Source organism: Prevotella dentalis DSM 3688 (assembly GCF_000242335.1).
Lineage (GTDB): Bacteria > Bacteroidota > Bacteroidia > Bacteroidales > Bacteroidaceae > Prevotella > Prevotella seregens.
In genome coordinates this window covers 1,038,086-1,153,428 of record NC_019968.1, presented here as the reverse complement: position 1 = coordinate 1,153,428, position 115,343 = coordinate 1,038,086, and the positions used below count along the sequence as shown (strand labels likewise).

At 51.2% G+C, this 115,343-nt stretch carries 109 protein-coding genes, 3 tRNA genes and 5 pseudogenes (2 of these 117 running past the window's edge); 43 read left to right on the top strand and 74 right to left on the bottom strand.

Annotated elements, in window-relative coordinates; genetic code table 11:
• From PREDE_RS11915 to PREDE_RS11830, 18 genes are all read right to left on the bottom strand, one after another.
• A protein-coding gene (locus PREDE_RS11915; protein WP_005848008.1) for a type IV secretory system conjugative DNA transfer family protein crosses the window boundary here: on the bottom strand, positions 1–1,206 show its 5' portion. The gene continues 1,113 nt to the left of window position 1, outside the view; only the first 1,206 of its 2,319 coding nucleotides appear in the window; the start codon lies at positions 1,204–1,206; its stop codon lies beyond the left edge, outside the window.
• Between the two features lie 18 nt (positions 1,207–1,224).
• Entirely contained in the window at positions 1,225–2,148 is a 924-nt protein-coding gene (traN, locus tag PREDE_RS11910; protein WP_005848010.1) for a conjugative transposon protein TraN, read from the bottom strand.
• 29 nt (positions 2,149–2,177) lie between these two features.
• Positions 2,178–3,563, bottom strand: a complete 1,386-nt coding sequence (locus PREDE_RS11905; RefSeq protein WP_005848012.1) for a conjugative transposon protein TraM — start codon at positions 3,561–3,563, stop codon at positions 2,178–2,180.
• 4 nt (positions 3,564–3,567) lie between these two features.
• Positions 3,568–4,044 carry a hypothetical protein gene (locus tag PREDE_RS11900; RefSeq protein ID WP_005848014.1) on the bottom strand — a complete coding sequence of 159 codons (477 nt, stop codon included), beginning with the start codon at positions 4,042–4,044 and terminating at the stop codon, positions 3,568–3,570.
• 4 nt (positions 4,045–4,048) lie between these two features.
• The gene (traK, locus tag PREDE_RS11895; protein WP_005848016.1) at positions 4,049–4,645 is read right to left on the bottom strand and encodes a conjugative transposon protein TraK; all 597 of its coding nucleotides are present in this window, start codon (positions 4,643–4,645) and stop codon (positions 4,049–4,051) included.
• Between the two features lie 16 nt (positions 4,646–4,661).
• Positions 4,662–6,020 (bottom strand): hypothetical protein, encoded by a 1,359-nt coding sequence (locus PREDE_RS11890; protein WP_005848018.1) that lies wholly within the window; start codon positions 6,018–6,020, stop codon positions 4,662–4,664.
• Between the two features lie 16 nt (positions 6,021–6,036).
• On the bottom strand, positions 6,037–6,717 hold the full coding sequence (locus PREDE_RS11885) for a DUF5045 domain-containing protein (RefSeq protein ID WP_005848019.1): 681 nt from the start codon (positions 6,715–6,717) through the stop codon (positions 6,037–6,039).
• Positions 6,714–7,409 (bottom strand): hypothetical protein, encoded by a 696-nt coding sequence (locus tag PREDE_RS11880; RefSeq protein WP_005848021.1) that lies wholly within the window; start codon positions 7,407–7,409, stop codon positions 6,714–6,716. Before PREDE_RS11880 ends, PREDE_RS11885 begins: the two co-directional genes overlap by 4 nt.
• A gap of 13 nt (positions 7,410–7,422) precedes the next feature.
• Positions 7,423–8,151 (bottom strand): hypothetical protein, encoded by a 729-nt coding sequence (locus tag PREDE_RS11875; protein ID WP_005848023.1) that lies wholly within the window; start codon positions 8,149–8,151, stop codon positions 7,423–7,425.
• Positions 8,133–11,042: a TraG family conjugative transposon ATPase gene (locus PREDE_RS11870; RefSeq protein WP_015310528.1), complete on the bottom strand. Its 2,910-nt coding sequence runs from the start codon at positions 11,040–11,042 to the stop codon at positions 8,133–8,135. Before PREDE_RS11870 ends, PREDE_RS11875 begins: the two co-directional genes overlap by 19 nt.
• Positions 11,043–11,047: 5 nt before the next feature.
• Complete coding sequence (locus PREDE_RS11865) at positions 11,048–11,326, bottom strand: DUF4133 domain-containing protein (RefSeq protein ID WP_005848027.1); 279 nt, start codon at positions 11,324–11,326, stop codon at positions 11,048–11,050.
• A 61-nt stretch (positions 11,327–11,387) separates the two neighbouring features.
• Positions 11,388–11,750 carry a DUF4134 domain-containing protein gene (locus PREDE_RS11860; RefSeq protein WP_005848028.1) on the bottom strand — a complete coding sequence of 121 codons (363 nt, stop codon included), beginning with the start codon at positions 11,748–11,750 and terminating at the stop codon, positions 11,388–11,390.
• A gap of 103 nt (positions 11,751–11,853) precedes the next feature.
• Entirely contained in the window at positions 11,854–12,234 is a 381-nt protein-coding gene (locus PREDE_RS11855; protein ID WP_005848030.1) for a hypothetical protein, read from the bottom strand.
• A gap of 12 nt (positions 12,235–12,246) precedes the next feature.
• The gene (locus PREDE_RS14400; protein WP_005848032.1) at positions 12,247–12,849 is read right to left on the bottom strand and encodes a hypothetical protein; all 603 of its coding nucleotides are present in this window, start codon (positions 12,847–12,849) and stop codon (positions 12,247–12,249) included.
• The gene (locus tag PREDE_RS11845) at positions 12,842–13,249 is read right to left on the bottom strand and encodes a hypothetical protein (protein WP_005848033.1); all 408 of its coding nucleotides are present in this window, start codon (positions 13,247–13,249) and stop codon (positions 12,842–12,844) included. Before PREDE_RS11845 ends, PREDE_RS14400 begins: the two co-directional genes overlap by 8 nt.
• Positions 13,246–13,935 (bottom strand): ParA family protein, encoded by a 690-nt coding sequence (locus tag PREDE_RS11840; protein WP_005848035.1) that lies wholly within the window; start codon positions 13,933–13,935, stop codon positions 13,246–13,248. Before PREDE_RS11840 ends, PREDE_RS11845 begins: the two co-directional genes overlap by 4 nt.
• A gap of 443 nt (positions 13,936–14,378) precedes the next feature.
• Positions 14,379–15,941 (bottom strand): relaxase/mobilization nuclease domain-containing protein, encoded by a 1,563-nt coding sequence (locus tag PREDE_RS11835; RefSeq protein WP_005848037.1) that lies wholly within the window; start codon positions 15,939–15,941, stop codon positions 14,379–14,381.
• Between the two features lie 78 nt (positions 15,942–16,019).
• The gene (locus PREDE_RS11830; protein ID WP_044127189.1) at positions 16,020–16,400 is read right to left on the bottom strand and encodes a hypothetical protein; all 381 of its coding nucleotides are present in this window, start codon (positions 16,398–16,400) and stop codon (positions 16,020–16,022) included.
• Between the two features lie 433 nt (positions 16,401–16,833).
• Between PREDE_RS11830 and PREDE_RS14120 the strand changes: the two genes are divergently transcribed.
• Positions 16,834–16,980, top strand: coding sequence for a hypothetical protein (locus tag PREDE_RS14120; RefSeq protein ID WP_004363133.1), 147 nt, complete (start codon positions 16,834–16,836; stop codon positions 16,978–16,980).
• A gap of 50 nt (positions 16,981–17,030) precedes the next feature.
• Here PREDE_RS14120 and PREDE_RS13645 read toward each other — a convergent pair.
• Positions 17,031–17,204 (bottom strand): annotated as a pseudogene (locus PREDE_RS13645) (tyrosine-type recombinase/integrase); the annotation flags it as partial.
• 284 nt (positions 17,205–17,488) lie between these two features.
• On the opposite strand from PREDE_RS13645, the gene PREDE_RS11820 reads away from it, so the two are divergent.
• From PREDE_RS11820 to PREDE_RS11780, 9 genes are all read left to right on the top strand, one after another.
• Complete coding sequence (locus tag PREDE_RS11820; RefSeq protein WP_044127441.1) at positions 17,489–18,718, top strand: site-specific integrase; 1,230 nt, start codon at positions 17,489–17,491, stop codon at positions 18,716–18,718.
• Between the two features lie 25 nt (positions 18,719–18,743).
• Complete coding sequence (locus tag PREDE_RS11815; protein WP_005847463.1) at positions 18,744–19,946, top strand: site-specific integrase; 1,203 nt, start codon at positions 18,744–18,746, stop codon at positions 19,944–19,946.
• Positions 19,947–19,952: 6 nt separating this feature from the next.
• Complete coding sequence (locus tag PREDE_RS11810) at positions 19,953–20,315, top strand: hypothetical protein (protein ID WP_005847464.1); 363 nt, start codon at positions 19,953–19,955, stop codon at positions 20,313–20,315.
• Positions 20,316–20,437: 122 nt separating this feature from the next.
• On the top strand, positions 20,438–21,343 hold the full coding sequence (locus PREDE_RS11805) for a DUF6268 family outer membrane beta-barrel protein (protein ID WP_005847466.1): 906 nt from the start codon (positions 20,438–20,440) through the stop codon (positions 21,341–21,343).
• Between the two features lie 40 nt (positions 21,344–21,383).
• The gene (locus tag PREDE_RS11800; RefSeq protein ID WP_015310525.1) at positions 21,384–22,511 is read left to right on the top strand and encodes a serine hydrolase domain-containing protein; all 1,128 of its coding nucleotides are present in this window, start codon (positions 21,384–21,386) and stop codon (positions 22,509–22,511) included.
• A gap of 10 nt (positions 22,512–22,521) precedes the next feature.
• Complete coding sequence (locus PREDE_RS11795; RefSeq protein ID WP_015310524.1) at positions 22,522–23,517, top strand: histidine kinase; 996 nt, start codon at positions 22,522–22,524, stop codon at positions 23,515–23,517.
• Between the two features lie 69 nt (positions 23,518–23,586).
• Positions 23,587–24,645 carry a sensor histidine kinase gene (locus tag PREDE_RS11790; RefSeq protein WP_015310523.1) on the top strand — a complete coding sequence of 353 codons (1,059 nt, stop codon included), beginning with the start codon at positions 23,587–23,589 and terminating at the stop codon, positions 24,643–24,645.
• Entirely contained in the window at positions 24,642–25,340 is a 699-nt protein-coding gene (locus PREDE_RS11785) for a LytR/AlgR family response regulator transcription factor (RefSeq protein ID WP_174264901.1), read from the top strand. Before PREDE_RS11790 ends, PREDE_RS11785 begins: the two co-directional genes overlap by 4 nt.
• A 315-nt stretch (positions 25,341–25,655) precedes the next feature.
• Positions 25,656–25,982: an RteC domain-containing protein gene (locus PREDE_RS11780; protein ID WP_044127438.1), complete on the top strand. Its 327-nt coding sequence runs from the start codon at positions 25,656–25,658 to the stop codon at positions 25,980–25,982.
• Between the two features lie 85 nt (positions 25,983–26,067).
• Here the strand turns inward: PREDE_RS11780 and mobA (PREDE_RS11775) are convergent, their stop codons facing one another.
• Positions 26,068–26,484, bottom strand: coding sequence for a conjugal transfer protein MobA (mobA, locus tag PREDE_RS11775; RefSeq protein ID WP_005847469.1), 417 nt, complete (start codon positions 26,482–26,484; stop codon positions 26,068–26,070).
• Positions 26,485–27,191: 707 nt separating this feature from the next.
• Here mobA (PREDE_RS11775) and PREDE_RS11765 point away from each other — a divergent pair.
• A complete protein-coding gene (locus PREDE_RS11765; protein ID WP_005847472.1) occupies positions 27,192–27,620 on the top strand; it encodes a DUF3408 domain-containing protein in 429 nt (142 codons plus the stop codon).
• Between the two features lie 37 nt (positions 27,621–27,657).
• Positions 27,658–28,314: a hypothetical protein gene (locus tag PREDE_RS11760; RefSeq protein ID WP_005847474.1), complete on the top strand. Its 657-nt coding sequence runs from the start codon at positions 27,658–27,660 to the stop codon at positions 28,312–28,314.
• Positions 28,315–28,503: 189 nt separating this feature from the next.
• Here PREDE_RS11760 and PREDE_RS11755 read toward each other — a convergent pair whose 3' ends face one another.
• The 9 genes and pseudogenes from PREDE_RS11755 to PREDE_RS11720 all read right to left on the bottom strand — a co-directional run bounded on the left by PREDE_RS11755 (position 28,504) and on the right by PREDE_RS11720 (position 37,646).
• A complete protein-coding gene (locus PREDE_RS11755) occupies positions 28,504–29,772 on the bottom strand; it encodes a DUF6602 domain-containing protein (protein WP_005847477.1) in 1,269 nt (422 codons plus the stop codon).
• Positions 29,769–31,421: a ThiF family adenylyltransferase gene (locus tag PREDE_RS11750; protein WP_174264899.1), complete on the bottom strand. Its 1,653-nt coding sequence runs from the start codon at positions 31,419–31,421 to the stop codon at positions 29,769–29,771. Before PREDE_RS11750 ends, PREDE_RS11755 begins: the two co-directional genes overlap by 4 nt.
• 11 nt (positions 31,422–31,432) lie before the next feature.
• Complete coding sequence (locus tag PREDE_RS11745; protein WP_005847480.1) at positions 31,433–32,374, bottom strand: nucleotidyltransferase family protein; 942 nt, start codon at positions 32,372–32,374, stop codon at positions 31,433–31,435.
• A gap of 21 nt (positions 32,375–32,395) precedes the next feature.
• Positions 32,396–32,998 carry an RloB family protein gene (locus PREDE_RS11740; RefSeq protein WP_005847481.1) on the bottom strand — a complete coding sequence of 201 codons (603 nt, stop codon included), beginning with the start codon at positions 32,996–32,998 and terminating at the stop codon, positions 32,396–32,398.
• A gap of 4 nt (positions 32,999–33,002) precedes the next feature.
• Positions 33,003–34,301: an AAA family ATPase gene (locus tag PREDE_RS11735; protein ID WP_005847483.1), complete on the bottom strand. Its 1,299-nt coding sequence runs from the start codon at positions 34,299–34,301 to the stop codon at positions 33,003–33,005.
• A 425-nt stretch (positions 34,302–34,726) separates the two neighbouring features.
• Positions 34,727–34,931: pseudogene (locus PREDE_RS14395) on the bottom strand (hypothetical protein).
• A gap of 574 nt (positions 34,932–35,505) precedes the next feature.
• A complete protein-coding gene (locus PREDE_RS11730) occupies positions 35,506–36,630 on the bottom strand; it encodes a phage integrase SAM-like domain-containing protein (RefSeq protein ID WP_244879152.1) in 1,125 nt (374 codons plus the stop codon).
• A 198-nt stretch (positions 36,631–36,828) separates the two neighbouring features.
• Positions 36,829–36,901: transfer RNA gene (locus PREDE_RS11725), tRNA-Lys, on the bottom strand.
• A 244-nt stretch (positions 36,902–37,145) separates the two neighbouring features.
• The gene (locus PREDE_RS11720) at positions 37,146–37,646 is read right to left on the bottom strand and encodes a helix-turn-helix domain-containing protein (protein WP_044127142.1); all 501 of its coding nucleotides are present in this window, start codon (positions 37,644–37,646) and stop codon (positions 37,146–37,148) included.
• 195 nt (positions 37,647–37,841) lie between these two features.
• On the opposite strand from PREDE_RS11720, the pseudogene istA reads away from it, so the two are divergent.
• The 4 genes and pseudogenes from istA to PREDE_RS11700 form a co-directional block, all read left to right on the top strand.
• A pseudogene (gene istA, locus PREDE_RS11715) lies at positions 37,842–38,888 on the top strand (IS21 family transposase); the annotation flags it as partial.
• Between the two features lie 368 nt (positions 38,889–39,256).
• Positions 39,257–40,192: an IS3 family transposase gene (locus tag PREDE_RS11710; protein WP_005848087.1), complete on the top strand. Its 936-nt coding sequence runs from the start codon at positions 39,257–39,259 to the stop codon at positions 40,190–40,192.
• Positions 40,193–40,410: 218 nt separating this feature from the next.
• Positions 40,411–41,160 (top strand): annotated as a pseudogene (locus PREDE_RS11705) (group II intron maturase-specific domain-containing protein); the annotation flags it as partial.
• A 103-nt stretch (positions 41,161–41,263) separates the two neighbouring features.
• Positions 41,264–42,346, top strand: a pseudogene (locus tag PREDE_RS11700) (DNA methylase); the annotation flags it as partial.
• A 292-nt stretch (positions 42,347–42,638) separates the two neighbouring features.
• Here PREDE_RS11700 and PREDE_RS11695 read toward each other — a convergent pair.
• The gene (locus PREDE_RS11695; RefSeq protein ID WP_005847489.1) at positions 42,639–43,448 is read right to left on the bottom strand and encodes an NUDIX hydrolase; all 810 of its coding nucleotides are present in this window, start codon (positions 43,446–43,448) and stop codon (positions 42,639–42,641) included.
• A gap of 204 nt (positions 43,449–43,652) precedes the next feature.
• Here PREDE_RS11695 and PREDE_RS11690 point away from each other — a divergent pair, with 204 nt between their 5' ends.
• Positions 43,653–44,804, top strand: coding sequence for an IS110 family RNA-guided transposase (locus PREDE_RS11690; protein ID WP_005848072.1), 1,152 nt, complete (start codon positions 43,653–43,655; stop codon positions 44,802–44,804).
• 908 nt (positions 44,805–45,712) lie between these two features.
• On the opposite strand, the gene PREDE_RS11685 is transcribed toward PREDE_RS11690, so the two are convergent.
• On the bottom strand, positions 45,713–46,141 hold the full coding sequence (locus PREDE_RS11685; protein ID WP_005847491.1) for a DUF3408 domain-containing protein: 429 nt from the start codon (positions 46,139–46,141) through the stop codon (positions 45,713–45,715).
• 742 nt (positions 46,142–46,883) lie between these two features.
• Here PREDE_RS11685 and mobA (PREDE_RS11680) point away from each other — a divergent pair.
• Entirely contained in the window at positions 46,884–47,300 is a 417-nt protein-coding gene (mobA, locus tag PREDE_RS11680; RefSeq protein ID WP_015310518.1) for a conjugal transfer protein MobA, read from the top strand.
• Between the two features lie 88 nt (positions 47,301–47,388).
• Here the strand turns inward: mobA (PREDE_RS11680) and PREDE_RS11675 are convergent, their stop codons facing one another.
• The 13 genes from PREDE_RS11675 to PREDE_RS11610 all read right to left on the bottom strand — a co-directional run bounded on the left by PREDE_RS11675 (position 47,389) and on the right by PREDE_RS11610 (position 59,023).
• Positions 47,389–47,715 (bottom strand): RteC domain-containing protein, encoded by a 327-nt coding sequence (locus tag PREDE_RS11675; protein WP_009162533.1) that lies wholly within the window; start codon positions 47,713–47,715, stop codon positions 47,389–47,391.
• Positions 47,716–48,006: 291 nt separating this feature from the next.
• Positions 48,007–49,359: an MATE family efflux transporter gene (locus tag PREDE_RS11670; RefSeq protein ID WP_005847494.1), complete on the bottom strand. Its 1,353-nt coding sequence runs from the start codon at positions 49,357–49,359 to the stop codon at positions 48,007–48,009.
• A 96-nt stretch (positions 49,360–49,455) separates the two neighbouring features.
• Positions 49,456–50,304, bottom strand: a complete 849-nt coding sequence (locus PREDE_RS11665) for an AraC family transcriptional regulator (protein WP_005847495.1) — start codon at positions 50,302–50,304, stop codon at positions 49,456–49,458.
• A 32-nt stretch (positions 50,305–50,336) separates the two neighbouring features.
• A complete protein-coding gene (locus PREDE_RS11660) occupies positions 50,337–50,867 on the bottom strand; it encodes an HXXEE domain-containing protein (protein ID WP_004346448.1) in 531 nt (176 codons plus the stop codon).
• 444 nt (positions 50,868–51,311) lie between these two features.
• Positions 51,312–51,905, bottom strand: coding sequence for a type 1 glutamine amidotransferase family protein (locus tag PREDE_RS11650; protein WP_005847497.1), 594 nt, complete (start codon positions 51,903–51,905; stop codon positions 51,312–51,314).
• Positions 51,906–51,918: 13 nt separating this feature from the next.
• Positions 51,919–52,533 carry a DNA alkylation repair protein gene (locus tag PREDE_RS11645; protein ID WP_004346444.1) on the bottom strand — a complete coding sequence of 205 codons (615 nt, stop codon included), beginning with the start codon at positions 52,531–52,533 and terminating at the stop codon, positions 51,919–51,921.
• Positions 52,533–52,751 (bottom strand): nucleotidyl transferase AbiEii/AbiGii toxin family protein, encoded by a 219-nt coding sequence (locus PREDE_RS11640; protein ID WP_044127145.1) that lies wholly within the window; start codon positions 52,749–52,751, stop codon positions 52,533–52,535. The genes PREDE_RS11645 and PREDE_RS11640 overlap by 1 nt, the downstream gene beginning before the upstream one ends.
• Positions 52,736–53,467: a DUF6088 family protein gene (locus PREDE_RS11635; protein WP_005847499.1), complete on the bottom strand. Its 732-nt coding sequence runs from the start codon at positions 53,465–53,467 to the stop codon at positions 52,736–52,738. The genes PREDE_RS11640 and PREDE_RS11635 overlap by 16 nt, the downstream gene beginning before the upstream one ends.
• A 48-nt stretch (positions 53,468–53,515) precedes the next feature.
• Positions 53,516–54,553, bottom strand: coding sequence for a nucleoid-associated protein (locus PREDE_RS11630; protein ID WP_004346440.1), 1,038 nt, complete (start codon positions 54,551–54,553; stop codon positions 53,516–53,518).
• On the bottom strand, positions 54,550–55,038 hold the full coding sequence (locus tag PREDE_RS11625; RefSeq protein ID WP_005847500.1) for a hypothetical protein: 489 nt from the start codon (positions 55,036–55,038) through the stop codon (positions 54,550–54,552). The genes PREDE_RS11630 and PREDE_RS11625 overlap by 4 nt, the downstream gene beginning before the upstream one ends.
• Before the next feature lie 2 nt (positions 55,039–55,040).
• Positions 55,041–55,988, bottom strand: a complete 948-nt coding sequence (locus PREDE_RS11620; protein WP_004346438.1) for a hypothetical protein — start codon at positions 55,986–55,988, stop codon at positions 55,041–55,043.
• A gap of 577 nt (positions 55,989–56,565) precedes the next feature.
• Positions 56,566–57,768, bottom strand: coding sequence for a site-specific integrase (locus tag PREDE_RS11615; RefSeq protein WP_005847503.1), 1,203 nt, complete (start codon positions 57,766–57,768; stop codon positions 56,566–56,568).
• A 25-nt stretch (positions 57,769–57,793) separates the two neighbouring features.
• Entirely contained in the window at positions 57,794–59,023 is a 1,230-nt protein-coding gene (locus PREDE_RS11610; RefSeq protein ID WP_015310515.1) for a site-specific integrase, read from the bottom strand.
• Between the two features lie 275 nt (positions 59,024–59,298).
• On the opposite strand from PREDE_RS11610, the gene PREDE_RS11605 reads away from it, so the two are divergent.
• The 9 genes from PREDE_RS11605 to PREDE_RS11570 all read left to right on the top strand — a co-directional run bounded on the left by PREDE_RS11605 (position 59,299) and on the right by PREDE_RS11570 (position 63,729).
• Complete coding sequence (locus tag PREDE_RS11605; protein ID WP_005847505.1) at positions 59,299–59,493, top strand: tyrosine-type recombinase/integrase; 195 nt, start codon at positions 59,299–59,301, stop codon at positions 59,491–59,493.
• Between the two features lie 121 nt (positions 59,494–59,614).
• On the top strand, positions 59,615–60,214 hold the full coding sequence (locus PREDE_RS11600) for a hypothetical protein (protein WP_005847506.1): 600 nt from the start codon (positions 59,615–59,617) through the stop codon (positions 60,212–60,214).
• Positions 60,215–60,381: 167 nt separating this feature from the next.
• A complete protein-coding gene (locus tag PREDE_RS11595; RefSeq protein ID WP_005847509.1) occupies positions 60,382–60,672 on the top strand; it encodes a helix-turn-helix domain-containing protein in 291 nt (96 codons plus the stop codon).
• The gene (locus PREDE_RS11590) at positions 60,669–61,196 is read left to right on the top strand and encodes a hypothetical protein (RefSeq protein ID WP_005847511.1); all 528 of its coding nucleotides are present in this window, start codon (positions 60,669–60,671) and stop codon (positions 61,194–61,196) included. The genes PREDE_RS11595 and PREDE_RS11590 overlap by 4 nt, the downstream gene beginning before the upstream one ends.
• A gap of 53 nt (positions 61,197–61,249) precedes the next feature.
• A complete protein-coding gene (locus PREDE_RS11585) occupies positions 61,250–62,194 on the top strand; it encodes a phage/plasmid replication domain-containing protein (RefSeq protein WP_005847514.1) in 945 nt (314 codons plus the stop codon).
• A gap of 70 nt (positions 62,195–62,264) precedes the next feature.
• The gene (locus tag PREDE_RS11580; RefSeq protein WP_005847516.1) at positions 62,265–62,555 is read left to right on the top strand and encodes a hypothetical protein; all 291 of its coding nucleotides are present in this window, start codon (positions 62,265–62,267) and stop codon (positions 62,553–62,555) included.
• Between the two features lie 3 nt (positions 62,556–62,558).
• Positions 62,559–62,717 carry a hypothetical protein gene (locus tag PREDE_RS14105; protein WP_005847519.1) on the top strand — a complete coding sequence of 53 codons (159 nt, stop codon included), beginning with the start codon at positions 62,559–62,561 and terminating at the stop codon, positions 62,715–62,717.
• Between the two features lie 296 nt (positions 62,718–63,013).
• Positions 63,014–63,259 (top strand): hypothetical protein, encoded by a 246-nt coding sequence (locus tag PREDE_RS11575; RefSeq protein WP_005847520.1) that lies wholly within the window; start codon positions 63,014–63,016, stop codon positions 63,257–63,259.
• A gap of 248 nt (positions 63,260–63,507) precedes the next feature.
• Positions 63,508–63,729 carry a hypothetical protein gene (locus PREDE_RS11570; protein WP_005847525.1) on the top strand — a complete coding sequence of 74 codons (222 nt, stop codon included), beginning with the start codon at positions 63,508–63,510 and terminating at the stop codon, positions 63,727–63,729.
• Between the two features lie 341 nt (positions 63,730–64,070).
• Here the strand turns inward: PREDE_RS11570 and PREDE_RS11565 are convergent.
• Positions 64,071–64,144 (bottom strand) — tRNA-Met (locus PREDE_RS11565).
• Between the two features lie 429 nt (positions 64,145–64,573).
• On the opposite strand from PREDE_RS11565, the gene PREDE_RS11560 reads away from it, so the two are divergent.
• Positions 64,574–65,065, top strand: a complete 492-nt coding sequence (locus tag PREDE_RS11560; RefSeq protein ID WP_005847529.1) for a 3'-5' exonuclease — start codon at positions 64,574–64,576, stop codon at positions 65,063–65,065.
• A 68-nt stretch (positions 65,066–65,133) separates the two neighbouring features.
• Here the strand turns inward: PREDE_RS11560 and PREDE_RS11555 are convergent, their stop codons facing one another.
• Positions 65,134–66,252 (bottom strand): glycoside hydrolase family 43 protein, encoded by a 1,119-nt coding sequence (locus tag PREDE_RS11555; protein ID WP_168109911.1) that lies wholly within the window; start codon positions 66,250–66,252, stop codon positions 65,134–65,136.
• Between the two features lie 265 nt (positions 66,253–66,517).
• Here PREDE_RS11555 and PREDE_RS11550 point away from each other — a divergent pair.
• The 5 genes from PREDE_RS11550 (at position 66,518) to PREDE_RS11530 (ending at position 72,305) form a co-directional block, all read left to right on the top strand.
• Positions 66,518–66,594 (top strand) — tRNA-Pro (locus PREDE_RS11550).
• A gap of 413 nt (positions 66,595–67,007) precedes the next feature.
• On the top strand, positions 67,008–67,403 hold the full coding sequence (locus PREDE_RS11545; protein ID WP_235777536.1) for a BlaI/MecI/CopY family transcriptional regulator: 396 nt from the start codon (positions 67,008–67,010) through the stop codon (positions 67,401–67,403).
• Positions 67,396–69,141 (top strand): M56 family metallopeptidase, encoded by a 1,746-nt coding sequence (locus tag PREDE_RS11540; RefSeq protein WP_005847534.1) that lies wholly within the window; start codon positions 67,396–67,398, stop codon positions 69,139–69,141. The genes PREDE_RS11545 and PREDE_RS11540 overlap by 8 nt, the downstream gene beginning before the upstream one ends.
• A 113-nt stretch (positions 69,142–69,254) precedes the next feature.
• Positions 69,255–70,313 (top strand): DUF4982 domain-containing protein, encoded by a 1,059-nt coding sequence (locus PREDE_RS11535; protein ID WP_005847538.1) that lies wholly within the window; start codon positions 69,255–69,257, stop codon positions 70,311–70,313.
• Between the two features lie 90 nt (positions 70,314–70,403).
• A complete protein-coding gene (locus PREDE_RS11530) occupies positions 70,404–72,305 on the top strand; it encodes a heavy metal translocating P-type ATPase (protein ID WP_005847540.1) in 1,902 nt (633 codons plus the stop codon).
• 61 nt (positions 72,306–72,366) lie between these two features.
• Here the strand turns inward: PREDE_RS11530 and PREDE_RS11525 are convergent, their stop codons facing one another.
• The gene (locus PREDE_RS11525) at positions 72,367–73,650 is read right to left on the bottom strand and encodes an O-acetylhomoserine aminocarboxypropyltransferase/cysteine synthase family protein (RefSeq protein ID WP_005847542.1); all 1,284 of its coding nucleotides are present in this window, start codon (positions 73,648–73,650) and stop codon (positions 72,367–72,369) included.
• A 171-nt stretch (positions 73,651–73,821) separates the two neighbouring features.
• Here PREDE_RS11525 and PREDE_RS11520 point away from each other — a divergent pair, with 171 nt between their 5' ends.
• Positions 73,822–75,135 carry an NAD(P)/FAD-dependent oxidoreductase gene (locus PREDE_RS11520; RefSeq protein ID WP_005847546.1) on the top strand — a complete coding sequence of 438 codons (1,314 nt, stop codon included), beginning with the start codon at positions 73,822–73,824 and terminating at the stop codon, positions 75,133–75,135.
• Between the two features lie 512 nt (positions 75,136–75,647).
• Positions 75,648–76,013: a BACON domain-containing protein gene (locus PREDE_RS13945; protein WP_015310511.1), complete on the top strand. Its 366-nt coding sequence runs from the start codon at positions 75,648–75,650 to the stop codon at positions 76,011–76,013.
• Between the two features lie 250 nt (positions 76,014–76,263).
• On the opposite strand, the gene guaA is transcribed toward PREDE_RS13945, so the two are convergent.
• Positions 76,264–77,808, bottom strand: coding sequence for a glutamine-hydrolyzing GMP synthase (guaA, locus tag PREDE_RS11510; protein ID WP_005847553.1), 1,545 nt, complete (start codon positions 77,806–77,808; stop codon positions 76,264–76,266).
• A gap of 53 nt (positions 77,809–77,861) precedes the next feature.
• Complete coding sequence (locus tag PREDE_RS11505; protein ID WP_005847555.1) at positions 77,862–78,716, bottom strand: sugar phosphate nucleotidyltransferase; 855 nt, start codon at positions 78,714–78,716, stop codon at positions 77,862–77,864.
• Positions 78,717–78,898: 182 nt separating this feature from the next.
• Here PREDE_RS11505 and PREDE_RS11500 point away from each other — a divergent pair, with 182 nt between their 5' ends.
• From PREDE_RS11500 to PREDE_RS11485, 4 genes are read left to right on the top strand one after another with little or no spacing between them, the layout of a single operon-like run.
• Positions 78,899–80,974: a M3 family metallopeptidase gene (locus PREDE_RS11500; protein ID WP_005847556.1), complete on the top strand. Its 2,076-nt coding sequence runs from the start codon at positions 78,899–78,901 to the stop codon at positions 80,972–80,974.
• Positions 80,975–81,003: 29 nt separating this feature from the next.
• A complete protein-coding gene (locus PREDE_RS11495; RefSeq protein ID WP_005847558.1) occupies positions 81,004–81,483 on the top strand; it encodes a deoxycytidylate deaminase in 480 nt (159 codons plus the stop codon).
• Positions 81,461–83,113 carry a S41 family peptidase gene (locus tag PREDE_RS11490; protein WP_005847560.1) on the top strand — a complete coding sequence of 551 codons (1,653 nt, stop codon included), beginning with the start codon at positions 81,461–81,463 and terminating at the stop codon, positions 83,111–83,113. Before PREDE_RS11495 ends, PREDE_RS11490 begins: the two co-directional genes overlap by 23 nt.
• Positions 83,114–83,149: 36 nt before the next feature.
• A complete protein-coding gene (locus PREDE_RS11485; RefSeq protein WP_005847562.1) occupies positions 83,150–83,698 on the top strand; it encodes a 5-formyltetrahydrofolate cyclo-ligase in 549 nt (182 codons plus the stop codon).
• A 36-nt stretch (positions 83,699–83,734) separates the two neighbouring features.
• Here the strand turns inward: PREDE_RS11485 and PREDE_RS11480 are convergent, their stop codons facing one another.
• Together PREDE_RS11480 and recF are read right to left on the bottom strand one after the other, a co-directional pair.
• On the bottom strand, positions 83,735–84,025 hold the full coding sequence (locus PREDE_RS11480; RefSeq protein ID WP_005847564.1) for a DciA family protein: 291 nt from the start codon (positions 84,023–84,025) through the stop codon (positions 83,735–83,737).
• Entirely contained in the window at positions 84,018–85,133 is a 1,116-nt protein-coding gene (gene recF, locus PREDE_RS11475) for a DNA replication/repair protein RecF (protein ID WP_015310510.1), read from the bottom strand. The genes PREDE_RS11480 and recF overlap by 8 nt, the downstream gene beginning before the upstream one ends.
• A 140-nt stretch (positions 85,134–85,273) precedes the next feature.
• On the opposite strand from recF, the gene PREDE_RS11470 reads away from it, so the two are divergent.
• From PREDE_RS11470 to PREDE_RS11460, 3 genes are read left to right on the top strand one after another with little or no spacing between them, the layout of a single operon-like run.
• Positions 85,274–85,966, top strand: coding sequence for a tetratricopeptide repeat protein (locus tag PREDE_RS11470; RefSeq protein WP_005847568.1), 693 nt, complete (start codon positions 85,274–85,276; stop codon positions 85,964–85,966).
• A 3-nt stretch (positions 85,967–85,969) separates the two neighbouring features.
• Positions 85,970–86,446, top strand: a complete 477-nt coding sequence (ribH, locus tag PREDE_RS11465) for a 6,7-dimethyl-8-ribityllumazine synthase (RefSeq protein WP_005847570.1) — start codon at positions 85,970–85,972, stop codon at positions 86,444–86,446.
• 4 nt (positions 86,447–86,450) lie between these two features.
• Positions 86,451–86,840, top strand: a complete 390-nt coding sequence (locus PREDE_RS11460) for a hypothetical protein (RefSeq protein ID WP_005847572.1) — start codon at positions 86,451–86,453, stop codon at positions 86,838–86,840.
• Between the two features lie 399 nt (positions 86,841–87,239).
• Here the strand turns inward: PREDE_RS11460 and carB are convergent, their stop codons facing one another.
• The 5 genes from carB to uxaC all read right to left on the bottom strand — a co-directional run bounded on the left by carB (position 87,240) and on the right by uxaC (position 95,994).
• Positions 87,240–90,464: a carbamoyl-phosphate synthase (glutamine-hydrolyzing) large subunit gene (gene carB / locus PREDE_RS11455; RefSeq protein ID WP_005847574.1), complete on the bottom strand. Its 3,225-nt coding sequence runs from the start codon at positions 90,462–90,464 to the stop codon at positions 87,240–87,242.
• A 35-nt stretch (positions 90,465–90,499) separates the two neighbouring features.
• Positions 90,500–91,576 (bottom strand): glutamine-hydrolyzing carbamoyl-phosphate synthase small subunit, encoded by a 1,077-nt coding sequence (carA, locus tag PREDE_RS11450; protein ID WP_005847576.1) that lies wholly within the window; start codon positions 91,574–91,576, stop codon positions 90,500–90,502.
• Positions 91,577–91,606: 30 nt separating this feature from the next.
• Entirely contained in the window at positions 91,607–93,502 is a 1,896-nt protein-coding gene (locus PREDE_RS11445; protein ID WP_005847578.1) for an amidophosphoribosyltransferase, read from the bottom strand.
• Positions 93,503–93,635: 133 nt separating this feature from the next.
• Positions 93,636–94,436, bottom strand: coding sequence for a polysaccharide biosynthesis/export family protein (locus PREDE_RS11440; RefSeq protein ID WP_005847581.1), 801 nt, complete (start codon positions 94,434–94,436; stop codon positions 93,636–93,638).
• A gap of 157 nt (positions 94,437–94,593) precedes the next feature.
• A complete protein-coding gene (gene uxaC, locus PREDE_RS11435) occupies positions 94,594–95,994 on the bottom strand; it encodes a glucuronate isomerase (protein WP_015310509.1) in 1,401 nt (466 codons plus the stop codon).
• A 107-nt stretch (positions 95,995–96,101) separates the two neighbouring features.
• Between uxaC and PREDE_RS11430 the strand changes: the two genes are divergently transcribed.
• Positions 96,102–97,127 carry an asparaginase gene (locus PREDE_RS11430; RefSeq protein ID WP_005847584.1) on the top strand — a complete coding sequence of 342 codons (1,026 nt, stop codon included), beginning with the start codon at positions 96,102–96,104 and terminating at the stop codon, positions 97,125–97,127.
• A 93-nt stretch (positions 97,128–97,220) separates the two neighbouring features.
• Here PREDE_RS11430 and PREDE_RS13600 read toward each other — a convergent pair whose 3' ends face one another.
• The 18 genes from PREDE_RS13600 to coaW form a co-directional block, all read right to left on the bottom strand.
• Positions 97,221–97,379 carry a DUF4295 domain-containing protein gene (locus PREDE_RS13600; RefSeq protein WP_005847585.1) on the bottom strand — a complete coding sequence of 53 codons (159 nt, stop codon included), beginning with the start codon at positions 97,377–97,379 and terminating at the stop codon, positions 97,221–97,223.
• A gap of 44 nt (positions 97,380–97,423) precedes the next feature.
• Positions 97,424–97,612, bottom strand: a complete 189-nt coding sequence (gene rpmG / locus PREDE_RS11425) for a 50S ribosomal protein L33 (RefSeq protein WP_005847586.1) — start codon at positions 97,610–97,612, stop codon at positions 97,424–97,426.
• Positions 97,613–97,617: 5 nt separating this feature from the next.
• Positions 97,618–97,881: a 50S ribosomal protein L28 gene (rpmB, locus tag PREDE_RS11420; protein WP_005847587.1), complete on the bottom strand. Its 264-nt coding sequence runs from the start codon at positions 97,879–97,881 to the stop codon at positions 97,618–97,620.
• A gap of 637 nt (positions 97,882–98,518) precedes the next feature.
• Positions 98,519–100,543: an NAD(+) synthase gene (locus tag PREDE_RS11415; RefSeq protein WP_005847589.1), complete on the bottom strand. Its 2,025-nt coding sequence runs from the start codon at positions 100,541–100,543 to the stop codon at positions 98,519–98,521.
• Between the two features lie 219 nt (positions 100,544–100,762).
• Positions 100,763–101,992 (bottom strand): DUF2027 domain-containing protein, encoded by a 1,230-nt coding sequence (locus PREDE_RS11410; RefSeq protein ID WP_005847590.1) that lies wholly within the window; start codon positions 101,990–101,992, stop codon positions 100,763–100,765.
• A gap of 48 nt (positions 101,993–102,040) precedes the next feature.
• Positions 102,041–103,306 carry an S-adenosylmethionine:tRNA ribosyltransferase-isomerase gene (locus PREDE_RS11405; protein WP_005847591.1) on the bottom strand — a complete coding sequence of 422 codons (1,266 nt, stop codon included), beginning with the start codon at positions 103,304–103,306 and terminating at the stop codon, positions 102,041–102,043.
• A 16-nt stretch (positions 103,307–103,322) separates the two neighbouring features.
• Positions 103,323–104,024: a phosphatase PAP2 family protein gene (locus PREDE_RS11400; RefSeq protein ID WP_005847592.1), complete on the bottom strand. Its 702-nt coding sequence runs from the start codon at positions 104,022–104,024 to the stop codon at positions 103,323–103,325.
• A 27-nt stretch (positions 104,025–104,051) separates the two neighbouring features.
• Positions 104,052–104,834: a tetratricopeptide repeat protein gene (locus PREDE_RS11395; protein ID WP_005847593.1), complete on the bottom strand. Its 783-nt coding sequence runs from the start codon at positions 104,832–104,834 to the stop codon at positions 104,052–104,054.
• The gene (locus PREDE_RS11390; protein ID WP_244879151.1) at positions 104,831–106,696 is read right to left on the bottom strand and encodes a BatD family protein; all 1,866 of its coding nucleotides are present in this window, start codon (positions 106,694–106,696) and stop codon (positions 104,831–104,833) included. The genes PREDE_RS11395 and PREDE_RS11390 overlap by 4 nt, the downstream gene beginning before the upstream one ends.
• Before the next feature lie 10 nt (positions 106,697–106,706).
• Positions 106,707–107,408, bottom strand: coding sequence for a tetratricopeptide repeat protein (locus PREDE_RS11385; protein ID WP_005847596.1), 702 nt, complete (start codon positions 107,406–107,408; stop codon positions 106,707–106,709).
• The gene (locus PREDE_RS11380; RefSeq protein WP_005847598.1) at positions 107,405–108,439 is read right to left on the bottom strand and encodes a vWA domain-containing protein; all 1,035 of its coding nucleotides are present in this window, start codon (positions 108,437–108,439) and stop codon (positions 107,405–107,407) included. The genes PREDE_RS11385 and PREDE_RS11380 overlap by 4 nt, the downstream gene beginning before the upstream one ends.
• A gap of 30 nt (positions 108,440–108,469) precedes the next feature.
• Positions 108,470–109,468: a vWA domain-containing protein gene (locus tag PREDE_RS11375; protein ID WP_015310508.1), complete on the bottom strand. Its 999-nt coding sequence runs from the start codon at positions 109,466–109,468 to the stop codon at positions 108,470–108,472.
• A 24-nt stretch (positions 109,469–109,492) separates the two neighbouring features.
• On the bottom strand, positions 109,493–110,572 hold the full coding sequence (locus PREDE_RS11370) for a hypothetical protein (protein WP_005847602.1): 1,080 nt from the start codon (positions 110,570–110,572) through the stop codon (positions 109,493–109,495).
• A gap of 15 nt (positions 110,573–110,587) precedes the next feature.
• Positions 110,588–111,457, bottom strand: coding sequence for a DUF58 domain-containing protein (locus PREDE_RS11365; protein WP_005847604.1), 870 nt, complete (start codon positions 111,455–111,457; stop codon positions 110,588–110,590).
• 20 nt (positions 111,458–111,477) lie between these two features.
• Positions 111,478–112,473 carry an AAA family ATPase gene (locus PREDE_RS11360; RefSeq protein ID WP_005847606.1) on the bottom strand — a complete coding sequence of 332 codons (996 nt, stop codon included), beginning with the start codon at positions 112,471–112,473 and terminating at the stop codon, positions 111,478–111,480.
• Positions 112,474–112,549: 76 nt separating this feature from the next.
• Complete coding sequence (locus PREDE_RS11355; protein WP_005847608.1) at positions 112,550–113,170, bottom strand: DNA alkylation repair protein; 621 nt, start codon at positions 113,168–113,170, stop codon at positions 112,550–112,552.
• Positions 113,171–113,187: 17 nt separating this feature from the next.
• Positions 113,188–115,143, bottom strand: coding sequence for a dipeptidyl-peptidase 3 family protein (locus PREDE_RS11350; protein WP_005847610.1), 1,956 nt, complete (start codon positions 115,141–115,143; stop codon positions 113,188–113,190).
• A 38-nt stretch (positions 115,144–115,181) separates the two neighbouring features.
• Positions 115,182–115,343, bottom strand: the 3' end of a protein-coding gene (gene coaW / locus PREDE_RS11345; protein WP_005847611.1) for a type II pantothenate kinase. It continues 678 nt past the right edge of the window; 162 of the gene's 840 nt are visible here — the last part of the coding sequence; the start codon falls outside the window, past its right edge; its stop codon occupies positions 115,182–115,184.

The window sequence follows — 115,343 nt, the reverse complement described above, 5'->3', positions numbered from 1 at the left end:
AAAGTCATTCAAATCCACGAACATGCCATCCTCATCCACTGACACATCATGGCTCAACTCATCCACAAAGTCCAGTATCGTGTTGCCGTCCTTATCGACAGCCCGGTAGTCATGCCAGTTTTTTGTAATCAACTTCAGTTTCTTACCTCTGTATTTGATATACCTTGTGAGCTTCTTACCGTCCTTGAAGCCTGTAGGATGAAAATTCACGAAGAAATAGATGATGGCAGAGAGGAAGTTGATGGCCGAATTTTGGAAGAACGCCTCCGAGCCTCCTTTCTTGTCGCCTCCCTTGTTGAGTGATTCGAGCAAGGTCGCTGCCGTCTCCGCTGCCGCCGCCAAGTCAGGAATATACTTCCGTTGTATAGGGTTAATACGGTTGGAGTACTCCACATCGGTAAAGTTGACGATGTGGAAACCACAGTTCTCCGGCAACCTGCCCAGCTTCTTGTTCTTGCAATACTGATAGAACAGCGTCTTTCCCAATGTCGGGAACTTATAGTCATACACCATCATGGAAAATCCCTTGGCCGCATGCTGACGTATAAATGGGTCAATGATGCCGAATGACTTGCCAGAACCAGGCGTGCCCAGTACGATGGTGCCACGAAAGGGATTGATGATGTTGATCCATCCCTTGTGCATACGCCCCTTGAAATAGTATATCATCGGGATATTAACAGAATAAGGATTCTCATTCAGTTCCTCTGACTGCTGAAACGACTCATTCTCAAAATTAAACCGATCCTCGCCTAACTTGTAGTTGTAGTAGCGTGAGATACCGTCCAGCCCCTGATGCAGGAGCATCGTGCCGATGATGGAAGTCATGGCGTAGAGAACACGGTTGGTCGGGAACCCAAAAGAGAGTCCGCCCCAGATGCCCTTATGGAACATCATGCAGAGCGCAATAAACGTGACACCGATGCCGATAGGATATAGCACCATTGTCTTGACATTGAACTTCAGCGCCTTCTGCGGCCGAGTGCCGATGCACGTCACCCCGATGCAAATCAGTTCAACGAGTTTGCAGGTCGGTACCGTGTTGAACACCTTGAAACGAGCAATCAGCTCCAGTATGAACCCAGTAACACGGTTGTCTGCCGTGATGGGCAGATTCATGATCAGCTCCACAATCAGGAAAAGATAAATACAGCTCCTGAACGTGTTGTACATCTGCTGCTGTTCCCTTGTCTCTTCTACAGCCATGACTTTACGGTTTGATGATTACAATACAGGCAAGTAAGATACCATCTGCTCGCTGACCCCATCAGCGTGCAGCATATCCTTATAGTTGATGTCGAGCGTAATGACACGCCCCGAAATCTGTTCCTCCGAAATCTCCAGCTTCAGCACCTTCTCTTCAGGGAAGGTGAGCTTGTCGAGTACCAGCACGTTTCGGTATGCCTTCTTGAAACTCTTGGCACTGCTCAGACTATACACCGGTGTCAGTTCAATCGTCTGCGAGTTGGTGGCCTTCAGCTCCTTCTTATCCGCGAGTTTGATGCGCACCTCACTGATGTCATACTTGATTTTGGTGGCATTGTAGAGCGAGTAGTCGATGAAGAAATAATCCCCGATACTGTAGATGTTGTTCACCCCTGCCTTGATACCGTTCTCCTGAGAATGGATATGCTTGCGTGGCTTACTGGCAAAGATGGCCCAGGCGTATGCCGCCATCTCCTTGCGCGGCATCGTCACGTCGGGATTCTCATACCTGCCCATGTCCCCGGCTTTGATGCGGTAGATGGAGTTGGCTTTGGCTGGTCCGGCGGTATAGACCACGTTGAGCTGTACGATATGCCGCTCACCAATCACGGTAATTATGCCCACCAGCTCATTGTCGTACATTCTCCCGGAGGGTTTGATGCGTACGATATTGTCCGTACACTGGTTGCCCACAATCTTATTGGTCGAGATGTCCACGAGCTTGATATTCTCAGGCATCAGCAGGTGTGTCGCCACCTCCTCGTTGACGAAGACCACATCCTTGCGCCTGTTCTCGTCAAAGATGTAGCTGTCCGTGGGCTTGGCGTTGCGGATATATCTCACCGAAACCGAGTCTGCTTCCATGTTCTTATACATTTTCTGTGCCTGAAGGCTGCCATAGAATCCCATGAGGGCAACCAAGATAACTAAAAACTGCTTCATATTTTTAATGTTTAATGAATTGTTGAACGCTACTCAGCATTGGTGTTGACCAAATAGACAATGGTATTGTACTTGATCCGTGCCTTGTTCTTTCGGATATTCGCAGACATGGCAGAGGTTGCCGACTGGTACATGTTCTGCAGGGCCTGCAGGGCCACCGCTTCGGAACTCAGTCCACCGCCATACCCCCCGTCAAGAGTGATGTTACTCTGTAAGGCATTCGCCTTGGCATCCTTCATCAGGTCACGGAAGGCAGACTCAGGAACATAAAAGCCCTCCATGCCGTCGTTGTCATAGACGGACAATCCCACCTTAATGAACTTATCCCTGACCAGGATGCTGGTGATAGTGGCCATGACACGCTGTTGTCCGAATCCCGTCACCGTACCATAGAGGTAGGTACCCTTCCTTAGTCTTGTACCTTTGAGCGTCACATCGTCGAGGAGCTTGAAACGGAGGCGCGTACCCTCGTGTGCCTTGGTCGTCTTGTCTATCATGGCGCGGATTAGCGGTACATCCGTCGTAGGCTCGGCACTGACGGTATTGAACTTATCCGCATTGCCCTCCATCACCTTCTTGACGATGACCGGCTTCTCTTCGGGCTTACGATGAGGAGTATCATAAGGCTGTGACACTTTTGACACTTTGACACTTTCGTCCTCGTCGATACCCATGCTCCGTTCCAAAGATTTCTGCCGGGCAAGGCTTCTCTTCTGAATGGCCTCTACCTCCCTTGCATAGTCATCCATTTCTGCCTGTCTGGAGCCACGGCCATAGCTGCCGCCCGAACCATATCCAGATGCGTCCCCATAGCTGCCACCCTCATAGGCATTGATATGCTTCCGGGACTGTGCCAGTCGCTGCCGCAGGGCTTCTACGTCCTTCTGTCGCTTGGCATTGATGGCATTCTGACGGTCTATCTCGTTCAGTTCATCTTCCCGATAGCCGTTACCGAGCGAGTCCTGCTGCCCTTGGTCCTCACCGATACCGTTCACTGCCGATGCCGCGTCTTCCTCATTATAGCGTTTGTTCATCTCCGTCATCTTGTCCCCCATTTCTTCATTGGCTGCCGTGGGCAGGGAGGCGTTGATGCTGTCCGTGGCAACACCTTTCTTGGTATTGTCCGTACCACCGAACACGCCCAACAGTTCATAGCCTAAGAACAAGATAGGCAGGAGGATAGCCAAAGGAAAGATATACTTGGGCTGTTTGAAGTCGATGCGCCACCAGCTCTTGCCCTGTGACAAAGGCTTCACTACGGGAGGCTCTTTCGGGCTCGTCTTTTCCTTTTCATCGGTCTCGTTCTTGTTCTCACCATGTGATTCAGCATCAGTTTCTGTCTCAACAGTGACCGACGAATCATCCGCCTTTCCCAGTCCGATTTTGAGTAAGAGTTTCTTAATCAGTACTTTCATATCATTAATGTTTTAAGTTTGCTACTATCATTTCGAGTTGCCTGTATTTAGATATGATGAACATTGAATCCTGATGCGTCTTTACAGGGATATGCACCAAGGAGTCCAACTCCCATTTCAGCCGCTGTCCCCGGATGACCAACAATCCTATCCCCCGTACCTGTACGTTCTTGCCATTCTGTATACTCTGCAGTCCGGTGAACATTGGCTGTACATTCTCTATCTCCCCCACAATATCCCCGTTGGGTTGCGGGGTATAGAGGGATACGACAATCCCAAGGCCGAGCGAACAGACCAACGCACCGATGGTCATGGCCGCCATGCGCTTCGGGTGTTTCACCGCCCATGCGTTGGTCGCATCTATCCGCTCCTGTAACTTCCACTGACGGGAGAGTTTCCTCACGAAGGCTTCCATTTTACCCTTGGTTTCCTGTTCCCATTTGCTCTTGGCCTCTTTCGCACGTTTCATTTCCTTCTTCATACCCTTAGTAGTCTAAATCCTTATTCTCCAGCGTTCTCCAGCTGGTAATCAGCAAACCGTGCGGATTGTTCCTCGTTCGCGGCACATTCTCGATACTGCCCACCGTGACGAGGGAGCGTTTCATATCCCTTGAACGGCGTTTGATGATTTGCGTACCGTAGTATTTGAACTTCTTCGACTGCTCATCCAGCTGGATGGAATCACAGATGATCATGCACACGGCCGAGGAAGAAATGATGTCTGAGTAGAATCCATTTTCCTCCATGGCCTGTTTCTGTTTCAGGGCCGTCCCATCCGCCATATACATCGCCTTGGACAGCGTCCATTTGATATAATCATCATCGGGAGGCAGATTAAAGAAATACTGATGAAAGAGCTGGATGTGCGCTTTCGCTTCCATGACGAAGTTCGCCTCCTGCTTGCTCCTTTCAGCGAGGAAAGGAATGTCACCATCAAGGACATAGATCTGATTGCGTTCTTCTGTTACCAACTTGGCACAGTAGAAGATGCAGCAGGCACAGACCACCGTACTGCCAATGATGGTCATCAGCACGGTCATCAATGCGAGCCTTGTTTTCTGTTCCAAACTCTGTATTAACATATCCTGTCTTTTTAGTTTATTTTCCCCTGTTGTATGAATCCCTCATGGAACTGCCCATCTTCGATGCCGCTTTGCCAGCAGAACTTTCGGTGAACATGTGCTTAGCCTCTTTTGCCATACCAGCCGCGGCGCCGCCCATCGCTCCAGCCACAGTAGCTGCACCGCCATCGGAATAGCCACTTGCGCCGCTCACGGCACCGGCCATACCTGCTGCTCCGAGGTGTGCCGCGCCCGATACCGCAGAACCTGCCACTGGCGTAGCCGCCGAAACGATACCCACTCCTGAAGAAGCGGCACTTCCCACAGCACCTCCAACGGCACCTGCCACAATACCACCGGCGGCACTGCCTGCACTCGAACTCATGCCACCCGGAATCAGCCATGATGCCACTTCGGGGACGAAGCGAATGATATAGGCACCTACCAACATTCCCATGGCATACATGCAGTTGGAGCCGATGCCCTGTATGCCCAGCGCGCCTATCTGCCCCCAAGAGTCCACCTGGCCTTGTAGGAGCTTGCCGTAAGCAGTAAGGTCCTCGCCCAGGTTATACATCAAGATAAAGTCGATGTAGTACAGGCACATATAGGTAACGAATCCCCATAGCGACAAGGACAGGTATTTGCTAATCCATTGCGACCACGCGCTATGCCATGGCGGAACGATGGACAGGGCAAACATGATCGGTGCAAATGTGGCAAGAATCGTCATGAAGATACGCTGGGCTACCAAAATGCCGTAATAGGACATCTGAAAAATCAGCTCCCCAATAAAGCGTATCACGTCGTTAATCCATTCCGATACCTTTGTCTCAGCGGCTACGGTTGCACGCTGCGCATAATTATTGATGGTCGAGCCCAAGTTTTCCATGTTGTAGATGAGCTTGTCCCACCAATGGGCATCTTCGCCTATCTCCTGCACTTGTTTTGCTGTTTCGATGCTGTCCTGCACCTGCCTGAGCCGTTTCAGGTAATCTGATTGCTTCTGCGCCACCTTCAGTTCGAGGGCAGCCACCTCCTTGTTCTTGCTGCTTGCCATCTGCTTGGTGGTTGTCTCCAATGCTTTGCCCGGCCGAGCCAACTCCTGACATATCCATGAGCTGTAAGTGATGCAAATGGAAAGCCCCACGATGCGGAGAAGTTTCATCACATCCATTGCCCTACGCCCAAGCATCATCATCCAGCACTCGTAGGAACCCACGCAAAGGGCGAGGCACAGGCCGATGACACGGGCATAGCCCACGGTGTTGCCCAGTACCGCTGATTTGGGGAAGGTCTCCATCGCCACCAGCAGCTTGTCAAGACTCTCGTCAATGGAAGGCAATCCCATCGTGAGCAGCTGGCTTGTGATATTCATCAAAATGTCTGTAACCATACTCTTAAACCATGATTTATCGTTTGTAATAGTTTTGTGCCATACCGACAAGGTGCGCCACCCTGCTGACCATCTCCTCCATCCGTCTCTTGTATTGCTGGTAGGTTTTCTGGCGTTTGGCGTTTTCAAGTTCATATCCCACACCCGTCTGATGGATATAGGCAATGTCCTCGCAAATCAGTTCATTCTGCCGGGTCAGTTCATCGACTTGGAATTTCAGCTTGCCTTTGCTTCTCTGCATACAGAAGAGCAGTCCGTCGGCAATGGATTTCTGCATACGGTCGAAGTCGGCTTTGAAGGATGGGTAAACCAGATCGACGTTCCTGTCAGCGGCACGCGCTACCTCTTCCTTGTATAGTTCTTCCATCTTGACACGTTCCTGTTCTGCTTCCTTCATTTTTTGCCTTTGCGTCTCCTCTGCGGAGATACGGGTGGGCATGATACGCTTCACATTCGACTTGCTTTCCTTGAACCGCACCCTCCAGCCGGATTTGAGGAATCCCCATTTCCAATAGGTCTCGCCTCCGCTGTACTTCTTGTGCAGCAAGTAATAATACCAATCGAGAGCAAAGTCCCACGGCCCGTTCTCCATCGACTTCCATTGCTTTTCCTTCTGGTCGTCGTAAGTAGGATGTTGGGCCAAGACAGGGGAAGAGAAGTACAATAACCCCATGATGACGAATAGATATTTTCTCATACGCTGTTCCATTTATTGATGACGCCCTCTGCTATCTTATCCGTCACCTCACTGTTGAGAATGTCCCAGATGTAATCGTATCTGAAGCCGCCGACGGTAATGATGCTGCACCATACGTTGGCACCGTCGATGATACCACGCATATTCTCAATGGAAGTTCTTAGTTCCATGACCAGGTGCAGTTTCTCATCCATTGAGGCCTTCATCACATTGATGCCGCTGGCGGCAAGCGAGGCATAAAGGGCTTTGATGTTCTTGATTTCTCTTGCACACGCCATGTTCGCCTCAGTATAGTACCATGCCACCACCGGTTTCTTGAAAGTATATTGAAAGGTAGAGCGTGTAAACTGGCTATATTCCTGTATCAGGCGGTACATGCTGTTGGCCGTCGAACCCAACGCTCCGGCTAATATGACGTAGGAATAGCCATTGTTCAGTTTGCTGTCCAGAGTTGTCCTAACATTGTTGAACTTGATGGCACCTTTTGTAATGACGCTCTGCTCACCAAAGCTCGTTGTTACCTTTGCCAGAGCCTTGTCCTCTTCACCCTTGATGAGTTTGTGCAGGCTGATGAGGGCTTCGATGGTGGCCGGATCCCTCGGCGTGGGGATTACGCTGGCAAAGGTGGGAGTAGCTAAGGTAAGACATAAGAGCAACAACCAACACCTCTTTATATTCCATGTTCTTTTCATAGGCTCAACCCCATTATACACTCAAACCGTTCCAGTTGTCAATCAGCCCATCTACAGAGTTCCGGGCTGTGATATAGGCAGCCCATGACTCTACGTCAATGGCCATGAGCACATCCCCCCAGCTGTTACCAAACTGGCACATCATTACCATGACCTCCAGCTTATAGTGGATTTCGAGCAGACGACTATAGATTTTGTTGGTCATCGTTAGTCGTTCGTAGCGATTGAGCAGATTATATCCGTCGTTCTTATCATCCTCTTTGGCCGAACCCAGGGGATTGCGTATCTTGCCGTTGTTTACTATATCCACAAAGTCATGCACCAGACCCTCTGTCTCAGACACAAGGTTGGTCATCTCATTGAGGCATACTACATAGTTCTTGCCCGGCGACTTGCCAAGCTGTCTCAGTACGATGGGCACATCTTTGAAGATGCCAGCTGTGAGTGAGACGATTTCATCGTAATATCTGCTTTCCTCCCCCAAACCCGTGATGTTTTGCATGGAGAGTTGGTAAAGTTCCTTGATGCTTGCCATTGTAGCAGCATATTGCATCAACTTTTCCTGCTTGGACTTGATGGAATCCAAGCGCCCATTGTGTTTATCCTCTATCAATTTCTGCGAAGCAGCATTTGCCGTTACAGTTGCCGTCGTTCTCTTGTCAATCACCACACGCCAGCCAGCCCGAATATTCAGTGAGGCAAGGAGCATTGCCATGACGAGGATTACTCTTGACTTTTCCATAAGCTCATAATGTTTTGATGTTCGTTAACCTGCCGTGCAAAATCGAGATATTTGCCTATCCCGGCCTGTTTGCGGTCTTTCTCTATCTCTGTAATGGCACGCTGAATGTTGCCACCATAATGCTTCGTGTATATTTTGAGAGCTTCCTTTTCCGCCCGTTCCGTGGTATAGGCCCAGTAACATTCAGGTGGCTCCTCCACACCATATACATCAGACATCTGACCACGGCATATCCATACCTCTTTGAAGTAGTTACGCCCCTCGTGGTTGTTGAGCGCATTGATGGTGAAGATCTGCTGTCGTTGAACCGCCGTCAGTCCGAGGATAGCCGCAATGTCATCGTACCGGTCCTTGAATTTGGCCTGGTCGAGCAGAATCTTCACGTCGCTGTTGTTGATGATAGCCTCCTTGACAATCGGAGAATCAATCACATCGTTCAATTCCTGTGTCACTACTCCGGCGATGCCGTGGAACTTACGCACCGTCTTATACAGATATTTGATATACTCTGCCATCGTAGGTGAGGCAATCGCCTTCCATGCCTCTTCGATGATGAGAGCCTTGCGGCCTTTCTTGATACGCATCTTCTGGAGGAACACATCCATGATGATAAGCACCACGATAGGAAACAGCACCGGGTCGTCCTTGATTTTGTCTATCTCGAAGACGATGAACCGCTCATCGAAGAGCGACTGCTCCAAATCATTGTTCAGCGTACTCTCCAGTTCGCCACCACGGTAGAACTGTTCGAGGATGGCCGCAAAGTTATCGATGTCGAAGACAATTTTCTTCTCCGCCATCAACTGTGGGATACGTTCCAGCGCATATTCATAGAAAGTATTGAAAGACAACTTCCTCACGCTCATCTTCCGTCTGCGCTCTTCCATTTTCTCTATCTTCCGCTCGATGCGCATGAGATAACTGTCCTCTATCACCTCTGCCATCAGTCGCACGAGATGACGGTTGGCAGCCACTTTCTCGCCCTCCGTTGCTGCCTTGTCATTGACCAAGGCATGTAACTTCTCTACCTGACGCTTTGCCTTGGCTTGATGGGCAACCTCTGCCTCGGAGAATATGTTTTCCTCCTGGGCATATTGTGGAGTGGTTATCGGCTGTTCCCCGTTACTATCACACTGTTCAGCCTTCTCTGCCTTGATGTCGTGATAATAGCGATGCTCTACCTTCTCACCATACTTCTCATACTCACCGTTTTTCTTATCCTCCAGCAAAAGTCGTTGGCGTAACCTGTCCTTCTCTTCTGAAGAGAAGCCGCGAAAAGGGTGGAAGAAGGCTTCGTAATACTCCACGATGACCTGATTGATGATGGCATCCTCAATTTTGGAAGGCAACTCACTACCCTTGAAGATGAGGAAGATGAGCGATTTAAGGAAGTTCTTCTTCTCCCCGAAGTTCTGGCGGTATTCCGTCTTGGTAATCTTAAACGGATTCATAGAGATGGGATGCTCTTTGGAATAGGTGATATAGGTGCCACCGAAGTAGCTGCAGATGCCTTCGTAGCTGTCGCCTGTATCGACCATCACCACATCGGTATTTTGCTCCAGCAGCTGGCGTACCACACTGTTCATGTGGAAGCTCTTGCCGCTGCCACTGGGTCCGATGCAGAAGAAATTAGCATTGTCGGTGTATTTGTGAGCACCTTCCTTGCCTGTAATGTCAATGGCCACTGGCAGCCCCTGACGGTCTGTATAGTAGGTTTTGAGCGGCGTCTCCTCCGAATGCTTCAGATGCTCCTTGAAGCAAAGGCACAGGGCAGCGTCCGACAAAGTGAGAAAAAGGTCGTAGTCTGGATTGAAGGCGTAGCCGTTACCCGGAAAACTGCATGTGAAGAGTTCCAACTGGTTATGGGCCGATTGGGAGGGCATGATGGCGCAGTCATAAAGTTTCGTCTCAATATACGATGTAACCGGCGTTATCTTGTCATGGGGACAACTGACGATGATATTGAAATTGGTATATACCATCAGTTTGCTATCCACGGCCAGCGTGTCCAGCAGCCGTTCTATGTCTTCCTTGGCGATGCGGTTGGACGGGTCGGGCATGGAGCCATGACGCTTCGCCTTGCCTTGCAGTTTCCGCATGAGCTTGCGCTGGGCAGGTATTTGGATGACCTGATTGTAGATGACACAATCGGTATGGGGTATCTCCGCCAGGAAAGAGAAGAGATCGGTGGCAATGTAAGTGCCACCCACATTGACCGAGAGGAACGGCCTCACGAAATTGGGCATATTGATTTCGTCTATGTCGACCAAGGGAAATGACTTCACCGTCCGGTTGCCAATCTTCAGGTTCTCGTCCGAGCACTTGAAGTTGGTCATGGAAAAAGCACCCTGCTTGAACTGGAAAGCCATGAAGCGGTGAAGGTATTCGTCTATCTCTTGCTTATTCAGCTTGCGGTGGGTGATACCTTTCTCATGAAGGATGTCAGCCACCTTTGCGACCTTCACATGAAAGTCCTCCCATCGCTTGGCATCATATTTCACGAAGGCATTGTGCGTACATTCCTGGGTAATAATAAGAAACGTGCGTATGTCAGTGTATTCCCTCCCCTCAAAGTAGTTGAAGTAGCTTTCCGTCAAAAACTCCTGATTGCCTTCTGCCTCATGGTGATATTTCTGCTTGCAGAAGATATCCTGCTTCTGGAGGGCATAGCCCTCGCCGAGCGTCTTGACGATATTGGCCAGCACATCCTGAAAGAGCCGATATTGGTCAGCATCGGTACAATACTGCTGCACAGGGTTTTCTATCTCAAAGAAAACAGACGGATTGCCCTTCTGAGACCACAGCACCGTGTTGAGCAGTTTCCCGTCTTTCCCCCTGATGTCCTGCAACTGAGCAAAGAGTTTATCGAATGGTTTTCTTTTCTGTGCCATAACCATTAGTGTTTGAAGATTCCGTGGTAGATGTAGATACCCTTATCGTGGCGTTTGGCGTGAAGCCCGTTGCGCTGCCGAATGTAGATGGTAGCCAGTCCGACAAGGGCAAGGACAATCATGGCGATGAAGCCTGCCAACTTACCCAAGATGATGGAGAAGAGGATGAAACCGAGAAAGGACACACCGATGGCGATGGCAGCGAAGGTGAGAAACCTGCCTCTGATGCCCATGAACTCGAGCGGTTTCTGAATACCCTTATATATGGGGTAAAAATCTTCCATAGAAGTTAAAATTAGGCAGGAGCCAGATGCTTGGTTGGCAGGTCCGGCCCCTGCCGGTTGATCACTTGAAGAAAAGCGGAAGAGCCTCCGACATGGCGATGAAAGCCACACAGCCACCGATAGTGAGCATGATGGTCTTTTTCACGTCCTGGTCGCCGTTTTGCATCTTGAAATACACATTGAACGCGCCCACGAGCACGATAACGGCAGCGATGGCCTTCATCAAGTTGGAAACAGGGGTCTGATACGAAGAAATCTCCGTGGTGGCTTTGGAAAAGCCGCCCGCACCCTTGCTATTGGCCAACGCTGTTCCTGTACTCAGGGCGAATATCCCCACGCCTACTGCTAATTTCAAAGACTGACGCTTCGCAAAGCTCCAAGCACGTCTGACGTATTTTCCTGCTTGTTCTCTTAATTGCGACATAATCGAATGGATTAAATTTGAAATACAATTCCATGTTAAAGCCGTAAGTGAAACAAGTTAAAGTGCTACGTCTGAAATATTAAAGATAAAGGTCAATATGCTGTTATGAAGAAATGCTCCCTCTGTCTGGCTCAAACTCCTTCCATTCGGCAAGCAAGCCACCCAGTTCACTGTTCTCGCCTTCCTTTGACAGATCCTCCACCTTGACTAGCAGGTTGCTTACTTCAATGCCGCCGGTCATCAGGAGCTCTGCCGTCTGTTTTCGCTTCATGGCAGCCGCCTTCTGTTTCTTAACAACGGGGCGGGTGATGAGGATCGGCGTAAACTCTCTTACTTCACCGGAGATGTCGATGGCTTCCTCCTGCATTTTGTCGTCTTCGCTGGCAGCTCGCTTACTGTTTGCCAGCAGGTCGTAGGCCACCGTGCCGAAGTAATAGCAGAGGTAGCAAGTCAGGATAAAGCCTAAAAATAACTGAAAGTTCATAGACAACCGGCATTAAGTGAATGATGGACATTGAGCTGATGCGGCAGGATAGGCACTCATGGGCTGAAACCGCAACCCCAGCTTCTGTCCGTTGCTCTCACGGATCGGTCTGCGCTTCAGCCCCTCATTATAATATAAGGTATTGTGGCCTGGGATGACAAGGTAGCCGCACGACTTCAGGATGCTCTTCAATACCACCCGTCTTTTGTTACCGACCACCTTGATGCTGGTTTTCTGTGGCAGTCCGAACAACACACGAGCCTTCTCCCGTTTGATGATGCACTTCCTGCTGCGCGACCTTATCTGCCGGGCATCGTCTGACGTTCTGCTAAGATGGTGCTTCTTCACGATCCGTGATACCGTCCTTGTAGAAATGCCTGTAAGTCGGGCTATCTCACTATGAGAATGGCTGCTGTATAGCCGCTTGACAGTATCTGCCACCGTCATCGCCTTGGTGACAGGTCGTTTCCGCAAGCCCAACTCATGCAGCTTCCGGCGAAGGCAACTGAGAGAAATTCCCAATCGTTCTGCTAAGGAGGCGTTATTCGTCTCCTTGTAGTGGTCGAGAAGGAAATCCACCATAGCTGTTGTCCATATAATGCTTTGCCTATACATGATTTTGAAGATTATTGACAATATAATCGTTCCTGCGTAGAAACTCTTTGAGGTAGCCGCTGTTGGTGCCAATGAAGGCACGGAGGGCAGCGTTAATGATGTCGGTAACAGACATGTTGTTGATGTTGCAGAGCTTCAGAAGATCCACCACCTCGTTGTCTATCTCGTAGTTCTTGCGGTCGTTCTTCTTGACACGGTAGCCGTATTGCCGTGCATACTGCTGGAAAAGCTTCCAACTACCATCGGTCTTGTGGATGTCGAGGGGTGATACCTTGGGTGCAGCTTGCGAAGGTGATGGAACAGATGGCCTTTTCACCTCATTAAATACCCCGTCAATATCGGGCAGGTTGAGCAGGTCGTTGGTAGGTGGCGTTTGCGAATGGGGAATGTTTGCTTTCATTTTGTCTGCTCTTTAGGTTTGAAGATCTGTTGATACATAAAGTCGAAGGTGGGCGATACGATGTCGTTTTGCGAGCCCATCAGTTCGATGGTGTTGTACCGTTGCATATCCGCCTTGACCTCTATGCGTGGTGCGACCAGTCCGAAGTGGCGTAGCCTCTCCTCGGTCTTATCCCACAGTTCCAGTTCTGCCTTCCGACCATACCGCTTGTCCCATTTGTTCACGACGAAGATGAACCGGCCCTTCATGATGGGCAGCATACGTTGAAGTTTGACGATGAAGCCGATGAAAGTGGCTGTAGAACTGATGGAAGTAGCCTCAAACTGATAAGGGCATACGATGTAATGACTGAGGGCGAAGATGGGCACCAGACCCTGTTGCGACAAGTTGCCGGGCGTGTCCATTAACACGATGCCCTTGTACCCTTCGCACAGACTGGTAAGAAACTCCTTGACATTATTGGTGTCTTTGATGTCGAAAGGCTGAACGGTATAAGGCAGTCGCACCCCTTGGTATTTCTCCACATCCTCCTTCCGCTTGGAATAGATGGTCTGCTGTCGGTCGAAATCCACAACGAGTACGCTTTCTCCTTTTGCTGCCAGATAATTGGCAAACATCGTGCAGAGCGTTGTCTTTCCGACACCGCCCTTCTGATTGGCAAAGGTAATCATGATGTTGTCGCTCATTGTCGAGGTTGTTATTAGTTGATTGATAATAACAAACTCCTTTTTGGAAGGCCGATTATCAAATGGAGTTGGGCCCCAGTAGTGTTATTTCGTGAAATAGGCATCTTGCGGATTAAGCATATGATGAAGGTGCTAAATCTTGAAATCATTGGCAAAGATAGGGATAGTAGGTGAAACTTGCAAATCAATATAGATATGCTTCTTTAAGACAGATTTAAGCATTGATGATACCCAGAATGACCATTCGGAAAAGCAAGGGATTTATAGGGAATACCTCCAAGGTGTTTTAACCCATTATTTTACAGATGTTTAACAAATTCTGTATTTGAAATTATAGGATAACAAAAGAAGAAACTAATTTTGCAGTATAGAGCTTGCGAGATGATAGAGTAGCACCGTAATTGGTTTAGCAAATCACCTTGTCGGCTCTATTTGTGTCGTATCTATCTTTTTAGTTTCCACTCTCCATCCACCTCATATCCACCATTGCCACCCACTTCCCATTCGGCGTTGCGGTCGGAAGTCGATGTATGGTGCGAAAGGACATTTTTGAGGATGCCATTGGAACGGTGGAGACTTTGGACTGAAACAGGTTGGAGCTCTTGCAGGGCCGGGAGCAAGGCCTTGAAGTCGATGCCCAATGAAGCTAAGTTGAAGATGCACTTGTGCGAGAAATCAACACAATAGTATTGGTCACCTTGCCTGAAAATGGCGAGGTGATTTGTTTTCAGTGCGGCTCCCAGGTCTTGCTTTTCGGTCGATGTGGCCAGATTGTTCAGCACTTCCACGGCAAAGCCATTGTTGAGGATGCCGTGTGGTTCTATATGAATAAGGTGGGGATTCTCAATCTTCCAGATACGGCAGAGAATGTCACGTTCCGTCTCATTTACTGGGCGGAAGTCTTGGACGCGGCGCAGCATGTAGTTGAATTTCAATACCTTTTGCACGCTATCGCTTAGGGCGACCTCCCTGCCGCCATACAATTTGAAACGCCCCTTGGCAATGCGAGTACCGTACTGCCGCCACAACATTCTGTTGAGTTCGTAGGCTATCATCCGGGGATTTTCCTCCAGCATGGCATCCACAAAAAGTTCCACCTTATTGATACGTTCCTCTTCGCTCATAAAGTGTTGCAGTTGCTTGATGGAGAGTATGCTGCCGCCTTTATACACCGCCTGTTTGTGGTGATCCACTATCATGTAACCGTAGGGCTTATCCTTTGAACCGAAGAAGACAAGCGACACGCCAAACTTCTTTTGCATGATGTCTGCCAACTCACTGCGGTCAGCAACCATGTTGCGATACTTCCTCAGAATGGCTCCCAACTGCCTCCGGCGTCTATAGGTCTCCTTTTCATCAATGATGGCGAATCTTGCCGTCAAATCTTCTATTCCGATTTTTGTTCGTACCCGTCCGCCACGTGCAATTTCAAGGTGGCCACCACGCTCGAAACATTCATAGCCGGACGCCTCCAGGATGGCTTTGAACTGAGTAAGCGAATTGAACTTGTAATCGAGAGCCTCCTTCAGAAACAGATCGCCACGTAGTTCCTCGTCTTCGCCGACAATCTTATTGATGGCCTCCTGTGAGCGGATGCGCTCGTGGTTGTGGTTTATCTTATGCCCGTCGGGAGCCACACGGCTGGTAACGATATGCAGGTGATTATTGTCGGTGTCATGGTGGGCATAGATAAGCAGGGGTTGCCCTTCTTCATTATAGCCCATTTCTTGGAGATACTGGTGGGCAATGTCCAAAAGTTGCTCCTGGGAGTATTCGTGGCCACGGCAGGAAATGGCCACATGGAACTGTGCCTTGCGGATATGCCCGTTTCTTGCCGAATAGTCAATCAGGTATTGCTGCAACTGTTCGGGCGAGTAGCCGTCAATGGCGCCCACGTAGCCGAAGTTCTTCATTTCAAGAAGTACGGCCTGACCTTTGGCCACCTTTCGCTCGTTGTACCCGACGGCATGGAATGTTGTGCTGGAGGGTAGTATGGTTGCTATCATGTCGCTTTCTTGTGATTTCGCATTATCGTGAGAATACGGGAGCGGTAAATCGGTATTTCCCGATTACGGCTTTTCTTCTTATCGTGTTAATCGTTTGGCTATCTGATGCTGTTCCTGTTTTAACGCTGTTAAGAGCCTTTGCAGCTCCATGATTTGAGGGTAAAGCACTTTTTCAAAATAGGGAACGGTAAGCTCATTGGCTATCGCCAGTTCGTTGGCACGCTTGACCACCTGATTGAAGTTGCCGCCCATCCATGCCAAGTCCTGCTGATACTTCTTGTAGAAAGCTATCATCTCGTTCAGGGCAACAATTTTCCGTTTTGTTCCTGTATCATCAAATTGTTTGATGGCATCCCATATCATGCCACTTACTGTCTTGTAGTTGGCTGCCTTCTGCTTGATCAGCTCGGCATCCTGTGCCGACATCCTTATCCAAAGCCGTTTCGTCTTTCGTTCTATATCCTTCCGTATCTATTCTGAGTTGCGAAGAATAATCCCCAACTTGACAGAGTTGGCAAGTCACTTTTGTCCGCACAAAAGTACAACTTGCTACCCAAACTCCGTAAGGGAAATGTAGTCCCGCCACCTGCTTGTCTGACTTAAAGTTAGCAAGAAATGACGAGCTACGGTGTTCCCATGGTTTCTTTTTCAAGAAAGTGTTTTCGTGAAATAGGGATGATAAAATCCCGATTTAGCGATATAGGGATAAACCGAAATCGAAATCACGTGACCGCCCCTTCACAAAATAACGAAGAAGCGAAGTCGTGAAATAGTGACATTGCGAGAATGTTAAATCGTAAAACACTTGCTGATAACCAATGCTTTATATACTGTATTATTTGCTTTTCTCAGTAATTTTTCGTATCTTTGGTATGGCTAATAATGTTTTAAGATGCAAGTGTTTCTCTTCGTATATATCCTGTTCAGGGCCATCTTCCAGCTGATCGGTTGGGTGATTCAAGGCTTTCTGTATGTCTTGTGGATGCTCTTTGGCGGCATCGCCTATTTGGTGAACTATCTGATGGAGCGTAAAACATAAAGCCATGCCTCGAAGTGGGAGGTATGGCTCTATGTGGGTTGTTGTCAAATTCATCTGATTGCCTTTTGGAGGCTTATGGCATGACGCTCAATGGTCGTTTTCAGCACTTTCGCATAGATTTGCGTAGTGCGTATGTTTTGATGTCCCAACATCCGAGCCACATTTTCGATGGGCACATCATGGGCGAGGGCAAGCGTGGCAAATGAGTGCCGGGCCATGTGGTAAATACAAGCATAAGCAAGTGTAAGAGGAACATAGGTGAAAATATGGTAACAGGTTGTGAATTAGTCGTTTTTCTATATTCTGCAACAGATAGGGATAGGCAAAACAGTATGGGATATTGAGACCTTTCAGTTACCAAACCGTTATCCGCTTGTTTCCTGAACAAACTGAGGTAACGATTATTGGAAGATTTTTCCCACCTCGTTTCTTTCTGTCTGTTTCACAATGTTTTGCTTGTCAAAGAACGCTTTAACAACGGGTAATTTTGCCCATAGAATTAAAGCGTATGAAAATAGAGAAATTCAAGGTGTTGCTCTACCTCAAAAAGAGCCGATTGGACAAGTCGGGCAAAGCCCCCATCATGGGACGTATCACCGTCAATCGTTCGATGGTGCAGTTCGGTTGCAAAATCTCCTGTACGCCCGATTTATGGAATCCTCGTGAAAGCCGTCTGAAAGGCAAGAGCCATGAAGCCGTGGAGACTAATGCGAAGCTGGACAAGCTGATGCTCTCCATCCACACGGCATTCGACACGCTTGTGGGAAGAAACGCGGAATTCGATGCGGAAGCTGTCAAGAACCTGTTTCAGGGAAGCCTCGAAACACAGATGACCCTGTTGGGAATGACGGACATCGTCTGTGAGGAACTGAGAAAGCGTATCGGGATAGACCGGGCAAAAGGAACCTACCCTGCCTATATCTATACCCGGAGAACCTTGGCAGAGTTCATCGAAAAGGAGTTTCGCACCAAAGACGTTGCTTTCGGTCAGATGACGGAGCAGTTTATCCACGATTACCAGAGTTTCATCTTGGACGAGAAAGGACTTGCCATAGATACCTGCCGGCACTATCTGGCTATCGTCAAGAAAGTATGCCGAAAAGCCTATAAGGAGGGACATGCCGACAGATGCTTCTTCGCCCATTTCAGTCTTCCCCAACCAAAGGAAAAAACGCCGAAAGCCCTAAGCCGAGAATCCTTCGAGAAAATCCGTGACTTGGTAATCCCCGAACATCGCGCCTCCCATATCTTGGCAAGAGATCTCTTTCTCTTTGCCTGCTATACGGGAACAGCCTACGCCGATGCCGTTTCCGTTACACGTGACAATCTGTTCACGGATGACGATGGCGGGCTGTGGCTTAAATACCGCCGCAAGAAAAACGAGCTTCGTGCCTGTGTCAAGCTGCTGCCCGAAGCCCTTGCCTTGATAGAGAAATACAGGGATGACGACCGTCAGACTCTCTTCCCGATGTTGCACTATCCCAATATGCGCCGCCTCATGAAATGTCTGGCTGTCCTTGCCGACATCAAGGAAGACCTGACCTACCATGCCGGCAGGCACTCGTTTGCATCGCTGATTACCTTGGAAGCCGGCGTTCCTATCGAGACCATCTGCAAGATGCTGGGGCATTCCAACCTGCAAACTACTCAGGTGTATGCGAAGGTTACGCCCAAGAAGCTTTTCGAGGATATGGACAAATACATCGAAGCGACAAAGGATTTGAAACTCATATTATAAACACCCCATAGATAACAAACGAATTATGCGTAGCACATTTTCTTTATTGTTATACATCAACCGAAGCAAAGTCCGCGCAGACGGCACGACCGCCGTACTCTGCCGAATCTCCATTGACGGGAAAAGTACGACGATAACCACCGGCATCTCCTGCAATCCCAAACAGTGGAATGCCAAAAAGGCGGAGACCGTAGAGGTGCGGACGAACAATCGCCTGAAAGAGTTCCGCAAGCATGCGGAGCAGCTCTATGATGAAATGCTCAAAGAGCAGGGTGTGGTCAGTGCCGAACTATTGAAAAACAAAATTGCAGGTCATGCGGTCATTCCTACCCATCTGCTCAAAATGGGAGAAAGGGAACGGGAACGCCTTGCCGTCCGCTCCAAGGAAATCGACTCCACTTCGGCTTACAGAAGCTCACAGTATTACCAGAGCTATATCCGTGAGTTCTTGGACTCGAAAGGTAAGACGGATATTGCCTTTTCGGATATCACCGAAGAATTCGGACGGGAATACAAGGTCTACCTGAAGCGATATAAGAACTTCGGGGCATTGCAGACCAACCATTGCCTTTGTTGGCTGAACAGACTGATGTATCTTGCCGTAGACCATGAGATCATCCGTGCCAATCCTTTGGAAGAACTGGAGTATGAGAAGAAACCACCCTCCAAGCGGATGCACATCAGCAGGGCGGAACTCAAACAACTGCTGGAACTGAAACTGCCCGTCAATGCCCCTTTGAAGGAATTGGCTCGACGGACTTTTATCTTCTCCTGTTTTACGGGACTCGCCTATGTCGATACCCAACTGCTGTATCCGCACCATATCGGGCGGACTACCGACGATAGAAGATACATTCGCATCAACCGCAAGAAGACGAAAGTAGAGTCCTTCATTCCTCTGCATCCGATAGCCGAGCAGATACTTGATTTGTACAATACGACCGATGATACGCAGCCGGTCTTTCCTCTGCCGAGCAGAGACTCTATGTGGTTCGAGGTACACGAACTGGGTGTTATCATCGGGCGAAAGGAGAACCTCTCCTACCATCAAGCCCGACACAGCTTCGGCTCGTTTTTGATTTCCGAGGGGATTTGTACGGAGAGTATCGCAAAGATGATGGGGCACGCCTCCATCACCAGCACGCAGATCTATGCGAAGATTTCCGAGAAGAAGATTGCAGAGGATATGGATAGGTTAATCGAAAGAAGAAAAAACAATGAATATTGAATTACTATGAAAAGAGAAATCATAACCATTGGAGAGAACGGAAAAGTACATATCCCGACAACTCCCGTTTGGATGTCGGCTTGCGAAATAGCCACCTTGTTCGGTGTATTCTCCGGTAAGGTAAGCAGCCACATCAAGTCTATCCTCAAAGAGGGCTTGCTCAGAGAAGATGAGGTGATGCAAACGCTATCGTTTAAGGGCGGTGCAGTGGATTTATACAACCTTGAAATGATAACGATGCTGTCGTTTCGCTTTCCTTCTCCACAAGCAAAGCTCTTCCGAAAATGGATAATTAGCAAACTCATTGAGAAGAAAATACTTTTTTCTCCACTAATTGTGCATCATAGCAAACACGGATGGTGGAACTAAGTATGAAGAAGAATGTTAGTATATTCAAACACCCTATTTTGTATGTTGAAAACCTATAATTTGTCTATTTTCTTGAAACCTGATTGTTTTATACGATATCTTTGTGTTAAAATAATACTATTATGGAACAAAAAATGCTCAGAGTATATATTTTTATGCTATTCCTCTTTTTGGGAGGAGCGAATGTGTTTGCCCAGATTCAATTAAAGTCAGAATATATTGCTCCGTCTGTATATAAAGATGAGAATGGTAATAAAATTGGTGGTAAAGGAAACTTGCAGACCTTTGAAGGCTCAGCGAGACTTCCTTTATATGTAAGAAAGAATGAAAACGGGAGACTGACGGCTTGGATTGTTGCTTTGGGTGGTACATACGCTTCCATGAAAAATAAAGAAATGCCATCGGATTTTACAGAGAAAGAACTTATGAATGCTCAAATGGGAGTTATGCATCTGCGACCACTTAATGAGAAATGGTCTATACTCGGTATTTTAGGAGCTGGAATGTACACATCCGATCTGAACAAAATATCGGGCAGCTCGTTTCTCGGTCAGGGAGGTGTATTATTTATCAGACACGCAAACAAGAATTTGGATTGGGGAGCCGGTATCGTGTTGAATAATGCGCTGGGGTATCCAATGATTTTTCCGTCCTTATATCTGGATTGGAAAATAGAGGGAAAATACAAATTCAAATTATCCATGTATAATACATTCGAAGCTGAAATCAGTACACGATTTAGTAAGAGATTCTATCTGGGAATACATGCGGAATCCAAAGGGCTTATGGCTGCAGTAGAGAAAGACGGCAGTAAGAAGTATTTCGTGATGCAGTATGGTTATATAGGCATTCAACCAGAGTTCAGAATTGGGAAATATGTTTCTATCCCTATTGTCGGAGGAATTGTCGCATCAAGAGAAGCTTATTTTCGTTCACGGACATTGAAGGCTTTCTTTAGCAGCAAAGACGACTACCCTCATTTCGGTGTATCCCCCTATTTTTCAATAGGCATACGATACGGATTATAATAAATGCTCAGGCATAACGTTCAATACATCATAAGATTATATGAAAATAAAATTCGCACTGTTCCTTTTGATAAATCTGTTTGGACGTGGAATAACTTTTTCACAGAATGTCGTAAATAACCTGACAGATTTAGAGGAAAATCTGACACAGAAAATATTTGAAAAGACAAAGGACTTGTCTAATGAAACTCAACTGTCCATCGTACTCATAAAAAATGGGATATCCCGTTTTTATGGAATGATAAAGCAGAATGACACGATTAGAAATATTGAGAACAAAGATAAGGTTTTTGAGATCGGCTCAATTTCAAAAGTCTTTACTGCGACATTACTCGCCGATGCAATACTTGAAAGGAAGATTAAACAGACAGACGACATAAACGAATTTTACCCTTATACGTTCAAGGATGATGTGCGGATAACTTTTGAAAGCCTGTCAAATCATACATCCGGATTGGGAGAAAATCCCTCCAATTTGCAACTTTCAGAGTTTCTGGCAGACAGTACAAAAGCAGAGCGGGAAAATCCTTTTCAGAAATACAGCGACTCTGAATTAGAGTATTACCTCAGAAATCAGTTGCAATTATGTTGTTCTTTCGATAGGAAAGAATATCTGTATTCAAATTTGGGAACAGGTTTGTTGGGATATACGTTATGTCAAATGGAAAAATGCAGTTTCACGGAACTCGTTTCCAATAAAATCTTCAAAAAGTACAAAATGAATAATTCATATACAGATGCAAGATTGGTAGAAACCGGTCTTGTCAAAGGAATAAGCCGCACAGGTGTTCCTATCGGCAATTGGATATGGGATTCGGATGTGTTTTTAGGAGCCGGTGGTATCCTTTCTTCTGCAAACGATATGGCATGTTTTTTAGAGGCTCAATTTGATATGGACAACAAAGAACTTGCAATGACAAGAAAACCGACTTTCAAAGTAAACGATAAACTTAGCGTAGCACTTGGATGGCATATCGTAAAGGCAGATAACGGAAACGATTTATATTGGCACAATGGTGGTACGGGCGGTTTTTCTTCCTCTATGGTATTCGATATGAATGAAAAGAGTGGAGTCATTATTCTTTCCAATGTTTCTTTTCTGCATCCTCATGCGAAAAATGTAGACGCATTGTGTTTTGAAATAATGGAAGACTTGGCAAAAAAGTAATAGTATATATATGCAAGAGAGAAAGAAACAAAGCGTATTATATGATTTTCTAATGGAGAAGAAATACAGATGGACTCGCCATTTCCTGCTTATCATCTCCATCGGCATTATCTCCGCAAACCATATTTTTATTACCTATGGAGAACAGATTCGAGGCGGAGATGTTTGTGGAATTATATTTGCGTATATAGTAGCTTATCTGTTGTTGATATATCTGAATATATACATCTTCATTCCTAAATTGCTACAACAAGAAAGATATGTGCAATATGCAGCTGTTTTGCTCGCTGCAATATTCACATTCGAGATAGCGAATGTCGGCTTGGAGTATTACATTCATTTTAAGTATCAAATACCTTTCGGTCTATATTCTTTTTTTTCTGACGGACGCAATAAAGCAGTCGATTTCTTCTCCGATTTCTCGGTACTGACATTGTCGGTGACGAGTATTACCGTAATCGTCTTTTACAAACATTGGATTCAAATGACTGAGATGGAGGAACAAATCGAAACTCGCAGGCTAACCGTTGAGTTGGAAAATTTGAGAAACAAAATCGGATCGGAATTTCTTTTAGCTAAATTGAAAAAAGCAGCTGCACTATGCCTGACCGAACCTCTGGAAGTATCTCCGCTATTATTGACACTGAGCCGGATTGTACGCTATCGCCTATACGATTGCAGTAATCCGATTGTACCACTCAATTCCGAAATCAAAATCCTTAAAGACTACCTGAATTTGGAAAAGAAGTGCGGTGCTCTCACCGATTTCACACTCTCTTGCCAAATGAGGACTGGTATTTGTTTCATTCCTCCATTGACGTTACTATCGTTTGTAAAAGAACATCTATTCAATTCTTCGGGAAAAGAACGAATGGAAATTGAGATTGAAATATGCGCTGGCACGCTTGTCTGTACCTGTACAAACAATAGGAATCCTCCCCAAATGGATAAGTGCATTTTTACCATCTCAAGAAGACCAGAAAACGCCCCACACAAAACGAGTTAGAAAAGTTCCTAAGCTTTCCAAGAAATTTTCCGATAAAGTTTTTGGGAATTAACAAACATAAAGAATCGAATGGCATTATTGAAAGAGATAAATAAAAAGATTGGAACACAAATCCAAACAGGAGGATTCCATAGAATGGGAGACCTGCTTTTACTTTGCATTATAGTTGTCTTGACAATGGAAATGGTCTATAACACTGGCAGTGTACACGGACGGCTCACGAATGCAAGGTTCTACGAATGGATGGCATATTTCATTGTCTTCACCTGCGCCGTATATATCAACGCCCGCCTGCTGGTTCCTCGTTTCCTGTTGCGCAATAAGCTGTCAGGATATTTCGCTTCCATCGGCTTGTGCGTATTTCTGTTGATGCTTTTTATCATACTGGTGCAAAACACCCTGTACGATGTTCCCAAAAGTTACAGGCTGACCTCTCTTTGTTTCAATATCGCGGGAAATATGTTATTGTTGGGATTGACGATAGCCTCTACTTCAGTAGTACCACTGTTTCGCTGCTGGGCGGAAAACAGCCGTCGAGTATCGGAATTGGAAAAGACGACGGCAGAAGCAGAATTGCAACAACTGAAAAGCCAGATAAATCCGCACTTCCTTTTCAACACACTCAATAATGCCAACATAAAAGCAGAGCAAGAACCGCAACTGGCATATGCCATTCTTTCCCGGCTTGAAAATTTGTTGGGCTATCAGTTGTCCGAATCCTCGCAAGAAAAAGTTCTGATACGGAATGAAATTTCCTTCTTGCATGACTATTTGGAACTGGAAAGTACACGTCGCGGAAACTTCTATTACGAAATCAAGACAGAAGGTGTGGTGGAAGATATATCCATATATCCATTGCTGTTTATTCCCTTTGTAGAAAACGCAGTCAAGCATAGTGTGGAAGTCAAAGGAAAGACAAACATACACATCACGTTTGCCACATCCGGAAACCAACTGCACTTCCGATGCGAAAACACCAAGACCTCTTCTCGCACATCGAATCATTACGGAGGTTTGGGATTGAAAAACATCAAACGGAGACTGGAATTGCTATTCGGAAAGTCTTATACCTTATCCATTACGGAAGAAGAAAATAAATATACTGTATGCTTATGTGTGAACCTATAAAATGTATCATCGTCGATGATGAACCTATCGCCCGAGAAGGATTGGAAAGATTGGTACGCAAGAGTCCAATGCTGGAACTTGTCGGCAATTTTGAGTCTGCAGAATCTGCGACTGAATACATAAAAGATAATCCTGTGGATTTAATATTCCTTGATATCGAGATGCCTGGGACAAACGGGCTTGATTTTGCCCGTAAAATCCCACAACAAACACTTGTCGTTTTTACCACAGCCTATTCCGAATACGCATTGGACAGCTATGAGGTAAACGCTACCGATTACCTCGTCAAACCTATAGAGGAACAACGTTTCCGTAAAGCAGTGGAAAAGGTTTCTGCCTATCACACCCTACTCATCAATGCAGAGAAAGAAAGTGTGGAGGCAGATGTGGATTTCTTCTTCGTGAAATCAGAGCGTAGATATTTCAAAATCAGATATGACGACATCCTCTTTATAGAAGGCTTAAAGGATTATGTAATCATACAAACAGAAAATCGACGCATCATTACCAAGATGTACCTGCGCACTATCCACGAACTTCTGCCTCCGTCTGTTTTCTTCCGCATCAACAAATCCTATGTTGTGAATTTAGAGAAAATAGAATCGTTCGACACCAACGACGTATTCATCGGAAAATATGAAATCAGTATCGGCAATACTTACAAAGAAGATTTCTACAAAAGGCTCATGAAATAACAGTTGACTTTGCTATTATCTCAATCAATAATTCAAATCAAATGTGTATGGAAAGATTAGTCAAAACTTTTTCATTCAGGGTTCTTTCTTCGAATGATTCATCCACTGCCGAACAGCGGAATGCAACTGATGATTTAATCAAAAAAGTCATTAAAATGAACACGGAAGAGAACAATAACATTTCTCTATTCCGCATCCTCCGTTACACTCGCTTCCGATTGCAATCTCTGCAAGAGAAACCATCTTCGAACAGGGCGGGGGAAAAATGTGGCAGAACTGTTGTCTGTCATTGATACTGAGCTGGAACTGTTGAATATGCGAATACAGGGGTTTCTTCCTGCTTTGCCCGTCAAACCAACCGAGAAACTCCGTTGGACAGGCAAGGCGACAGATTTAGTTGAATTGCTTTACGCACTCGACACCTGTGACTGTATCAACGATGGTGAAATCGGTGTAGAGGAACTGGCAGACGCTCTTTCTGAAGTCTTCGGGGTAGAAATCAAGAACTGCTACAACGTCTATATGAACATGAAACGTCGCAAGGATGGCAGCCGCACCTATTTCCTTGACGAACTTAGGGAGAAGCTGAACAGGCGAATGAAGGAAAGCGACCTAAAAGGCGGAAAATTCAAAAAACGGTAATTGCATTCAAATAATCAATCAGGCTTCCTCAAACGAGAGAGGAGCCTGATTTTTTTACCCATAAGAACAATGCGATGTAAAATGGCTACTGCCGTTGTTGCCATTTCTCTTGAAACTCACGAGTGAGTTGCACGATTTTACCTCCGATTATTGCCAATTCAAGTGTCAGTTTCTCCAACTTTGCGAGCATGGCAAAGGCTTTCTTCTCTGTAAAGTTGCTCTTCATTGTAACTACTGTCTGGTTGTAATTGACTCCCACACTGCGGAATTGTCCATACAAAGTCGTCAGTTTCTGGTAATAATCAAGCAGGGAACGATCCACTTTTATCACCCGAAAGGTCTCATTAAAGACCCTTGCCTTGATGAATAGTGACAGACTTGGTACACCACTTTCCTCTTTCATCGTGAGGAAATGAGCGTATTCCGTCGGCGTGAAATTGACCGAAACACGCTTTTCAATCTTCTCTTTGGAGCGTGCGCTCCGAATTTTCTTCATTTTCATTTCTTTCTTTGGATTTTAGTGTTTCACGACATTATCAGTATTTGAGACATGGTATTTTCTCTCCCAAGAAAAACGACTTCGGAGTTTTTCAGCCCTCTGCAAGAGCAAGGGTTTTATGCTGCAAAAACGAAGTCGTGCTGCATAAAACATACCTTGCTATTTGCACGGACGCAAATAAATCCGCCTCGAAAGGCGGTGCTTTATCTTCTTGAAATGTATGTTTTCAGAGCCATGAAATACCGACTTATCGCTTGCTGCAAAGTTACTGCCTCTTGTCCCCAAAGCCATTAGGAGGGACGAAGCCACAACTATCCAAATCGAAGTCACAAGTACGCACTAAAGAAAATCACGCTGATTACAGCATCACCGAGCCATATATTTGCACTGTCGAATATGTCGGTGAGGGTATGCGTCTTCGATAACATTTCGTTTCGATGAGCGGTGTGAGCGAGGGTGTATATCAAAGAGCATATCCTTGATCCTTTCACTCGAACGTGGGAATGTGCGAAAGCAGATACAATCGAACGATTGTATTGATGGACACCAATGAACATCTCCACAGAAAGGGTATGAACGAAAGGATGTACCCCTGCTGATACAATCTGATTATCGGGCATATCTTCGATAGCGGACGTATTCATCTTCATCGGTAAATATATCGGCAACGAAGTGAACAGTGAATTGTATAACAATAAAATTAAGTAAGTATGAAAGAGAATCAAAACGGCAAGGTTGATCCCGTTGCCATCCGAGAACTTATTTCACAGGGTATTCCTATGAAAAGAAAAGAGAGTGAGATGAAACGCTCTCAATCAGAAGAGCAGGTTGTCAAATCGGAACGTCCAAATGACGAACCAATATCAAAGGATTTTTCAAGAGTCCCAAGAAGAGAAAGGCGAAAGTCAGACAAAGGCGATTATGAGTCGCTTTTCATCTGTCGCAACGCCCTGAAAAATCGCAAGACCATCTACATTGCCAAAGAGTTACAGGACACATTAGCGGAGATAGTCATGTCTATGAGAAACAGGGATATGACCATCGGCATCTATGTGGAGAACATAATTCTTCACCATCTTGAGACCTACAAAGATGAAATCAACAGATTAGCTGAAATGAAATTCAGGAAGCTATTGTGAGTCGTTTATCACCTGTATCCTGCAACTCTCCAACAAAATGGGCAATAAATTGTTTTGCTTTTATAGTGCCAATCCAAATGAGGAATTATTTTCCCTTACCCCCCTTGATAATGAGATATCCAATTCCTTAAAAAACTCCATCGGAAAATTCTCATGCTTACATGATGCTATTTTACCACGTTGCTTGTTTTCTATCGAAAGTGATTTCGTTGAACGCAATCCTGACTTAGTTAGAGAATATACTGAAGGAGACACCTTTAATCCAGAAACAGAAATTGAACTTTTCACCAATGATAAAGCTGGTAAAAGTGGAAGAGCACGTTGGTATGTGGCAAATAAAGAGGTCATTACAACTGGGTTTGAACATTTGAATCGATGGGAAGTTATTGTATCAAGCGCCAATGCTGGAGGACAGAAACGTAGTAATCAAATCGCTATCGTAGATAATCATAGCGTATTCGGTCGTTCTCGTGTAGCACTGAAAACATTCGCAACAGAGCAAGAAGCCAAGAACTTCTTTAAGTATGCTACAAGCGAAATCATCCGCTTTGCATTCCTGCTCACAGACGAATCCTTGACCTCTTTGGCAAAGAAAGTTCCTGATTTGTTGGACTACTCAGATACTAATGGTGTTATTGACTACAACTGCGATGTAAATGCCCAACTTTATGAATTGTTTAGCATAAAAAATTAACAGCATATTAGAGAGGTACTCGCTTCAAAAGAATAATATAATAAAGGTGGTCTCCGTATTTTATATAACGCATAACCACCTTTATTATATCTTCATCGAATCTATGATAAAACCAATGTGACAAATTAAGAGTGAAATTGAAACGAAGAGCAATTATGCAGTAGTTCACGAAATCTGTCGCATCTACTCTTAAATATCTTCGTCAATTTCTGCATGAATGGCTTTCAGATATGCATTAATATCTATAGCAGGAACAGTACCAATGAACTTTAAATAGTTTACAAGCTGAAGAAAGAATGTAAAGAGAGACACGCCTTTGTCGCTAAACTTAACCTCTTTTACTTTGCGGCTTTCATACACTTGTCTTATATACTTGCGATTATCCTCGATACTGCTGGTTGGGGCTATACCTTCAGGTTCTGTTTCTTTATAATCAACATAAAAACTGCCTGTATCACAGAGACATCCTAAATCCAATGTCTGTAGCCCCTTCAATTCCTTTAACTGCTTTTTTACCGTATCGTTCCCACTATATGAACTAGTCGTAGTTAAAATACCACCAATTATCTTAGTTAGTGGTCTAGCGGCCGCAGTTTTTCCTGAGGCAACCATACCAATACTTGTTCTTTTCAGCGTACGAACGCTCTCAACTTTCTGGGCTGCATATTCTATATACCCTTTTACATCCTGTTTCACTTCAAACACGGCATACACGCTTTCTGCTGGTATATACATAAAACCATCCTGCTTGAATATGAAGGGTGTATAAATGGTATCATAAATGACTACGTCCATCTGTTCACTAACATTGCCTGTCGAATCTATCACTATGGCCTTATCCACTTTATATCTGTCAGGAAGATAGGTCCGTAGAAACGCAATCCAATGTTGCTCCGTAGCATCACCTTTGCTGCCGGGATGTTCTATAAATTCTCTGTTCACATTCAGGCTAGCCAACATTTGGTTCTGCAAGCCATGAAATAAATCCCTTAAATCTATCATTTTCTTGTATTCCAACAATTGATTATTCATATAACAATAAAAGTTATGAGCACTAAGTCCATTACTTCTAACACTGACTATCAGTAGTAATGGATTCTCAATGGCCACTTCCTTCTCAATATCTATCATAGTCGCCAAGTCAGTGCTGCTATATTGTGAAGAACCATTTGGATGACTATGCCATTCGCCCACATATTGCAATCCCTCCTTGGCTAATTGTTCCCAAACATTTTCCAAGCCCTTGGTAATGCGCATAAACTTTGTCCTGCCAGTCAATTTTTCCATAGGCACCACAACTTTTTCTATATACACCGTATGCCTATCTGCAGAATATCGTCCTGCGAGCATTCCTCCGTTCTCGTTAGGATATTCGCCCTCAGCCTGCAACTTTATTTGGTTGAATACTAAGGTTGGTATCTCTATATACAAATCATTACTTGCCAAATAATACTTCATAACTTGTTTATCTTTAAATTCAAGTCGTCTTCTGTTATATAAAAATCACTTAATGCTTCCTGTTTGCTCAACATCTTGATAATATGCTTCACGGCGACTTGCACTTTGCATTCTATGTCATTATACGAAGCCTTAAAGGTTGGATTCCAACATCCCGTGGGGTTATACATGTCGGTTTCCATATCGTGCTTAAGCAAGCCATATATCAACAAAACTGTTTCTGGCACATTGGGCGAAAAGGCACATATCAAATCCTGTGCATGATTTGTTATAGATAGATTAACCAGCAGAGCTTTCGTACCCACGGAATCCATTACCCTCATTAACTGATTATCCGTAGTACAATCAAATATCACATCAAACTCGTCAAAGAACTCTGCAAGAGCACTTTTATCTTCATGCCCTGCCACATATGTTTTTATCACTAAGTCAGCAATAGACTTCAAACTGGAACATTCAACATGAGGCGAAATCTGCGTCAGTAAATTCGTTATATCCAAGGTTTTCTCAATTATACCTGTATAAAAAGGACATGCAGACCGGCAAACATTACCAGGTTCCTTATTGTCTATGTCATATAGAGTCAGGTTTTTCGCACCACATCTTGTTAGAGTTTCAGCCAAAATACTTCCTATAGCCCCGACACCCATAATCAGCATTTTTTTGTTAGCCAGTTCTTCTGGCATAGCTCCACGCCCAAAGAAATACTTATAGGAAATATCCACGGTTTCTGCCCATTGGATTTGCCCTTGCCTAAAATCAGTGAACCAAAGCCTATTCTTACCAGTGCCCACCCGCACAGGTTCTATCGGCAGATCATCCATGAAGAGAATCATTGCCTGCCAGTGAACGCCACCTTCGGGAATTCTATATCCACAGAACAACGGGAAGAAATCATACTTGTCCCTATGCGATACCACAAAACTATGAATATAGTTCTTCTGACTCTGCGAAAATAGCCCCTTGATAGAATCGTACTCCTCAACAATAAACTTGTTACAAACCGATGGGGTGTCGCTCAGTAGGCAATATACGCCAGCAAACGACCTTAATTCTTGGTAGGACTTGCTAATCTTACATGGCAGTACCTTCTTCGTCTTCAGATACGACACAAACTTTTGTGCCACATAGTTGAAGACTTGGCAGTCATTTTTTTGACCTGTTGGCAACGTTGCATAGTGTACTATTCCGTAGTCTCCTTCAGTAAAATCCTCTTGAGTCTCTGCGAAACAGAAAGTATAATACTGCCCGCAAATCGTATGATGATTCACTACCAAATGCTCATAATGTGCATCCTTCTTTCCCTTTACATAGTATTTCTCTATCCATTCTTTAAGTTGTTTCAAGTCGTTCACAAACTGACTTTCAGCATTCTCATATTCCGCAGGATGCATACAAAGATTCCCACCTTGCATAATGTGCGGATAGTCTAGCAGATTCTTATTTTGAAAATGGATAGGTTCACTGCCCATAGCTTTAAACGGGTAGGTAGGGCTGATTTCTACATTCCATTCCAAATTTGTATTGTCTTGGCCTGTAGCCACAGCAATACGACCTTTCAACGAGCCAGCCTCATCGATGGTAAAATCATCAACAAGGCTAACTCCAGAAAGGGTACTTATCAATTTCTTTATTTTATCTGCCGTCATCATATTCTATACTACCCGAATCGTTTTGTACTTGTAGGGTAAGCCGTACCCGCATCTTTCTCTTTATATCCGCTATACCTCTCGTTTACCTTGAAGTAGTAAGGCAGGTACACATTGGGATTACTGTCTATATTGTTGAGCATACTTTCCATATCCGATTTAAACGATTGTCTATCATAGTCCTGCATTGCCGCTATAACATCGTTATTAGTATTACCTGGATCATAAAGATGAAAACTACTTTCTGCTATGTGGTCACGTAGATACTCCATTGTGAATTTTAATCTTGGCCAAAGACCATTATCACCATCATAACCATCAAGGGCTTTTATTACAGCCAGTTCTATAACGAACGACTTGTATTTCTTATCCTTTTGCTTTTTCCATATTTTAAGCAGGCGGATAATCTTACGCTCATTCGACTTACCTTCGATATGCGAAATTTGCTTCTGGATGTTTGTTTTCTGGCTTGTCCCTTTCTTGAATCCCCAATGATCTTCATTAAAATATAAATTTAGGTCGTGCGAATCAAGATAATCATCATCGCTAAGTTCCCTACCAGGTACTACATCAATTTCAACAGGCTTCTCATCTCCCTCTTCAATAGGAAAACTTACGCCAATAGAAACCTTTTGCTTGCGAATAGTTACATTGCTGTTTTTATATTCTTCTGTAAGAAAATCGTGTATACTGTCAAACATTTCCTGTAATGTTCCAAAGGCATTATGCTTGAATGGTTCAACCAAATCAAGGTCGAATTTAACATTAGTGGCGGTATGCTTAGCAAAACTGCCAGAGCCAAACGATGAATACTTGTCGCTACCGTAGTGGTTGTGCATTTTGGTCTTAATCTCCTCTCTACGGTTTTTAACTTTATTCACGAAATCCTGAATGTGACACATCTTGTGTGTGTCTAACACTTCTCTCAAATGTTTGTTTTTATCAAAATTCATATTTCTTTTAAATGTGTATGTTTATATGTTAATTAACAGCTCTACAACCTTGTGAATCTCAGAAAACGCGTTCAAATCCTCCGGCGATTCCTTACAGAGTTGGCACAACTTTTCGGAATTTGACATCGCCCTTTCTAAGTCACCATTCTCCGTCAAGTATTTATAAAGATTGGTACGTATGAAATACCGTTTGGTTTTTTCATAGCCCGGCATATATTTCTGTAATTCAGGAAGCAATTGTTTGTAATTCTCATATCGCCGAAAAACGACATTAGGCAAGAAATGTAGCAGGAACCAGAACTCTGTGCAAGGATTAGTTTCTACAAACATCACCCTTCCGGCATATCTCTTTGCAGCATATTTCTTCTTTGCTCGCTGATACAATTGCATTTCCGATGGAAACTGAAATAGTCTGTCCATATCAAACAGACATACGATAAAATCATATTGTTTGCTCAAATAGGATTCAACCAATTTTAGAATATGATTGATGTCGCTATGCTGCGGAAAGTCTGGCGCAACCTTGAAAGGGTAGCGACATGCTACTCTCAAAGAATCGAAGTAGAACCACTCGGTCTCTCCTTCGCCTATGATGGCGATACTTTTTGTTACTGTTCGTCCCATATTGTCAGTCGTTTAAGTTGATATACTGACTGCCAAGAAACGGCAGTTTTACTAATTTACCTTGTTTATAGGCATTATATGGAGAGAGATTCTTATGTAGCCCCAAAGAGGACAAACGCACTATTTTAGTTTCGCCCAATTCGTCTTTGTCGGTAAACCATATCGTATCACGGCGAATGAAATCCTCATTGAGAAGATTAATGTCGTGCGTTGTCAACAGCATTTGCGATGTTCCTTCACTATTCGCTAAAAAGACTTTTATAAAATAAGCCAGCAGTTCGTAATGGATGCTTGTTTCAACTTCATCAATAGGAACAAACCGATTGGTCTTTAGCAAGAAATTCAAAATTACGGCCATACCCAAAAACCTCATTGTACCGTTGGATTCGTATCCTTCCGACAAGTCATAAAGTTTGTTGCCTGCTTTATGTTTGAATGTCAATTCGGTATTTGTGATTTTCCCCTTTCTAAGCATATCGGCTTTTGCTTCATCACCAATAGGGGCATTCTGAATCAGTTGCTCCAGTTCAGGGGTAATCAATTCCTCCTCCTCGTGTAATACAACATCTTCTATGTTGAAGTCAGAGGCTTTCAGGAAGTTTAGGATGAACTTCTTCAAGTCGCCCGATTCGTCTTTGTCCAATCGTGATTTAACATAGCCCGAAAGTAACATACCCGGTGCCAGCACCTCTTTTACTTGTTTGGCAAAGTAATCGTACACATCATTTAGTTTCGTCCGCTCCACATTACTTTTACCAAATGCAGCAAGCACACTGCAATTATTAATAGTGTTGCCAGAAATCACATCTTGGCTTTTCTTTGTCATTTTCAGATTTACACCGAAATCTATTGTCGTGGAATCTGTTGCTGCATCATAACTGCGGCTATACAATTTGGTAGGTCGGATAGAATCATAAACAATCAGCGTCTCAGAATGGATATATTTTGCATCCAATTCAAAAGTAAGGATATACTTCGACTGACTGATATAGAATACCATTGACATCTTAGTCTTTTCATTCCTTGATATATCATCCAGCATGAAAGGAACAACCCCAGTTTTCTCGTTTCGGTCTTTGGGCATCCTAAGCACAAGCATCCTGAAAAATTCAACAGCATTCAAGATGTTGGTTTTGCCGGAGGCGTTAGCACCATATATGATGCCTACTTTTAGCAACTTTATCCCATCCTTAACTTCATACGAATATTCGTCAGACATAAAAGTATCTGACGAAGGCTCAAAGCTTATCTTTTGTGGAGACTTTATTGAGAAAAAATTTTCAATGTTGAATTCTGCTATCATATTCGTTGGATTTATCTATTACACGATGCAAAGATACGAATAAAATCTCATACAACAAATTATAATCAGTGTTTTAGTTGAAAAATTACCAAATTCAGTTGTAAAATGTATTTTACGCGAGTTTTTAGAAATAAATTCAAATCAAGCCCATTTCCAATCCTATGATAGTATTTATTTCGTTATTTAGATTATTGCAGTGGCTGAATAATGGTGCTAAAATGATACTAAATTGAAAGTCATCTGCCTTTATGTTACTGCAATATTTTAAATATCAGTATGTAAAAAAATATTGCATCTTATTCACCAAAGGCGGAGATATTTCCGTTGAGGTAAACCGATACCATATAGTCAAAGATGTTGTCCACATCATAGTATCTGCATTGCTGTGCAATTGTCTTGCTTCTTCTTTTCATATCTGAGCGTATTTAAGAAATGAGTAACCAAAGTATTGCCCCGATAATGAGGGCATAAGTCAGAATGTACACTGCGATAGCCAAAGCGATGGTAAGGAGTTAACCGAATGAGGAATTTTCCTGCACATATCCCTGCCAGCCAAAGCCAAACGCTTCCGCCACAAAGGAGAGATCCTGCAAGTGCCACCCAAATTGATATTTTGTATCTCAGTTTCATCTTGTCTGATTTTTTTGATTTTATGCGGATTTCAGAGGTAAGGGAGTTGAGTTTCAACTTTTCTTTTCCCTGCTTCTCGCATATCCGACATTTTTTTATGCGTCTTTCCGTCGGGTCGGTCGTTTTCGTTTCAGTGGCGTAAAAAGGTAGGGCTTAGGACAAACAAGGTTTTACGGCGAGAATACTACCTGCAATGAAATGGAAGTGTGGAGATTGTCGTCTAAACGGCTTGCCGCCTTGACCTTTTTTGTCCGTGAAAGTCCGGAACTACCTTTGCCGCAGACAACGAACAACCGATCCCGACATGATACACGAGCATAAGTGGAGGATGTGCAGGGAGAGAAGCAGGGCGAAAACAAAAAACGCAGTCTTTAAAGGACTGCATATCATCATAAGATTAGAATACATGGAAAGCAAAAAGCCATCCTAAACGGACGGCTCTGTCGAAATTAATTTGGAGAAAATTCTTTTTTCTCACGATATACCCTTATCTTTGCAACAAACAAAGTGGTTCTTTGAAATGGCAAAACAAGGTAGTGTATAGAAGCTCGCTGGTTTCCTTATCGTTACCTCCCTATATTGATAAACAATTTAATCTGTTGGTTGTTTGATATTTACAAAATTCTCTATGCCTTGCAACATGGAAGGTCAGATTCTTATTGAGTTTCATCGCTGCCTGAATGAGATGAAGATAATCATTAGCTTTCTGATTGGATATTTTAGGAAGCGAAAAATGATATTTCTTCAGGACTTCCATTGCTGGCTTGAGGATGGGGGTGAAGAACTGGGTGCCGGTTTTCAGGCGACTACCGTCTATGTAAAACAGTTTCCCCTCATGTTCAGTCATCGTCTCAAAATCAAATGCCATAACATCGCAAAATGCCAGGCCAGTATAGGCTGAGAAGATAAAGAGATCCCGTACGTTTCCCGTTTTCTCATCCAATTTCAGTTTTCGCATCTTAGTAAGTTCATCTTCTAACAAAGGCCTACGTTCCTTACTCTTTCCCCTGCTGAATTTCACCTGGGTATAGGGGTCTGTAGGAATCATGTCGGTGATACGCAGGTAGTGGGTTATCTTTTTGAGATGCTTGTGGTAGGTATGGATAGAAATATCCTCCCGTGTGCCATCGTGCAGCCATGTGTCAAACAGCACAAGGTTCTTGGAAGTAAGGTCTGCGAAAGTTTTCAGTTTGCCAAAACGCTTGACAGCCTCCAAAGTACAGAATTTGTGCTTTCGCGTGCCTTCACTTACATGCTCTTTCTCGATATAGTCTTTCATGTAAGCAACAAAATCCGTCTTCAGGTTGCTATTCCTGCATTCCTGTATGCCGTTTCCGTCCTTTATTCCCTGATAGTATATGTCAAAATTGCTGATGGTCATGCTGTCCCTGAACAGCGACATGGCAGAAATACAGTCATGGCATCGCTTGATTTCCTCCTTCACTGGAGGCTGGGATAAAAATACGTCCAATTCCTCCGGTGTACATTTGCCCAGGCAAATGTACTTGCGTTCGCTTCGGCTTAAATAGATTTGAACTTCTACATAGCCAACTCCCGCTTGCTCAGCTTTTTTTCTCCTGTCAAATACGACAGACACCTTTTCTTTTGCCATTTTAACTAACTTTAATATGGTCGCAGGGGAAAATGGAGGAGAAAGCCTGGAAACGATGAAATCGTGTAGCGCAAATTTGTAGCGCATTTGTGATTTTGTAGCGCAAATCGTTCCCGATGGGTCTTTTTACTTCCCGACACTTCCCGTTGGCCATAGGATTTAACATTGACGCAAAATCCTCTAAACCAACGAATTGGAACACAAGTGCCTGTGTCTGAACCTAAAAAAGGGGATCCTTGAAAGAATCCCCTTTTTACCGTTTTGTGACCCGCATGGGGGTGAAAGTGATCCGTTTGGGGCTCGAACCCAAGACCCCAACATTAAAAGTGTTGTGCTCTACCAACTGAGCTAACGGATCAGAAAATCAGCAGCTTTCTGTATTAAAGTCGAGAAAGACTTCTACAAAAGCGGTTGCAAAGGTAGCAAGTTTTCACGAGAACAGCAAATTTATGGGCAATAATTTTGTAAAGGAGACAAAAGATTTTCTGCTAGGAAACACTTTTCCGCCTCATCTCCCATTGGTTTGATGGGAGTGATGCGGATTGTGATATGAAAACCATAAGTGCATGCCACTACTCTTAATGAAACACCTATTCTTTATTTTATTCCTTTTTGTCTGCAAATTCCTTAGGTGTCATTCCAAACTGTTTATGGAACAGTTTGATGAAATAGGAGGGAGAGCTGATGCCCACCATCTCGCAGACCTCTGTCACACGGTAATTGTTGTTGCGTATCAATTCGGCCGCTTTTTTCAAGCGAACCAATCGGATGAAGTCTACAGGTGTCAGGTTAGAAACATCTTTGATCTTGCGATGCAGGCTTGAACGGCTCATGCCCAAGGAAGAAGCAAGTTGTTCGACGTTGAATTCAGGCTGATTGATATGTGTCACGATGAGGTCGGTCATCTTCTTGAGAAATTCTTCATCAGCCTTGTTGATGCCCGGCTTCGAGCTAGGCAAGTAAGGCTTATGGACGAAACTCTCACGCTCCCGCTTCCGGTTTTCCAGCAAAGTCTGTATCTGAGTCAGAAGGTGTGCCATGGAGAACGGCTTGACGATGTAGGCGTCTGCCCCCGACTTCAACCCCTCTATGTTGTTTTCCATCGTTTGGCGGGCAGTTGGAAAAGCCACTCTACTTTGACCCTTTTGGCCAAACAGGATTGCTCACCTTGGCCATAATATGATTGACCCTTTTGGCCAAAATAACATTAACCACTTAGTACAAGTGTCGTTAGAGTTTTTTATGTAGATTTGGGAACCCGAGTCCTGGTGTAAGGGGTAATAATAAAATCTATGCAAATGAACAAGAGAATCAAGAACATTTTAAGATGTTATGCGGCAGGGATGGGTATCAAGGAAACGGCATCCACGTTCCATACTTCCCGTAACACTGTCCGCAAGTATGTCCGTCTGTTCCTTTCAAGTGGGAAAAGCATCGATCAGCTTCTCTCCCTTTCCGAGGAGCAGTTGCATGAGATGTTTGGCGGTACGGAATCCCGACGTCGGGAGCCTTCTTCCAAAAGGATTGAATTGGAGGCTTTGCTTCCCGGATATGTATCCCGCCTGACACGCAAAGGGATGAGTGTCAGAAAACTGTTTAAGGAGTATCATGCTGAATATCCTGACGGTCTTCAGCTGTCTTCCTTCAAGCGGGCAGTCCGCCAGTACAAGTTCCACATCAAGGTCGTCGGCCATGTCGAGCACTATGCCGCAGACCAGATGTATGTTGATTTTGCCGGTGACAGGCTTGAAGTTGTCGATGAGATGACAGGCGAGACGAAGAAGGCCGAAGTCTTTGTTGCCATCCTTCCGTTCAGTCATTACACCTACTGTGAGGCCGTATGGTCGCAGCGCAAGGAAGACCTGATCAAGGGATGCGAGAATGCCATGCTGTATTTCGAAGGGGCTCCGGCGGCAATAGTCCCCGACAATCTGAAGGCGGCCGTCACACGAAGCGACCGCAACGAGCCCGTCATCAATGACGATTTCGCCGCTTTTGCCGAGCATTACGGCTGTGCGGTCTATCCCGCCCGTGTACGCCACCCCAAGGACAAGGCCCTTGTTGAAAACGCAGTGAAGCTTCTCTACCGTTCCGTTTACCTGGACATAGAGGGAATGACTTTCTCCAGTCTGGACGATCTCAATGCCGCTATCCATGTTTCCCTGCACGATTTCAATGAAAAGGTGATGGCCGGCCGGGAGGCGTCACGCAAGGAGATGTTCCTGCGCGGTGAGAAGGACTACCTCCGCCCGCTTCCACTGAAACGCTACGTCATGAAAGAGAAAAAGCTGATGACCGTCGGCAGGAACTCCTACGTATCGCTGTTCAAGCACCATTACAGTGTTGTAGTGTACTGAATAAGTTGACACCTTCTCAATCACAAAGGAGTAAAAATTTATGTCTCATTACAATGAATCAGAGAAAATACTGTTATTACATCAGTATGTAACAAGTGGCTTAACCTTGCAAGAGTTCTCTTCTCGTCTTGGCATCCCTTTAAGCACTTTCCATCGTATTTATACAGAATATGGCTCACCCGACGTCTCGTCACTCGCAGATCTTATGAAAAAAGAAGATATCCCCGGTACGCTCGAAGAACTTCAAGCGCAGCTATTACGCGAGCGCAAGGCTCATGCAAAAGAAATCAAACGTCTTGAGAAAGAACTGGCCGTTGAAAAACTTTATGGTTTGGCCAACAAGACGATGATCGACCTTGCCGAGAAGAAATACAACATCCGCATACGAAAAACTCCGATGCCAAGTAATCAAGACCTTGTCGCAGGGAGAAGAAAGACAGGCTCTGGTAAACCATCCTGTCAGTTTACTCTGTGGTTATCTTGGCATAAGCAGACAAGGATATTACCGCCATGTGGATCGTTCTTTGGAGTTAGACGTCCTGCGCAGCAGCATCGTGTTCTATGCGCAGGAGCTCCGCAGCTCTTTACCCAAGGCCGGCATACGCATCCTTTACGAGCTATGCCGTCGCAAGTATGCAGATAAGTTTACCATCGGGCGCGACCAATGCTATGAGCTCTTCCGCTCTAATGGTCTGTGCCTTCGCCGTCGCAAACGCCCAAGAACGACCAACCCCAATCACAACTACCACATCTATGAAGACCTTCTCAACACAACGCCCAAGCTACATCCTACCCGTTTCGGTCAGCTGTGCGTTACGGATATCACCTACGTAGCAACCTCTTCAGGCTGGGCTTATCTCTCCTTAGTAACCGATGCAGCCTCACGTCTGATCGTGGGCTGGTGTCTGCATCCGACCCTTGAGAGCCAAGGTCCGATGAAAGCCCTCTCTATGGCCATCGACTGCTACAGAAAGTATAACGTCGAGCTCTCGCAGCTCATACACCATTCCGACCGTGGCGTGCAATACTGCTGCAACGCCTATGTCAACAAACTCAAATCTCTTGGTATACAAATCAGTATGACACAAACCGGAGACCCATTGCACAACGCCCTGGCCGAGAGAATGAACAATACGCTCAAGAATGGTTGGCTCTTCAGTACAGAAGACAAAAGTCTGCAGCAGGTCAGGCGCCTCACAAAGAAAGCCATCGAACTATACAACACGTTCAGACCACATCAGAGCCTGCAGATGAGAACGCCCTTGGAAGAAGTCGCAAGGTTGACGGCATAACTTCATCGGCACACATTATTAAGTCCAACAATAAAAGAAGGAGGTAGAAACAACCGCAACTAGAAAATAAAGATTAATTTTGCAATTAGAAGACAACTGTCAACTAATTATGTAGTTAAGAAAAGACGGCGACAAGCGTATTTGAACTTAACAAATAAACTTGTCAAAGAAGAATTAAATTAAGAACCAAAGTTGTCAACTAATCCTAGGACACTGCAGGGCTTACCTTGTCAGAAGAAAAGACGGTGATAACCAACATTCGTGACGGGTTCGATTTTCTAGGTTTCAACATCCGCAAATACGGTAATGAAATATTGACCAAGCCTACCAAGAAAGCCGAAAAACGCTTTATGGAGAATATCCGTAAGGTAATAAAAGGCAACAAGGGGTGCAGGCAGGAGTCCTTAATCAGAATGTTGAATGCTAAAATCCGAGGATGGGGAGCTTACTATCAGCATGGCGCAACGCGTGATTCCTTTCACAGAGTTGACCATCAGATATTCCTCTCCCTATGGCAATGGGCTAAACGTCGCCACTCCAAGAAAGGGAAGCGATGGATTAAAGACCGCTATTGGCATAATATCCGAGGTAACAGCTGGACTTTTGCTGCCAAGTTCAAGAAATCAAATGGAAAGGAAGACCAACTCACATTGTTGACTTTGGCTTCCTCATTCCCTTTTCTGCAATATACGCAGATAAAAGGGGATATGAATCCGTTTGACGTGGACTGTCGTTTATACTTCAACCAAAGAATGAAGTCGAAAATGCTTGTTTCACTGAAAGGACGTAAGTCTTTGCTGTACCTATGGGAAAAGCAAGGGAGAAAATGTCCAATATGTGGTGAGCCGATAGACACGCACAAGGCATGGAATGTGATGCCTACCGTCCAAAATGGGCGAAAGTGCAACCTATTGGTTCATGACGAATGTTTCAAATTATCCCACAAATCCAATGACAACAACAAGTAATATGAGCCGGTCTCTATATAAGAATAGGGATTTAGAAAAGCTTGAGCCGTATGAGGGGAAACTCTCATGTACGGTTCTTAGGGGGGAAGAGGGTAGTAATGCCCTTGACCTACCCGATCGACCGTCCGATCTTGCCCAGCGCGACGGACGGGCGGTGAGAAAGGGCAATGAGATAGCGCGGCTCTATGCCGACAACAAGGTGGACGTCATCATCTATGCAGTGGAAAAGTCGCTCGACAGCTATAAGTTCAACCTGCTGCATTGCAAGCAGACTTTCATCTCGCAGCTCAAAAGCGGGGCGATGGGCGCGCGTACCATCGACGAGGGGAGTATGGACGAGAAGTCGGGCATGAACTTTTCGGAGTACATGGCCATTCTTTCGGGCAACACCGACCTGCTCGACAAGGCACGGTTGGAAAAGAAGGTCGCCGCTTTGGAGAGCGAACGCAAGTCGTTCAACCGCGCCAAGCACGAAACCCAGAACAGACTTTTGGAAATGACCAACCAATTAGCTTTCGACAGGGCGGCAAAGGAAAAGATGTCGGAGGACTGGAAGAAGTTCGAGGCGGCTGCAGCGAAAGACAAGGACGGCAACTATCTCAATGGCCTCGTGCTCGACGGTTTTCCCTCACGGGATGAGAAAGCGCTCGGTACGAAGTTGCAGGACATTGACAAGAATATAAACACGGGTGGTGCGCCGCTGCGTATCGGCGAACTCTACGGCTTTGAGGTGAGCGTAACCACGGAGCGGGTATTGAGCAAGGGGTTGGAGCTGACACAGAACCGCTTTTCCATCAAGGGCAACTACAAGTACACGCACAATCACGGGCAGATAGCCAAGGCGGACAAGGAAGCCGCTGCAAGGAATTTCTTACGCGCATTGGAGCATATTCCACAGACGATTGCCCAGTACAACGCTCGTATTGAAGAACAGGAACAAAAGGTGGCGCAGATGCAGCCCATCGTGTCGAAGGAGTGGAAGAAGGAGGACGAACTCAAAGGGCTCAAATCCGAACTCGCGACCTTGGACAGGAAGATACAGTTGGAATTGGCGCTGCCTATGCCGGAAACGGAAGAAAAGACAGTAGATGTACAGAAAGATACTTCTGAGAAAAAATCCACTTCTGAACAGGAAATTCGATTGGGAAAGGAAGGTATAGAAAGGCAGAGAGGAATTAGGATATGAGTATTCATACTATATGTTCTTTAACTCCAAATCGCCCATTAGAAAAACCTACTTTTATTTTGTCATATATCTATAATATATACATGTGATGATTAGTAGGTAATTCGTGCCTCAGACAATAATGGGGCGTTTCGTAACATTTTGCTTTCAAATTTCTCTAATGGCAGTTTTGGATTAAAGTTATTTATTATTTTAGAAGTGTAACAAGTGAGGCTTTACATATTTAAGATTAAATCTAAATGATTTGTCGTGCAAAAAGTATTCTATATATATAATCTTGTGGGCACGATAGCTATAGAATCAAGGCTTCATTTTGCCTAAGGAACTCATCATACTTCACTTTATTAAATACGTATAAATAAGGTGAACGATGTGCCCCGATGTTTCGTGTTTCGTTTGTCTTGACAATAATTCCGAGATTGGTGAGTTTCTTTGCAAAGTTGCGTGCATCAAGTGTTTTGCCTAGAATGGTTTCATAAAGAGACATAATCTCAGGCAAGGTAAATTTATCAGGCAACAGCGTGTATCCTATGGGATGAAAAACAATATGATGACGGAGGCGGTGGAGTGCATCTTTAATCATCTGGTGATGATTGAAAATGAGTGGCGGTAGTTCATCGAGTGAGAACCATTTACACTCTTCAGAGTAGAAGTCGCCAGACGGTTCCACCTTGGAATACTCTGTCAGCGCAAAGAAACCTATAGACATGAATTTGTCAAACATCCAAAAGTTATCTCCGACCTCTATTCCTGCACTTTCCAATAATCGGCGTATGCTATTTTCGTTTCCCCATGTTCGGCCGGGTGAAGAATAGATCATATATTGCTGAAGCGTAAGTCCTTTGAGTCGTGTTCGATCCTGCACTATCTTTTGTGCAGCTTCTTCAGCTGTTTGGTCACGCCGAATATAACCGCCAGGCAACATCCATTCATGTTCACTGAACTGTGGCTTTTCCAGCAGAATCTTCAGCGAACGTTGGTGGTAACCTATTATGACTGTGTCAATACTGATATTATGATAGAAGAGTTTAGGACTATCCTTAATGAACTTTTTGGCCTCTTCTAACGACATCGGAATTGAATAACTATTGTTTTTGTCCATACTTTCTTATTTGAAACAAATTTACATAAAAATCGTGATTTATAAGCCAGTGGTAATAAAAAACCAAAAATAAATTCCCTGACGGCTTCCCTTGTACCGGTAGAAGTGTCAAGGCCAGCATAGATTTCCTTGTCCTAAACACATGCTCGTGGCACAATTTGTATTATCTTTGAGAGGTATTAATAATCCTCAAAATGTAGGCTTATGAGAATCGTATGCGGCCTTGACGTGCACAAAGATAGCATTTATCTTTGTATTTTGAGCAGCACAGGCGAAATTATTGAGAAAGTTTTCGGTGTTCTGACCTGCCAGTTACAGGAAATGCGTGATCTGATGCTCACACATCACGTAGAGGAGGCCGGCATGGAAAGCACGAGTGTCTATTGGATTCCTGTATGGCGTGTGCTTGAGCCGCACTTCAAGCTGAAGCTCATCAACCCCTACTTCATCAGGCAGCTTCCCGGCCACAAGAGCGATGTCAAGGATGCCCGGTGGATAGCGGAGTGCATGATGAAGGAACTTGTCCGTGGCAGCTTCGTCCCGCCCGAGCGCATCCAGCAGCTGCGCCAGTATGACAGGCGCATCTACGACCTTGACGATGAGATTGTCCGAAAGCTCGCCAAGCTCGACGCCGTCGTCCAGCGGTGCAACATCCGGCTGGGCAACTACGTGTCCAACACGGACAGCAAGAGCTACAAGTCCGTCATAGACAGGATCTGCGAGGGCGTGACCGACCCCAAGGTGCTTGTGGAGGAGATTCACGGCCGTATCATCAATCGCCACGGGAAGGACACCATCATCTCCTCGCTCACGGGATGCGTCACGGAATGCGACATGGACATCCTGCGCCAGCTCAAGGCCGAGATAGACATGGCCGGGCAACATAAGCAGGAATGCATGGACAAGATGCAGGCCGTCTGTGAAAGGGAATACTCCGCCGCATTGCAGAACCTACAGACCATACCGGGAATAAAGATGAGGGCCGCCACCTCACTGATTGCAGAAATCGGAACGGACATGGGCCATTTCCAGACGGCAAACCATCTTACTTCATGGAGTGGCCTGAGACCACGCAACGACCAGTCGAACAAGACCATAAAGTCACGCTGCATCACCCATGGCAACCGCTACCTGCGCCGCACCCTCATCCAATGCGCCTGGGGCGCGAGCCGCACCCAAGGCTGTTTCTTCAACCGCTTCTCCTATCATCAGACACAAGTCCGCAGAAAGAACAGGATGAAAGTACAGGTCGCCATTGCGCGCAAGATGCTTGTCTGCGCATGGCACATACTCAGCCGGAACGTCCAATACAAGGACTTCGACAACAGAATCGGGACTTCCGACGAAAACGGATGACACGATATACCGGTCATGGAAAGGCTATTATCTTTGTGATGGCACGCGACCTCGCTTTGCAAATTAACCCACGACATGGCCGGCGATGGAACCCAGTGTGAGCCCGGAGCTCGAAGAGGAAAGTATCATTATCGTTTATGCAGGCCTGGAGACGGGCCTGTACGCAACCAATATGGAACGAGGTGGCGAACTCCGGGTGTTTGAGTTACCTGGAAGGGCTTTTATTTTCGGTTTTATAGAGGAAAGATAAGGGTATATCGTGAGAAAAAAGAATTTTCTCCGAATTATTTTTGTAAAGCCGTCCGTTGGGGCGACTTTTTTCCGTGGATTCTATTCCTATGGTAAAGTGCAACCTCCGAAGACTGCGTTTTCTGTTTTCGCCCTGCTTCTCTGTCTGCACATCCTCCACTTATGTCGGGATCGGTTGTTCGTTGTCAGTGGCAAAGGTAGTTCCGGGCTTCTACGGACAAAAAAGGTCGGTGCGGCAAGCCGTTTAGACGACAATCTCCACGCTTCCATTTCATTGCAGGTAGTATTCTCGCCGTAAAACCTTGTTTGTCCCAAGTCCTACCTTTTTACGCCACTGAAACGAAAACGACCGACCCGACGGAAAGACGCATAAAAAAATGTCGGATATGCGAGAAGCTGGGAAAAAGAAAAATGGAAACTTAACTCCCTCTCCTCTGGAATCCGCATAAAATCAGACAAGATGATTTATTCCGAGTAAGGACGGAACGGGTAACCGTTCAAGAAGAACAGATGGAGTAAAGCGGTCGGCAGATTTGCCAACCGCTCCTTTTCTTTCTTATGCTTCGGGCGGACAAAGCCCCCAAAATGAAAAACACTTCGTTACTTTTGACAGTGAGTTGATACGGCTCAAAAGTAACAAAAAGCCATTGCTAAACGCCTCACAGTAGCTTCTTGAATTTCATCTCCGCCAATCTGTTGATTTCATCTTTGTAGGTCTCAAGGTGATGCAGGATGATGTTCTCCACATAGATACCGATGGTCATATCCCTGTTTCTCATAGACATGACTATCTCCGCCAGCGTGTCCTGCAACTCTTTGGCGATATAGATAGTCTTGCGATTTTTCAAGGTATTGCGACAGATGAAAAGCGACTCATAATCACCTTTGTCAACCTTCCGCCTTTCTCTTCTTGGGACTCTTGAAAAATCCTTTGACATTGGTTCCTCGTTGGGACGTTCCGATTCTACACACTGCTCTTCTGATTGAGGGCGTTTCATCTCACTCTCTTTTCTTTTCATAGGAATACCCTGTGAAATAAGTTCCCGGATGGCAACGGAATCAACCTTGCCGTTTTGATTCTCTTTCATATTTTCTTAAGTTCTATTGTTATATAATTCACTGTCCATTTCGTTGCCGATATATTTACCGACAAAGACGAATACAGCCACTATCGAAGATATGTCCAACAATCGGCTTGTACCGGTAGGGCTATATCCTTTCTGTGGAGATGTTTATTGGTGTCCATCAATACAATTGAACGATTGTATCTGCTTTCGCACATTCCCACGTTCGAATGAAAGAATTAAGGATATGTCCTTTGACATACACCCTCGCTCATATCGCTCATCGAAACGTGATGTTATCGAAGACACATACCCTCACCGACATATTCGACAGTGCAAAAATATGGCTCGGTGATGCTGTATTCTGCGTGATTTTCTTTAGTGCGTACTTGTGGCTTCGATTTGGTTGGTTGTGGCTTCGTCTCAGCTAATGGCTTTGGATACAAGAGGTATTAACTTTGCAGCAAGCGATAAGTCGGTATTTCATGGCTTTGAAAACATACATTTCGAGAGAATAAAGTATCATTCTTCGGAACGGATTTATTTGCGTCAGTGCAAATAGCAAGGTATGTCTTGCGTTACCCGAAATTATTTCGGTAACTCAAAACCCTTGCTCTTGGCAGAGGGCGGAACACCTCCGAAGTCGGTGTTCTCGATTGGAAATTTTCGTTGTCTTGACAGGCTGTTATATTGCAAACGCTCTCCAATGGAATTAGCACGTTCTGTTTCCTGAAGAGAGAATTATAAACCATTAAAATCAGAAGTAATGACAAAGAGAAATGTGGGACGACCTCCCAAGAATGAACGAGCCAACCATTGTTGTATGGTTCGATTTACGGACACTGAGTTTGCTCGTTTCCTTATGCTATTCGAGCAATCGGGGCTTCTAAATAAAGCTGCTTTCATCAAGGCAAGGGTATTTAACGAGACCTTTCGGGTGATAAAAGTAGATCGCTCGTTGCTCGACTATTATCAGAAACTGACGACTTTGTATGGGCAATTTCGCAGTGTGGGAGTGAATTATAACCAGACAGTTGTCGTTTTGAAGAGTAACTTTACCGAGAAAAAAGCCTTTGCGATGCTTGCCAAGTTGGAGAAACTCACACTTGAATTGGTAATAATCGGAGGGGAAATCGTGCAATTAACCCGTGAATTCCAAGAGAAATGGCAACATCGGCAATAGCCTTTTATTGTGTATTGTTATTCCTTAACGAAAGAAGATCAGGCTTCCCTCTCATTTCGGGAAGCCTGATTAAGGCATTTGAATGCAATTATCGTTTCTTGAACTTGCCGCCTTTCAGATCGCTCTCCACCATTCGCTTGTTCAATTTTTCTCGGAGTTCGTCAAGGAAATAGGTGCGACTGTCATCCTTGCGACGTTTCATATTCATATAGACGTTGTAGCAGTTCTTGATTTCCACACCGAAGATTTCAGAAAGAGCGTCTGCCAGTTCCTCTACACCAATCTCTCCATCATTGATACAGTCGCAGGTGTCAAGGGCATAAAGTAGTTCCACCAAGTCTGTCGCCTTGCCTGTCCAGTGGAGTTTCTTGGTTGGTTTGACAGACAAAGCAGGAAGAAGCCCCTGCATTCGCATCTTCAGCAACTTCAACTCTGTGTCAATGACACTGAGTAGTTCTGACACATTTTTCCCCCTCTCCGTTTAAAGGATACGCCTTTTGCATAGCTTGTAAGCGACAGCGAGTGTAGCGGAGGATACGAAACAACGAGACAGTATCTTCTTCTGTATCACATAGAGCAACGACCTTCAATATAAAATTGTCCGATGCCTTTTGTACTTGCTCTTCTGTAGAGCAAGACGAAATTATCGTCTTGAAGTCTTCCGTTTGAGTGAGTCTCAGCATAATCATATCTTTTAAGTTCAACATTATATATTTTCTGTCGTGAGATGTGATTGATGACCTATCTCCCTGTGAATTCGGACGGCAAAAAGCAGCGTCATCAAGGTTGCAAAGACGTCGGCAATAGGCTGGACATAGAGTACTCCGTTCAATCCCCAATACGATGGGAGCAGCAATATAGTAGGGATAAAAAACAAACCTTGCCGTCCGATATTGAGTAACAGACTTTGCCTTGCTCTTCCGATTGCCATATATAGTGTGGAATACACAAATTGGAATCCGAAAGTGAAGAACATAATCGTATTGGCTCTAAGCGCAATTCTTGCTATTTCCTGCATTGTTTCGTCTTTACCGAAACAACTGATGATAGGAGAGGTAAAAATGACTATAAGAATACTCCAGAGCACACAAAACGAGGTTGTGAGTATCAGAGAACAGCACACCGCTTCCCTTAATCTTTGAAAATTGCCTGCCCCGTAGTTATAGCCTGCCATAGGTTGGAGTCCTTTTACAAATCCGAAGACCACGTTTGTTCCCAATGTGACGATTTTCAGGACGATACCCACAGCCGCAACAGCCTCTGCCCCATATTTCACAGCGGCTTTCTGCAACAAACTGATGGAAAGGGTCTGGAGCAGTTGCAAAAAGAGCATAGAGATACCAATCTTAATGATGTCTGCGTATATTCTTATCGTGGGAGCGAACAAGGCAAGAGATACTTTTACCTCTGCTTTCGTAAGGAAACGGATGTAAATAGCTGTCGTGACGATTCTTGAAAGAATGGTTGCCCATGCAGCACCTTCCACACCCCAATTGAAAGTGTAGATAAACAAGGGGTCTAATGCAACATTGACGATAGAGCCGATGATCATTGCCGACGCAGATGTCTTCGACGCACCTTGTGAAACAATGATATTGGACATGGACACATTCAATGTTCCTATGACACAACTGATGATAAAAAGCCTGCCGTAGGATTCTGCCAAACTCATCATCTCCTCGTTTGCTCCCATGAAAAGTAGGATGTCCGGCAGGAACACATTGCACACAAGGGCAATGAGAGCTGCCAACATCACAGAGGTAATCACTGAGACGGAAGCGACCTGACTTGCCTTGACAACCTGTTTCGCTCCCAACAGACAGGATATATACACTCCGCCTCCGACACCGAACATTAGTCCTATCCCAAGAAATAACAACGATATAGGGAAAACAACAGATACAGCGGCGACAGGAAGAGTTCCAAGACGTGCAACCCAAAAAGTATCTACCACATTGTATATTGCCATAATCAGCATTGCGATGACAATAGGTATCCCCAATTTTGTCAGGGCTTTCATCATACTTCCTTCTCGCAAAATATTTACAGCGTTGTTCATCCTTATAATCCGTATCTTTTTAAGTGAATAAAGTTCGTTGCAAAGGTACGGTGGGATACAAGCTGTCACAATAGACGGACAATGGTAATGATAGCACTATTCGTGGAAAGTCCTCCTGAAGAGCGCGGGAGAAACGCCTGCAACCTTGGTAAACAGCCGTGTGAAGTAGGAGTAATCGTTAAAGCCTAAACTATGTGCAATCTCTTTGATGGAATCTGTAGTATAGACCAATTGACGTTTAGCCAACAAAATAATCTCGTTTTGGATATGGTGGCTCACACTTGTCCCCAGAACAGAATTTACAGCTTCATTCAGGTAGGCAACGGTAATGTTCAGCCGCCCGGCATAGAATGATGGCGAACGGTTGCTTCGGATATTGCTTTCCAACAAATCCCGAAATTCCCATACTATTTCCTTGTGTCTGGTCACTGTCCCCTGTAATTTGGATTGAGCTATCGTTACATTTACAATGTTCTCCACGACTAACCCTACAATGACGGTGGTCAGTCGCTGAACGACTGCTTTGGCAGATGGATTTTCCATGCCACTCAGTTTGCAGTCAAGAAGTGATAATAATAGTTTCTGTTCCGATATGTCGGATAGTTGTATTTGAGGGCGACCGTATCTCTCAAGCGTTCGTTTTTCCTCCTTATCCACCAATACCGAGTCGATAACCAAGAACTTTGCGGAAAGATTGAAAGCGTCGATGATACGGTGTACTTGTCCCGGACGGATGATAGCCAGGCTTCCTTTCCCGAAAGTGTATTCCTCAAAATCAATATTCAGACGGCATTGCCCATCCTCTATGAAGCCGAAGAAATAATAATCATCGGTATGGGAGAAAGCATATCTTTCTGAAGGTGTCGATGTCCGAAAGGCGACCGTCTTCAGATATACTCCGAATTCTGTGAGTTGCGAACTTCTATGGATGGGGAATCGGGACATTCTTTCTATTACTTTATATTGACAATACGCTCTCAATGTTTCTCCTGCCATTGTTGAAATTTGCTCATCACGAAAAAAGCAGAGAGTAAACTAAGCACTGTAAGGATAATCCCGACAACTGACCATAAGAACATCTGTAAAGGAGATAGAATGGAAGTCTTTTCCAATTCAACAAAGGCATAGACACAATAAGGCAAAGTCAAAAATGTGGTAATGATAACAGGTATATATTTTCGGTATATTGTCCATTGAGCAAGATGTACTATAAGGTGGAAGGAATACCCTGCAAATGCAGCGAACCACCATTGATAAGCACCCAACCATACGGCACAGAAAGAAATGAGGGAAATCAGAATGAACTCGTGGGCAGTCCCAATGGCAAATGTGGCTGTGGAATAATCAAAATGTCTCCTGCGTGCAAGAAACCGCTCGAATTTCGGGAAACGCCTTTTCAATTCATCCCTATTTCTGTCTAGCCAATGCCTGAACATGATAATCTCTTCGTATTCGTGAAGCATGAACACAACAGGGAGAAGCAGCATTATTAATTCTAATTTCATCATAATGGTTTCCAAAAATCTATGGCTGTACTCTTTTCAACACGTTTCTTAAATCTCTGACATACTTGGCTTGCCGATATTTCAAATAAATCTTCACAAATGGAATCATAAACCATTTCTTAGGCTCAATGTGTTCTGTAAAGTCAATCGTAGCATTCTTTTCATTGCCACTGAAAACACCGATCCAATGTCCTTTCATATTGTCATTCTCCATGTCAAACTCCCAAAGACAAAAAGGTTCTTGTCTTGTTACCGTGAAAGTTGTCTTATATCCACTCTTCGTTATTTCTACAAATTGCGTGTCTGATATGACCTCTATCTTTTCAACATCACTTCTCCACGAATAGTCTGTTAGCGATGTTACAACTTGCCAAACGCTCTGTAAATTGCACGAAAACGTGGCTTTTATGTTTGACATTACGACCATATAATTTCAGAAAAATAACTTTATCTCACAAATCCGTTTTTATAGAAATCATACCATGACGCAATGTTTTCCGGAGTATTGGCTTCCAGCAATAGAAGCATCTCTCGAGTGAATTCCAAATGCCCTACACCGTTTGCCGTAACAATATTCTTGTCACTAACAGCTTGTGCTTCCACATAGTTTTCTGCGTTAGTGTAAACGATATCGCCCCATTTTTTGAGTTGGTCGAGACCGTTGCCTGTATGCTTTACATTGTTCAGGAAACCGTGTGAACATAGGAATGAAGCACCGTTGCATATCGCCCCGATGATTTTACCTTTATCCAAAGCCTCCCGTACCAATGGTACGAAAAGTTCTGCTTCAGGAGAGTCCCAACGGTTGCCACCGATAAGCACTAAAGCGGCATAATCTTTCGGCATATTCTCGAAAGAATAATCGGGCAAGGTTCTGAAACCTCCGATGGAACGGACTGCGTCCGATGTCGGGGCAATGGTATGCACTTCGTATTTTATTTCACCGCCCGGTATCACGCCCACATGAAGAGCCGTGGAGAGAAAAGCCCCCTCCCAATCTGTGTATTCATTCAATATGATAAATAATACTTTCTGTTTCATTGATATATCTTTTTTACTTTAACAACTTCGCTGCAAGTTTATAAGTGAACATAATTCGAGGATTGGATAAATCCCATTGCTCCACCTCTTGCCGTATCAATTCTGCGTGCTTCTTGCTTATATCCCTTAGAGCGTTTCCTACGGATTTCCGAAGATATTTGCTCTCGTGTGCTTTATGCTTACTGATTAATGCAATAGCCACCGATGGATTTTCTTTGAAGAATGGGCGACTTGTCCAAATCCTCAGCCCTTCTGTTACGGCACGGACTACATTCGGATTATCGTCATTTATCCACTCTTCGATGAGAGATAAGGACATTTCATATCCTCTGCGTTTGCAAACCTCATCAAAAGCCTTTGCAAGCATTTCCTGAACTCGCCAATTCTCGTCTGTGCTGACTTGCTCTTTCAGAAAATAAAGGGCATCATCATTCGTTGTTGCCAATCTTCCCAATACCGTTGTTGCCAACATTCGGGCTTGATAGGCTTCGTGCTTAAACAATTCAAGAGCAAATTCAAAGCACTGTTCCTTTGAGTATGTCGAAAGGATTCCATCAGCCCCATCAAGGATGTGCTGAAAGCCATTCTTAATTGCTATAATATCACTTAATACTTTATCTATGCACATTACGGAATCAATAAATTATTTAAGACCTTAGAGAGGGACGTTCCTCCTTTGAAAACTACTTTTTCGGCATTGACATTTTGAGACATTCTCTGTAACGCACGAGTAATCCAATAAGCTTTCTCGATAAATTCTGGTCTTATATTCAAGATGTTTGCTGCAAAATTGGGTGGTTGGGCAAACAGAGGTTGATTTTCGTGCAGTTTCATCTTATATTCCATTTCTTTTGATTAGGCAATATTTCTTGCGGAATTGATAAGTTATAAAATGTCTGGTAATTAAGCGACATTTGCAATATCAGAACATCTTCGTTCGGATTCAACACTTCAAGCATTGCACCCAATAATGCGATTGTCTGCGGAGTGTATTTTAAAGCCAATTTTTTTATTTTGCTGCGTTGAATTTCACTTAACTTAGATAATAGTCCCAAGAGTTTTTTACTGCTATCCGCAGGGTTAGTGTCAGGAATATTTTTGAAGAAACGAAGGCAATCGAGCAACTGCAAAAGAGGAATATTCTCTTTGGTGATTGTATTCCATTGTTTTATAAATTTCATCCTGTAATAACCACGCTTTGTGCTTTTCTTATCTTTGATGGTTCCTATCTGCAAAATGGCAGAAACTTGTGTAGTCAATCCAAGCTCATTAAAAATTTGATATCCTGTAATATAACCAATCAGTTTGCCGTTCTCTTCCAGTAAGTCCTTTACAATCTGATAACTGCTGGGCATAAGCTCACCAAACTCTGTCATTTTTGTTTTGTAATATCGACCTTTCGACAAACGTCGAATTTCACCAGCTTTAGTCAAGTTTTCCAAGACCTTGTTTACTGTTTTTTGCTTGGTAACTTCAACAGGAAAATCGCTCGCGGAAAACACGATGCCACAATCCGTTTTCTCTATTTTTCTTCTTACTATTTCTGAAATATTTTCGTTCATGAATTCGTTTTTTACTCCAACAAAAACACGAATGATTTGTCGCACAATTCACTCTTCATCTGTATAATATACCTTGTAAAATTTTCCACGATCATCTTTTCCCTGTTCTATATTTTGGCGATTGCCGGCAATGACGATTTGGATTTTCTTGTCCAAATTGATGACACGTTTGTAGGAGCGCTGCTGCTTTTTACAAGCGGATTCGGAAATTTTGAACTGATTATCGATGACAATATCACTTTGGTCCTCATACTCTTGCTTATACTGATGAAATCTTTCAATCACTTCGGGTTGAGCAATTACTTCATGGGAAAAATCATTAATATTAAAAGTTTCTTTCTCTTTGAAAAAATGCAACGACTTGTTGAGCAAATCAATTTGGTCTGCTTTGGAAACCTCAAATTCCTTAGGCAATTCTTTGATTACAAAGTTCTTTGCTAACGCCATAAAATTTTGCGTATTAGCATATTCGTCCTTCCGTTGTCGGACATGTAGAAAATCATCAATCCAGTATTGAGCTTCTACGTCCTTATTGGTATTATCAACCACAGCAACTACATATCCGTTTTCTCTGTCCTTATTGAAAATCAGGCAGCCTTTGTCCAGCTTTTTAATGTTGATACCCTTGTCGCTCACTAAGTTGAAACTGCCGTTTTCACGCAACACCTTCAAAAAAGTCTCTTTATTCTCCGATTTGAATAAACCAACCGCATCAAGAGTTTCTCCGTCAAATATACAATCTTTGAAATACACGGTATAAAACTCACCACCTTTGATTCTAGGGTGGGTGCTTTGCTCATACAAATGTTTTGCCAGATTTACCGATTGTTCATAAAGTTGTTTAGGCTCATCGAAAATCTTGGAGACATAGGTATAAACCTCATTTAATACCAAATCACTTTCGTGGTAGAGTTGGTAGTATTCTTCAGTTTTAAAAGACTGCAAATAATACATGTTTAAAACACCTACTAAATCCTCATCAAGAATTGTTTCTGATGCAGAATAAATAACATTTTCATTAAATGACTTATTCCCAACTATATGTACGATCACATACTTTAATGCTGATTTTTCACAATATATCATTTTGCTTTTTTTATTAACAGGTAAAACATTTCTATAAATTGAAAAGTGTCAATTACAAACCAAGTGATCAATCCTCCAAAGACACTTATTAATAATCTTCTAATGTGAGGAATGATTGGATTAGTCTCTAAACTTAGTTCGTGTATTAACCATTGAAAATTAAAAAATCGAAGCGTGTAAGCATAAATGGATATTATAAAAGAAAGAATTACAATATGCTTGTTATATTGAATGAATCTATCAAATAACGTTTTGCGGCTTTTCATCCACTCAATTGTAGAACTATTTCCTTGTAATATAATGCTTAGCAGTGTCAATAAAAAGCCGAAAGTACACATCCCTATTGAAGGAATTTCCTTGACAAAATCTTTCCAATTTGAAAGATGAGGATCAACGATGAATAATAGGATACACACAATTATTCCAGCAAGCAATCCTCCAATGGTTTCCACCCAATAACGATATGACTTTCCAAATATTCCCATAATTAATATCCTATTAATTGTCTTATTTCAGGTAGTAGTTTATCATATAAATTTTCTATTCCCTCTTTTCTTTCAATTTGTTGAACATCTCTATGGACTTGAATATCAGTAATTTTAAAATATTCATCAAAAGAGTCTGCAATAATATCAATAGGTTTACATCTATTAGGATCTTCGCTGTCCGAAGTATAACCCTCTACTCGTAATGTCTGTACATTCTGACGATGTCCACAATCTACGATATTAAGTTTGACAGCATCAACTAATCCCTTTACCATAGAACGGCTTAATCCCATAGGATTGATTCTTTTCCGTAATGCTACTTGCTCTATCGTTATAGTATTTGCATTACTTTGAGTCCCCATCTCTATGTTATGCTTTAAAATATTCTCATAAATCGATAGATTCTCCTCTGCAATGCAATTTTGCAACTCAATTGGATTATATAATTGGATGCTTATTTTTTTATATCTATCCATTCGAAGCATTCGAGCATATTCATTTGCTCTTACCACAGAAGGAAATGTCAAATCAAATTTTACATTATCTTCATCTGCATTCCAATGTGAATAAATAAATTCTCGAAATTGATTGGGATAACAACCATTACGATTTATTTCATACAATAAAATATTTCTCCGATGATCGTACAGGAAAATATTGGCATATGCAAATCCTTCTTCAGTAGTATTAATTTGAACCGGACTATAATTACCCGTATTCTTATTTCGTTTTGGAGGAATGTCAGAATCTTGCGTCGTTACTATAATACCTAAATCACAATCCGCCTTATCTGTACGTAACATGTTAAGATTGAATATTTTCTCATTACACCGATATTCTCTGCCATTTATATAATTAAGAATATCTACAAAAGAGACAATATGACTGTCATCGATAAATCGGAGATTAACTGATAGGACATCAACATTTCTTCTTTTTTTTGCCATAGCTACTATATTAAAAAACTACACTCTTCCTTCAATTATCACCTCTATCATTAATGCCTGCCTATTTTCTTTCAGGTTAATCTCATATAGAGGTGAATGACTTGTAATACCATATCATTGTTCTAAACTCTTTTGAAGAGTTGTATTCCAAGTCGTCACAAAGGTATACATTTTTCGTGTTTCTACCAAAGAAAACACGAAAATCTTTTTTAAGTACTTCCGAAAGGAAGCATATAACTGTGGATGATTGAAGACTTGCTTTCTCTTAGAGTTGGTCTTCTCTACTGACTACCATCAGCAGAGAATCCTTGACTTCCGCGTTTATAAGCGTAAAAACAATTAAACAGAAACATCTATATCGCATAGTTTCACCAAACAATCCTTATGGAAAAGCATAGTGTCTTTTTCTATTCTCATAGAAAACATCTTTTCTGAACATGATGAGAAGATTACAGAGTTAGTTCTGTAAAACACCGAACAGGTCGGCAATCTCACAAACAGACATCCAAATGGTAGTCGTAGGAATGTGTATATTCCCATTCTCGCTGATGGTTATGATTTCTCTTTTCATGGTAATTCAATATTCATTGTTCTTTCTTCTTTCGATTAACCTATCCATATCCTCCGCAATCTTCTTCTCGGAAATCTTCGCATAGGTTTGCGTACTGGTGATAGAGGCGTGCCCCATCATCTTGGCAATGCTCTCCGTGCAAATCCCCTCGGAAATCAGAAATGAGCCGAAGCTATGTCGGGCTTGGTGGTAGGAGAGGTTCTCCTTCCGCCCGATGATAACACCGAGCTCGTGTATTTCGAACCACATAGAGTCTCTGCTCGGCAACGGAAAGACCGGCTGTGTGTCATCGGTCGTATTGTACAAATCAAGTATTTGCTCCGCTATCGGATGCAAAGGAATGAATGACTCTATCTTTGTTTTCTTTCTATTGATTCGGATGTACCGTCTCCCTTCTGCCGTTCGCCCGATATGGTGCGGATACAGCAGCTGGGTATCGACATAGGCAAGTCCTGTAAAACAGGAGAAGATAAAAGCCCGGCGAGCCAATTCCTTCAATGGGTCATTGGCGGGAAGTTTCAGTTCCAACAGTTGTTTCAGTTCAGTCCTGCTGATATGCATTCGCTTGGAGGACGGTTTCTTCTCATACTCCAACTCCTCCAAAGGATTGGCACGGATAATCTCATGGTCTACGGCAAGGTAAACCAATCGGTTCAGCCAGCAGAGGCAATGGTTGGTCTGCGATGCCCCGAAGTTCTTGTACCGCTTCAGGTAGACCTTGTATTCCCGTCCGAACTCCTCGGTGATGTCTGAAAAGGCAATGTCTGTCTTGCCTTTCGAGTCCAAGAACTCACGGATATAACTCTGGTAATACCGAGAACTCCTGTAGGTCGAAGTGGAGTCGATTTCCTTGGAGCGGACGGCAAGGCGTTCCCGTTCCCTTTCTCCCATTTTGAGCAGATGGGTAGGAATGACCGCATGACCTGCAATTTTGTTTTTCAATAGTTCGGCACTGACCACCCCCTGCTCTTTGAGCATTTCATCATAGAGCTGCTCCGCATGCTTGCGAAACTCTTTCAGGCGATTGTTCGTCCGCACCTCTACGGTCTCCGCCTTTTTGGCATTCCACTGTTTGGGATTGCAGGAGATGCCGGTGGTTATCGTCGTGCTTTTCCCGTCAATGGAGATTCGGCAGAGTACGGAAGTTGTACCATCCACACGTACCTTGTTGCGATTGATATAGAGTAGTAAAGAAAATGTACTACGCATAAATTCGTTTATTATCTATGGGGTGTTATAATACAAGTTTCAAATCCTTTGTCGCTTCGATGTATTTGTCCATATCCTCGAAAAGCTTCTTGGGCGTAACCTTCGCATACACCTGAGTAGTTTGCAGATTGGAATGCCCCAGCATCTTGCAGATGGTCTCGATAGGAACGCCGGCTTCCAAGGTAATCAGCGATGCAAACGAGTGCCTGCCAGCATGGTAGGTCAGGTCTTCCTTGATGTCGGCAAGGACAGCCAGACATTTCATGAGGCGGCGCATATTGGGATAGTGCAACATCGGGAAGAGAGTCTGACGGTCGTCATCCCTGTATTTCTCTATCAAGGCAAGGGCTTCGGGCAGCAGCTTGACACAGGCACGAAGCTCGTTTTTCTTGCGGCGGTATTTAAGCCACAGCCCGCCATTGTCATCCGTGAACAGATTGTCACGTGTAACGGAAACGGCATCGGCGTAGGCTGTTCCCGTATAGCAGGCAAAGAGAAAGAGATCTCTTGCCAAGATATGGGAGGCGCGATGTTCGGGGATTACCAAGTCACGGATTTTCTCGAAGGATTCTCGGCTTAGGGCTTTCGGCGTTTTTTCCTTTGGTTGGGGAAGACTGAAGTGGGCGAAGAAGCATCTGTCGGCATGTCCCTCCTTATAGGCTTTTCGGCATACTTTCTTGACGATAGCCAGATAGTGCCGGCAGGTATCTATGGCAAGTCCTTTCTCGTCCAAGATGAAACTCTGGTAATCGTGGATAAACTGCTCCGTCATCTGACCGAAAGCAACGTCTTTGGTGCGAAACTCCTTTTCGATGAACTCTGCCAAGGTTCTCCGGGTATAGATATAGGCAGGGTAGGTTCCTTTTGCCCGGTCTATCCCGATACGCTTCCTCAGTTCCTCACAGACGATGTCCGTCATTCCCAACAGGGGCATCTGTGTTTCGAGGCTTCCCTGAAACAGGTTCTTGACAGCTTCCGCATCGAAATCCGCGTTTCTTCCCACAAGCGTGTCGAATGCCGTGTGGATGGAGAGCATCAGCTTGTCCAGCTTCGCATTAGTCTCCACGGCTTCATGGCTCTTGCCTTTCAGACGGCTTTCACGAGGATTCCATAAATCGGGCGTACAGGAGATTTTGCAACTGAACTGCACCATCGAACGATTGACGGTGATACGTCCCATGATGGGGGCTTTGCCCGACTTGTCCAATCGGCTCTTTTTGAGGTAGAGCAACACCTTGAATTTCTCTATTTTCATATGCTTTAATTTTATGGGCAAAATTACCCGTTGTTAAAGCGTTCTTTGATAAGCAGAACATTGCGGAACAGTGAGATAGAAACCTCTCCATAGAAATCTCTCCTTTTTTTTCGTTACCTCTCTTCATTGGGGAAACCAACGGATAACGGTTTGGTAACCGAAAGGATTCAATATTCCATGCCGGATTGCTTTTCTGCCACACTCGTAAAATATAGAAAATCGACTAATTCACAACCTGTTACCGGTTTATTCTCTATGTTCTTCCAATTCCTCAAATGGATGATATTTTCCATTGTGGGCGACATTCATTTGCTACCAACCTGTTAAGCAATGGGGCAAACATAAAAGTTGTAAGCGAGTTATTAGGGCACAGCAGCCTAAAGTTTACCCAGAAGTATGTAAGGGCGTTGGACGACCAGAAGAAAGCGGCAATCAATAGTTTGCCACAAATTGATATTACAAACATTTAAAAGATAAGATTATGAAATATTACATGAATTTCAATGATGATGTAGTGGTTAGAGTTGATGACGACGGCAAAAGGTATGTAAAGAACACAGGAATATCAAAATATGATGAAGAGAAAATAATATGAATGTAAATGATTTTTCAGACTTTATAGATAGTATTATGAGCGGCTCAATATCAAAGAGTGGTATAGTTGCCTATGCTAAAGAATATTTTACTAATTGTGGCGAGTTGGATAGTTTACTACTCAAAATGACAGCCCGCACCCTTTCAGACCCAGAGATAATTTTTACAGGTGATAGGGGTAATGATGGTTTAGAGGAGATAAAAGATAATAACAGAATTTCAATAGTACAGCAGAAGCAACAAGATAGAGTATTTGAAGCAATGGGGATAGTTGAGGCTTGCAAAGATAAGATAGAACAACCACAACAGGAGCAAGCCTTAACAGGTAAGACGACTTTCAAAGATAAAATAATAGCAGAAAATAAAGATGAAGTATTAAACAAGCTCCATTCAATGATTGATGGCAAGCGGGGGAAAAATGTTGCTTTGGTAATATTTGCAAGTGTGGAAATAGGTTTAATTCTGAAACCAACATACAAAGAAGTAAAAAATGAGTTTGGGAATATAGGTGCTGAAAGCGGTTATAACAACTATTTGAATAAAAGTAAATTTTCTGATAGTGAAATAAATGGGATAAAAAAAAGACTTTTAGAATAGAAATAATAGCCTTTTTAATGGTGTTTAATGGTGTTTGGTGGTGCTCCACTGGACACCATTTCTTTTATTTGTAATTGCTTACATTTCTTATTTTCTTTGCAACAGCTAACAAAAAGTTGGTTGGGGCGGTGCACAGCCTCTAAAGTTAAATTATAATTCATAGCAATATGGAGACAATGACACAAGAGGCAGCTAATAGAATAGCTTACAGGGTAGCGATTAACACAAAGCCTATCCTTACATTTGATGAGGCTTGTTTGTATATGGGGATGAGCAAATCAGCCCTTTACAAGGTAACTTCAAGCAAAGAAATACCATTTTCCAAGCCAAACGGCAAGATGATTTATTTCAAGCGTACCGATGTGGACGGGTGGTTGCTTAGCAACATGAGTGCCACCGCTACAGAGTTGGCAGATAAGGCAATGGCATACACCCAGAAGAAAGGAGGCAAGCAATGAACACTCCCAACATACGTTATTATGCCAAGTTGGTAAATACTACCCAGAAAGGCAAGAAAACCCCAAAATACACGATTGTAGAGCAAGCAGGGTATTACCCACCAATGGAACAATTAAGGGGCAGGGATGGGCTTGTTTCAATGAACTTGATGCCACAAAGCAGAGAGGATAAGAGCAGCACACCCCCAATGAGGTTGCAAGCCAAAAACAGCCTCAACTTTACAGGCTTGAAAGACTTTTGGATTGAGGGCAAATTGAGTGGCTTTGCCTATGGCTATCCGATGGATAAACCGACCTACAGCAAGGATGAAAAGCCAAACCCTTTCTATGAGTATAAGGGGGATGGCTACTTGTTTAGGGTTTATCAAGATGAGAAAGAACCAACAAACCTAACTCCCACCTGTATTGAATTGGTGGTGTTGGAGGGGGCAAAGGTGCTTATTAGTGCCTATTGCAAGCAACTAAAGATGGGTGGCTTTGATGAGGCTTTGGAGGCATTAAGACAGCAAGCCCAGAAAGGATGATGCCTTATAATAATATGTAGTTTGTGGGCAAAAATTGGTAACAATTAACACCGATGTACGATAAAGTAAAACTCTGGATTGATAGTGCTATGGTTGGGGAGCAATACCCCACTATAGCCAACTATCTGGAAGAGGCTAACACCCAGATAAACCACCAGACAGGGGAGGTTAAAACCTTTGGCAGTCTGGAGGGATTGAAAGTGTCTATCTTTGTCGGTGGTTTGTCGGTGGTGGGGAGTTTGCCCAAATACCTGTATGGGAGTAATGTTTACCCTCTGGATAGGCACACAACAGCCCAAGCAATAGCAAAGTTAAGTGATGCTTTGCACCTACGTGCAGATGAGGCAAGTGTTACAGGGATTGAGTTTGGCACAAACTTTTTGATGATGCACCAAGTGCCAGATTACCTTGCAAAGTTGGGCAATATGCCCAGATTGAGCCGATACCACTTTGAACCCTCAACCCTGTATTATAAGGGAACAGGCAGGCAGCAACCTAAAGTGTTTGCTTTCTATGATAAGATGGCAGATGCCAGAGCTAAAGGGATGGAGTGCCCAGAGGGTATGAAAGAGGCAAACCTGTTGAGATATGAAATGAGGTTAAACGGCAGACTATCCCACCAATTAGGAGTGCCAGAGGTGCAAGCCTCAACCCTGTATGATAATGACTTTTACAGAATGATGGTAAAACGTTATCAAGATAGTTACTTTTCAATATCCAAACAGAACCAGATAAAAACCAATGTTATGAGTGAAATAAAGACTGTTTCAGATGCTTTTAATGTGTTTGTGGCACGATTGATTAACCAGACAGGCCAAACACAGATAGTGGGATTTTTGGATGAGCTGAAAGAGGCAGGTGTGTTTGACGATAGAAAGAATTACACCAGACTAAAGAACAAGATACAAGATGTTGCCACAAAAGCCAACATTACCATTTCCGATGAACTTATTAGGGAGTTGGATGATGAGATAAGAAATTGTGGTGCTTATGTGTGATGTGTCTTTATAATAACCTGTATGAGTTACCAAAAATTGGTAACACTAAACTAAAGTAGTTTGTTTTAGTATGGCAAGACAGAAAAACGATGGAAAAGGCAGAATTGGAGGGAGGCAAAAAGGCACTCCCAACAAAGTAACGGCAAGTGTAAAAGATTGGGTTGCCCAAGTGATAGACAAAAACAGGAGGCAGATGGAGAGGGATATAAAAGCCCTTGAACCCAAAGACCGCTTGCAGATGCTTGAAAAATTGATGCAATATGTTGTACCCAAGCAACAGGCGGCAAGTGCCAATGTGGACTTTAATAAGTTGTCCGATGAGCAACTTGATTTAATAGTAGATGAACTTACAAAAATATAAACAATGAGAGTGAATATTGACAAAGAAAAGAAAATCATTTTACTAAAATGGTTGAAGCAAGGTTATATTGAGACCATGGATATACCAGAATGCTATGAGGGTGGAAACGCTTTTGAAGAGTTAATGAAGTCTTTACCATTAGAAGATGATGAAGAAGAATGAAGATTATTTTAAGCAGAGAGGATAAAATAGGATTGTTGAAAGCTATCAAACAAGGAGTTTGGGAAACAAGGTGTACATCCCGCTTATAGGCTAAAATAAAAGACTTGCCAAATCTTGATGATAGAATACCAATACTAACAGATGATGACATACAGAAAGTTATTAGACTGAATGATGAGTTAAAAAAGCGTAAAGGTATTTGAATAACAAATATATACAAAAATCATTTAACTAAATATTTGGTATAACTTCATATTTGCTTACTATCTTTGCACTATAATTCAAATGTAAATGTTATGGTACAAATTAAAGTAAGTGAAGATTTGGTAGACACATTAAAGTGGAAGTCAGAAAACATTGAAAGTGAAAAGGATTATCTTTTAGATGCTATGTGTGAAACAATCAATCACATTTCCAGCACGAGAGACGGCAGGCATGACACATTAACAATGATGGAACTTTGGCCATTGTGTCAGTTGGCCGATTACAAACGATTGTTAGACGAGTTGGAAATGGGCTTTGAAATCGTAGAAGCCAAATAACATTTCATAGTAATATGTACATAGACGCAGAGGGACATAAGTATAAAAGTTATGAGGGATATGTCAATTCCCCAGACCTTGATTTAGACTTGATATACTCCAAGCTGTGGAGTGGAGAAAGAACCCCGCAGAACGAGTGAGAAAAAGAAATCAAGAAAGAGCTTGATGAAATGAAGTCAAGAGGTGAGAAATTAGAACTTAATTTTGGACAAAGAAAAAATAGACATATTTAATTAAAAACTAAGATTATGGACAAAGAAAAAATCGTGGAAGAGTTTGGTTATCTTATTGCAGAAGCAAGAGCCGTGTTTAAGAAAGAACCATTAACCGAGGATGATATTATAGATGCTTACAATATGTGTGAGGAGCAATTAGACTTGTTGTATAGACTTATATATGGCATAAGTAAAGAGGAATCAGAAAAACAAGGTGATGAGGCGATAAAGCGGTTACAAGACCAAAACAATTAGTAATAGCAATATTCAATTCAATGATTGACTAATAAAGAGAAGTGTTTGCCAGATGGTAGGCACTTCTTTTTGTCTGTAAGCCTCAACAGCAGCCACAAGAGACTTTATTATTTCTTTTGCCTGAACTATCCACAGCAGGAAAGAAAACCCGCCAGATGGCAAATAAATGTTTTGCTATTGTCTGTAAGATGGAGTTACCAATTTAGTAACCCGTCTTTTTATATCTGGATAGATGAGGCTTCCAAGTGGCAAAAGTGAGGTACGTGTTGTAATTTGCACCCTATTTGCACCCCGTTAAAATAAAAACGACTGATAATCAAATGATTACCAGCTATTCTTTGTAGCGGGGGTGGGACCCGAACCCACGACCTCCGGATTATGAATCCGACGCTCTAACCAGCTGAGCTATCCCGCCATATCGTAAACTTGCCTATTGGAAAGCGGTTGCAAAGGTAAGCATATTATTTGGAACCACCAAACTTTTAGGCTTTTTTGTTTTGCCAAGAATGGAAGGCGGATTCCACAAGAAAGCGCAAGGCTGTGCTGTCCTGCCCCACATCATGGCAGCAGGCTTTGCCAATCCATTCCTTTCCCACGTTCCGTCGATCTCCCCTGACGCCCAAATTTTGGATGGAACCAAGGGAGCGCACTGCCTTTCTCACGCGCGAACAATAATATATTAACTGGGAACACAAGAAGTAAATAGTTGGAAGTTGCACGAAAGGCTCCGTTCACTCTTTTTAACCTTGCCCGCTGTTACAAACCCGGCGGCCGGGTTCGTTTGTTGAGACGAAATGCGTAACTTTGTGCAGATTCAGACCTATCGTCCATCCCGCATCCAGCCATGACAGACTTTGCAGCCATAGATTTTGAGACGGCCAACTTCGAGCGCAGCAGCGTGTGCTCGGTGGGCGTCGTGATTGTGCGCCACGGCGAAGTGGCCGACTCGTTCTACTCGCTCATCCAGCCCGAGCCCAACTATTACACCTGGCGATGCACACAGGTGCACGGCCTGACGCAACGCGACACCGACGACGCTCCCGTGTTCAGCGAAGTGTGGGCCCAAATCCGGCCGCTCATCGCCAATCTGCCCCTCGTGGCCCACAACAGTCCCTTCGACGAGGGCTGTCTGCGGGCTGTTTTCCGCACCTACCAGATGGACTATCCCGACTATTCTTTCCACGACACGCTGCGGGCCGCCCGCCGTGCCCTGCCCCATTTGCCCAACCACCAGCTCCATACCGTGGCGGCGGCCTGTGGCTACCGGCTGGATCGCCACCACCACGCCCTGGCCGACGCTGAAGCCTGCGCCGCCATTGCCCTAAGACTGCTCTGAGACGGCGGGGGCTCCGGCCCTGCGGGCGTTTCTTTTCAGCAAGCTTATTTCGGGCGGCGACTGTTCCCTTATTTCCTCAACACGGGCACGCCGTCCTCAAACGTGACGGGTATCCACAGATGGCGGCTCTCGGAGAGGTGCTCCGGATTCCATATATCGGCCATGAAAACATGGCCGGCGCCCTTGAAGAGCTTGCGCTCCCTGCCTGTCGTCAGCTCGAAGATATAGGTTCCCTGCGCCCCGAAAGTCTTGTCGGCCCCCTCGCCACGGCATGGGTTGGGCAACTGTTTCCACGGGCCGAAGATGTTTTTTGCACAGAACATCCGCGCCGCGTTCGGCGCCCACCCGGTGCATCCGCTTGTTATCATCCAGTAGACGCCGTCTTTCTTGAAGACGGTCGGGGCCTCGTTCTGCCCCCCGGCAGCCACGCGCACGAAAGATCCGTTGTGCGACATGTAGTCGTCGGCCAGCTGGGCTATCTGCAAGGTGAGGTTGTCCTCGGAGGAATAGACATGGTAAGCCTTGCCGTCGTCGTCGACAAAGATGGTCATGTCGCGTGCCATCTGGCCGCCTTCGAGGTCGCGCACGAAGAACATGCCACGCTCTATCTGCGTGCGCCACTCGGGCGTCCACCACGCTTTCAGCTCGGGAAAGAGGAGCTGGTGACGCAGGTCGGTGGTGTCGGGCAGGGAGAAGCCGATGGGCCAGCCGCCGGGATTGACTCTGCCCGAGCGCACAAACCGGAACGGCCCCGCCGGCGTGTCGCTTGTGGCGATGCCATAGCGCGCCGCGTCGTAGCCCTGCCCCTTGAGTTCCAGATGGAACCACATGACGTATTTGCGGGTTCGGGCATTGTAGACCACTTTCGGACGCTCCATGATGCACCCGCCCTCGATGTCGCTTCCGGCCTCCCGGCTCACCGGCAGCACAAGGCCGCGGCTGGTCCAGTGCAGCAAATCCTTTGACGTATAGAGGCCCACGCCCAAGGAAGAATAGGGCTTGCCGTCGTGCGAGCGGGCCTCGCCATACCAGTAGTAGGTGCCGCCCAGGGCGAGGATGTTGCCGCCATGGACGTTGACATGCTTGCCGTCGCTGGCTTTCCACTCCCCGCCCTGCATGGGCGGTTGGGCAAACGACGGCATCACTGCCAGAAGCAGCAAAAGGAAAAGAGCGTGCGTTTTGTTCATGCTGATGGTTTTAAACATGCCCAAAATTACGGCTTTAATTTTGTTCCGGCAAGCAAAGCCGCTGAAATTCTTCTGCCCTCCGGCCGCCTCCCGCCGAAAGACTCGCCGCCACCCCCAAAGACTTCCGCCGCCGGGGCTGCCAAGATGCGAACTGTCTCTAAAAAGGCGGGAAAAGTTTGGTGGTGTCGCGGAAATGTGATACCTTTGCACCTGCAATTCGCGGGCGGACCCATCACCGCATGGCCGACCGCTGCGAATTGCCCCGCGGGGTGTAGCGCAGTCCGGTAGCGCTCCTGGTTTGGGACCAGGTGGTCGCAGGTTCGAATCCTGTCGCCCCGACCAACGGCAAAGGCAAGTGTCTGAAAACAAGACGCTTGCCTTTGCCGTTTATCCTCGTCCACCCACTGCCGGCCTCGCTGCAACGCCGCAAACGCATCGCCGCTGCGGTGCAATCGCCGTGCGTCCACGCCGTAAACGCGTTGCGAAAAACCCGTCGTCGCCACGCGAAAAACCCGTCATCAAAACGCAACAAAGCCGCCGTCGCCACGCCTCCACCGCCCGGCTGCAGGGCCGCCGGCGGGTCACGCGCCCACCCCACCGCCGTCACGGGTGCGGTACGGCGGTTCTTAACAAACCTTTTATTACGAACAATAAAAGTTAAATAGCGTTCCATATCGAAAAGATTAGAAATAGAACTCTTGCAGCAAACGGGCCGGCGGCCTATCTTTGCCCGTGTAAACCCATACACCGGAGCCATGAAACAGAAAGAGAAGACCCTGACCAAAGCCGAGTTCGACCTGATGTCCATCCTGTGGGACATCAATCATTCGGCATGCGTGCACGACATTCTTCAGCGGTGCCCGGAGCCCCGTCCGGCCTACACCACGCTGGCCACCTACATGAAAATACTGGTAGAGAAAGGCTTTGTGGACTATTATAAGGTGAAAGGACAGGGCAAGACGCAGCTGTACGTCCCCTTGGTGACGCGCGCCGAATACACCCGCCGCGCAATGAACGGCATCAAGAAAGACCTCTTCGGCAACAGTCTGAAGTCGATGTTCAGCTTCTTTGTCAGGGAGGAGAACCTCTCGCCCGACGAGCTCCGGGAACTCATGGCAACCCTTTACAGCGAAACCCCGGCTTATGAATGACCTGCTCTCCTACTCGCTCCGCTCGGCCGCCGTGCTGGCCCTGCTGCTCATTCCCTACCTGTTGCTGCTCAGGCACGAGCGGCTCTTCAGGCTCAATCGTGCGGTGCTGCTGGGCATTCTGCTGCTGGCACTGTCGGTTCCGCTGTGCCATGTGCCCATGCCCGCCATGAAATGGCACACCACCCACCTGGACATACAGCCGCCCGCGGCCCCTGCTCCCGCCCCGACCGAGGGGTCGGAACCCACGGTGCAGCCAACATCTCAGCCCGATCCCGACATGGCCGCCCCCGCAGCTGCAGGGCTGCCGTGGACCGTCGTCCTGGGTTGGGCCTGTCTGGCCGGCATGGCGGCCACGGGCACCGTGCACCTGATGCAGGTGGCCCGCATGCGGGGAGCCATCCGCAGCGGATGCCTGTGGACTCTGCGGGAGAACGGCTGCACCGTCTACTGCCATGCCGAAGACGTGGCACCGTTCAGCTGGATGCGGAGCATCGTCATCGGCGAGGCCGACTACCGCATGCACGGCCGCCCCATCATCCTGCACGAACAGGGGCACATTCTGCACTGCCACTCGCTCGACGTGCTGCTGCTGGCCGCCGTGGAGACCCTGCAATGGTGGAACCCGCTGGTCTATGTGCTGGGCAACTGTCTGCGCGACGTGCACGAATACCAGGCCGACGACCATGCCCTGCGCCGGGGCGTCGGCCTCCGAGAATATCAAATGCTGCTGGTCCGCAAGGTCGCGGGGTCCGGAACCTGCGCCCTTGCCAACAGTTTCAATCACAGTTTAATCCAAAAAAGAATTTCCATGATGATGAAATCCAATCCCCGCAAGCGGGCCCGCGCCAAGGCGCTGTACCTCGTCCCGCTCGTTGCGCTGGCGCTCAGCGCCTTCGCAACACCCGAAACCGCAGGGCAAACTTCCGGAAGCGCGGCCCTCGCCACCGCTCCGGCCGACTCCGTGCCCATGGTCACCTTCAAGCCCCGGGAGCGGATGGGCCGCAAGGTGGCAGACGCCTACGTGGTGCATTTCCCGCTCAACACCTGGATAGAAAACGTGGGGCAAGGCTCGTATCTGTCAGACTGCGCCACACACATGGCCTTCGAGGCCACACAAACCAGTCTGCAACTCGACGGCGCAACGTTCGGCAGATCGAGCCTGCCCCGCCTCCCGGCGGCGGCCGTAAGGAAAGTCGAGATTCGCCGCAACGCCCGCAAGAACCACATGTGGGTGAACATCATCACCCGGGAAGTCAAGGTTCCCGCCAGCGTGCGGCCCACCACACTGCCCGTCGTCACCGTGATGCTGCCCGGCCGGAACGAGATTGGCTTCGCCCAAGGAACGGCAGCAGCCCAGAAAAGCAACTGGATGAACGTCAGCGCGACGGCGTGGGACACCGACCGTTTCGGCAACAAAGGCATACGCAAAGAACTGGAAACGCGCCGCGGCCACCCCGACTTCAAGGTCTATATCTACGCCAGCACCGAGGCCACGCAGCAGGAAATCGGCCGCATGGAGGGCATACTGAAAGCGCAGGGAATCAGCAATTACACCGTCGTCAGAGACCTCACGATTGTCCATCCCTCGGCCGACGAGTTCCGCCAATGGGCCCTGGCCGAGAAGCAGAAAGGCACCCGCTACGACCAACTGTACAACCTGATGGCCCAAAAACACGCCGGCTGCGACGACATCCGCAAGCACTGGCACGTGGTCAAGGCCGTCTACGGCAGGAAATAAGCGCCGCCCGGGAGGCTCCGCCCCGGCCTTCCGGCACGCTCCCGCCAAGCGGGCCGCGCCGCGGCCGCACTGTCCTGGCGGAGGAGCCGGCACCATTTTTCCGGGGCCCAATAGTGCGGTTTCCGCAAAATCATGCTATCTTTGCGGCAGCAATCCAACCTACCGTCATATTCAGAAACCTGCTCTTCCTTTTCATCGCACTGGCCGCCGCCGACCATGTGCGGGCTCCGCAGCGCATCCTCTGGCAGACGGAGAGCTACCCGCGCGACGCGTTCCGCAACTGGCAGCGCACCCGCGACTTCGCCTATATCATCGGCGACATCGTGTGGACAGGCCTCGACTATCTGGGCGAGTCGGGCATCGGGCGGTGGCATTACGCCGGCGAGAGCTCGGGCGAACACTATCAACGCGACCAGTTCCCCTACCACGGGGCCTACTGCGGCGATGTGGACCTCACGGGATGGCGCAAGCCCATCTCGCACTATCGCGACATGTTGTGGAATCGCGACACCGCGCCCACGCTCTACATGGCCGTGAAAGAGCCCAACGGCTACGGCAGAAAGGGCGACATCAAGGAGACGCAGTGGTCCGTATGGCCCACCTGGGAGAGCTGGAACTGGCCGGGCTGGGAGGGCCGCACCATCGACGTGGAGGTTTGCAGCAAGGCTCCGGCCATGCGGCTCTACCTCAATGGGCGGCTCGTGGGCGAGAAGCCCACCACGCTTGCCACGGAGTTCAAGGCCGTGTTCCCCGTGGCCTATGCCGCCGGGCAGCTGCGCGCCGTGGCCGTGGATACCGCCGGACGCGAGACCGACAGCGTGCTGCTCGCCACCGCCGGAGCCCCGGCCGCCGTGCGGCTCACGGCCGACCGCACGGCGATGCCGGCCTACGGGCAGTCGCTGGCCTATGTCACCGCGGAGGTAATCGATGCTGAAGGCCGCGTGGTGCCCAATGCCTCGCTTCCCCTCACGGTGCGCGTCGACGGCCCCGCACGCCTCCTGGCTGCCGGCAGCGCCGACCTCGAAGACCTCGAACCCCTCACTTCCAACCGCGCAACCACCTGGAAAGGGCGCGCCTCCATCGTCGTGCGCAGCCGTCAGAAACGGGGCTCCGCCACCATTTCCGTGGCTTCTTCCCTCGGCACCCACGCCATCACCCTCCCCGTGCGGTAGGTGCACGCGGGGGCGGGACGCAACTTTGCAACTCGGTTGCAAAACATTTGCCGTAACTTTGCCCACAGAAAACGATAACAAGGCAAAGTTATGAACCGCAAATTACTGAGAATTATTGCTACCGCCGTGCTGCTGCTGGCCGCATGGCTCGTTACTCACGACAGCGGCTTGCCCGTGTGGCAGCAGCTCGTTGTCTATCTGGTGCCCTACCTGCTCATCGGTTACGACGTGCTGGGCGAGGCGGCAGAGGGAGTCATGGAGGGCGACCCCTTCGACGAAGACTTCCTTATGGCCATCGCCACCATCGGGGCGTTGTTCATCGGTTTCTTGCCGGGGGCCGAGCCGCAATTCCCCGAAGCCGTGTTCGTGATGCTGTTTTTCCAGGTGGGCGAGCTGTTCGAGGACTATGCCGAAGACCGCAGCCGCGAGTCCATTGCCAAGCTGATGGACATCCGTCCCGACACGGCCCACGTGGAACGGGGTGGCCAACTGGAGACGGTGGCCCCGGAGACGGTACAGCCGGGCGACGTCATCGTGGTGAAGCCGGGCGAGAAAGTACCCCTCGACGGCACCGTCGTCGAGGGCTCCACAAGCCTCGACACTGTGGCTCTGACGGGCGAGAGCCTGCCCCGCGACGCGGCCAAGGGCACCGAGGTGGCCTCGGGTTGCGTGAGCCTCACGGGGGTCATCAAGCTGCGGGTGACCCACTCTTTCGGCGAGTCCACGGCCTCGCGCATTCTCCAGTTGGTGGAGGAAGCCGGTGAAAACAAGTCGCACAGCGAGACCTTCATCCGTCGCTTTGCCCGCGTCTACACGCCTGTGGTAGTGTTCCTGGCCTTGGCCATCGCCCTCATCCCACCTTTCTTCTACACCGGCTACGCCGCCGCCCTGCCCTCTTGGCTCTACCGGGCACTGACATTTCTGGTGGTGAGCTGTCCGTGTGCACTGGTCATCAGCGTGCCGCTCACGTTCTTTGCCGGCATCGGTGCCGCCTCGACCAAGGGTATTCTTATCAAGGGCGGCAACTTCATGGAGGCCCTGTCGCGCATGGGCATCGTGGTGTTCGACAAGACCGGAACGCTCACCCGCGGCGTGTTTGCCGTGGAGGCCGTGCACCCCGACATGCCCGACGAGCGCGAACTGCTGCATCTGGCGGCCCATGTGGAGCACCTCTCCAACCACCCCATCGCCGCCGCCCTGCGCGCTGCCTACCCTCTCGAACATGACAACTGCCGCACGGAGCAGGTGGAAGAACTGCCCGGCCTGGGCATTCGAGCCGTGATAGACGGGCGGACGGTGTGTGTGGGCAACGAGAAAATGATGGCTGCCGTGGGAGCCGCCGTGGTGCCTTGCGACAAGTGCAAGGCTCATACGGGCACCGTGGTCCATGTGGCGGTGGAGGGTGTCTATGCCGGACACGTAGTCATTGCCGACCAGCTGAAGTCCGACGCCGCCGATGCCGTCGCCACGCTGAAGCGTCTGGGCGTGAGCAAGACGGTGATGCTCACCGGCGACCGCGAGGAAGTGGGGCGCACGGTGGCCCAGCAACTGGGCCTCGATGCCTACTACGCCGGACTGCTGCCGGCCGACAAGGTGACCCATGTGGAGCGGTTGCTCAAGGAGAATGCCGCCGGACGGAGCCTGGCTTTCGTGGGCGACGGCATCAACGATGCCCCTGTGCTGGCCCGCGCCGACGTGGGCGTGGCCATGGGTGCGCTGGGCAGCGACGCGGCCATCGAGGCTGCCGACGTGGTGCTCATGGACGACAAGCCCTCCAAACTGGGCCTCGCCATCCGCATTTCGCGCCGCACCATCCGCATCGCCCGGCAGAATGCTGTCTTCGCCATCGCCGTCAAGGTGGGCATCCTGCTCGCCGTTGCCTCTGGTTTCATGGGTTCGTGGGCCATGCCTGTGGCCGTGTTCGGCGACGTGGGAGTGATGGTTCTCGCCGTGCTCAACGCCATGCGCGCCATGCGCATCGGCGGGAAATAAAAATGCTCCCATGCAGATTTGCCATTGTTTCCACGTTGGCAGCTCTGCATGGGAGCTCTTCTTACAGCCTGTCGAGAGCCTGGCGGATGTCGTCGAGCAGGTCGTCGGCATCTTCAATGCCCACCGAAAGGCGGATGAGGTCGGGGGCTATGCCGGCCGCGCGCAGCTGCTCGTCGGAGAGCTGGCGGTGGGTGTGGCTGGCCGGATGGAGCACGCAAGAGCGGCTGTCGGCCACATGCGTGGCGATGTTGATGAGTTCGAGCGAGTCCATCCACCGGATGGCCGTCTCGCGGGTGCCTTTCAGTCCGAAAGCGATGACGCCGCACGAGCCACCGGGCAAATACTTCCGGGCCAGGTCATGACACGGGTCGTCGTCGAGTCCGCAGTAGCGCACCCAGGCCACGCGAGGGTCTCCGTGCAGGAACTCGGCTATGCGCTGGGCGTTGGCGCAGTGCTGGCGCATGCGCAGGTGCAAGGTCTCCAGCCCCAGATTGAGCAGGAAAGCGTTTTGCGGCGACGGGATGCTGCCCAAGTCGCGCATGAGTTGAGCCACGAGTTTGGTGGTGTAGCCCAGCTTGCCGAAGGCCGTGGTGTAGACGAGACCATGGTAGGAATCGTCGGGCGTGGTGAGGCCCGGGAAGCGGTCGGCATGGGCTGCCCAGTCGAAGTTGCCGCTGTCCACGACCACACCGCCCACCTGCGTGGCATGGCCGTCCATGTACTTTGTGGTGGAGTGAGTCACGATGTCGCAGCCCCATTCAAACGGACGGCAGTTGACGGGCGTGGCAAAAGTGTTGTCGACGATGAGGGGCACGCCATGGCGATGGGCGATGCGCGCAAACTTTTCAATGTCGAGCACGCGGCAGCCGGGGTTGGAAATGGTCTCGCCGAAGAGGGCCTTGGTGTTGGGACGAAAGGCTTTTCCGATCTCCTCCTCGGGCAGTTCGGGGTTCACAAACGTACAGTCGATGCCCATTTTCTTCATCGTCACGCCGAAGAGATTGAACGTGCCGCCGTAGATTTCGTTGGAGGCCACGATGTGGTCGCCGGCCGAACAGATGTTGAGCACGGCGTAGAAGTTGGCCGCCTGCCCCGACGAAGTGAGCATGGCACCCACGCCACCCTCGAGCGCGGCTATCTTGGCGGCCACGGCATCAAGCGTCGGATTTTGCAGCCGGGTATAGAAATATCCCTCCTTTTTCAGGTCGAAGAGCATGGCCATCTCCTCGGAATTGTCATACTTGAACGTGGTGCTCTGCACGATGGGCGGCTCCACGGGCTCGCCGTTCTTGGGTTTCCACCCGCCCCGCACGCAGAGCGTGGAGGGTTTCAGCTTCTTTGTCATGGTTGTTTTTGTCGTTTATGTTGGATGTTGTCTTCTGTTCTACAGGGCAAAGGTAGCGTTTCTTTTCCGATTCATCAAGGTTTTACGCGTGATTTTACTTACCTTTGCACACATCAATTGATGCCCAACGCACGGCAAAACATACACACAACGCTTAACACAGAAGCAGCAATGAGAGCAAATATACACAAGGGCGGGCACCGCCGCGTGGTCATTGTGGGCGGCGGCATCGCCGGCCTGCAGCTGGCCCGGATCCTGTGCCGCACCCCTTTCCAGGTGGTGCTGGTCGACAAGAACAACTACAACCAGTTTCCGCCACTCATCTATCAGGTGGCCTCGGCCGGCTTGGAGCCGAGCAGCATCTCGTTTCCTTTCCGCCGTCTGTTCCAAGGCCGCACCAACTTCTACTTCCGCATGGGCGAGGTGCAGGCCGTGAACCCGGAGGAGCAGTCGCTGCAAACCTCCTTCGGCACGCTGTACTACGACTTCCTGGTGCTGGCCGCCGGAGCCACGACCAACTTCTTCGGCAATGCCGACATCGAGCGCAACGCCCTGCCCATGAAGACCGTTGCCGAGGCCATGCGCCTGCGCAACACCATCCTGCAGAACCTGGAGCGCGCCGAGACCGAGGACAACGAGGAGGCCCGGCAGCGGCTGATGAACGTGGTCATCGTGGGCGGCGGGCCCTCGGGCGTGGAGATTGCCGGTGCGCTGGCCGAGATGAAGCGCACCATCGTGCCGCGCGACTACCCCGACCTGGACGCCAGCCGCATGCACATCTGCCTGCTCGACTCGGGCGACCGTCTGCTCAAGGGCATGGATGCCGGCCTCTCGGCCCGCGCCGAACGCGACCTGACGGAACTGGGCATCAAGGTGATGAAGGGCTGCCGCGTGGTCGACTGCAACGACTGCGGCGTAGTGTTGCAGGGCGGCGACACGCTGGAGGCCGGACTGACGGTGTGGGTGAGCGGCGTCAGGGCCAGTGCCATCGGCGGCCTGCCCACCGCAAGTATCGGCCATGCCGGGCGCATCCTCACCGACCGCTACTGCCGCGTGAAAGGCGTGCCCAACGTCTACGCCGTCGGCGACCAGAGCCTTGTCGAGGGCGACGAGGCCTACCCGCTGGGCCATCCGCAGCTGGCCCAGGTGGCCATGCAGCAGGCAGCCACCGTGGCCCACAACCTCTCGCGCCGCCTCGAGGGCAGAGCCGAGCAGCCGTTCAGCTACCGCAATCTGGGCGCCATGGCCACCATCGGCCGCAAGAAGGCCGTGGCCGAGATTGGGCGTTTCCGTTTCGGCGGGTTCCCGGCCTGGCTGTTGTGGCTGGTAGTGCACCTGCGTTCCATCCTTGGCGTGCGCAACAAGACGGTGGTGTTCCTCAACTGGGTGTGGAACTACCTGAACTACAAGCAGAGTCTGCGCCTCATCCTGCGTGCCCAGCCCTCGTCCCGTCCACAGGCCGCCCCCTCCGCCGACGCGCAATGACCGGCAGGGCACATGGAAAACAGGGATGGTTTGCCACGAATGCCACAGATGAAATGCAGATGGTTTTACCATCAACATCTGCACAACAACAGATAAACACATTGCCGGCACCGCCTGTTCCTCTCACAGATTCCACCGATTTCACAGATGCTGCGCGGTGATGGGCATCTCGGCACAGCCCCATAACCTCCCATCATGTCCTGTACCATCCTATAAAATTCACCCTGACCATCCAAACGTCCCACGGGCCATGGCCGCGCGATTGGCGGTGCAATCGCATGGCGATTACGGCGCAACGGCCGCGCGATGACGGCGTAAACGCGCGGCCGTTGCGCCGTAAACCTTTGGCCGCCACGCCGCACCGGTGCCGGCATACGGGAGGGTTCGTGCAGTCTGGACACGATTTTTGGCACGCAAACGTGCAAGTTTTCCTTGCAAATGGCATTATAAAGACAGGAAAAGGGACGGTTCAAGGCTGCAAACACCCCCTAAAAACCCTAAAAAAACGACGTATGAAGAAGCTCTTGTTCCTCCTCACAAGTATCCTTCTGGCCGCATCCTGCACGACAGACGGCAACTGCGGCTATCCCTCCAAGCTCTCTTTCCCGAAAGAGGGAGGCACCGTCATGATGTCGGGTTCATACGCTCCATACAATATTGAGGTATTAAATTACAACGGAGACGGAAAAAGCGAAAGGACAGTTTTGGAAGACCCCGACACCATCTCCGTGCAATACAGCTGGCTCACGGTAAGGAGGAAGCGGGGAACACCCACCTTGGTGATTACCGCCGAGCCCAACACGACAGGCAGGAAACGCAAGCTCTACATCAATGTTTCCGTTGATGACAGGAACGCAGAGATAAAAGTCACGCAATAAGACGGCCCAATGCTTGCGGCTCCTCTCTGAAAACAAAGCGAGACACTCCTGAAAACCGGAAGAGGCTCTTCCGAAAACAAAAGGAGACCATTCTATATACTAATGAAAAGCACTTCTAACAACAGAGGGAAACGCCTCTGAAAACCGGGAGAGGCACCGCCAAGACAGTAGCGGAACGCCCTCAACCCACAAGGGGAACGCAGCCACGACGGGCCGCCTTCCCCTTGCCGTTGTGGGGCCATGCGGGCGGCTACTCCCACTCGATGGTCGAAGGCGGTTTGGAGGAAATGTCGTAGCACACGCGGTTCACACCCTTCACCTTGCGGATGATTTCGTTGGACACGTCGGCCATGAAGTCGTAGGGCAGGTGGGCCCAGTCGGCCGTCATGGCGTCTGTCGAGGTCACGGCGCGTAGGGCCACCGGGTGCTCGTAGGTGCGCTCGTCGCCCATCACGCCCACAGAACGGATGGTGGAGAGCAGCACCGTGCCGGCCTGCCACACGTGATCGTAGAGACTTGTGCCGTCGGGCATGGTGTACTGATGCATCTTACCGATATAGATGTCGTCGGCATCCTGCAGGATACGCACCTTCTCGCGCGTGATGTCGCCCAGGATGCGCACGGCCAAGCCGGGCCCGGGGAACGGGTGGCGCTTGATGAGCCGCTCGGGCATGTGCAGCTCGAAGCCCACGCGGCGCACCTCATCCTTGAACAGCCACTTCAGCGGCTCGCAGAGTTGCAGGTGCATTTCCTTGGGCAGGCCGCCCACGTTGTGGTGGCTTTTGATGACCATACCCGTGATGCTGAGGCTCTCGATACGGTCGGGATAGATGGTGCCTTGGGCCAGCCACTTGGCGTCGGTGATTTTCCGGGCCTCCGCATTGAACACTTCCACGAAGTCGCGGCCTATGATTTTGCGCTTCTGCTCGGGGTCGGTCACGCCCTCCAAGTCCTTGAAGAACTTCTCTGAAGCGTCCACGCCCACCACGTTGAGCCCCAGGCCCTGGTAGGCCTCCATCACTTTCTGGAACTCGTTCTTGCGCAGCATGCCGTGGTCCACGAAGATGCACGTGAGGTTGCGGCCGATGGCGCGGTTGAGAAGCGTGGCGCAAACCGACGAGTCCACGCCGCCCGAGAGGCCCAGAATGACGCGGTCGCCGCCCAGCTGCTGCCGCAGTTCGGCCACCGTCGACTCCACAAACGAGGCGGCGCTCCACTCCTGACGGCTGCCGCAGATGTCGACCACGAAGTTGCGCAGCAGCTGCATGCCCTGCGTGGTATGGTACACTTCGGGGTGAAACTGCACGCACCACACGGGCTGCGAGCCGCTGGCAAAGGCCGCATATTCCACGTCAGGCGTGGAGCCGATGACCCGATAGCCGGCGGGGATGGCCGTGATGGTGTCGCCATGGCTCATCCACACCTGCGAGTTGGGGTCGAAGCCCTTGAACAAGGGGTTGGTGGAGTCCAGCCATTGCAGGTTGGCCCGGCCGTACTCGCGCGTGCCGGTCTGCTCCACCCGGCCGCCTCCGGCATGGCTGATAAACTGGGCGCCGTAGCAGATGCCCAGCACGGGATAGCGGCCGATGAGCCGGCTCAGATCCACGCGGAAAGCCTCCTTGTCGTGCACGGAGTAGGGGCTGCCGCTCAAAATCACGCCAATGACGGAGGGATCGTCGTGCGGAAACTTGTTGTAGGGCAGGATCTCGCAGAAGGTGTCCAGCTCGCGCACGCGGCGGCCAATGAGCTGCGTGGTCTGCGAACCGAAATCGAGGATGATGATCTTCTGTTGCATAGTCGAAAGGCCCCGCCCCTCTCCCGTTGCGGGGAGACGGCCGAGGCATGCGTTTAAGTGTTATGATGAATTTGATGTTGATGGTCGAGCTGCTGCGCAAAGGCCTCGGCGGCATCCAGTGTGCCGAGCTTGCCCACGTCCATGAGTTGCAGGTCGGGCTTGACATGGCCCTTGACGGGCACCTCGCGGCAGTGGCGCAGGTAGAAGTCCATGATGGCAAACCGCTCGGGCCACGCCGCCATGTAGGGGAAGAAGAGCGGCGAAAAGCTGTGTATGCCGCTGAAAGCATACATGCGGTAAAGCCCTGCCAGCCGCATGGGCGCGTCGCCGACGGCCAGCGGCCAACGCACCGAGGCGGCCACACGGGCCACTTCGGGATAGGGCGATTTCACCTCGCCCGTCTCCACATTGACCCACCCCACGAGCAGCATCCGGTCGTCGAAGAGCAGGTAGCGGCGCGTCCTGCGCCAACTCACGAGCAGTTGCGCGCCGGCCATGCGGTGGGGCACGCCGCAGTCGGGGCACGCCACGCGGGGGTCGAGGGCGTAGAACCGGGCCAGGTCCACGTTGCTCAGGATGTCCACGTTGTGGATGAGGATGGGGCGGTGCGCGTCGAACAGCGGCGCGGCCTTGCGCAGACCGCCGCCCGTGTCGAGCAAGGCGGCAGTCTCGTCGCTCACCCGAATGTCGAGGCCAAAGCTGTCGTTGGCCTGCAGATAGTCCTTGATTTGCTGGGAAAAGTGATGCACGTTGACGACCAGCCGCGAAAAACCGGCATCGCGCAACCTGAAAACCACGTGCTGCAACAGCGGCTGTCCGCCCACGCTTACCAGTGCCTTGGGCATCGTGTCGGTAAGCGGTTTCAGGCGTGTGCCCAAGCCTGCAGCGAAAATCATGGCTTGCTTCATGGCGCAAAATTAGTATTTATTTCCCGAACGGCAAAGGAAAGGCCTCCTTTTTTCGTGCCCGCCGCCGTGCGTTTGCGCCGTGTTCTACGTTAAATTTTGCTTATAAACCAGCCGCTTCCCGCGCGTGTCCAACTCTTTTTGTTACCTTTGCACATCCATAGAGAAAGAGAAAGCGACAAGCCATGAGCCAAACCGAAAAACGTGTCAACCCTTTCATGGAGCCCTACGGGACGCCACACGACACCATCCCCTTCCACAAAATCAAGTTCGAGGACTACGAGGAGGCCTTCATGGAAGGCATCCGACGCGACGACGAGGAGATTGCCAAGATTGTCGGCAACCCCGAGGAACCCACGTTCGACAATACCATTGCCGCCGAGGATCTGTCGCACGGGCGGCACTATTACGACCTGCTCGACCGCGTGTCGACTGTCTTCTCCTGCCTGATGAGTGCGGAAACCACGCCCCAGATGGAGGCCCTGGCCCAGAAGCTGAGCCCCATTCTCACCAAGCACAGCAACGACGTCATCCTCAATCCACGGCTCTTTGAGCGCGTGAAATACGTATATGAGCACCACCGCGAGCTCACGCCCGAGGAGCAAACTCTGCTCGACAAGGAGTACGATGCCTTTGTACGCAGCGGCGCCCTGCTCGACGAAGAGGGCAAGCAACGGCTGCGCCGGCTCACCGAGGAGGCCGACATGCTCACCCTGCAGTTCTCACAGAACCTGCTCAAGGAGAACAAAGCCTACACCCTGCACCTCTCCGACCGCGCCCAACTCGACGGACTGCCCGACACTGCAGTGGACGCCGCCGCACAGACGGCCCGCGAACGGGGCCTCGAGGGATGGGTCTTCACACTCGACTATCCCAGCTATTCGCCTTTCCTCACCTACTCCACACAGCGCGAGCTGCGCCGCCAAATGTACATGGCGCGCAACACCGAGTGCACCCACGACAACGCAGAGAACAACCTCCGGATATGCCTACGCCTCGTCAACCTGAGGCGCGAGCTGGCCCAACTGCTGGGCTACGACTGCTTTGCAGACTATATACTCAAGCACCGCATGGCCGGCGACACGGCCCATGTGTACAAGTTGCTCAATGATTTGCTGGCCGCCTACAAGCCCACCGCCGTGCAGGAGGTAGAGGAAATCGCGGCCATGGCCCGCAAGATGGAGGGCGACGATTTTGATTTGCAGCCCTGGGACTTCTCGTTCTACGCCCACAAGCTGCAAATGGAGAAGTACGATCTCGACGCCGAAATGCTGCGCCCCTACTTCCAACTCGACAAGGTGACGGAGGGAGTGTTCGGTCTGGCCGGCCGTCTCTACGGCCTGACGTTCCGCGAAAACCCCGACATACCGGTGTATCATCCCGATGTCAAGGCCTACGAAGTGTTCGACAACGACGGCTCGTTCCTCGCTGTTTTCTATGCCGACTTCCATCCGCGGGCCGGCAAGCAGGGCGGCGCCTGGATGACAGAGTTCCAAGGACAGCACATCACCAACCAGGGAGAGAACGTGCGTCCCCACGTGAGCGTGGTGATGAATCTCACCAAACCCACCGACACCAAGCCGGCATTGCTCACGCTGAGCGAGGTGGAAACTTTCCTGCACGAGTTCGGACACTCGCTCCACGGCATGCTGGCCAACACCCGTTTCGGCTCGCTCTCGGGCACAAACGTGTGGTGGGACTTCGTGGAGATGCCCTCGCAGTTCATGGAGAACTATGCCGTCGAGAAAGAATTCCTGCGCACTTTCGCCTTCCACTACGAGTCGGGCGAGCCCATTCCCGACGAGCTCGTCGACCGTATCGTGCGCAGCCGCAACTTCAACGTGGCCTACAGCTGTCTGCGTCAGGTGGGCTTCGGTCTGCTCGACATGGCCTATTACACCCAGCGCGAGCCGTTCACCGAGGACATCATGACCTTTGAAAAGCAAGCGTGGGCCCCGGCCATCATCACCCCACAGCTGCCCGACACGTGCATGACGGTGCAGTTTTCCCACATCATGGCCGGTGGCTATGCAGCCGGCTACTACAGCTACAAGTGGGCCGAAGTGCTCGATGCCGACGCGTTCAGCGTGTTCAAGCAGCACGGCATCTTCGACCGCGCCACGGCCCAACGGCTGCGCGACTGCGTGCTCTCGCGTGGCGGCACCGAGAATCCCATGACGCTCTACAAGCGGTTCCGCGGCCAGGAGCCCACCATCGACGCCCTGCTCCGGCGCAACGGCATCGACCCGGCCCACCCTTGACCGCCCCAACGACATAACATCCCACACTCATGGAAGACGAGAGAAAGCAGGAAGACAAGCGCCGCCGCCTTGACGGGCGCTATCTGCGCATGGCCCACATCTGGGCCGAAAACTCCTATTGCCGACGCCGCAAGGTGGGCGCGCTGGTGGTGAAGGACAAGATGATTATCAGCGACGGCTACAACGGCACGCCGAGCGGCTTCGAGAACCGGTGCGAGGACACGTCCAACGTCACCTTTTCCTACGTGCTCCACGCCGAGGCCAACGCCATCACGAAGCTGGCCCGCTCGCACAACAACAGCGAGGGAGCCACGCTCTACGTCACGGCATCGCCCTGCATCGAGTGTGCCAAGCTCATCATCCAGGCCGGCATACGCCGCGTGGTCTATGGCGAAACCTACCGACTCGACGACGGCATCCAGCTGCTCCGGCGCGCAGGAGTGGAAGTTGTGTTCATGGACATGCAACAAATCAAAGACAAGCAAGATGAAGAACGAGAACAAGAATAGGTTTATGCCGCTGCTCATGGCCCTTTGCGTGGTCATCGGCATCATCATCGGCTCCTTCTATGCCAACCATTTCTCGGGCAATCGGCTCACTGTCATCAACAGCGGGAGCAACCGATTGAACAACCTGCTGCGCATCATCGACGACCAATATGTGGACAAGGTGGACATCGACTCCCTTGTGGAGAAGGCCATTCCACAGATTCTCGCCGAGCTTGACCCCCATTCTGTCTACATCAGCGCAAGCGACGTGCAGGCCGCCAACGACGATCTGAAGGGCTCGTTCTCGGGTGTGGGCATCGAGTTTACCATCCGCGAGGACACCATCCACGTGCAAAACGTCATCCGAAACGGGCCCGCCGAGAAGGCCGGCCTCATTGCGGGCGACAAGATTGTGACCGTGGACGGCAAGCCGTTCGTGGGCAAGAGCGTCACCAACGAGGAGGCACAGCGTCGCCTCAAGGGCCCGCAGGGCTCCAAAGTAAAGATAGGAGTGCTGCGCTACGGCCATGCCAAGCCCATCGTCTACGAGGTGACACGCGGCGAAATTCCCACCAAAACCGTCACCGCCGCCTTCATGCTCGACGACAGTACAGGCTATATCAAGGTGAAAAACTTCGGAGAAAAGACCTATCCCGAACTGCTCATCGCACTGGCCAATTTGCAGCAACAGGGCTTCAGCAACCTCGTAATCGACCTGCGAGACAATACCGGAGGCTACCTGCAAAGCGCGGTGCAGATGGCCAATGAGTTCCTCCCCGCCAAGAAGCTCATCGTCTATACCCAGGGCCGCAAGTCGCCGCGCGAGGAGTATCGCTCCGACGGACACGGCGCCTATCAGACCATGCCGCTCGTGGTGCTCATCAACGAGGGGTCGGCATCGGCCGCCGAAATCTTTGCCGGGGCCATGCAGGACAACGACCGCGCCACCATCATCGGCCGCCGTTCGTTCGGCAAGGGACTCGTGCAGCAGCAGATTCCGTTCCCCGACGGCAGCATGATACGCCTCACCATCGCCCGCTACTACACCCCCTCGGGCCGCTGCATCCAGAAACCCTACACCGACGGCGGCGACCCAAGCTACGCCTCCGACCTCATCACGCGCTACCAGCACGGCGAGTTTTTCTCGCAGGACAGCATCAAACACACCGGCCCTGCCTACCACACGGCCAACGGACGGACGGTGTATGGCGGCGGCGGCGTCACCCCCGACATCTTTGTTCCCGAAGACACGACGGGTGTCACCTCTTATTATAAACAGGCAGCCATGAGCGGACTCATCCTGCAATTTGCTTTCACCTACACCGACAACAACCGCCAGAAGATGAAGCAATTCAAGGAAATGCTCAAGCTCGCAGCCTACTTGAAGAAGCAGAACACGGTGGACCAGTTCGTCAACTATGCCGACAAGAGGGGCTTGCAGCGCCGCAATCTGCTCATCCGACAGAGCCATTCGCTGCTCGAACGCTACATCAACGGCCGCATCATCTACAACATGCTTGACGAGCAGGCGCTCAACCAATACCTCAATCAGGACGACCCGGTCGTTGCCACGGCCCTGCGCGTGTTCCGAAACAACGCCTCTTTTCCCAAAGCCCCGGAGAAGGCAAAAGGGAAAAAGGTGAAAAAATAAAAGGGTAAAAGAGTAAAAAGAGCAAGGCCAGAAGCGATGAAGAACGAGACACAGGCCGCCAAGCAGGCGTTGCGCGAACTCATTCGCCGGCGCAAGCGAGAGCACACGGCCGAGGAGCTGGCCACGCTGTCGGCCGAGGTCATCGGCCGGCTGACGGCCCACCCGCGCATGCAGGCGGCCCGAACCATCCTACTCTACTGCTCGCTGCCCGACGAAGTGGACACCCACGGCTGCATCGCCCGGCTGCACGCCGAGGGCAAGACCGTGCTGCTGCCCAAGGTCGCAGACGGCGAACGGCTGGAGCTGCGCCGCTACACCGGGCACGAGAGCATGCAGCCCGGTGCTTTCGGCATCATGGAACCCACGGGGCCGGCCTATCTGCGGCCCCTCGACATCGACGTGGCCGTGGTGCCGGGCATGAGTTTCGACGCCCACGGCAACCGGCTGGGGCGCGGCAAGGGCTACTACGACCGCTTGCTGGCACGGTTCGCCCACACATACAAGATAGGCATTTGCTTCGACTTTCAGAAGACGGACCGCGTGCCCTGCGAAGCTACGGACCAGCCCATGGACGAGGTGCTCTGACACCCCGCACGCCCGTCGGTGCCATGCCGACGGCGCCTAATACACCCTTACATCCACGATTACCGAGCTGCCCACGGCGGCATTGAGCCGCCGCACCAGCTGCGACCGCATCATGCTCAAGTCCTGACGCAACGCGGGATTCTGAATCTTGACGAAAAGCACTTGGTTTTTCACAAACTTTTCTGCCGTGTAGCGGGCCACCATGGGGCCGGCCACGCGATCCCAAGCCTCGACCACACGCAGCTGCAACAGCGGTGTCTCGAGCCCGCCGTCGCGCAGAAACTTGCGCAGCACCTCGCCCAGCGGCTTCACCTCGCGCTTAAACATGGCCGCGTTCCCTTTCCTCGATTTCGCCCCCCTGCACGTCGAACAGCTTGTAGTCCTGACGGCTGTGCCGCAGAATCTTGTCCAGATGGTCGCGGTTGGTGTCGGTAATGAAGATCTGTCCGTACTTGTCGCCCGACACCAAGTCCACGATCTGCTCCACGCGCCGGGCGTCGAGCTTGTCGAAAATATCGTCAAGCAACAACAGCGGCGCGGTGTTCGACGCCGTGCGCCGCAGGAAATCGAACTGCGCCAGCTTCAGTGCCAGCACGTAAGTCTTGGTCTGTCCCTGGCTGCCCTCGCGTTTCATGGGATAGTCGCCGATGAGCATTTCCAGGTCGTCGCGGTGTATGCCGTGCAGGCTGTAGCCCACGGCGCGGTCGCGATGGGCGTCGCGCCGTATCACGTCGAGCAGGGGCCCGCGCTGCGCATGCGACACATAGCGCAGCGACACCGTCTCCCGCTCGCCCGAGATGTGCCGGTAAATCTCCTGGAACACCGGCACCAGCTCGCGCACGAAAGCATCGCGCCGGGCATACACCGCCTCGCCCTGCGCAGCCATCTCCTCCTCCCACAGCTGCATGAGCATGGCGTCGGGCTCCTGCTCCTGCCTGAGCAAGGCGTTGCGTTGCTGCAGGGCTTTGTTGTAGCGGTTCAGGGCATCGATGTACCGATGGTCGTACTGCGCAATCACCACATCCATGAGCCGCCGCCGCTCCTCGCCGCCGCCGTCCACGAGAATGGTGTCAGAGGGCGACACGAAGATGAGCGGCACGCGCCCGATGTGCTCCGAAAACTTCTTGTAATCTTTCTTGTTGCGGCGGAAGTGCTTGTGCCGTCCGCGCTTCATGCCGGCGTAGATGTTCTCCTCGGAGCCGTCGTCGGTCTCGTAATCACCCTCAAGCACGAAGAAGTCCTCCCCGTGGGTCATCACCTGGCTGTCCATATTGGTGAAGCTGCTGTGGCAGAACGACAGGTAGTAGACCGCGTCGAGCAGGTTGGTCTTGCCCTCGCCGTTGCTGCCGATGAAGCAGTTTACCTTGGGCGAGAACGCCAGATTGGCCGCACGAATATTCTTGTAATTGATGATGGAAATCTTGTTTAATCTCATTTTACGCTGCGTGTGCTGGCGTGCAAAGTTAGCTGTTTTAGGCTGTAAAAACGAAAAAAGGGCATGATAAATTTCACTATCTGAGAGAAAAACCGTAATTTTGTCGCAATGAATGAAATCATAAAAATAAGCAAAAAATAATGGCAAACAAAAACGAACAGGCTACCTATGAGGTTGCCAGCAAAGAGCAAGCATTCTTCCAGAAGAACGTCAAGGCAATTCTCATCGCCGCAGCTGCCGTCATCATCATCGTGGCCGGCTATTTCTGCTACACCACCTTTATTGGCCATCCGCGCCAGGAAAAGGCCAGCACGGCCATCGCACGCGGCCAGGAATACTTCAACGCCGAGCAGTTCGACAAGGCTCTCAACGGCGACGGCGCCGGCTACGAGGGCTTCGTCAAGATAGCCGGCGACTACAGCAGCACCGACGCCGGCAACCTGGCCAACCTCTATGCGGGCCTGTGTTACGCCAATCTCGGCAAGTGGCAGGAGGCTGTAAAGTACCTCGAAAGCTACTCGCCCGCGGGCGATGCCATGGTTGGTCCCGCCGCCATCGAGGCCTTGGGCAACGCCTACGCCCACGTGGGACAACTCGACAAAGCCGTGAGCAAGCTCAAGGAAGCCGCCGACAAGGCCGACCGTGAAGCCAAGAACGGCGTCAACAACAGCCTCTCGCCCGCTTTCCTGCTCCAGGCCGGACAGCTGCTCGAGTCGCAGAATAAGCAGGACGAGGCCTTGAAGATTTATCAGCAAATCCAAGCCAAATACTTGAACTCCCCACTCGTACAGAGCCACGAGATCGACAAGTACATCGAACGCGCTACGAAGTAACCCATGGCCACCGCACTCCACAACCTCTCCGATTACGACTTCGCCCAGGTGCCCGATGCCAGCAACATGTGCTTCGGCATCGTGGTGGCCGAGTGGAATCCGGAGATTACCGGCGCCCTGCTCGAGGGTGCCGTGAAGACCCTCGAGAAGCACGGCACGCTGCCTGAGAACATCCATGTGAAGACCGTGCCGGGCAGCTTCGAGCTGGTCTACGGCGCACAGCAGCTGAGCAAGAACGACGGTTTCGACGCCATCATCATCCTGGGCAGCGTCATTCGCGGCGAGACACCCCACTTCGACTATATCTGCCAGGGCGTGACCTACGGCATCGCACACCTCAATGCCTCGCAAAACATACCCGTCATCTACGGTCTGCTCACCACCAACGACCTGCAGCAGGCCCGCGACCGCAGCGGCGGACGGCTGGGCAACAAGGGCGACGAGTGTGCCATAGACGCCATCAAGATGGCCAAATTCTAAGTTTATGATTGTTTACGAACTCCTCCAAGCCTACGATTTCGACGAGATCATGTCGACCATTGCCGACATGTTCCCCGGCACGGCCAAGTATCGCGAGCCCCTCCACGAGGCCTACAACATCCTGCTCGGCCTGAAGCCCGTGCCGTCGAAAAAGGACATCCGCTACAAGATTATGCCGGCCCCGCGCGGCGAAGAAAAGTACATGGGGGCCGAAGACCGCGACTTCGACACCACCTGGGAGGTGTGTCTGGGCAAGAACCTGAGCCGCGAGAAGGGCGTAGACCTCTCTGATGTCGAGATGTTGGCCAACGCTTTTGTCAACATCTGCTTCCTGGCCCGCCACCCCAAGGCTTTCGATGCCGCCTACGCCGAGCTGACCCGGCCCTCGCGCTGACCGCCGCCGCTGTTGCCCCGCCCCCGTCTTCCGTGGGCCGGCAACCGGCCCGCGCACAGCCCGCAACCGCTGCACATCCCTATGATATGGTTTGCTCCACCCATGCTTGCGGCTTATCAAATCCTATCATACGCCTATCTTCTCCTATAAGCGCCCCTATCCCCTCCTACAAACACGCCGTATTCACCCCATGAAAACACCGCAAACGCGAGGCGGTTACGGCGCAAACGCAACGCAAATACGGCGTTATCACTTCGTGATAACGCCGTATTTGTTTTGACAGTAGGCCGTGCCGGCCAACACTTCCGCCCCACCTTGCAGCACCCCACACCGTGCGTGCCACTCGCTACAGCCAGCCCCACAGCCACGCGCAGGGCGCATTCGCACCGGCCGGCGGACCTAATACTCGCCCCAAGCCTTGATGTCGATGTCAGCAGGGCCAAGCGTACAGAACGCCGTGATGAAAGCACTGGCCAGCCGCGTGTTGGTGATGAGCGGCACGTTGAGGTCTATGGCTGCGCGCCGAATCTTGTAGCCGTTGGTGAGTTCGTGAGTGGTGAGGTCCTTGGGAATGTTCACCACCATATCGATCTTCTTCTCGTGCAGCAGCGTGAGGGCCTGCGGCTCCTTGCCCTCGTCGGAGGGCCAGTACACCAGCGTGTTGTCAATGCCGTTGTCTTTCAAGTATTTCGACGTGCCGCCCGTGGCATAAAGCTCGTAGCCGTGGTCGATAAGCATCTTCGCTGCGTCGAGCATCTCGACCTTTTGCTTGGCTCCACCCGTGGAGAGCAGCACCGAGTGGCGCGGAATGCGGTGGCCCACAGAGAGCATGCTCTTGAGCAGAGCCTGGTTGGTGTCGTCGCCCAGGCAGCCCACCTCGCCCGTGGAACTCATGTCGACACCCAGCACGGGGTCGGCCTTCTGCAGACGGTTGAAGGAGAACTGGCTGGCCTTGATGCCCACATACTCCAGGTCGAAGAGGTTCTTCGAGGGCCTCTCCACGGGCACGCCGAGCATCACTTTGGTGGCCAAGTCGATGAGATTGAGCTTGAGCACCTTGCTCACGAAGGGGAACGAACGGCTGGCACGCAGGTTGCACTCGATGACGAGGATGTCGTTCTCGCGGGCCATGTACTGTATGTTGAACGGGCCGGAGATGTGGAGTTCGCGGGCAATCTGACGGCTCACGCGCTTGATGCGGCGCACGGTCTCCACGTAGAGCTTCTGCGGCGGGAACTCAATGGTGGCGTCGCCGGAGTGCACACCGGCAAACTCGATGTGCTCGGAGATGGCGTAGGCCAGTATCTCGCCGTCGCGTGCCACGGCATCCATCTCGATTTCCTTGGCGTGCTCGATGAACTTCGACACCACCACGGGGTGGTCTTCACTCACGTTGGCGGCCAGTCGCAGGAAGCGTTCGAGCTCCTCGCGGTTGGAACACACGTTCATGGCCGCGCCCGAAAGCACGTAGCTGGGGCGCACGAGCACGGGGAAGCCCACGCGCTCGACGAAGCGGTCGATGTCATCCATCGAGGTAAGCGCGCTCCATTCTGGCTGGTTGATGTTGTTGCGGGTGAGCATCGACGAGAACTTGGCGCGGTCTTCGGCGTTGTCGATGTCGCGGGCCGACGTGCCGAGGATGGGCACGTGCTGCTCGTCGAGGTGCATGGCAAGGTTGTTGGGTATCTGGCCGCCGGTGGAAACAATGACGCCGTGCGGGTTCTCGAGCTCGATAATGTCCATCACGCGCTCAAAGGTGAGCTCGTCGAAGTAGAGCCGGTCGCACATGTCGTAGTCGGTCGACACGGTTTCCGGGTTGTAGTTAATCATGATGCTGCGGTAGCCCTGCCGGCGAATCGTCTGCAGAGCCTGCACGCCACACCAGTCGAATTCCACGGAGCTGCCGATGCGGTAAGCCCCCGAACCGAGCACCACCACCGAGTGGCGGTCGGACGGGAAAGCCACGTCGCTGGCCACTCCGGCGTAGGTCACGTAGAGGTAATTGGTCTGGGCGGGGTACTCGGCGGCCAGCGTGTCGATCTGTTTCACCACGGGAACGATGCCGTAGCCCTTGCGCAGACGGCGGATGAGGAGCATGGCCTTGTGCATGTTGCCCAGCTCGCGCTCCAGCCCCACGGCGCGGGCCACCTGGAAATCGGTGAAGCCGTAGACTTTGGCCTCGCGCAGCAGCGTGCGGTCGAGGGTGTTCACGTTGCAGCGTTTCAGCCGCTCATCGATGTCGATGATGTGTTTCAGCTTGTGGAGGAACCAGCGGTCTATCTTCGTCAGTTCGTGTATCTGGTCGATGGTATAGCCGCGGTGCATGGCCTTGGAAATGACAAACACGCGCTTGTCGGTGGGTTCTTGCAGGGCCTCGTCCAGGTTGGGAATCTCCAATTCCTTGTTCTCCACGAAGCCGTGCATGCCCTGCCCTATCATGCGCAGGCCTTTCTGGATGGCCTCTTCAAAGTTGCGGCCGATGGCCATTACCTCGCCCACGCTCTTCATGCTCGACCCCAACTCGCGGTCTACGCCGTGGAATTTGGAGAGGTCCCAGCGCGGAATCTTGCACACCACATAGTCCAGCGCGGGCTCGAAAAAGGCACTTGTGGTCTTGGTCACCGAGTTCTTCAGCTCGAACAGGCCGTAGCCCATGCCCAGCTTGGCGGCCACAAAGGCCAGCGGGTAGCCCGTGGCCTTGGAGGCAAGTGCCGACGAACGGCTTAGGCGGGCGTTCACTTCGATGACGCGGTAGTCCTCGCTGGCGGGGTCGAAAGCGTACTGCACGTTGCACTCGCCCACGATGCCGATGTGCCTTACTATCTTGATGCTCAGCGCGCGCAGCTTGTGATACTCGGCGTTGGTGAGGGTCTGCGAGGGCGCAATGACGATGGACTCGCCGGTGTGGATGCCCAGCGGGTCGAAGTTCTCCATGTTGCACACGGTGATACAGTTGTCGTAACAGTCGCGCACCACCTCGTATTCTATCTCCTTCCATCCCTTGAGACTCTTCTCCACCAGCACCTGGGGCGAGAATGAGAACGCCTTTTCGCAGAGCGTGCGCAGCTCGTCGTCGTTGTTGGCAAAGCCCGAACCGAGGCCGCCGAGGGCGTAGGCCGCCCGCACGATGACCGGATAGCCCAGATGGTTGGCGGCCTGCAGCGACTGTTCCATCGTCTCACAGGCCTCGCTCTTGATGGTCTTCACGTCGATTTCGTCGAGCTTGCGCACGAAGAGTTCGCGGTCTTCGGTGTCCATGATGGCCTGCACGGGGGTGCCGAGCACCTTGACCCCGTACTTCTCCAGCACGCCGCTCTCGTAGAGCTCCACGCCGCAGTTCAGGGCGGTCTGGCCTCCAAAGCTCAGCAGGATGCCGTCGGGGCGCTCCTTTTCGATGACGCGCTCCACGAAATAGGGCTGCACCGGGAGGAAGTATATCTGGTCGGCCACACCCTCCGACGTCTGCACGGTGGCGATGTTGGGGTTGATAAGCACCGTCCTGACCCCCTCTTCGCGCAGGGCTTTCAGGGCCTGCGAACCCGAATAGTCGAACTCTCCGGCCTCGCCTATCTTCAAAGCGCCGGAGCCCAACAGCAAAACCTTCTTGATATTTGTATCTTTCATGACCTTTCTTATTGACCTTAATGAATGAGCTTACCTTACTTTAGCGTTTCGACGAACCTATCGAACATGAACATTGTGTCCACCGGACCCGAGCAAGCCTCGGGGTGAAACTGGCTGGTGAACCAGGAATTGGTCTTGTGGCGTATGCCCTCGTTGGAGCCGTCGTTCATGTTAACGAAGAGCTCCTCCCAGTCCTGGCCCAGCGTGTGGGCGTCCACCGCATAGCCGTGGTTCTGCGAAGTGATGTAGCATTTCTCGCTGCCCACGAGGCGCACGGGCTGATTGTGCGAGCGGTGCCCGTACTTCAGCTTGTAGATTGAAGCCCCGGCGGCCTTGCCCAGCAGCTGGTTGCCCATGCAGATGCCGCAGATGGGCTTGCGGCTCTGGCTCATTTGCTTGCGGATGATGTCCACCGCGTCCTGACAAGTGTCGGGATCACCGGGCCCGTTGGCCAGGAAGAGGCCGTCGAAATCCATGCCCGTGTAGTCGTAGTTCCAGGGCACGCGCACCACCTCCACGCCGCGCTCGATGAGGCAACGTATGATGTTGGCCTTCACTCCACAGTCGACAAGCACCACCCGTTTGCCGGCCCCCTCGTTGTAACGAACCACTTCTTTGCACGACACTTGGTCGACAAAGTTGACGCCTTCGTAGTTGGCCGAGGGTATGTTGTCGGGGTCGTCGTCGAAGATAATCTTGCCCATCATCACGCCGTGCTCGCGCAGCACCTTGGTGAGCTGGCGGGTATCGATGCCCGTGATGCCGGGCACGTGCTCGCGCTTGAGCCAGTCGGCCAGGCTCTCGACGGCGTTCCAATGACTGAACTGCTCGCTGTAGTCGGCCACGATGATGGCCGAAGCGTAGATCTTGTCGCTCTCCATGAAGGTGGGGAGACCGTTGGGCTCCACCGAGAAAGGCGGCACACCATAGTTACCCACCAAGGGATAGGTGAGCGTCATCAGCTGCCCCGCATACGAAGGATCGGTAAGAGACTCGGGGTAGCCCGTCATGGCCGTGTTGAAAACCACCTCTCCGGCCACGGGTGCATCGTAGCCAAAGGACTGCCCATGAAACTTAGTCCCGTCGGATAAAACCAAGGTTACATTCTTCATTTGTATAGCTTGTTTTAAGATTCTGTTCGTTTATTGGTCGCCATCATGCCGGAAAACGGTCTCCACATAGTTCACAAAGGCCTGGTTGCACAGCTTGGTGCCGCCGGGTGTGGGGTAATGACCGGTGAAGTACCACGTGCCGCGGTGGTCGGGAATGGCGCTGCGTAGGCCCTCGATGCTCTGGAACACCAGTTCAATGGGCGTGGCCATGCCTGCCGGGCGCAGCATTTCGACAATCTTTCGGTTGATTTCTTCCACGGTGAAAGGCTCGTAGAGCTCGCGCACGCAGTTGTCCATCTCGGTCTTGGGCTTCTTCAATTCGACCTTGCAGTCGGCGTAGACCTTCTGGATGCGGTCGGCCATGCCGCGCTCCTTGAGCAGTTCGATGGTGGCGCGGAACACGCAGAACTCCTCCAGTCGCGGCATGTCGATGCCGTAGTAGTCGGGATAACGGATTTGCGGTGCCGAGCTCACGATGACGATTTTCTTGGGATGCAGCCGGTCGAGAATGTGCAGAATGCTCTCCTTGAGCGTGGTGCCGCGCACGATGCTGTCGTCGATGATGACCAAATTATCCTCGGGATTGACGCTGCCATAGGTAATATCATACACGTGCGAGGCCAGGTCGTTGCGCGCATTGCCCTCGGTGATGAACGTGCGCAGCTTTATATCTTTCCAGGCCACCTTTTCAGAGCGCACGTATTCGTGGAGAATCTCTTCCAGTTCGGCCCGCGTGGGGATGTGTCCGAGCGACTCGATGCGCTGGATTTTCTGCTCGTTCACATAGCGTTTGAAGCCGTCGAGCAGTCCGTAAAAGGCCACCTCGGCTGTGTTTGGAATAAAGGAGAAGACGGTATGACGGGTGTCATGGCCCACGGCCCGGAGCACTTGGGGGGTGAGTTGCTCGCCTAATTTCTTGCGTTCCTGGTAGATGTCGCGGTCGGATCCGCGCGAGAAATAGATGCGCTCGAACGAGCAAGCCGCGTCGGCGCCGGGCTCCAGGATGGGCTTGATGAGGGCTTCGCCGCTGCTGCGCACGATAAGCGCCGAGCCGGCGGGTAGCTCTTTCACGTCGTCGTACTCCAGATCGAAAGTGGTTTGCAGCACCGGACGCTCGGAGGCCAGCACCACCACCTCGTCGTTCCGGTAGTAGAACCCGGGGCGGATGCCGTGTGGGTCGCGCATGGCAAACATCTCGCCGCTGCCCGTGATGCCGCACACCACGTAGCCGCCGTCGAAGCCTGTCATCGTGGTCTTGAGTACATTCTCCACCTGCACATGGCTGTCGATGTAGTCGGTGATGGCTCCGTCTTCGAGTCCGAGCCGCTGGGCCTCGACAAAATTGCGCTCCACCTCACGGTCGAGACGGTGCCCCATGAGCTCGAGCATGATGTAACTGTCGCTGTAGACACGGGGACACTGGCCCTGATGGAGCAGCCGCTCGAACACCTCGTCCACGTTGGTCATGTTGTAATTGCCGCACAGGCAGAGGTTCTTGGCCCGCCAATTGTTGCGCCGCAAAAAGGGATGCACGTACTTCAGACCGCTCTTTCCCGTGGTGGAATAGCGCAGATGGCCCATGTAAAGCTCGCCGGCAAAGGGCAGTTCAGCATAGTCGTTGGGATCAAGTTCGCCGTTCTCGGCCAGCACCTGACGTATCTGCCGATGGGCCGAACCGAAGATTTTCGTGATGGCATTGGAGCCTTCGGCGCGCTCGCGGAACATATATTCGTTGCCGGGCTGGGTGTGCAGCTTCACCGAAGCAATGCCGGCGCCCTCCTGTCCACGGTTGTGCTCTTTCTCCATCATCAGGTAGAGCTTGTTCAAGCCGTACTTCCACGTGCCGTATTTCTGCTGGTAATAGCTCAGGGGCTTGAGCAGACGCACCATGGCCACGCCGCAATCCTCGTGTATTCCCTTTTCCATGAAATCTCTTCTTGTTGTGCTTCTGGACTGTATATTCAAAAAAAGATTGAAATATTACCGGCAGCCCGAAGAGCTTCGACTAATATTTCAATCTTTCTTTTTATCTTGTTTGTATCACCTCTGGCGCGCTCACTTATTTTCTCAAGATGTTGACAAGCAATGAAGCGACGGATGTCACGATGCCGATGAACGAGAACCAGATGGTGGTGCTGCTGCCTATCGCGGAGTTCTTGGCCTTGACCGAGTTGGGCTCCACATAGATAATGTCGTTCTGCTGCAAGTAATAATAGGGTGAGTTGAAGAGGTTGCCGTCGTTCAGATTCAGGCGGTGGGCTTTCTTTTCACCGTTTGCATCCTCGCGGATGAGCAGTACATTGCCGCGCTTGCCATAGATGGTCAGGTCGCCGGAATAGGCCAAAGCCTCGATGATGCTCATCTTCTCGGTGGTGACTGGAACCACTTTCGGCGCTCCCACCTCACCGATGACGGTCACCCGATAGCTCGACATGCGCACCGTCACGATGGGGTTTTCCTTGGCGTTCAGGTAGGGGCGCACCTTGCTGAGAATCATGTCTTCGGTCTGTGTCTTCGTGAGCCCGCCCACGTGCAGCTTGCCCAGCACCGGGAAATTAATGTCTCCATTGTTGTCGACCAGGTAGCCTTGCAGCGAGCCTACGCTCGTGGAGAGCTGGCCGGAAGTGCCCACCGTGTTACTCACTGTCAGGTTGAAAGGGGCCGATGCCTCGGGATTGGTGGTCAGTACAGTGATGGTAAGCTCGTCCTTCGGCATAATCTTGGCATCGTAGAGACCACGGGAAGCGGCCAGGCTGATGGAATCAATGTTCTGGAAATAAGCTACTTTTTTACTCCCCGAACAACTGCCCATGGCCATAATCACTGCCAAGAGGACAAAGGGAATCAATAATTTCTTCATGCGTAAGCGACTGTTATAACTTAAATTTCTGCAAAATTAATACTTATTTTCGGAAGCAACAAATAAATGAAACGAAAAGTGCTACCCGCTTTTATAAAAGGAACGCGTGCGGGGATAGGCCGGCCCGTGCCGGCACTCCCCGCACGCGGAGGGGCGGTTAATAGAACTTGAAGTAGCGGCGGGCGTTGTTGTAGGAGATGTCCTCCACCATGCGGGCCAGGGTTTCACGGTCGTCGGGCAGCAGTCCGTTCTCCACATCGTTGCCCAGCAGGTTGCAGAGCAGCCGCCGGAAATACTCATGACGCGGATAGCTCAGGAACGAACGGCTGTCGGTGAGCATGCCCACGAAACGCGAGAGCAAGCCGAGCACCGAGAGGGCGTTGAGCTGACGGGTCATGCCGTCCAGCTGGTCGTTGAACCACCAGCCAGAGCCGAACTGAATCTTGCCGGGCTCCGATCCGTCCTGGAAGTTGCCGAGCATGGTGGCTATCACCTCGTTGGCACAGGGATTGAGCGTATATAATATGGTACGCGTGAGCTTCTTCTCCATGTTCAGCTCGTTCAGGAAGTGGCTCATGGCGCGTGCCGTGCTGAACTCGCCGATGGAATCGAAGCCCGTGTCGGGGCCGAGCTGGTTGTACATCAGCGTATTGTTGTCGCGGATGGCTCCGTAATGGTACTGCTGTGTCCAGCCGGCGGCATGGTCCATCTCGGCACTGTCTTTCAGGAAAGCGTGCTTGTACTGCCGCACTTCCTCGGCCGACAGCTGCAGTCCGCGCAGGGCTTTGGAGAAGATGGTCTCGATTTGCGAGTCGGTGTAAGTGTCGTCGTAGAACTCCTCCACGCCGTGGTCGGACAGGCGGCAGCCGTTCTCGGCAAAGAAGTCGTGGCGTTTTTGGAGCGCGTCCACCATGTGCTTGTAGCTGTCCACCTCTACCCCACTCACCTCGGAGAGCTGCTTCACGTAGTCGGCAAAATCAGGCTTTTCGATGTTCATGGCCTTGTCGGGGCGCCACGCGGGAATCATCTTGATCTCGAATCCGCTCTCCCGCGTGGCCTTGTGCCAGCGCAGGTCGTCCACGGGATCGTCGGTGGTGCACACGCATTCCACGTGATAACGGCGCATCAGCCCACGGGCCGAATACTCGGGCTGCGTGAGTTTCTCGTTGCACTCGTCGTAGATTTCGCGCGCCGTTGCGGGCGAGAGCTGTCGGGTGATGCCGAAGGCCGTCTTCAGTTCCAGGTGTGTCCAGTGGTAGAGCGGGTTGCGAAACGTGTAGGGCACGGTCTCGGCCCACTTCTCAAACTTCTCCCAATCGGTGGCGTCGCCGGTGCAAAAGCGCTCGTCCACGCCGTTGGTGCGCATGGCCCGCCACTTGTAATGGTCGCCGCCAAGCCACAATTCGGTGATGCTTCTGAATTGATGGTCCTCGGCCACCATCTGCGGCACGAGATGACAATGGTAATCAATGATGGGCATCCGGGCCGCATGCTTGTGATAAAGGTCCTGCGCCGTAGCTGTGTCGAGCAGGAAGTTCTCATCCATAAACTGTTTCATCTTCTGCGTTTGTTTTAATATTGAAGTGTGTTGTTTCTGCAAAAATAAGACAAAATATTTGAATTCTCAAGGTTTTTAACTATATTTGCACAAAATATCGAGTACCAATGAACAAGGTCTTACTCATCTATACCGGAGGCACCATCGGCATGGGGCAGAACGCTGTCACGGGGGCGCTGGAGCCCCTCGACTTCAATCACTTGGTGGAGTCGATGCCCGAGTTCAGGCTTATCAAGACCGAAATCGACGTTTACCAGTTCACTCCCCCCATCGACTCCAGCGACATGGCCCCCGACAAGTGGGCCAAGCTCGTGCGTATCATTGCGCGCCGCTACGACGCCTACGACGGATTCGTCATCCTCCACGGCACCGACACCATGGCCTACACGGCTTCTGCCCTCTCGTTCATGCTCGAAAACCTTACCAAACCCGTCATTCTCACCGGCTCTCAACTGCCTATGGGGCAGCTGCGCACCGACGGCAAGGAGAACCTGGTGACGAGCATTGAGCTGGCCGCGCTGAAAGATTCGCAGGGCCGCGCCCGCGTGCCCGAGGTGTGCATCTACTTCAGCGGGCGCCTCATGCGCGGCAACCGGTCGACCAAAATCAATGCCGACGGCTTCCATGCCTTCGACTCTTTCAACTACCCCCACCTGTGCGACGCGGGCGTGGACTTCGTCTTTCACGACCACCACATCCTCAAGCCCGACTTCGGCAAGCCCATGACGCCCCATCTCACGCTGGATCCCAACGTCGTGGTGTTCAGTCTTTTTCCCGGCGTGCAGGAGCACATCGTACGCAATGTGCTCCAGGCCAAGGAGGTGCGCGGCATCGTGATGCGCACCTTCGGCAGCGGCAACGCCCCGCAGACGCCCTGGCTCATGCATGCCCTGCGCGAGGCGGCGCGGCGCGGCATCGTGGTGGTGAACATCAGCCAGTGCGTGTCGGGCAGCGTGGAGATGGGGCGCTACGACACGGGCTACCAGCTCAAGGCGGCCGGAATTGTCTCGGGTTACGACTCCACGGTGGAGTCGGCCGTCACCAAACTCATGTTCCTGCTGGCGCGTCACAGCACACCCGCCACCATCCGCAACCTCATGGACCGATCGCTGGCCGGAGAGATCAGCCGCTGAACCCCCGTGGGCCGGAGCATCGATACGCCCCGACCCAAACGCAAACGGGTCGTGTGCCTCAGCCCACGACCCGTTTGTCTGTCTACAAAAAACTTATTTCTTGAAATAGTCCTTCACTGCTTCGTTGAGAACCATCTGCTCGGCGAAAGTATAAGCACCCGTCTTGGGGCTCTTCACCATCTTGATAACTTTTGAATATGCGCGACCATCCAACGAACCTTCGTGGAGAGAGGCGACCGCTTTCTTTGCCATAGTCTATGAATGTCTATAATCTAACGTTAGCGAATAAACCCCGATTACTTGATCTCCTTGTGGAGCGTCATCTTCTTCATGATGGGGTTATACTTCATGAGCTCAAGGCGCTCAGGACTGTTCTTGCGGTTCTTGGTGGTTACATAGCGGCTTGTGCCAGGCAGACCGGAGTTCTTCATCTCCGTGCATTCCAGCACAACCTGCACTCTATTACCCTTAGCTTTCTTTGCCATGACAATTATTCTCCTATAACTTTAATGTCTTTCCAGTCGCAATAGCCCTTGGCAACGGCCTGCTTGAGAGCTGCGTCAAGGCCTTTTTTATTGATAGTACGAAGACCAGCTGCGCTGACCTTGAGCGAAATCCAGCAGCCCTCCTCAACGTAATAGAACTTCTTATGGAAGAGGTTGACGTCAAAGCTTCTCTTCGTGCGGTGCTTTGAGTGAGACACATTACAACCTATCTGTGCCTTCTTTCCTGTGATCTGACAAATCTTAGACATTGCTATCTTTGTTTTTGTTTTCGATTGTGATACTTATTCCAAACAGGATGCAAAATTACAATTAATTTTCAAATCAGCAAAATATTCCCCTGAAGAAATGCCGTTTTTAAGTTATTTTACAGTTTATGAACGGCTGCGTGGAGTCCATCAGCAAGTGCAAGGTTAGGCCTTTTTGTCGTTTTACAATTTATGAGCAGCGTGTGGAGCCTCTTTATCTCTGCGGCTCTGCGTGCAAAACCTCACGCACTTGGCATCGGGTCTCACGCAGAGCCGCAAAGACAAGGAGACGAAACATATACGCGGCGACCTGCCCGCGCCCTCCTTTTCTCCGCGCCACTGCGTGCAAAGAAACAGCCATGCTCCACCCGCGAAACCGCAAAAGCGGAAGCCTTGTTCCACAGCGGGAGCAACCGATAGCCAGCCATCGGCCCGACTCCACGCCGCAGACGCAAATCTTCCACGGTGTAAACGCGAGGCGATAACACCGCAAACGCGGGCCCTCCACACCGTAAACGCGAGGCGATAACGCCGTAAAGAAAACGCGGCAAAACCATCGTCGCGGGAGCATCCCCGCCCAACGCCCCACCTGTGCCCAATGTTTCCACCGCAGGGGCCGGCCTCCGCGCCGGGCCGACGGCTACTGCTGCACGCCCGCCTGGCTCATCAGCGCATCCACTTCGCGCAGCCAGAGGGCCGAGACGGCATCGGAGGGCATGCGCCAGTCGCCGCGGGGACTCAGGCTCACCGACCCCACCTTGGGCCCGTCGGGCAGGCACGAACGCTTGAACTGCTGGTTGAAGAACCGGCGGCAGAACGTCTGGAGCCAGTGCAGGATGGTTGCCTCGTCGTAGATGCCGGCCCCGCCGTCGGCCCGACTGGCCGGCGAGGACGAGGCGGTGCCGGCAGCAGCGGCCGCCGAAGCCCCGCCGCCGAAAGCCTTCCGGGCCAGCAGGAAGATCTTGCGCGGACTGAAACCGTGGCGCAGGAAGTAGTAGAGGAAGAAGTCGTGCAGCTCGTAGGGCCCCACGAGATCCTCGGTTTTCTGCCGGATGTTGCCCTCGTCGTCGGCCGGGATGAGCTCGGGCGAGATGGGAGTATTGACAATATCGAGCAGCGTGGCCGCCGAATCGGTGTCCATCTGCCCTGCCACATGGCGCACCAGATGCAGTACAAGCGTCTTGGGCACGGAGGCATTGACACCGTACATCGACATGTGGTCGCCGTTGTAGGTGGCCCATCCCAACGCCAGCTCCGAGAGGTCGCCCGTGCCCACGACCATGCCGCCCAGCTCGTTGGCCAGGTCCATCAGTATCTGCGTGCGCTCGCGGGCTTGCGCATTCTCGTAGGTCACGTCGCGTACGGCGGCGTCGTGGCCGATGTCCTCGAAGTGCTGCGTCACGCTCCGCGCGATGTTCACCTCGCGGATGGTGACACCCAAGCTCTGCATCAGGCCGACGGCGTTGCGGTAGGTGCGGTCGGTGGTGCCGAATCCCGGCATGGTGACGCCGACGATGCCGCGGCGGTCGAGCTGCAGCCGGTCGAAGGTCTTCGCGCAGACCAGCAGCGCCAGCGTGGAGTCCAGGCCGCCGCTGATGCCGATGACCACCGTGCGGGCACGGGTGTGAACCATGCGTTTGGCCAGTCCCATCACCTGAATGCTGAATATTTCGTCGCACGAGGTCTCCATGTCGGCGGCCCCGGGGATGAACGGCAGGGGCTCGACGGCCCGCTCCAGCACGAAGTCCCTGGGTTGTGTGGCCTCAGCCTCGACGGTTGTCACCTCCTCGTTGCGCATGCGCCGCTGGGCATTGGCAAAGGTGGTATTGTTGCGTCGCTCGCCGCGCAACCGCTCCACATCGACCTGTGCCGTCTGCATCTGGCTCTTCAGGGCGAAGCGCTCGCCCTCGGCCAGCAGCCGACCGTTCTCGTAGATGAGGGCGTTGCCGCCGTAGACCACGTCCTGCGTACTCTCGCCGAAGCCCGCGCTGCTGTACACATAGGCCGTGACCGTGCGCGCGCTCTGCTGTGCCAGCAGACTTTTCAGATAGGCGTGCTTGCCCGTGAGCTCGTCGCTGGCCGAAAGGTTGAAGACGATGTCGGCCCCAGCCAGGGCCAGATGGTTGCTCGGCGGCGTGGGGGCCCACACGTCTTCGCAGATTTCCACGCCGAAGACGGCCCCGTCGCAGGTGCGGAAGAGCTGGGGCGAGGCCGTGACGTGCACGCTGTGCCCGGCCAGCCGGATGGTGGCGGGGCGCAGGTCCTGCGAGGAGGCGAACCAGCGTTTCTCGTAGAACTCACCGTAGTTGGGTAGGTAGGTCTTGGGCACCAGGCCCAGTATCTTGCCGCGCTGCACCACGGCGGCGCAGTTGAGCAGCAGGTCGCCCACGGGCACGGGCAGGCCCACGATGGCGATGATGTCGAGATGACGGGTGAAGTCGAGCAGCTGCAACAGGGCGTTCTCGGCCGCATCGAGCAACAGCTGCTGGCGGAAGAGGTCCTGACAGGAGTAGCCCGTGAGGCTCAGCTCGGGGAAGGCGATGACCTCCACGCCCTGCCCCTCAGCCTGAACGATGAGCGACTCTATCTCTTTGAGGTTCTGCACGCAGTCGGCCACCTGCACGGTGGGCACGGCACTGGCCACTTTGATGAATCCGTATTTCATGTGATGGGTATTTTTCTTTGGAGTTAAGGAGTGATGGAATGATGGAGTGATGATGTCCAAGGAGTTAGGGAGTTAAGACGTGATGGAGTTAAGACATTACAATAAGGCCGTGATTGCTGCTGAATCCATCGCAGTTGCATGACCATTTGTCTTGACTCCATCACTCCTTAACTCCCCAACTCCTTGAAAACCACGCTCCATGGGCCCTTGAACTCCTCTCTATTTAATCGTCACCTGCGTGGCCCCGTAGCCATATTCCTGGAACGAGGCGTCCTGATAGGTGTAGCCTTTGTACTTGTAGGTGAGTGCATTGATGAGCGCGCGGCGCAACACGCCCTCGCCCTTGCCGTGGATGAAGATGAGCTTCTGCCCGTGGCGGGAGGCATACTGGGCCATCGTGTCGTGGAAAATCTTGAGCTGATACTCCAGTATCTCGCCGGGCTGCATGCCCTGCGTGGTGTCGAGCACCTCGCCGGCATGCAAGTCTACGACGATGGCATCGTCGAGACCGCGGTGCCGCATGTAGGGCGAATGCCGCTTGTCGCCCCTGCGCTGGTCGTCGGCATAGCGGCCCGGCAACGGCCCGCGCTGCCCGGACGCGAGGGGTGCGGCCGACTGCGAGGGCTCGTCCTCACGTGCACTGCGGTACATCTCGCGCTTGAGCTGGCGTGCGTCGACCACGAGCGGGCGGGCCGGACTGTCGTTCTCGACCACGGCATAGAGCAGGGCCGGGGTCTCGAAGAACGCACTGTCCTCAAAGGTGTGCGCCTTGTAGAAGCGCAGCGGGTCGATGCGCAGTGTCACGTCGACGGCCGGCTTGCGTACGAAAGGCTTGTCGCGCTTGTAGGCCACAAGCTGTACGGCCACCTGCGAAAGATGGTTAATCTCCTCGCGGCCAATCTCTTCCACGAAGATCTTTGTGTTGGGTTCCACCTCGGCCTGGGCCCTGAGCGTCCAGCTGTTGCCCTCGGCAGCGAGGTAGGCGAACTGCATGTGGTAGTTGCTGTCGTTCACAAAATAGACCTCGAAACGGGGGTTGGCCAGCTGCTTGGCATCGAGCGGCACAAAGGCCAGCCAGGCCGAGAGCCGGTTGCCGCCCTGCCGTTCCTCGGCCTTGGGGCGGAAGGTCACCTCGCGGGAGTCGTCCACGGTGTCCTCCACGGTCATGTCCACCTCCTCGTCCTGGCCCTCGCGCATCATGGCCTTCACCGAGCGGCCGCCCCGGCTGAGCGGTGTCTCCTCGGCGTGCCGCTCCTGGGCCTCGGCCCTGCGGTTGATGAGCGTGGCCGTGCTGTAGTCGTCGGCACTCACCACCACCACCTCGTTGAGGGGCGTAGGAATCTGGAAGCCGTCTTCGTCTTCCACCAACACGAGGTTCTTGCCCTTGAAACCGGCGACCTTGCCGCCGCCCGTCTCACTGAGAAATCTCACTTTGTCTCCTATCTTCATAGACTTTGAATGTTGAACTTTGTGGTTTGAACTTTGAGGTTGCCGGCCTCAGGGGATGAGCAGACTGGAGTCGCCGTAGCTCAGGAAGCGGAAGTCGTGGGCCAGGGCGTAGTCGTACACGCGCCGCCAGTCGCCGCCGAGGAAGGCGCTCACCAGTAGGAGCAGCGTGCTTTGGGGCTGGTGAAAGTTGGTGACGAGCATCTGCACCATCTTGTAGGCATAGCCCGGCGCAATGATAATCTGGGTGCTGGAGTGCAGGGCTTCGAGGCCGTCGCGGTCGAGATAGTCCAGGATGGCCTGGATGGCACGCCGCGGCGACACGGGCTCGTCGCCGGCCATCACCAGGCCGTCGGCATTGTGGGGCAGGTCGTAGGGCTCCCACTGGCCCACGTGCAGGTCGGCCTCCGCGGCTCCGGGACGGAGCAGCAGCTTCACGCCCATGTAGTAAAGGCTCTCCAACGTGCGCACGCTCGTGGTGCCCACGGCGATGGCACGGCAGCCGTGGGCAAGCAGCCGCTCGAAGGTGTGGCGGTGCACCACGATGTATTCGGTGTGCATGCTGTGGCTTTCAATCTCCTCGCTCTTCACCGGTTTGAAGGTGCCGGCGCCCACATGGAGCGTCACCTCGTCGCGCACGATGCCGTGGGCGTCGAGCGCCGCCAGCACGTCGTCGGTGAAGTGCAGCCCGGCCGTGGGGGCGGCCACACTGCCCTTGATCTTGGAGTAGACGGTCTGGTACGTGGTTTTGTCGCTCTCCTCGGTGGCGCGGTTCAGGTAAGGGGGGATGGGCAACTCGCCCACCGTCTCGAGAATCTCGGCAAAGCTCACCTGGGCATTGTCCCAACCGAAGTCCACCCAGTAGTTGGTGCCTCCGCTCGTCTGGGCGGCGCGGTCGCGGTCGATGGTAGCCGTGAGCGTGAGGTGCCGGCCCTTGACGTCGAAGTCGCGGCGCAACGGGCCCTCTTTCCACTTTTTCAGGTTGCCCACCATGCAGAGCCAGCTGCACCGCCCCGTGGTCTGGAACATCTGTTCGTAGTCTGCGGGCTGGGCGGGCTCCATGAGAAACACCTCGATGAGTGCGCCCGTCTCCTTGCGAAAGTGCATGCGGGCCTGGATAACGCGCGTGTTGTTGAACACCATCAACGCCCCTTGAGGCAGATAATGGGGCAGTTGGCAAAACACGTCGTCGGTCAGCTCGCCGTGGCGGTAGACCAGCAACTTGCTGTGGTCGCGCCGGGCCAGGGGAAACTTGGCTATGCGCTCGTCGGGAAGATTGTACTGATAATCGGTAATGTGAATGTGTTTTGTATCCATGTGTCAGGTGTGCACCCTAATAAGGCAGCGTGGCCAGGGCCGCAAGCTGCACGGCAGCCAGCGTACCTACGACGACCATCATCACCACGTCGATGTCGGCCATGCTGTAGCCCGTGCGGGTGTACTGCGAAGAAATGTAGTTGATTTTAGGGGTGAGGCGGAAGTAGACGTGCGTGAACACCGCGTAGCTGGCCACGCCGCTGAGCACGCCCCAGAGCAGTCCGCAGAGGATGTCGCTGGGATAGTGCACGCCGAGATAGAGGCGTGTCCAGCAGTTCACCAGCGACCAGAGCATCATGACGGCGATGAACAGCCGGTCGCGCACCAGCAGACTGAAGAACACTGCCAGCGACATGGTGTTGGCCGCGTGAGCCGAGAAGAAGCTGAAGCCCGAGGCACGATAGCCGTCGACAATGCGGACGGAGTATTTCATCACGGGGTCGAGAGCCGGTCGCGGCCGCGCCACGAGGGGCTTCACGATGCCCCCGTCTATGCCGCCGGCCAGCAGCAGACAGAGTCCGGCACAGCACACCACGAGCAAAATCTGGGCCATCGTCTCGTTGTTCTTGATGACCAGATAGAGCAGAGCCAGGTACAACGGTATCCACGTGAGGCCCGAAGTGAGCAGCATGGCCAGCCGATCGACGAGCACGGAGTCGCTGCCGTTGAGGCCCTCCAGTATCAATCGGTCGAGGGCGGCGAGGTCTTCCCATATCATGGCGGTAGGCTTTGGGTGTAGAATCTGTTAAATGGCCTCCAGCTGGCGGGCCGGAATCCAGCCCTCACGACCGTCGGCCAGACGGATGCCGCGCCAGGCGGGAAGACTGGCGTCGGTCACGTCAACGCGGGTTCCCTCGTGGAGCACAAAGGCCTCCTGCGCATTCTTCACGGGCGTCTTCCTGACGCTTACGCAGGGAGTCACGATGATGGCGCCGGTGCGGCTCTCGAGCGCGCGCTTCTGGCTCCAGCCAAAGAGGGTGGAACAGAGGAATGTCAGCACAAACAGCACACCGCCGAAGAAGCCCACCTTGCGCAAGGCAAGCCGCGGAGCGAAGAGGTAGGCCAGCATGAGCAGCAACGCCAGCACGACGGACGACACGCTGACCGTGGCCCAACGATCCACGCTGGTGAAGTTGACTAGGCTTCGGTACCAGGTCGCGAAGACGGTCTCGCCCTCGGGCGTAATCTTGTCGATGGTCTTGGAGCGGGCAAACTGCAGGTTGAAGCGGATGTCGTCGTCGCCCGGCGAAAGCAGCGAGGCCCGCTCATAGGCCAGGATGGCCTGTGTAAGATTGTCGGAACGATAGTAGGCATTGCCCAGATTATAGTAGAGTTCGGCCGACACGCCGCGGTGCAGCAGCTCCCTGTAGTCGTCGATGGCCTGCTGAAAATTGCCCTTGCGGTATGCCTCGTCGGCGTCGCGCTTGGTAATGGCCGAAGCCGGCAACGTCAGAACGGCCAGCAACAGCCACAGCAGCGTGGCCCGGACAAGGGCTCCCACACGATGATGGATGTGCAGATTTGTCATGACTTGTGTTTCTTTTGGGTCTTCTTCATCACGTCTTCGGTCTCGCTAATGGCCGTCATGGCCGTGGCAAAGGTCTTCCCCATGTTGCCCGACGGGTCGCCGGGAGCATAGCGTTCGTACTCGCACTCGTCCAGTGCGGAGAGGAATTTGCCGATGGTGGCCTCGTCCACGTCGCGTGCCGCCAGGTTCTCGGCGATGTTGTCGCGCGAGAGTTGCTCCACCGGCATGTTGAGTTTGTAGCCGGCATAGTCCCAGAGGGCCCGCAGCACCTCGTCGTAAAACTCGCCGCTGCGCCCACGAAGCATGAGCTGCCGCGCCTTCTTCAGCCGGCGGCGGGCAATCTTGTCGGCTTTCTTGAGCCGCATTTTAACGATGTCGGCATTGTCGATGGCCCGCTTGCGGAAGACCACAAGCAGTGCCACAAAGGCGGCAAGGGGCAGGAGCAGGCAGAGCCAATAGGTGGTGCTGGCAAAGAAAAAGTCGTTCACCGGGTGCAGTTTCACGTCGCCAACCTTGATGGGGCGGATGTCATTGTCCTCGGGTGCAGCGTAGCTGGCTTTGGTGGTGGAGCCGTCGCCCTTGCCGACTGTCAGCTGGAAAGACTGCGTGCGAAGCGTGCGATAGGCGTTGGCCTGCGTGTCGTAGTAGCAGAATTCCACGCTGGGGATGGTGTAGCGGCCTTGGTTTCGGGGCACGGCAAGGATGTCGTAGATCATGTTTCCCTCCACGCCGTTGGCCGTGAGCTTGGTTTTGTCGGTGACCTTGGGGTCGTATTTGTCGAAGCCCTTGGGGAAGTTCGCCTCGGGCTGACGGATGAGTTTGAGGTTGCCCGTGCCGCCCACGACCACGCGCAACGTCACGGGGTCGCCGGCTTTTACCTCGGTCTTGCTCAGCTGGGCCGAGATATTGAACCGCCCTACGCCGCCCGAGAAGTTGGCCGGACGCTGGGGCAGCGGGTCCACTTGGATGGTAAGACCCGGCGCCTCAATGTTGCGCTTCACCTCCACATAGCCCGAACCGCCGTTGAAGAAGGCCTCGAAAGGATCGACGGAGCGGTTCTGCTGCACCACGATGCCCTTGAAAACGATGCTCGGAATCTGGAGACGGCCCGTCATCTGGGGGTACATCACGTACTGGCTCCACGTCACAGCCTTGTAGTTGCGGCCGTTGACGTTCTCCATGTGAAAGCTCTTCTGCTGGGGCAGCGGCACTTCCTGGGTGTGGAATCCCGTGAGGTCGGGCATCTTTCCCTCAAGTTGCGTCAGGTCGACGAGGGTGTAAACCTTGTAGGTCAACAGCACGGGCTCCTGCTCATGCACGCGTCGTTTGTTGGCCGATACCTTGATGAACAGGTCGTTTCCCGAGATGCGCGAACCCGCGCTGCGCAACTGAGCCTCGTCGTCATTGTCCTGGTGCATCTGCGGTGCACCGTTGCTGTTGGGACGGGCATGGCCCGACACCGTAATCTTGACCGCCCGCGAGGCCACCGTGCGGCCGTTGATGCGGGCGTGGGCGGCGGGAATGGTGTAGGTGCCGGTCTTGTCGGCGTAGAGCGTATAGGTGAACGTGATCGACGAGGAACTGCTCGTATGTCCGTTCACCATCTGGTAACTTGACTGCTGCGAGGTGTAGGGGCCCGCAATGACTTCGAGTCCACTGGGGATGTTGCCGGCGCGGAAGTCCTCCACGTCCTGCGTGTTGATGGTGTAGGCCAGCCGGAAATTCTCACCCGCCGACACGCGCGCAGGGGCCGACACCGTGATTTGCGCCCGCAGCGGAAGCGTGCCCCACGCCATGGCAACCGTGGCAAGGAGCATATATAATATAAGGTGGGGGATGGGCTGTAAGCGATTTTTTACCATATTCATCGGTTTACCAGTTCTTCTGCAACCGGCGACGCTGCGGTTGCTGCTGCTGTTGCTTCATGCGTTGCTGGGTGGCACGCTCCGCCTGGACGGCGTAGTTGAGCAGCTGTTCGGCGTTGTCCTTGCTCATCTGCTCCTCGGGACGGGGCTGCTGTTGCTGCTTGTCCTGCTTGGAATCCTGCTTGTTCTGCTTGTCTTGCTTCTGTTTGTCCTTGTCGTTCCTGTTGTCTTTCTGCTTGTCGTTCTTGTTGTCCTTGCCGCCGTTTTGCTTCTGTTTCTTGGCCAACCGCTTGCAGAGGGCCAGGTTGTAGCGCGTCTCGTTGTTGTCGGGACGGTTGCGAAGGCTCTCCTTGTAGGCCTCGATGGCCTCGCTATACAACTGGTGTTTCTGGCAGATGACCCCGATATTGTGGTACGCCATAGCCTTTCGCACACGGGCGGTTTCGGCCTTGCCGGCGTTCTGCAACTGCACGATGGCAGCCGAATCTTTCTGTTGCTGCATGAGCGCACAGCCCAGATTGTACATCGCTTGCGTGTTGCGACCATTCTTGCCCAGGGCCTTTCGGTATTCTATCTCGGCTTTGGCATAGTTCTGCTGCCGGTAGAGCCGGTTGCCGTTGCGGATAAATTGGCGGTCACTCTGGGCCGACACGGCCAGCGCCTGCACCGTGCACAGCAGGAGCAAAAGCAGGTATCTCAGCTTTTTCATGACGTTTCCCCCTTTCGTTTAAACAGGCGCACACCCTTGAACATGGGGTTCTTGGCCTCGAGCACACACACTTCGGCCAGCAAAAGCAGGATGGCCAGCAGTCCGAAAGCCTGGAACTGTTCGTCGTATTCACTGTAAATCACGGAGCTGGTCTCGCCTTTTTGCAGTTTGGTGAGCTCGTCGTTGAGGTCCTCCTGCGCGTCGGACGTGTTGTCCACATGGATATATACGCCGCTGCCCGCCTGGGCCACCTGCCGGCACATCTGCTCGTTGAGGGCCGACATGACGGTCTGTCCCGCCGCGTCTTTCATGTAGCCGCCCCGCCCGTCGGGGATGGGAGCACCCTTGGGATCGCCCACGCCGAGCACAAAAACATTGATGCCCGCCTTGCGTGCAGCCCTTGCAGCTTCCAGCGCGCCCCCCTCATGGTCCTCACCATCAGTAATAATAATGATGGCGCGCCCCACGCCATCCTGCTGCGTGAAGCTGTGCATACCCACATTGATGGCCCGTGCAATGTCGGTGCCCTGCGTGGCAATGAGCGAGGGATCGATGTTTTGCAGGAACATCTTGGCCGACACATAGTCGCTCGTAATAGGCAGCTGCACGAAGGCATCACCGGCAAAAACCACGAGCCCTATCTTGTCGTTGGTGAAGTGATCGGTCATGCTTTCCACGAGCATTTTGCTCTTGTCGAGCCGGCTCGGCACCACATCCTCGGCACGCATAGAGTTGGAAATGTCCATGCAGATGATGGCTTCGATGCCGTTTCGCTTCTCATGCGAGATGCGTGTACCCATCTGCGGGCGAGCCAGCATGAGCACCAGCACGGCCAATGCCGCCTGCAACAGCCAGAACTTGAGCAGCGGCCGCCAGCGCGACACGTCGGGCATGAGCCCGCGCAACAGCCTCAAGGCGCCGAACTGCCGGAGGCGCCGCTTCTGCCGCCGGCTCATCAACCAGCGCAGCAGAGCCATTGCCGGAATGAGCAACAGCAGCCACAGGTATGTCGTATCTTCAAATCTTAACATATCGATTCTTGTTTAACACGATGCGCAGACTCAAGGCAACCGCCGCAATACGGTGTTGCGCAGCAGCAGTTCGAGCAGCAGACACACCACGGCGGCCAAGGCAAAGGGCTGGTAAGCCTCGTAGCGTTTGGAGAAATGCGTGACGTTCATCTTCGTCTTTTCCAGTTGATCGATGTCGCGGTATATCTGCTTGAGTTCGCGGTTGTTGGTGGCGCGGTAGAAGTTGCCCTCGGTCATGGCCGAGATTTGCGTCAGCGTTCGGGTGTCTATCTCTACGGGCATGTTCACATATTGCACCGTGCCGCCCACGGGCATAGGGTATGGAGCCACCTTGTTGGTGCCCACACCGATAGTATATACACGGATGCCCAGCGAGCGAGCAATCTGTGCAGCGGTGAGGGGCGATATGTCGCCCATGTTGTTGCTGCCGTCGGTAAGCAGGATGACGACCTTGCTCTTGGCCTTCGATCCCTTGAGGCGCGACACGGCATTGGCCAGTCCCATGCCCACGGCCGTGCCATCCTGGATGAGCCCGCGGGCGGCAATGTCGGTGCGCACGTTGTGCAGCAGACTGAGCAGCGACCCGTGGTCGGTGGTGAGCGGACACTGCGTGAACGCCTCTCCGGCAAAGATCGTGAGGCCGATGTTGTCGTCGGGGCGGCCCGAGATGAACTCGGCGGCCACGTCTTTGGCGGCTTCGATGCGATTGGGCTTCAGGTCTTCGGCCAGCATGGAGGTCGAAACGTCCATGGCCAGCATGATGTCGATGCCCTCGACTGTCCTGTGACCCCAGGAGTTGCGGGTCTGGGGGCGCGCCAGTGCCAGCACCACCAGCACGAAAACGAGGCAACGCAGCACCATGGGCAGCCCCACAATGCGCATGCGCCAGCTGCGCGGGGCATCCATGTAGGCGTGAGTATCGCTCATGCGCATCGCGGGCTCGCTGCGGCGGCGGTAGAGGAAGTACCACAGCACGTAGGGGAGCAGCAACAGCAGCAGTAAGAAATATTCCTTGTTTGCAAATTCCATTTCCACGAGTTACTTAGGATGAAGTCACACCATCAACTGCCACAGCTGCCAGAGCACATAGCCCACCAAGCCCACAACAGCCAGCCCCACAACCCAGAGCAACCCCTTGATGGTGATGCGGCTCTGCTGTTTCTGCCGGTCGCTCTCGGAGAGTTGGGGCACGATGCGCTCCTCCGTGGGCTGCCCCTCCTGCTTAGTCACGTCGATATAGTTCACGGCATTCACCAGGTTGAGGTCGTTTTCATTGATGAGCGTCGAGTATTTGGCAAACTTCACCAGGTCGGCCGTGGTGAAGAGCTCGGTCAGTTCGGCCAGCATGCGGCGGTCGCCGGCCGCCTGCAGGTGGTCGATGATTTCGCCAGAGGTCATTTCCATGGCATTGAAGCCGAAGCGTTCCTGGATGTATTGGCGCAGGGTGTTGGTGAGTTGCGTGTAATAAGTCTTCTGGTCCTCACTGGCCTGCATGTGCTCGGCCTTGATTTTGTCGATGGCCGTCAGGGCCCGTTGATGGGCGGGGATGTGCTTCACGATGCGGATTCGGGTGATGATGGGCTTGTGGGCACGCAGCCGCACCACGAGGTAGAACGCGCCCAGCCCCAACAACAACACCAGCACGGAGAGCCAGAACCCGGGCATCCACTCGGACATGAGGAAAGGATTGTCCTGCACATCGTTGGGCGGGAAGAACTGATTGGGGTGCAGCGTGTCCACGTCCATGGTGATGACCTTCAGCGCGGCCGTGCCGCCGCGGTAGGTCTTGCCGTCCACCCGCACCGGCAGAGCGGGGATGGCATAGAGCCGCTCGTCGAACGAGGTGATGGTATAGACGCGTGTCAGCTGCACCTGCCCGTTGCCCACGCTCACGCTGTCGCCGTCGGCCACGCCCACCACTTCCACTCCAGGCACCACGTATTGCGCGGCCTTGAGTGCGGGCCACTGTACGCGCGACCTCTCGGGCAGGGTGACGGCGAGCGACAAATGGGCCTGCTGGCCGATGAGGATGCCCACGGAATCGACCGTTTGCTCCACCACCACCTGCGCTCTGCCCGGCAGGAAGCCGAGCAGAAGAACGAATGTCAATATGCCGTGTATCAATCTGTTCATCGTGTCTTTGCTTGTTTACGCCCGCTGTTTGAAGAGCAGCATCAGCGCGCGGGTGAAGTCTTCGTCGGTGGCCACGGCCGTCCAGTCCACGCGGCTGCGCGAAAAAGTCTGGCGCAGAACCGCCTCGCGCTCCATCCAGTAGCGGGTGTGGGCACGGCGCAGACTGGCGCTGGAGGTGTCGATGAGCATTTCGTGGCCGGTCTCGGCGTCGCGCACGCGGATGAGTCCCACGTCGGGCAGCATCCGGGCACGCGGGTCATACACCTGAATGGCTATCACGTCGTGCTTGCGGTTGGCTATCTCCATCTCGCGCGAGAAGTCGCCGCGGTCGTAGAAGTCGCTGATGACAAACGAGGTGCACCGCCGCTTCATCACGCGTGTAAGGAATGCAGTGGCCATGGCCACGTCGGTTTTGCGGCTCTGTGGCTCGAAGTTGAGCATCTCGCGGATGATATAAAGGATGTGGCGGCGCCCTTTCTTCGGAGGGATGTATTTCTCTATTCGGTCCGAGAAGAAGACCACGCCGATCTTGTCATTGTTCTGAATGGCCGAGAAAGCAATGGTCGCGGCAATCTCCGTGGCCATGTCGCGCTTCATCTGCCGCGACGTACCGAAGTCGAGCGAACCCGACACATCGACGAGCAACATGACGGTGAGCTCGCGCTCCTCCTCGAACACCTTGACATAAGGATGATGGAAACGGGCCGTCACGTTCCAGTCGATGTCGCGCACGTCGTCGCCGAACTGATACTCCCTGACCTCCGAAAAGGCCATGCCCCGGCCCTTGAAGGCCGAGTGGTACTGTCCGGCGAAGATGTTCCGACTCAACCCGCGGGTCTTAATCTCTATCTTCCTTACCTTTTTTAATATGTCGCTCGTGTCCATCCTGACGCTTGCCTGCCGGCTCAAGGCACCTCTATCTTGTTCACAATCTTGCTCACAATCTCCTCGGCCGACACGTTGCCGGCCTCGGCCTCATAGCTCAGGCCGATGCGGTGGCGCATCACATCGTGCACCACGGCCCGCACATCCTCGGGCACCACGTAGCCGCGATGCTTGATGAAGGCATAGGCGCGCGAGGCCTTGGCCAGGTTGATGCTGGCGCGCGGACTGCCGCCAAAGGTGATGAGGTCTTTCAATTCGGCCAGCCCGTAGCGGTCGGGATAGCGCGAGGCAAAGACAATATCGGCGATGTACTGCTCGATTTTCTCGTCGATGTAGACCTGCCCCACCACGTCGCGGGCGCGCAAAATCTCGTCGGCGGTGGTCACGGGGCTGACCGTTGGCAGACTGCCCCGGATGTTTTCGCGGATGATTAGCTTCTCCTCCTCCAGCGTGGGATAGTCGATGACAACCTTGAGCATGAAGCGGTCCACCTGGGCCTCGGGCAACGGATAGGTGCCCTCCTGCTCGATGGGGTTCTGCGTGGCCATCACGAGGAAAGGCACGGGCAGCTTGAACGTGCTCTCGCCGATAGTCACTTGGTGCTCCTGCATGGCTTCGAGCAGGGCGCTCTGCACCTTGGCCGGGGCCCGGTTGATCTCGTCGGCCAGCACGAAGTTGGCAAACACGGGGCCGCGCTTCACCTGGAAGCGCTCGTCTTTCTGCGAGTAAATCATCGTGCCCACCACGTCGGCCGGGAGCAAATCGGGCGTGAACTGTATGCGGCTGAAGCCGGCATCGACCAGTTGTGCCAGCGTCTTGATGGCCAAAGTCTTGGCCAATCCCGGCACACCCTCGAGCAGGATATGGCCGTCACTGAGCAGCGAAATGAGGAGCATGTCGACCAAATGACGCTGCCCCACGATGACACGGTTCATTCCCGACACCAGGTTGGTGACGAAACCGCTCTGCTGCTCTATTCTGACGTTGAGTTCTCTAATGTCTACGGATTCTGCCATAATCTCTTGTATTAACCTTGATTTCTATTTTGGCGCAAAAGTACAACATTATCCTTAGAGCGGCGAAACATCGTATCTAAATAATATTAAAATCGGGACGCAGGGCCGATTGGGCCATGCGCTCGTAGAGCAGACCCAGTCCTGCAAAGCGCGTCACGGCGTTCATGGCGGCATGCCTGACGCCCGCCGAACCGGAGTGGAGGGCTGCCACAGCCTGGTCGAGGAACTCGTGGATGCCCCGTTCGTTGGGTTCCTGCCCGCGCATGAAGAGCCTCGCCAGGATGCCGTAGGCGCAAATCTGGCACACGTCGCGGTCGCTGGCCATCCAGCGATAGGCCAGCGCGGGGGCGTAGGGCACGTGCTGGTAGAGGTTGAAGGCCTGCATCTCGGCCATTTCCTGCGAACGTGTCTGCTCCATCCATATCTCGGCCACCTCCTCGGGCATGGCCGAGGCGGGCATAACGAGCGTTGCCAGTATCTTGCACTCGCGTATGTCTTCCTTCCACAAGGCGATGGCCAGGTCGTAGTCCTGGCCTGTTTCCTGCGCCAACTCGCGCAGCTGCACGAAGGGCACGCCCCAGTTGAGGTGGTAGTCGAGGCCTTTGTCGCGCATGGACTGGGCCACGGGGCCGTTCATCATGCCGTGGAAGCCCCGCTTGATCCGGCGCAGCCGTTCCTGTACGTCTTCTTTCTTCATGGTGTATGGACAGGCGATTAAAGCGTGGCATACTCGCGCGAGTAGCGCAACATCTGGTGTTCGAAGCTCTCGCTGTAGTCCAGCGCAATGTCGGTGATGTGGCCGTCGGCGTCGGTCACGGGCCGCATCCGGGGGTTGATGAAGCCTTTGTAGGGGGCGATGTGTAGGTGTTCGTAGCGCGCGAGCACCTCGCTGTGGAGCCCGGCATCCACCCGCACGCCATACTGCTCCACCAGCCGGCGGGCGGCTTCATGGTCGCCCTCGCTCTTGATGCGCTGCACCTCGGCCAGCAGCCGGGCGAAGAGCCCGCGCAGCCGGGGGTAGTCGTCGATGCGGACGTAGGTCTTGCCCGCGCGCTTCACCAGTTGCACCGTGCCGTCGCCCTGGGCCAGGCACCAGCGGGCAATGAGCGCACGGTTGCGCATGTGGGCCTCCTCAATCTGGTGGCCGGGCTTGATGCGCACCAGCTGGGTGAGCAGTCCGTTCATCATGTAGTGGTAGTACTGGCTCTTGTAGGCCTCGTCGTCGGGCACGAGGCCCAGCTCCCGCAGCTTGGGGTCGGCCAGATAGTAGAGCCCGAAGAGGTCGGCCCGCGCCTCTTCCACGGTGCTGGCATAGGCCTTCAGGGCGTCGGGGTCGGTGCCGGGCAGCAGACGGCCGCTGCCGTGGCCCAGACATTCGTGCAGGTCGGTGTGCAGATCGTCGCACAGGTCGCCGTAGGCGGCCGTGAGGCGGCGCGTCTCCTCGTCGATGACAAACTCCTCGTCGAAGCCGTTGCCGCGGGCAGCCTGCCGGTAAGCCTCGGTCAGATTGCCGATGGTGACACTCTTCGAGCCGTGGCGTGCCCGTATCCAGTCGGCATTGGGCAGGTTGATGCCGATGGCCGACGCCGGGTATTCGTCGCCGCCGAGCATGGCTGCACACACCACGTTGGCCGTGACGCCAGTCACCTTTTCCTTGCGGAAGCGGGGGTCCACGGGCGAGTGGTCCTCGAACCACTGGGCGTTCTGCGCGATGGTCTGCGTGCGCCGCGTGGCCTCCATGTCCTTGTATTCCACGATGCCCTCCCACGAGCCTTTCAGCCCGAGGGGGTCGCCGTAGACCTCGATGAAACCGTTCACGAAGTCCACCTGCCCCTGCTGTTCGCCCAGCCAGGCGATGGAATAGTCGTCGAAGCGGCGCAGGTCGCCCGTGCGATAATAGTCTGTGAGCAGGGCGATGACCTGCCGCTGCCGCTCGTTCTCGGCCACCGTGGCGGCGCGTTCCAGCCATTCCGTGATTTGCCTGATGGCGGGCCCGTAGAGCCCGTCGATAGTATAGACATGCTCCTCGATGCGGCCGTCGGCCGTCTTCACCAGCCGGGAGTTGAGCCCGTAGGAGGGCGGGCAGTCGGCGTCGCCCCCGGCCTTGAGGCGCGCATAGTAGGCCTCCACCTCGGCTTGGGTCAGGTTTTCGTAGTAGTTGCAGGCCGAGGTCTGCACCAAGTCTTCGCCGTCGGCCTGGTTCACACGCTTGGGCAGCAGCGCGGGGTCGAAGACGACGGGGGCCACCGCCACCGCCACGTCGGCCCAGGAAGCGTAGCCCCGGGGCACGCCCACCGCGGGCAGCCGCTCCGCCGCGGCGTGCAGCCAAGCCTCGCCGAAGCCCGGCACGAACTTCTCGCAGCCGTAGTGGTGGTAGATGCCGTTGGAGAACCAGAGGCGTTTCAGGTAGAGCGTCAGGGCCGCGAAATCGGGCTCCGTGCGGTCGCCGCCGTAGTTGGTGTAGACGGCTTCCAGCAGTTTGCGGATGTCGAGGTTCCAGCGGCCTCCCTGGTCGGTGGTGATGTCGCGGCCAAAGAGCGTGGCCTGGGCCAGGAAGTACACGTATTTCTTCTGTTGCAGCGTCAGCTGCTCGAAGCCGGCGAGGCGGTAGCGCAACAGCTGGAGGTCGGCAAACCGCTCGTCGGCATAGGCAAAGTCTTGTTCTTTCATCTTGTCAGTGGGTGGAAACTCCCGGCCCGCACAGGGGCCTAAGAGCGGAAACGAGACCGGGGCAGCCCGCCATGGCACAGGGCGGCCCCGATGGCCGTGCAGAATTCGGAGTATTTGGGGATGATGAAGTGCACCTTATAGAGCTTCTCCATGGCGGGAAAGATGACCTTGCACTGGGGCAGCAGCGTCAGGTTGCCGAT

Coding starts and splice junctions, on each gene's coding strand:
- traN (WP_005848010.1), bottom strand. CDS start 2,148: ATGAAGCAGTTTTTAGTTATCTTGGTTGCCCTCATGGGATTCTATGGC.
- PREDE_RS11905 (WP_005848012.1), bottom strand. CDS start 3,563: ATGAAAGTACTGATTAAGAAACTCTTACTCAAAATCGGACTGGGAAAG.
- PREDE_RS11900 (WP_005848014.1), bottom strand. CDS start 4,044: ATGAAGAAGGAAATGAAACGTGCGAAAGAGGCCAAGAGCAAATGGGAA.
- traK (WP_005848016.1), bottom strand. CDS start 4,645: ATGTTAATACAGAGTTTGGAACAGAAAACAAGGCTCGCATTGATGACC.
- PREDE_RS11890 (WP_005848018.1), bottom strand. CDS start 6,020: ATGGTTACAGACATTTTGATGAATATCACAAGCCAGCTGCTCACGATG.
- PREDE_RS11885 (WP_005848019.1), bottom strand. CDS start 6,717: ATGAGAAAATATCTATTCGTCATCATGGGGTTATTGTACTTCTCTTCC.
- PREDE_RS11880 (WP_005848021.1), bottom strand. CDS start 7,409: ATGAAAAGAACATGGAATATAAAGAGGTGTTGGTTGTTGCTCTTATGT.
- PREDE_RS11875 (WP_005848023.1), bottom strand. CDS start 8,151: ATGGAAAAGTCAAGAGTAATCCTCGTCATGGCAATGCTCCTTGCCTCA.
- PREDE_RS11870 (WP_015310528.1), bottom strand. CDS start 11,042: ATGGCACAGAAAAGAAAACCATTCGATAAACTCTTTGCTCAGTTGCAG.
- PREDE_RS11865 (WP_005848027.1), bottom strand. CDS start 11,326: ATGGAAGATTTTTACCCCATATATAAGGGTATTCAGAAACCGCTCGAG.
- PREDE_RS11860 (WP_005848028.1), bottom strand. CDS start 11,750: ATGTCGCAATTAAGAGAACAAGCAGGAAAATACGTCAGACGTGCTTGG.
- PREDE_RS11855 (WP_005848030.1), bottom strand. CDS start 12,234: ATGAACTTTCAGTTATTTTTAGGCTTTATCCTGACTTGCTACCTCTGC.
- PREDE_RS14400 (WP_005848032.1), bottom strand. CDS start 12,849: ATGTATAGGCAAAGCATTATATGGACAACAGCTATGGTGGATTTCCTT.
- PREDE_RS11845 (WP_005848033.1), bottom strand. CDS start 13,249: ATGAAAGCAAACATTCCCCATTCGCAAACGCCACCTACCAACGACCTG.
- PREDE_RS11840 (WP_005848035.1), bottom strand. CDS start 13,935: ATGAGCGACAACATCATGATTACCTTTGCCAATCAGAAGGGCGGTGTC.
- PREDE_RS11835 (WP_005848037.1), bottom strand. CDS start 15,941: ATGATAGCAACCATACTACCCTCCAGCACAACATTCCATGCCGTCGGG.
- PREDE_RS14120 (WP_004363133.1), top strand. CDS start 16,834: ATGCAAGTGTTTCTCTTCGTATATATCCTGTTCAGGGCCATCTTCCAG.
- PREDE_RS11820 (WP_044127441.1), top strand. CDS start 17,489: ATGAAAATAGAGAAATTCAAGGTGTTGCTCTACCTCAAAAAGAGCCGA.
- PREDE_RS11815 (WP_005847463.1), top strand. CDS start 18,744: ATGCGTAGCACATTTTCTTTATTGTTATACATCAACCGAAGCAAAGTC.
- PREDE_RS11810 (WP_005847464.1), top strand. CDS start 19,953: ATGAAAAGAGAAATCATAACCATTGGAGAGAACGGAAAAGTACATATC.
- PREDE_RS11805 (WP_005847466.1), top strand. CDS start 20,438: ATGGAACAAAAAATGCTCAGAGTATATATTTTTATGCTATTCCTCTTT.
- PREDE_RS11800 (WP_015310525.1), top strand. CDS start 21,384: ATGAAAATAAAATTCGCACTGTTCCTTTTGATAAATCTGTTTGGACGT.
- PREDE_RS11795 (WP_015310524.1), top strand. CDS start 22,522: ATGCAAGAGAGAAAGAAACAAAGCGTATTATATGATTTTCTAATGGAG.
- PREDE_RS11790 (WP_015310523.1), top strand. CDS start 23,587: ATGGCATTATTGAAAGAGATAAATAAAAAGATTGGAACACAAATCCAA.
- PREDE_RS11780 (WP_044127438.1), top strand. CDS start 25,656: ATGCGAATACAGGGGTTTCTTCCTGCTTTGCCCGTCAAACCAACCGAG.
- mobA (WP_005847469.1), bottom strand. CDS start 26,484: ATGAAAATGAAGAAAATTCGGAGCGCACGCTCCAAAGAGAAGATTGAA.
- PREDE_RS11765 (WP_005847472.1), top strand. CDS start 27,192: ATGAAAGAGAATCAAAACGGCAAGGTTGATCCCGTTGCCATCCGAGAA.
- PREDE_RS11760 (WP_005847474.1), top strand. CDS start 27,658: ATGGGCAATAAATTGTTTTGCTTTTATAGTGCCAATCCAAATGAGGAA.
- PREDE_RS11755 (WP_005847477.1), bottom strand. CDS start 29,772: ATGAAGTATTATTTGGCAAGTAATGATTTGTATATAGAGATACCAACC.
- PREDE_RS11750 (WP_174264899.1), bottom strand. CDS start 31,421: ATGACGGCAGATAAAATAAAGAAATTGATAAGTACCCTTTCTGGAGTT.
- PREDE_RS11745 (WP_005847480.1), bottom strand. CDS start 32,374: ATGAATTTTGATAAAAACAAACATTTGAGAGAAGTGTTAGACACACAC.
- PREDE_RS11740 (WP_005847481.1), bottom strand. CDS start 32,998: ATGGGACGAACAGTAACAAAAAGTATCGCCATCATAGGCGAAGGAGAG.
- PREDE_RS11735 (WP_005847483.1), bottom strand. CDS start 34,301: ATGATAGCAGAATTCAACATTGAAAATTTTTTCTCAATAAAGTCTCCA.
- PREDE_RS11730 (WP_244879152.1), bottom strand. CDS start 36,630: ATGCGCTACAAATTTGCGCTACACGATTTCATCGTTTCCAGGCTTTCT.
- PREDE_RS11720 (WP_044127142.1), bottom strand. CDS start 37,646: ATGGAAAACAACATAGAGGGGTTGAAGTCGGGGGCAGACGCCTACATC.
- PREDE_RS11695 (WP_005847489.1), bottom strand. CDS start 43,448: ATGGACAAAAACAATAGTTATTCAATTCCGATGTCGTTAGAAGAGGCC.
- PREDE_RS11690 (WP_005848072.1), top strand. CDS start 43,653: ATGAGAATCGTATGCGGCCTTGACGTGCACAAAGATAGCATTTATCTT.
- PREDE_RS11685 (WP_005847491.1), bottom strand. CDS start 46,141: ATGAAAGAGAATCAAAACGGCAAGGTTGATTCCGTTGCCATCCGGGAA.
- mobA (WP_015310518.1), top strand. CDS start 46,884: ATGACAAAGAGAAATGTGGGACGACCTCCCAAGAATGAACGAGCCAAC.
- PREDE_RS11675 (WP_009162533.1), bottom strand. CDS start 47,715: ATGCGAATGCAGGGGCTTCTTCCTGCTTTGTCTGTCAAACCAACCAAG.
- PREDE_RS11670 (WP_005847494.1), bottom strand. CDS start 49,359: ATGAACAACGCTGTAAATATTTTGCGAGAAGGAAGTATGATGAAAGCC.
- PREDE_RS11665 (WP_005847495.1), bottom strand. CDS start 50,304: ATGTCCCGATTCCCCATCCATAGAAGTTCGCAACTCACAGAATTCGGA.
- PREDE_RS11660 (WP_004346448.1), bottom strand. CDS start 50,867: ATGATGAAATTAGAATTAATAATGCTGCTTCTCCCTGTTGTGTTCATG.
- PREDE_RS11650 (WP_005847497.1), bottom strand. CDS start 51,905: ATGAAACAGAAAGTATTATTTATCATATTGAATGAATACACAGATTGG.
- PREDE_RS11645 (WP_004346444.1), bottom strand. CDS start 52,533: ATGTGCATAGATAAAGTATTAAGTGATATTATAGCAATTAAGAATGGC.
- PREDE_RS11640 (WP_044127145.1), bottom strand. CDS start 52,751: ATGGAATATAAGATGAAACTGCACGAAAATCAACCTCTGTTTGCCCAA.
- PREDE_RS11635 (WP_005847499.1), bottom strand. CDS start 53,467: ATGAACGAAAATATTTCAGAAATAGTAAGAAGAAAAATAGAGAAAACG.
- PREDE_RS11630 (WP_004346440.1), bottom strand. CDS start 54,553: ATGATATATTGTGAAAAATCAGCATTAAAGTATGTGATCGTACATATA.
- PREDE_RS11625 (WP_005847500.1), bottom strand. CDS start 55,038: ATGGGAATATTTGGAAAGTCATATCGTTATTGGGTGGAAACCATTGGA.
- PREDE_RS11620 (WP_004346438.1), bottom strand. CDS start 55,988: ATGGCAAAAAAAAGAAGAAATGTTGATGTCCTATCAGTTAATCTCCGA.
- PREDE_RS11615 (WP_005847503.1), bottom strand. CDS start 57,768: ATGCGTAGTACATTTTCTTTACTACTCTATATCAATCGCAACAAGGTA.
- PREDE_RS11610 (WP_015310515.1), bottom strand. CDS start 59,023: ATGAAAATAGAGAAATTCAAGGTGTTGCTCTACCTCAAAAAGAGCCGA.
- PREDE_RS11605 (WP_005847505.1), top strand. CDS start 59,299: ATGGATGATATTTTCCATTGTGGGCGACATTCATTTGCTACCAACCTG.
- PREDE_RS11600 (WP_005847506.1), top strand. CDS start 59,615: ATGAATGTAAATGATTTTTCAGACTTTATAGATAGTATTATGAGCGGC.
- PREDE_RS11595 (WP_005847509.1), top strand. CDS start 60,382: ATGGAGACAATGACACAAGAGGCAGCTAATAGAATAGCTTACAGGGTA.
- PREDE_RS11590 (WP_005847511.1), top strand. CDS start 60,669: ATGAACACTCCCAACATACGTTATTATGCCAAGTTGGTAAATACTACC.
- PREDE_RS11585 (WP_005847514.1), top strand. CDS start 61,250: ATGTACGATAAAGTAAAACTCTGGATTGATAGTGCTATGGTTGGGGAG.
- PREDE_RS11580 (WP_005847516.1), top strand. CDS start 62,265: ATGGCAAGACAGAAAAACGATGGAAAAGGCAGAATTGGAGGGAGGCAA.
- PREDE_RS14105 (WP_005847519.1), top strand. CDS start 62,559: ATGAGAGTGAATATTGACAAAGAAAAGAAAATCATTTTACTAAAATGG.
- PREDE_RS11575 (WP_005847520.1), top strand. CDS start 63,014: ATGGTACAAATTAAAGTAAGTGAAGATTTGGTAGACACATTAAAGTGG.
- PREDE_RS11570 (WP_005847525.1), top strand. CDS start 63,508: ATGGACAAAGAAAAAATCGTGGAAGAGTTTGGTTATCTTATTGCAGAA.
- PREDE_RS11560 (WP_005847529.1), top strand. CDS start 64,574: ATGACAGACTTTGCAGCCATAGATTTTGAGACGGCCAACTTCGAGCGC.
- PREDE_RS11555 (WP_168109911.1), bottom strand. CDS start 66,252: ATGAACAAAACGCACGCTCTTTTCCTTTTGCTGCTTCTGGCAGTGATG.
- PREDE_RS11545 (WP_235777536.1), top strand. CDS start 67,008: ATGAAACAGAAAGAGAAGACCCTGACCAAAGCCGAGTTCGACCTGATG.
- PREDE_RS11540 (WP_005847534.1), top strand. CDS start 67,396: ATGAATGACCTGCTCTCCTACTCGCTCCGCTCGGCCGCCGTGCTGGCC.
- PREDE_RS11530 (WP_005847540.1), top strand. CDS start 70,404: ATGAACCGCAAATTACTGAGAATTATTGCTACCGCCGTGCTGCTGCTG.
- PREDE_RS11525 (WP_005847542.1), bottom strand. CDS start 73,650: ATGACAAAGAAGCTGAAACCCTCCACGCTCTGCGTGCGGGGCGGGTGG.
- PREDE_RS11520 (WP_005847546.1), top strand. CDS start 73,822: ATGAGAGCAAATATACACAAGGGCGGGCACCGCCGCGTGGTCATTGTG.
- PREDE_RS13945 (WP_015310511.1), top strand. CDS start 75,648: ATGAAGAAGCTCTTGTTCCTCCTCACAAGTATCCTTCTGGCCGCATCC.
- guaA (WP_005847553.1), bottom strand. CDS start 77,808: ATGCAACAGAAGATCATCATCCTCGATTTCGGTTCGCAGACCACGCAG.
- PREDE_RS11505 (WP_005847555.1), bottom strand. CDS start 78,716: ATGAAGCAAGCCATGATTTTCGCTGCAGGCTTGGGCACACGCCTGAAA.
- PREDE_RS11500 (WP_005847556.1), top strand. CDS start 78,899: ATGAGCCAAACCGAAAAACGTGTCAACCCTTTCATGGAGCCCTACGGG.
- PREDE_RS11495 (WP_005847558.1), top strand. CDS start 81,004: ATGGAAGACGAGAGAAAGCAGGAAGACAAGCGCCGCCGCCTTGACGGG.
- PREDE_RS11490 (WP_005847560.1), top strand. CDS start 81,461: ATGAAGAACGAGAACAAGAATAGGTTTATGCCGCTGCTCATGGCCCTT.
- PREDE_RS11485 (WP_005847562.1), top strand. CDS start 83,150: ATGAAGAACGAGACACAGGCCGCCAAGCAGGCGTTGCGCGAACTCATT.
- PREDE_RS11480 (WP_005847564.1), bottom strand. CDS start 84,025: ATGTTTAAGCGCGAGGTGAAGCCGCTGGGCGAGGTGCTGCGCAAGTTT.
- recF (WP_015310510.1), bottom strand. CDS start 85,133: ATGAGATTAAACAAGATTTCCATCATCAATTACAAGAATATTCGTGCG.
- PREDE_RS11470 (WP_005847568.1), top strand. CDS start 85,274: ATGGCAAACAAAAACGAACAGGCTACCTATGAGGTTGCCAGCAAAGAG.
- ribH (WP_005847570.1), top strand. CDS start 85,970: ATGGCCACCGCACTCCACAACCTCTCCGATTACGACTTCGCCCAGGTG.
- PREDE_RS11460 (WP_005847572.1), top strand. CDS start 86,451: ATGATTGTTTACGAACTCCTCCAAGCCTACGATTTCGACGAGATCATG.
- carB (WP_005847574.1), bottom strand. CDS start 90,464: ATGAAAGATACAAATATCAAGAAGGTTTTGCTGTTGGGCTCCGGCGCT.
- carA (WP_005847576.1), bottom strand. CDS start 91,576: ATGAAGAATGTAACCTTGGTTTTATCCGACGGGACTAAGTTTCATGGG.
- PREDE_RS11445 (WP_005847578.1), bottom strand. CDS start 93,502: ATGGAAAAGGGAATACACGAGGATTGCGGCGTGGCCATGGTGCGTCTG.
- PREDE_RS11440 (WP_005847581.1), bottom strand. CDS start 94,436: ATGAAGAAATTATTGATTCCCTTTGTCCTCTTGGCAGTGATTATGGCC.
- uxaC (WP_015310509.1), bottom strand. CDS start 95,994: ATGAAACAGTTTATGGATGAGAACTTCCTGCTCGACACAGCTACGGCG.
- PREDE_RS11430 (WP_005847584.1), top strand. CDS start 96,102: ATGAACAAGGTCTTACTCATCTATACCGGAGGCACCATCGGCATGGGG.
- PREDE_RS13600 (WP_005847585.1), bottom strand. CDS start 97,379: ATGGCAAAGAAAGCGGTCGCCTCTCTCCACGAAGGTTCGTTGGATGGT.
- rpmG (WP_005847586.1), bottom strand. CDS start 97,612: ATGGCAAAGAAAGCTAAGGGTAATAGAGTGCAGGTTGTGCTGGAATGC.
- rpmB (WP_005847587.1), bottom strand. CDS start 97,881: ATGTCTAAGATTTGTCAGATCACAGGAAAGAAGGCACAGATAGGTTGT.
- PREDE_RS11415 (WP_005847589.1), bottom strand. CDS start 100,543: ATGAAATACGGATTCATCAAAGTGGCCAGTGCCGTGCCCACCGTGCAG.
- PREDE_RS11410 (WP_005847590.1), bottom strand. CDS start 101,992: ATGAAGATAGGAGACAAAGTGAGATTTCTCAGTGAGACGGGCGGCGGC.
- PREDE_RS11405 (WP_005847591.1), bottom strand. CDS start 103,306: ATGGATACAAAACACATTCACATTACCGATTATCAGTACAATCTTCCC.
- PREDE_RS11400 (WP_005847592.1), bottom strand. CDS start 104,024: ATGATATGGGAAGACCTCGCCGCCCTCGACCGATTGATACTGGAGGGC.
- PREDE_RS11395 (WP_005847593.1), bottom strand. CDS start 104,834: ATGACAAATCTGCACATCCATCATCGTGTGGGAGCCCTTGTCCGGGCC.
- PREDE_RS11390 (WP_244879151.1), bottom strand. CDS start 106,696: ATGGTAAAAAATCGCTTACAGCCCATCCCCCACCTTATATTATATATG.
- PREDE_RS11385 (WP_005847596.1), bottom strand. CDS start 107,408: ATGAAAAAGCTGAGATACCTGCTTTTGCTCCTGCTGTGCACGGTGCAG.
- PREDE_RS11380 (WP_005847598.1), bottom strand. CDS start 108,439: ATGTTAAGATTTGAAGATACGACATACCTGTGGCTGCTGTTGCTCATT.
- PREDE_RS11375 (WP_015310508.1), bottom strand. CDS start 109,468: ATGGAATTTGCAAACAAGGAATATTTCTTACTGCTGCTGTTGCTGCTC.
- PREDE_RS11370 (WP_005847602.1), bottom strand. CDS start 110,572: ATGAACAGATTGATACACGGCATATTGACATTCGTTCTTCTGCTCGGC.
- PREDE_RS11365 (WP_005847604.1), bottom strand. CDS start 111,457: ATGGACACGAGCGACATATTAAAAAAGGTAAGGAAGATAGAGATTAAG.
- PREDE_RS11360 (WP_005847606.1), bottom strand. CDS start 112,473: ATGGCAGAATCCGTAGACATTAGAGAACTCAACGTCAGAATAGAGCAG.
- PREDE_RS11355 (WP_005847608.1), bottom strand. CDS start 113,170: ATGAAGAAAGAAGACGTACAGGAACGGCTGCGCCGGATCAAGCGGGGC.
- PREDE_RS11350 (WP_005847610.1), bottom strand. CDS start 115,143: ATGAAAGAACAAGACTTTGCCTATGCCGACGAGCGGTTTGCCGACCTC.